Annotated in this window: 108 protein-coding genes, 1 tRNA gene, 1 other RNA gene and 1 pseudogene (1 of these 111 only partly in view); 64 read left to right on the forward strand and 47 right to left on the reverse strand. The window is 70.5% G+C overall.

Annotated elements, in window-relative coordinates; translation table 11 throughout:
- The 10 genes from pruA to CLT68_RS11510 all read left to right on the forward strand — a co-directional run.
- Positions 1-131 carry the end of an L-glutamate gamma-semialdehyde dehydrogenase gene (pruA, locus tag CLT68_RS11465; protein ID WP_099850729.1) on the forward strand. Its footprint begins 1,498 nt before the window's first position, so the window shows 131 of its 1,629 coding nt (coding positions 1,499-1,629); its start codon lies off the left edge, out of view; it ends in the stop codon at positions 129-131.
- A gap of 177 nt (positions 132-308) precedes the next feature.
- Positions 309-824, forward strand: coding sequence for a PadR family transcriptional regulator (locus CLT68_RS11470; RefSeq protein WP_099850731.1), 516 nt, complete (start codon positions 309-311; stop codon positions 822-824).
- Positions 825-945: 121 nt separating this feature from the next.
- On the forward strand, positions 946-2,067 hold the full coding sequence (prfB, locus tag CLT68_RS11475) for a peptide chain release factor 2 (RefSeq protein WP_099850733.1): 1,122 nt from the start codon (positions 946-948) through the stop codon (positions 2,065-2,067).
- A 118-nt stretch (positions 2,068-2,185) separates the two neighbouring features.
- Positions 2,186-2,866 carry a cell division ATP-binding protein FtsE gene (gene ftsE, locus CLT68_RS11480; protein WP_030331491.1) on the forward strand — a complete coding sequence of 227 codons (681 nt, stop codon included), beginning with the start codon at positions 2,186-2,188 and terminating at the stop codon, positions 2,864-2,866.
- Between the two features lie 67 nt (positions 2,867-2,933).
- On the forward strand, positions 2,934-3,809 hold the full coding sequence (gene ftsX / locus CLT68_RS11485; protein ID WP_099850736.1) for a permease-like cell division protein FtsX: 876 nt from the start codon (positions 2,934-2,936) through the stop codon (positions 3,807-3,809).
- 220 nt (positions 3,810-4,029) lie between these two features.
- Positions 4,030-4,509, forward strand: coding sequence for an SsrA-binding protein SmpB (gene smpB, locus CLT68_RS11490; protein ID WP_007455863.1), 480 nt, complete (start codon positions 4,030-4,032; stop codon positions 4,507-4,509).
- A gap of 105 nt (positions 4,510-4,614) precedes the next feature.
- Positions 4,615-4,990: a transfer-messenger RNA gene (ssrA, locus tag CLT68_RS11495) on the forward strand.
- Positions 4,991-5,063: 73 nt separating this feature from the next.
- Entirely contained in the window at positions 5,064-5,741 is a 678-nt protein-coding gene (locus CLT68_RS11500) for a hypothetical protein (RefSeq protein WP_099850738.1), read from the forward strand.
- A gap of 172 nt (positions 5,742-5,913) precedes the next feature.
- Positions 5,914-6,459 (forward strand): hypothetical protein, encoded by a 546-nt coding sequence (locus tag CLT68_RS11505; RefSeq protein ID WP_486482139.1) that lies wholly within the window; start codon positions 5,914-5,916, stop codon positions 6,457-6,459.
- 39 nt (positions 6,460-6,498) lie between these two features.
- On the forward strand, positions 6,499-7,455 hold the full coding sequence (locus CLT68_RS11510) for a hypothetical protein (protein WP_099850740.1): 957 nt from the start codon (positions 6,499-6,501) through the stop codon (positions 7,453-7,455).
- 9 nt (positions 7,456-7,464) lie between these two features.
- Here CLT68_RS11510 and mdlC read toward each other — a convergent pair whose 3' ends face one another.
- Positions 7,465-9,060 carry a benzoylformate decarboxylase gene (gene mdlC, locus CLT68_RS11515; RefSeq protein WP_099850742.1) on the reverse strand — a complete coding sequence of 532 codons (1,596 nt, stop codon included), beginning with the start codon at positions 9,058-9,060 and terminating at the stop codon, positions 7,465-7,467.
- Positions 9,061-9,381: 321 nt separating this feature from the next.
- On the opposite strand from mdlC, the gene CLT68_RS11520 reads away from it, so the two are divergent.
- Both CLT68_RS11520 and CLT68_RS11525 read left to right on the forward strand, forming a co-directional pair.
- Positions 9,382-9,972, forward strand: coding sequence for a YqgE/AlgH family protein (locus tag CLT68_RS11520; RefSeq protein ID WP_088946335.1), 591 nt, complete (start codon positions 9,382-9,384; stop codon positions 9,970-9,972).
- Positions 9,973-10,060: 88 nt separating this feature from the next.
- A tRNA-Ala gene (locus CLT68_RS11525) sits at positions 10,061-10,133 on the forward strand.
- Positions 10,134-10,205: 72 nt separating this feature from the next.
- On the opposite strand, the gene CLT68_RS11530 is transcribed toward CLT68_RS11525, so the two are convergent.
- Positions 10,206-10,466 carry a YciI family protein gene (locus CLT68_RS11530; RefSeq protein ID WP_199177025.1) on the reverse strand — a complete coding sequence of 87 codons (261 nt, stop codon included), beginning with the start codon at positions 10,464-10,466 and terminating at the stop codon, positions 10,206-10,208.
- A gap of 99 nt (positions 10,467-10,565) precedes the next feature.
- Here CLT68_RS11530 and CLT68_RS11535 point away from each other — a divergent pair, with 99 nt between their 5' ends.
- The gene (locus CLT68_RS11535; RefSeq protein ID WP_099850747.1) at positions 10,566-10,907 is read left to right on the forward strand and encodes a VOC family protein; all 342 of its coding nucleotides are present in this window, start codon (positions 10,566-10,568) and stop codon (positions 10,905-10,907) included.
- 76 nt (positions 10,908-10,983) lie between these two features.
- Here the strand turns inward: CLT68_RS11535 and CLT68_RS11540 are convergent, their stop codons facing one another.
- Positions 10,984-11,106 (reverse strand): 50S ribosomal protein L36, encoded by a 123-nt coding sequence (locus CLT68_RS11540; protein ID WP_030490864.1) that lies wholly within the window; start codon positions 11,104-11,106, stop codon positions 10,984-10,986.
- Positions 11,107-11,230: 124 nt separating this feature from the next.
- Between CLT68_RS11540 and CLT68_RS11545 the strand changes: the two genes are divergently transcribed.
- Positions 11,231-12,148, forward strand: a complete 918-nt coding sequence (locus CLT68_RS11545) for a lytic polysaccharide monooxygenase (protein WP_099857053.1) — start codon at positions 11,231-11,233, stop codon at positions 12,146-12,148.
- A 27-nt stretch (positions 12,149-12,175) separates the two neighbouring features.
- Here CLT68_RS11545 and mgrA read toward each other — a convergent pair whose 3' ends face one another.
- Positions 12,176-13,171: an L-glyceraldehyde 3-phosphate reductase gene (gene mgrA / locus CLT68_RS11550; protein ID WP_088946337.1), complete on the reverse strand. Its 996-nt coding sequence runs from the start codon at positions 13,169-13,171 to the stop codon at positions 12,176-12,178.
- A 70-nt stretch (positions 13,172-13,241) separates the two neighbouring features.
- On the opposite strand from mgrA, the gene CLT68_RS11555 reads away from it, so the two are divergent.
- From CLT68_RS11555 to CLT68_RS11590, 8 genes are all read left to right on the forward strand, one after another.
- A complete protein-coding gene (locus CLT68_RS11555) occupies positions 13,242-14,222 on the forward strand; it encodes an aldo/keto reductase (RefSeq protein ID WP_099850749.1) in 981 nt (326 codons plus the stop codon).
- Complete coding sequence (locus tag CLT68_RS11560; RefSeq protein ID WP_099850750.1) at positions 14,219-14,725, forward strand: hemerythrin domain-containing protein; 507 nt, start codon at positions 14,219-14,221, stop codon at positions 14,723-14,725. Before CLT68_RS11555 ends, CLT68_RS11560 begins: the two co-directional genes overlap by 4 nt.
- A gap of 55 nt (positions 14,726-14,780) precedes the next feature.
- Positions 14,781-16,028 (forward strand): histidine kinase, encoded by a 1,248-nt coding sequence (locus tag CLT68_RS11565; RefSeq protein ID WP_099850752.1) that lies wholly within the window; start codon positions 14,781-14,783, stop codon positions 16,026-16,028.
- Entirely contained in the window at positions 16,025-16,675 is a 651-nt protein-coding gene (locus tag CLT68_RS11570; RefSeq protein WP_088946341.1) for a response regulator transcription factor, read from the forward strand. Before CLT68_RS11565 ends, CLT68_RS11570 begins: the two co-directional genes overlap by 4 nt.
- A 97-nt stretch (positions 16,676-16,772) precedes the next feature.
- Positions 16,773-17,849 (forward strand): hypothetical protein, encoded by a 1,077-nt coding sequence (locus CLT68_RS11575; protein ID WP_099857055.1) that lies wholly within the window; start codon positions 16,773-16,775, stop codon positions 17,847-17,849.
- Positions 17,850-18,123: 274 nt separating this feature from the next.
- Positions 18,124-18,297 carry an FxSxx-COOH cyclophane-containing RiPP peptide gene (gene fxsA, locus CLT68_RS11580; RefSeq protein WP_088946343.1) on the forward strand — a complete coding sequence of 58 codons (174 nt, stop codon included), beginning with the start codon at positions 18,124-18,126 and terminating at the stop codon, positions 18,295-18,297.
- Between the two features lie 23 nt (positions 18,298-18,320).
- Positions 18,321-19,499 (forward strand): FxsB family cyclophane-forming radical SAM/SPASM peptide maturase, encoded by a 1,179-nt coding sequence (locus tag CLT68_RS11585; RefSeq protein WP_099850754.1) that lies wholly within the window; start codon positions 18,321-18,323, stop codon positions 19,497-19,499.
- Positions 19,496-21,406, forward strand: coding sequence for an HEXXH motif domain-containing protein (locus tag CLT68_RS11590; RefSeq protein WP_158240875.1), 1,911 nt, complete (start codon positions 19,496-19,498; stop codon positions 21,404-21,406). The genes CLT68_RS11585 and CLT68_RS11590 overlap by 4 nt, the downstream gene beginning before the upstream one ends.
- On the opposite strand, the gene fxsT is transcribed toward CLT68_RS11590, so the two are convergent.
- Positions 21,375-25,427: an FxSxx-COOH system tetratricopeptide repeat protein gene (gene fxsT, locus CLT68_RS11595; protein WP_099850757.1), complete on the reverse strand. Its 4,053-nt coding sequence runs from the start codon at positions 25,425-25,427 to the stop codon at positions 21,375-21,377. The two genes, CLT68_RS11590 and fxsT, sit on opposite strands and share 32 nt — an antisense overlap.
- Positions 25,411-26,685, reverse strand: coding sequence for a TIR-like protein FxsC (locus tag CLT68_RS11600; RefSeq protein ID WP_158240876.1), 1,275 nt, complete (start codon positions 26,683-26,685; stop codon positions 25,411-25,413). The genes fxsT and CLT68_RS11600 overlap by 17 nt, the downstream gene beginning before the upstream one ends.
- 209 nt (positions 26,686-26,894) lie before the next feature.
- Between CLT68_RS11600 and CLT68_RS11605 the strand changes: the two genes are divergently transcribed.
- From CLT68_RS11605 to CLT68_RS11615, 3 genes are all read left to right on the forward strand, one after another.
- On the forward strand, positions 26,895-28,355 hold the full coding sequence (locus CLT68_RS11605) for a sigma 54-interacting transcriptional regulator (protein ID WP_099850761.1): 1,461 nt from the start codon (positions 26,895-26,897) through the stop codon (positions 28,353-28,355).
- Positions 28,356-28,357: 2 nt separating this feature from the next.
- Positions 28,358-30,310, forward strand: coding sequence for a vWA domain-containing protein (locus tag CLT68_RS11610; RefSeq protein WP_099850763.1), 1,953 nt, complete (start codon positions 28,358-28,360; stop codon positions 30,308-30,310).
- A gap of 122 nt (positions 30,311-30,432) precedes the next feature.
- Positions 30,433-30,897 (forward strand): hypothetical protein, encoded by a 465-nt coding sequence (locus CLT68_RS11615; RefSeq protein ID WP_099850765.1) that lies wholly within the window; start codon positions 30,433-30,435, stop codon positions 30,895-30,897.
- Positions 30,898-31,148: 251 nt separating this feature from the next.
- Here the strand turns inward: CLT68_RS11615 and CLT68_RS11620 are convergent, their stop codons facing one another.
- Complete coding sequence (locus CLT68_RS11620; RefSeq protein WP_099850767.1) at positions 31,149-32,156, reverse strand: DJ-1/PfpI family protein; 1,008 nt, start codon at positions 32,154-32,156, stop codon at positions 31,149-31,151.
- A 1-nt stretch (position 32,157) separates the two neighbouring features.
- Between CLT68_RS11620 and CLT68_RS11625 the strand changes: the two genes are divergently transcribed.
- A complete protein-coding gene (locus CLT68_RS11625; protein WP_247671280.1) occupies positions 32,158-33,513 on the forward strand; it encodes an MFS transporter in 1,356 nt (451 codons plus the stop codon).
- Between the two features lie 30 nt (positions 33,514-33,543).
- On the opposite strand, the gene CLT68_RS11630 is transcribed toward CLT68_RS11625, so the two are convergent.
- From CLT68_RS11630 to CLT68_RS11640, 3 genes are read right to left on the reverse strand one after another with little or no spacing between them, the layout of a single operon-like run.
- Positions 33,544-34,248 (reverse strand): RICIN domain-containing protein, encoded by a 705-nt coding sequence (locus tag CLT68_RS11630; protein WP_099850769.1) that lies wholly within the window; start codon positions 34,246-34,248, stop codon positions 33,544-33,546.
- A gap of 46 nt (positions 34,249-34,294) precedes the next feature.
- Complete coding sequence (locus CLT68_RS11635) at positions 34,295-34,579, reverse strand: DUF427 domain-containing protein (protein ID WP_074317101.1); 285 nt, start codon at positions 34,577-34,579, stop codon at positions 34,295-34,297.
- A gap of 39 nt (positions 34,580-34,618) precedes the next feature.
- Positions 34,619-35,089, reverse strand: a complete 471-nt coding sequence (locus tag CLT68_RS11640; RefSeq protein WP_088946353.1) for an aminoacyl-tRNA deacylase — start codon at positions 35,087-35,089, stop codon at positions 34,619-34,621.
- A gap of 93 nt (positions 35,090-35,182) precedes the next feature.
- Between CLT68_RS11640 and CLT68_RS11645 the strand changes: the two genes are divergently transcribed.
- From CLT68_RS11645 to CLT68_RS11685, 9 genes are all read left to right on the forward strand, one after another.
- Positions 35,183-36,580: an FAD-binding oxidoreductase gene (locus CLT68_RS11645; protein ID WP_099850771.1), complete on the forward strand. Its 1,398-nt coding sequence runs from the start codon at positions 35,183-35,185 to the stop codon at positions 36,578-36,580.
- Positions 36,577-37,920, forward strand: a complete 1,344-nt coding sequence (locus CLT68_RS11650; protein WP_099850773.1) for a class I SAM-dependent methyltransferase — start codon at positions 36,577-36,579, stop codon at positions 37,918-37,920. Before CLT68_RS11645 ends, CLT68_RS11650 begins: the two co-directional genes overlap by 4 nt.
- Positions 37,921-38,020: 100 nt before the next feature.
- Positions 38,021-38,578 carry a winged helix-turn-helix domain-containing protein gene (locus CLT68_RS11655; RefSeq protein WP_099850774.1) on the forward strand — a complete coding sequence of 186 codons (558 nt, stop codon included), beginning with the start codon at positions 38,021-38,023 and terminating at the stop codon, positions 38,576-38,578.
- Positions 38,571-39,440, forward strand: a complete 870-nt coding sequence (locus tag CLT68_RS11660; RefSeq protein ID WP_099850776.1) for an SRPBCC family protein — start codon at positions 38,571-38,573, stop codon at positions 39,438-39,440. Before CLT68_RS11655 ends, CLT68_RS11660 begins: the two co-directional genes overlap by 8 nt.
- A gap of 203 nt (positions 39,441-39,643) precedes the next feature.
- Entirely contained in the window at positions 39,644-40,039 is a 396-nt protein-coding gene (locus CLT68_RS11665; RefSeq protein ID WP_099850778.1) for a YbaB/EbfC family nucleoid-associated protein, read from the forward strand.
- A gap of 4 nt (positions 40,040-40,043) precedes the next feature.
- Positions 40,044-40,385, forward strand: coding sequence for a WXG100 family type VII secretion target (locus CLT68_RS11670; RefSeq protein ID WP_099850780.1), 342 nt, complete (start codon positions 40,044-40,046; stop codon positions 40,383-40,385).
- Positions 40,363-41,460, forward strand: a complete 1,098-nt coding sequence (locus CLT68_RS11675) for a WXG100-like domain-containing protein (protein WP_099850782.1) — start codon at positions 40,363-40,365, stop codon at positions 41,458-41,460. The genes CLT68_RS11670 and CLT68_RS11675 overlap by 23 nt, the downstream gene beginning before the upstream one ends.
- A gap of 22 nt (positions 41,461-41,482) precedes the next feature.
- Positions 41,483-41,764: a hypothetical protein gene (locus CLT68_RS11680; RefSeq protein ID WP_088946358.1), complete on the forward strand. Its 282-nt coding sequence runs from the start codon at positions 41,483-41,485 to the stop codon at positions 41,762-41,764.
- 123 nt (positions 41,765-41,887) lie between these two features.
- Positions 41,888-42,121 (forward strand): zinc-ribbon domain-containing protein, encoded by a 234-nt coding sequence (locus CLT68_RS11685; RefSeq protein WP_088946359.1) that lies wholly within the window; start codon positions 41,888-41,890, stop codon positions 42,119-42,121.
- Positions 42,122-42,360: 239 nt separating this feature from the next.
- On the opposite strand, the gene CLT68_RS11690 is transcribed toward CLT68_RS11685, so the two are convergent.
- Positions 42,361-43,542, reverse strand: coding sequence for a zinc metalloprotease (locus tag CLT68_RS11690; protein ID WP_486482140.1), 1,182 nt, complete (start codon positions 43,540-43,542; stop codon positions 42,361-42,363).
- A 176-nt stretch (positions 43,543-43,718) separates the two neighbouring features.
- Here CLT68_RS11690 and CLT68_RS11695 point away from each other — a divergent pair, with 176 nt between their 5' ends.
- From CLT68_RS11695 to CLT68_RS11710, 3 genes are all read left to right on the forward strand, one after another.
- Positions 43,719-45,974, forward strand: a complete 2,256-nt coding sequence (locus tag CLT68_RS11695) for an EAL domain-containing protein (protein WP_199177026.1) — start codon at positions 43,719-43,721, stop codon at positions 45,972-45,974.
- A gap of 50 nt (positions 45,975-46,024) precedes the next feature.
- Positions 46,025-46,783, forward strand: a complete 759-nt coding sequence (locus CLT68_RS11700) for a MerR family transcriptional regulator (RefSeq protein ID WP_099850786.1) — start codon at positions 46,025-46,027, stop codon at positions 46,781-46,783.
- Positions 46,784-46,874: 91 nt separating this feature from the next.
- Positions 46,875-47,645: a hypothetical protein gene (locus CLT68_RS11710; RefSeq protein WP_141908004.1), complete on the forward strand. Its 771-nt coding sequence runs from the start codon at positions 46,875-46,877 to the stop codon at positions 47,643-47,645.
- A gap of 4 nt (positions 47,646-47,649) precedes the next feature.
- Here CLT68_RS11710 and CLT68_RS11715 read toward each other — a convergent pair whose 3' ends face one another.
- Entirely contained in the window at positions 47,650-48,945 is a 1,296-nt protein-coding gene (locus tag CLT68_RS11715; protein ID WP_143743167.1) for a serine hydrolase, read from the reverse strand.
- A gap of 154 nt (positions 48,946-49,099) precedes the next feature.
- Between CLT68_RS11715 and CLT68_RS11720 the strand changes: the two genes are divergently transcribed.
- Complete coding sequence (locus CLT68_RS11720; RefSeq protein WP_088946364.1) at positions 49,100-49,384, forward strand: putative quinol monooxygenase; 285 nt, start codon at positions 49,100-49,102, stop codon at positions 49,382-49,384.
- 24 nt (positions 49,385-49,408) lie between these two features.
- Here the strand turns inward: CLT68_RS11720 and CLT68_RS11725 are convergent, their stop codons facing one another.
- Positions 49,409-50,995: a gluconokinase gene (locus tag CLT68_RS11725; RefSeq protein ID WP_486482141.1), complete on the reverse strand. Its 1,587-nt coding sequence runs from the start codon at positions 50,993-50,995 to the stop codon at positions 49,409-49,411.
- Positions 50,996-51,128: 133 nt separating this feature from the next.
- Between CLT68_RS11725 and CLT68_RS11730 the strand changes: the two genes are divergently transcribed.
- The 3 genes from CLT68_RS11730 to CLT68_RS11740 all read left to right on the forward strand — a co-directional run bounded on the left by CLT68_RS11730 (position 51,129) and on the right by CLT68_RS11740 (position 54,125).
- Complete coding sequence (locus CLT68_RS11730) at positions 51,129-52,292, forward strand: hypothetical protein (protein WP_099850796.1); 1,164 nt, start codon at positions 51,129-51,131, stop codon at positions 52,290-52,292.
- A 45-nt stretch (positions 52,293-52,337) separates the two neighbouring features.
- Positions 52,338-52,865 (forward strand): WapI family immunity protein, encoded by a 528-nt coding sequence (locus CLT68_RS11735; RefSeq protein ID WP_099850798.1) that lies wholly within the window; start codon positions 52,338-52,340, stop codon positions 52,863-52,865.
- 129 nt (positions 52,866-52,994) lie between these two features.
- On the forward strand, positions 52,995-54,125 hold the full coding sequence (locus tag CLT68_RS11740; protein ID WP_099850800.1) for an epoxide hydrolase family protein: 1,131 nt from the start codon (positions 52,995-52,997) through the stop codon (positions 54,123-54,125).
- A gap of 83 nt (positions 54,126-54,208) precedes the next feature.
- On the opposite strand, the gene CLT68_RS11745 is transcribed toward CLT68_RS11740, so the two are convergent.
- Both CLT68_RS11745 and CLT68_RS11750 read right to left on the reverse strand, forming a co-directional pair.
- Positions 54,209-54,901 (reverse strand): hypothetical protein, encoded by a 693-nt coding sequence (locus CLT68_RS11745; RefSeq protein WP_099850802.1) that lies wholly within the window; start codon positions 54,899-54,901, stop codon positions 54,209-54,211.
- 15 nt (positions 54,902-54,916) lie between these two features.
- Entirely contained in the window at positions 54,917-57,328 is a 2,412-nt protein-coding gene (locus CLT68_RS11750; RefSeq protein WP_486482142.1) for a fibronectin type III domain-containing protein, read from the reverse strand.
- Between the two features lie 165 nt (positions 57,329-57,493).
- Here CLT68_RS11750 and CLT68_RS11755 point away from each other — a divergent pair, with 165 nt between their 5' ends.
- Positions 57,494-58,708 (forward strand): hypothetical protein, encoded by a 1,215-nt coding sequence (locus tag CLT68_RS11755; protein WP_143743168.1) that lies wholly within the window; start codon positions 57,494-57,496, stop codon positions 58,706-58,708.
- A 58-nt stretch (positions 58,709-58,766) separates the two neighbouring features.
- Here the strand turns inward: CLT68_RS11755 and CLT68_RS11760 are convergent, their stop codons facing one another.
- From CLT68_RS11760 to CLT68_RS11800, 9 genes and pseudogenes are all read right to left on the reverse strand, one after another.
- Entirely contained in the window at positions 58,767-59,204 is a 438-nt protein-coding gene (locus CLT68_RS11760; protein WP_099850808.1) for a VOC family protein, read from the reverse strand.
- Between the two features lie 21 nt (positions 59,205-59,225).
- Positions 59,226-59,387: pseudogene (locus CLT68_RS11765) on the reverse strand (VOC family protein); the annotation flags it as partial.
- 75 nt (positions 59,388-59,462) lie between these two features.
- Entirely contained in the window at positions 59,463-60,614 is a 1,152-nt protein-coding gene (locus CLT68_RS11770) for a DNA cytosine methyltransferase (protein WP_158240877.1), read from the reverse strand.
- Positions 60,615-60,637: 23 nt separating this feature from the next.
- Positions 60,638-61,096: a very short patch repair endonuclease gene (locus tag CLT68_RS11775; RefSeq protein ID WP_199177027.1), complete on the reverse strand. Its 459-nt coding sequence runs from the start codon at positions 61,094-61,096 to the stop codon at positions 60,638-60,640.
- A gap of 604 nt (positions 61,097-61,700) precedes the next feature.
- On the reverse strand, positions 61,701-63,359 hold the full coding sequence (locus CLT68_RS11780; RefSeq protein WP_099850815.1) for a DEAD/DEAH box helicase family protein: 1,659 nt from the start codon (positions 63,357-63,359) through the stop codon (positions 61,701-61,703).
- Entirely contained in the window at positions 63,356-65,689 is a 2,334-nt protein-coding gene (locus CLT68_RS11785; protein WP_158240878.1) for an ATP-binding protein, read from the reverse strand. Before CLT68_RS11785 ends, CLT68_RS11780 begins: the two co-directional genes overlap by 4 nt.
- A gap of 681 nt (positions 65,690-66,370) precedes the next feature.
- On the reverse strand, positions 66,371-66,931 hold the full coding sequence (locus CLT68_RS11790) for a GNAT family N-acetyltransferase (protein WP_099850819.1): 561 nt from the start codon (positions 66,929-66,931) through the stop codon (positions 66,371-66,373).
- Positions 66,928-68,433, reverse strand: a complete 1,506-nt coding sequence (locus CLT68_RS33760; protein ID WP_486482143.1) for a helix-turn-helix domain-containing protein — start codon at positions 68,431-68,433, stop codon at positions 66,928-66,930. Before CLT68_RS33760 ends, CLT68_RS11790 begins: the two co-directional genes overlap by 4 nt.
- A 112-nt stretch (positions 68,434-68,545) precedes the next feature.
- Entirely contained in the window at positions 68,546-69,064 is a 519-nt protein-coding gene (locus CLT68_RS11800; RefSeq protein WP_099850821.1) for a flavoprotein, read from the reverse strand.
- Between the two features lie 220 nt (positions 69,065-69,284).
- Between CLT68_RS11800 and CLT68_RS11805 the strand changes: the two genes are divergently transcribed.
- Together CLT68_RS11805 and CLT68_RS11810 are read left to right on the forward strand one after the other, a co-directional pair.
- Positions 69,285-70,391 (forward strand): FAD-binding oxidoreductase, encoded by a 1,107-nt coding sequence (locus CLT68_RS11805; RefSeq protein WP_486482144.1) that lies wholly within the window; start codon positions 69,285-69,287, stop codon positions 70,389-70,391.
- A 105-nt stretch (positions 70,392-70,496) separates the two neighbouring features.
- Positions 70,497-71,132 (forward strand): hypothetical protein, encoded by a 636-nt coding sequence (locus CLT68_RS11810; RefSeq protein ID WP_141908026.1) that lies wholly within the window; start codon positions 70,497-70,499, stop codon positions 71,130-71,132.
- A gap of 107 nt (positions 71,133-71,239) precedes the next feature.
- On the opposite strand, the gene CLT68_RS11815 is transcribed toward CLT68_RS11810, so the two are convergent.
- A complete protein-coding gene (locus CLT68_RS11815) occupies positions 71,240-72,169 on the reverse strand; it encodes a cellulose binding domain-containing protein (RefSeq protein ID WP_099850826.1) in 930 nt (309 codons plus the stop codon).
- A gap of 402 nt (positions 72,170-72,571) precedes the next feature.
- On the reverse strand, positions 72,572-73,432 hold the full coding sequence (locus tag CLT68_RS11820) for a YwqG family protein (RefSeq protein ID WP_143743169.1): 861 nt from the start codon (positions 73,430-73,432) through the stop codon (positions 72,572-72,574).
- A gap of 406 nt (positions 73,433-73,838) precedes the next feature.
- On the opposite strand from CLT68_RS11820, the gene CLT68_RS11825 reads away from it, so the two are divergent.
- Entirely contained in the window at positions 73,839-74,462 is a 624-nt protein-coding gene (locus CLT68_RS11825; RefSeq protein ID WP_099850830.1) for an 8-oxoguanine DNA glycosylase OGG fold protein, read from the forward strand.
- Positions 74,463-74,466: 4 nt separating this feature from the next.
- On the opposite strand, the gene CLT68_RS11830 is transcribed toward CLT68_RS11825, so the two are convergent.
- Positions 74,467-74,835, reverse strand: coding sequence for a DUF4180 domain-containing protein (locus CLT68_RS11830; RefSeq protein ID WP_099850832.1), 369 nt, complete (start codon positions 74,833-74,835; stop codon positions 74,467-74,469).
- Complete coding sequence (locus CLT68_RS11835; protein WP_099850834.1) at positions 74,828-75,280, reverse strand: helix-turn-helix domain-containing protein; 453 nt, start codon at positions 75,278-75,280, stop codon at positions 74,828-74,830. The genes CLT68_RS11830 and CLT68_RS11835 overlap by 8 nt, the downstream gene beginning before the upstream one ends.
- A gap of 124 nt (positions 75,281-75,404) precedes the next feature.
- Here CLT68_RS11835 and CLT68_RS11840 point away from each other — a divergent pair, with 124 nt between their 5' ends.
- Positions 75,405-78,779, forward strand: a complete 3,375-nt coding sequence (locus CLT68_RS11840) for an AAA family ATPase (protein ID WP_099850836.1) — start codon at positions 75,405-75,407, stop codon at positions 78,777-78,779.
- 47 nt (positions 78,780-78,826) lie between these two features.
- Here CLT68_RS11840 and CLT68_RS11845 read toward each other — a convergent pair whose 3' ends face one another.
- Complete coding sequence (locus CLT68_RS11845; protein ID WP_099850839.1) at positions 78,827-79,795, reverse strand: alpha/beta hydrolase; 969 nt, start codon at positions 79,793-79,795, stop codon at positions 78,827-78,829.
- A gap of 50 nt (positions 79,796-79,845) precedes the next feature.
- Positions 79,846-80,151: an antibiotic biosynthesis monooxygenase gene (locus tag CLT68_RS11850; RefSeq protein WP_099850841.1), complete on the reverse strand. Its 306-nt coding sequence runs from the start codon at positions 80,149-80,151 to the stop codon at positions 79,846-79,848.
- Positions 80,152-80,307: 156 nt separating this feature from the next.
- Here CLT68_RS11850 and CLT68_RS11855 point away from each other — a divergent pair, with 156 nt between their 5' ends.
- On the forward strand, positions 80,308-81,213 hold the full coding sequence (locus CLT68_RS11855; RefSeq protein ID WP_099850843.1) for an AraC family transcriptional regulator: 906 nt from the start codon (positions 80,308-80,310) through the stop codon (positions 81,211-81,213).
- An 86-nt stretch (positions 81,214-81,299) separates the two neighbouring features.
- Here the strand turns inward: CLT68_RS11855 and CLT68_RS11860 are convergent, their stop codons facing one another.
- From CLT68_RS11860 to CLT68_RS11870, 3 genes are read right to left on the reverse strand one after another with little or no spacing between them, the layout of a single operon-like run.
- Positions 81,300-82,157, reverse strand: a complete 858-nt coding sequence (locus CLT68_RS11860) for an ABC transporter permease (RefSeq protein ID WP_099850845.1) — start codon at positions 82,155-82,157, stop codon at positions 81,300-81,302.
- Complete coding sequence (locus tag CLT68_RS11865; protein ID WP_088946388.1) at positions 82,154-83,167, reverse strand: ATP-binding cassette domain-containing protein; 1,014 nt, start codon at positions 83,165-83,167, stop codon at positions 82,154-82,156. The genes CLT68_RS11860 and CLT68_RS11865 overlap by 4 nt, the downstream gene beginning before the upstream one ends.
- A 27-nt stretch (positions 83,168-83,194) precedes the next feature.
- The gene (locus CLT68_RS11870; protein ID WP_088946389.1) at positions 83,195-83,752 is read right to left on the reverse strand and encodes an NADPH-dependent FMN reductase; all 558 of its coding nucleotides are present in this window, start codon (positions 83,750-83,752) and stop codon (positions 83,195-83,197) included.
- A gap of 142 nt (positions 83,753-83,894) precedes the next feature.
- Between CLT68_RS11870 and CLT68_RS11875 the strand changes: the two genes are divergently transcribed.
- Positions 83,895-84,410: a GNAT family N-acetyltransferase gene (locus CLT68_RS11875; RefSeq protein WP_099850847.1), complete on the forward strand. Its 516-nt coding sequence runs from the start codon at positions 83,895-83,897 to the stop codon at positions 84,408-84,410.
- 25 nt (positions 84,411-84,435) lie between these two features.
- Here the strand turns inward: CLT68_RS11875 and CLT68_RS11880 are convergent, their stop codons facing one another.
- Positions 84,436-85,188 (reverse strand): SDR family oxidoreductase, encoded by a 753-nt coding sequence (locus CLT68_RS11880; RefSeq protein ID WP_099857064.1) that lies wholly within the window; start codon positions 85,186-85,188, stop codon positions 84,436-84,438.
- 102 nt (positions 85,189-85,290) lie between these two features.
- On the opposite strand from CLT68_RS11880, the gene CLT68_RS11885 reads away from it, so the two are divergent.
- Positions 85,291-86,133 (forward strand): MmyB family transcriptional regulator, encoded by an 843-nt coding sequence (locus tag CLT68_RS11885; protein ID WP_099850850.1) that lies wholly within the window; start codon positions 85,291-85,293, stop codon positions 86,131-86,133.
- Positions 86,134-86,271: 138 nt separating this feature from the next.
- Here the strand turns inward: CLT68_RS11885 and CLT68_RS11890 are convergent, their stop codons facing one another.
- Together CLT68_RS11890 and CLT68_RS11895 are read right to left on the reverse strand one after the other, a co-directional pair.
- Entirely contained in the window at positions 86,272-87,123 is an 852-nt protein-coding gene (locus tag CLT68_RS11890) for an aldo/keto reductase (protein ID WP_099850853.1), read from the reverse strand.
- 100 nt (positions 87,124-87,223) lie between these two features.
- Positions 87,224-88,189 (reverse strand): LysR family transcriptional regulator, encoded by a 966-nt coding sequence (locus CLT68_RS11895; RefSeq protein WP_099850855.1) that lies wholly within the window; start codon positions 88,187-88,189, stop codon positions 87,224-87,226.
- 51 nt (positions 88,190-88,240) lie between these two features.
- On the opposite strand from CLT68_RS11895, the gene CLT68_RS11900 reads away from it, so the two are divergent.
- Positions 88,241-89,155: a serine hydrolase gene (locus CLT68_RS11900; protein ID WP_099850857.1), complete on the forward strand. Its 915-nt coding sequence runs from the start codon at positions 88,241-88,243 to the stop codon at positions 89,153-89,155.
- A 154-nt stretch (positions 89,156-89,309) separates the two neighbouring features.
- The gene (locus CLT68_RS11905) at positions 89,310-90,287 is read left to right on the forward strand and encodes an MBL fold metallo-hydrolase (protein ID WP_099857066.1); all 978 of its coding nucleotides are present in this window, start codon (positions 89,310-89,312) and stop codon (positions 90,285-90,287) included.
- A gap of 42 nt (positions 90,288-90,329) precedes the next feature.
- Here the strand turns inward: CLT68_RS11905 and CLT68_RS11910 are convergent, their stop codons facing one another.
- From CLT68_RS11910 to CLT68_RS11920, 3 genes are read right to left on the reverse strand one after another with little or no spacing between them, the layout of a single operon-like run.
- Complete coding sequence (locus CLT68_RS11910) at positions 90,330-90,869, reverse strand: DUF1697 domain-containing protein (protein WP_099850859.1); 540 nt, start codon at positions 90,867-90,869, stop codon at positions 90,330-90,332.
- A 29-nt stretch (positions 90,870-90,898) separates the two neighbouring features.
- Positions 90,899-91,567 carry a response regulator gene (locus tag CLT68_RS11915; RefSeq protein WP_099850861.1) on the reverse strand — a complete coding sequence of 223 codons (669 nt, stop codon included), beginning with the start codon at positions 91,565-91,567 and terminating at the stop codon, positions 90,899-90,901.
- Entirely contained in the window at positions 91,564-92,721 is a 1,158-nt protein-coding gene (locus CLT68_RS11920) for a sensor histidine kinase (RefSeq protein ID WP_486482145.1), read from the reverse strand. The genes CLT68_RS11915 and CLT68_RS11920 overlap by 4 nt, the downstream gene beginning before the upstream one ends.
- A gap of 169 nt (positions 92,722-92,890) precedes the next feature.
- Between CLT68_RS11920 and CLT68_RS11925 the strand changes: the two genes are divergently transcribed.
- The 3 genes from CLT68_RS11925 to CLT68_RS11935 are packed head-to-tail and all read left to right on the forward strand — an operon-like array spanning position 92,891 to position 97,113.
- Positions 92,891-93,655 carry an ABC transporter ATP-binding protein gene (locus CLT68_RS11925; protein ID WP_199177029.1) on the forward strand — a complete coding sequence of 255 codons (765 nt, stop codon included), beginning with the start codon at positions 92,891-92,893 and terminating at the stop codon, positions 93,653-93,655.
- A complete protein-coding gene (locus CLT68_RS11930; RefSeq protein ID WP_486482146.1) occupies positions 93,649-96,063 on the forward strand; it encodes an ABC transporter permease in 2,415 nt (804 codons plus the stop codon). The genes CLT68_RS11925 and CLT68_RS11930 overlap by 7 nt, the downstream gene beginning before the upstream one ends.
- Positions 96,064-96,111: 48 nt before the next feature.
- Positions 96,112-97,113: a hypothetical protein gene (locus tag CLT68_RS11935; protein WP_099850867.1), complete on the forward strand. Its 1,002-nt coding sequence runs from the start codon at positions 96,112-96,114 to the stop codon at positions 97,111-97,113.
- 1 nt (position 97,114) lies between these two features.
- Here the strand turns inward: CLT68_RS11935 and CLT68_RS11940 are convergent, their stop codons facing one another.
- Genes CLT68_RS11940 through CLT68_RS11955 form a run of 4 tightly spaced genes read right to left on the reverse strand, consistent with a single transcriptional unit; the run spans position 97,115 to position 100,150 of the window.
- Entirely contained in the window at positions 97,115-97,678 is a 564-nt protein-coding gene (locus tag CLT68_RS11940) for an SOUL family heme-binding protein (protein WP_099850869.1), read from the reverse strand.
- A 32-nt stretch (positions 97,679-97,710) separates the two neighbouring features.
- A complete protein-coding gene (locus tag CLT68_RS11945; RefSeq protein ID WP_099850870.1) occupies positions 97,711-98,460 on the reverse strand; it encodes a YqeB family protein in 750 nt (249 codons plus the stop codon).
- Positions 98,461-98,462: 2 nt separating this feature from the next.
- A complete protein-coding gene (locus tag CLT68_RS11950) occupies positions 98,463-99,257 on the reverse strand; it encodes an ABC transporter permease (protein ID WP_099850872.1) in 795 nt (264 codons plus the stop codon).
- Positions 99,254-100,150 carry an ATP-binding cassette domain-containing protein gene (locus tag CLT68_RS11955; RefSeq protein ID WP_099850874.1) on the reverse strand — a complete coding sequence of 299 codons (897 nt, stop codon included), beginning with the start codon at positions 100,148-100,150 and terminating at the stop codon, positions 99,254-99,256. Before CLT68_RS11955 ends, CLT68_RS11950 begins: the two co-directional genes overlap by 4 nt.
- A 132-nt stretch (positions 100,151-100,282) precedes the next feature.
- On the opposite strand from CLT68_RS11955, the gene CLT68_RS11960 reads away from it, so the two are divergent.
- The 4 genes from CLT68_RS11960 (at position 100,283) to CLT68_RS11975 (ending at position 104,416) form a co-directional block, all read left to right on the forward strand.
- Positions 100,283-101,539 (forward strand): sensor histidine kinase, encoded by a 1,257-nt coding sequence (locus tag CLT68_RS11960; protein ID WP_099850876.1) that lies wholly within the window; start codon positions 100,283-100,285, stop codon positions 101,537-101,539.
- Entirely contained in the window at positions 101,518-102,318 is an 801-nt protein-coding gene (locus tag CLT68_RS11965) for a response regulator transcription factor (protein ID WP_099857070.1), read from the forward strand. Before CLT68_RS11960 ends, CLT68_RS11965 begins: the two co-directional genes overlap by 22 nt.
- A gap of 201 nt (positions 102,319-102,519) precedes the next feature.
- Positions 102,520-103,839, forward strand: coding sequence for an ATP-binding protein (locus tag CLT68_RS11970; RefSeq protein WP_357964906.1), 1,320 nt, complete (start codon positions 102,520-102,522; stop codon positions 103,837-103,839).
- A 145-nt stretch (positions 103,840-103,984) separates the two neighbouring features.
- On the forward strand, positions 103,985-104,416 hold the full coding sequence (locus CLT68_RS11975) for a hypothetical protein (RefSeq protein ID WP_231927230.1): 432 nt from the start codon (positions 103,985-103,987) through the stop codon (positions 104,414-104,416).
- Positions 104,417-104,527: 111 nt separating this feature from the next.
- Here the strand turns inward: CLT68_RS11975 and CLT68_RS11980 are convergent, their stop codons facing one another.
- The gene (locus CLT68_RS11980) at positions 104,528-105,301 is read right to left on the reverse strand and encodes a D-Ala-D-Ala carboxypeptidase family metallohydrolase (protein WP_099850878.1); all 774 of its coding nucleotides are present in this window, start codon (positions 105,299-105,301) and stop codon (positions 104,528-104,530) included.
- Positions 105,302-105,605: 304 nt separating this feature from the next.
- Here CLT68_RS11980 and CLT68_RS11985 point away from each other — a divergent pair, with 304 nt between their 5' ends.
- Together CLT68_RS11985 and CLT68_RS11990 are read left to right on the forward strand one after the other, a co-directional pair.
- Positions 105,606-106,244, forward strand: a complete 639-nt coding sequence (locus CLT68_RS11985) for a DUF6642 family protein (RefSeq protein ID WP_088951490.1) — start codon at positions 105,606-105,608, stop codon at positions 106,242-106,244.
- A 42-nt stretch (positions 106,245-106,286) separates the two neighbouring features.
- Positions 106,287-106,751: a PPOX class F420-dependent oxidoreductase gene (locus CLT68_RS11990; RefSeq protein WP_099850879.1), complete on the forward strand. Its 465-nt coding sequence runs from the start codon at positions 106,287-106,289 to the stop codon at positions 106,749-106,751.
- A gap of 229 nt (positions 106,752-106,980) precedes the next feature.
- On the opposite strand, the gene CLT68_RS11995 is transcribed toward CLT68_RS11990, so the two are convergent.
- Positions 106,981-108,213: a serine hydrolase domain-containing protein gene (locus CLT68_RS11995; RefSeq protein ID WP_099850881.1), complete on the reverse strand. Its 1,233-nt coding sequence runs from the start codon at positions 108,211-108,213 to the stop codon at positions 106,981-106,983.
- 98 nt (positions 108,214-108,311) lie between these two features.
- Between CLT68_RS11995 and CLT68_RS12000 the strand changes: the two genes are divergently transcribed.
- The 3 genes from CLT68_RS12000 (at position 108,312) to CLT68_RS12010 (ending at position 110,501) form a co-directional block, all read left to right on the forward strand.
- Positions 108,312-108,905, forward strand: a complete 594-nt coding sequence (locus tag CLT68_RS12000; protein ID WP_099850883.1) for a pentapeptide repeat-containing protein — start codon at positions 108,312-108,314, stop codon at positions 108,903-108,905.
- A gap of 199 nt (positions 108,906-109,104) precedes the next feature.
- Positions 109,105-110,058 carry a hypothetical protein gene (locus CLT68_RS12005; RefSeq protein ID WP_199177030.1) on the forward strand — a complete coding sequence of 318 codons (954 nt, stop codon included), beginning with the start codon at positions 109,105-109,107 and terminating at the stop codon, positions 110,056-110,058.
- A 113-nt stretch (positions 110,059-110,171) separates the two neighbouring features.
- Positions 110,172-110,501, forward strand: coding sequence for a hypothetical protein (locus CLT68_RS12010; protein WP_172861950.1), 330 nt, complete (start codon positions 110,172-110,174; stop codon positions 110,499-110,501).
- Positions 110,502-110,546: 45 nt separating this feature from the next.
- Here the strand turns inward: CLT68_RS12010 and dacB are convergent, their stop codons facing one another.
- Positions 110,547-112,130: a D-alanyl-D-alanine carboxypeptidase/D-alanyl-D-alanine endopeptidase gene (dacB, locus tag CLT68_RS12015; protein WP_099850884.1), complete on the reverse strand. Its 1,584-nt coding sequence runs from the start codon at positions 112,128-112,130 to the stop codon at positions 110,547-110,549.
- A 66-nt stretch (positions 112,131-112,196) separates the two neighbouring features.
- Positions 112,197-112,913 carry an MIP/aquaporin family protein gene (locus tag CLT68_RS12020; protein WP_099850885.1) on the reverse strand — a complete coding sequence of 239 codons (717 nt, stop codon included), beginning with the start codon at positions 112,911-112,913 and terminating at the stop codon, positions 112,197-112,199.
- Positions 112,914-112,944 lie beyond the last annotated feature (31 nt).

Consider the following 112,944-nt stretch of genomic DNA (forward strand, 5'->3'; position numbering starts at 1 on the left):
GCGGCGCCCGGGCCAGCGGCACCAACGACAAGGCGGGCTCCTGGCTCAACCTGGTCCGCTGGGTGTCGCCGCGGACGATCAAGGAGACCTTCGTGCCGCCGACCGACCACACGTACCCCCACATGGGCTGACCTGCGGCGACGACCCACCGGCGGTGCGCGGAGCGGCCGGTGGGTCGGCCGAGGGTCCTGATCCATCGAAAGTCCTCAACGGACAGTCTGTCGCCGACAGTGCACTTAGGAAGTCCTGTTGGGTGGCAAACTGGCAAATCCTGGACGCCGGGTGCGCAAAGTGGCAGCGTAGTGGGCATGGCGGATTCCGGAGTCAACCCTACGGCGGCGGCCCTGCTCGGGCTCCTCCACGAGGGCCCGATGACAGGCGGTCAGTTGATGGCCGCCGCTGAGCGCCGTCTGGCGCCGTACTGGTCGATGACCCGCAGCCAGGTCTACCGCGAGTTGCCGGTGCTGGCCGAGCGGGGTTTCGTGCGTCTCGGTAAGCCGGGGCCGCGGATGAGCCAGCCGTACGCACTCACCGCCAGTGGGAAACGGACGTTTTCCCGCTGGCTTGCGGAGAACCCGGGGCGGGACACCATCCGCAACCCGATCGCGCTGCGGATGGCGTTCGGCAACCTGCACTCGGCCAGCCAGCTGAAGGGCCTGTACGCCTCGGCCAACGAATACCACACCGAGGCCCTCGCCCAGGTCCGGGAACAGGTCAAGAACGCCAAACGGGACGGCGAGACGTACGACGCCAGCGCGCTGGAGTTCGCCGTCGCCTACCACCGGGCCGCCCTGTCGTGGTTGAAGACCGCCCCCGTCGGGTGACCTCGGGCCAGTTCGCGCATCCAGAACGAGCTGGGCGGCCTGCAATGGCGCAGCGTCAATTTGGCGTCGGCCTGCGGGGCTCGCAAGCTCACTCCTCGCCCGCGCAGTACGCTTATCTGTCGTGACCGCTGCCGATTACGCCGAACAGCTCAAGGAACTCGACGCGACCCTGCGAAACATCGAGGCCGTCCTCAACCTCGACCGCCTCCACGAGGACAAGGCCCGCCTTGAGCAGGAGGCGTCCGCCCCCGACCTCTGGGACGACCAGGCCAAGGCTCAGCAGGTGACCTCACAGCTGTCGTACGTCAACGGCGAGATCAGCAAGCTGGGCAGTCTGCGTTCCCAGCTCGACGACGCCCGGGTGCTGCTGGAGCTGGCCGAGGCCGAATCCGACCCGGGTGTGCTCACCGAGGTCGAGGGTGAGATCACCGGGCTGACCAAGGCCATCCAGGAGATGGAGGTCCGCACCCTGCTCTCCGGCGAGTACGACTCCCGGGAGGCGCTGGTCGCCATCCGGGCCGGCGCCGGTGGCGTGGACGCGGCGGACTTCGCCGAGATGCTGCTGCGGATGTACCTGCGCTGGGCGGAGCGGCACGGCTACCCGACGGAGGTCTACGAGACCTCGTACGCCGAGGAGGCGGGCCTGAAGTCGGCCACCTTCGCGGTGAAGGTGCCGTACGCCTACGGCACGCTCAGCGTCGAGTCGGGCACCCACCGGCTGGTCCGGATCAGCCCGTTCGACAACCAGGGCCGTCGGCAGACCAGCTTCGCGGGCGTCGAGGTCCTGCCGGTCACCGAGCAGACCGACCACATCGACATCCCGGAGAACGAGGTACGCGTCGACGTCTACCGCTCCTCCGGCCCCGGTGGGCAGAGCGTCAACACCACCGACTCGGCGGTCCGGCTGACCCACATCCCGACCGGCATCGTGGTGACCTGCCAGAACGAGAAGTCCCAGTTGCAGAACAAGGCCTCCGCGCTGCGGGTTCTCCAGGCCCGGCTCCTGGAGCGCAAGCGCCAGGAGGAGGAAGAGAAGATGGCCGGCCTCAAGAGCGGCGGCACGAGTTCGTGGGGCGACCAGATGCGCTCCTACGTCCTGCACCCGTATCAGATGGTGAAGGATCTCCGAACTGAGCAGGAGACCGGCAATCCGAGCGGGGTCTTCGACGGCGACCTCGACGATTTCATCGAGGCCGGCATCCGTTGGCGCAAGCAGCGTCAACTCGCCAACGACGGTGCGTGACGGCTCGCGGGCGGAGCGCGTCATCGATCTCCAGGTAGAGGCCTGATTCGACGACTCGTGGCGGTTCGGCGGGGCGTGGGGCTTGGCTCAGTTGTTACACCGCGTAGACTCACCACCCGTGATTCAGCTTGAGCAAGTGACGAAGACGTACCCGAAGGCGTCCCGGCCTTCGCTCGACAACGTGTCCGTCTCGATCGAGAAGGGCGAGTTCGTCTTCTTCATCGGTCCATCCGGCTCCGGCAAGTCCACAATCATCAAGATGCTGCTGCACGAGGTGGCCCCCAACAAGGGCCGCGTCGTGGTCAACGGCAAGGACGTCACGTCGATGCGTTCCTGGAAGCGACCCCACTTCCGACGCTCGATCGGCTGTGTCTTCCAGGACTTCCGGCTGCTGCCGAACCGCACCGCGTACGAGAACGTGGCGTTCGCCCTCGAGGTGATCGGCAAGACGAAGGCGGTTGCCCGCCGGGTCGTGCCGGAGGTGCTGGAGCTGGTCGGGCTCGGTGGCAAGGAGCACCGCTACCCGCACGAGCTCTCCGGTGGTGAGCAGCAGCGGGTCGCCGTCGCCCGGGCGTTCGTGAACCGTCCGCTGATCCTGCTGGCGGACGAGCCCACCGGAAACCTGGATCCGGACACCTCGATCGAGATCATGCGTCTGCTGGACCGGATCAACCGCACCGGCACGACCGTCGTGATGGTCACCCACGACTCCAACATCGTGAATCAGATGCGCCGCCGCGTCGTCGAGATCGAGAGCGGTCGCATCGTCCGTGACCAGGCCCGCGGCGTTTACGGGTGAGCCGGCGCTCCACCCCTGCGCAGCCTGACGACGAACACCTCATGCCGGAGACCCGGAGGAACCCCCGATGCGCGTGAAATACGTCCTGTCCGAGGTATTGGTCGGACTGTGGCGCAACGTGACCATGTCCATCGCGATGATCATCACGATGGCGGTCTCGCTGACCATGCTCGGCGCCAGCGGTCTGATGTACCGCCAGGTCGACGACATGAAGGACCTCTACTTCAAGAACATCCAGGTCGCGATCTTCCTCAACCAAGAGGTGAGCGAGCCGCAGCGCACCGAGCTGAAGGGCAAGTTGGAGGGTGACCCCCTGGTCAAGGAGGTCATCTACGTCGACAAGGCCCAGGCGTACGAGCGCTTCAAGACGATGTACCAGGACGCGCCGGACCTGGTGAACGCGGTCAAGCCGGACCAGCTGCCCGAGTCTTTCCGGATCACGCTGAACAACCCGGAGCAGTACCGCGACATCTACGACCAGTACAAGGAGACCGACGGCGTCGACGAGATCGTCGACCAGAGCAAACTCCTCGACAAGATCTTCAACATCCTCACGTCGATCCAGAACATCGCGCTGGCCGCCGCCATCGTGATGGCGATCGCCGCCCTGCTGCTGGTCGCGAACACCATTCAGGTGGCGGCTTACAGCAAGCGACGTGAGGTCGCGGTCATGAAGCTTGTCGGTGCGTCCAACTGGTTCATCCAGGCGCCGTTCGTGCTGGAGGCGGTGGTGGCCGGCCTGATCGGCTCGCTGCTCGGTCTGGTCGCCCTGGTCGCGGCGAAGTATCTGCTCTTCGACGGGTCGTTGAGCGCGTTGCAGGGTCTGCTCTCCCCGATCAGCTGGGGCGACATCCTGTTCATCTTCCCGCTGATGGCCGGCGTCGGTGGTCTGGTCAGCGCGGGCACCGCCTGGATCACCCTGCGCTTCTACCTGCGGGTCTAGGCACCGGACGGGTCGTCCCGTCCTCTCCCGAGGACCCTCCCGCAGCCGGAAACAAACGGCGCGGGAGGGTCCTTGTGATTGAGGCTTATTCGGGCGGTCCTCGCGATGGCACGACCTGCCCGACGGCCAGAGCCCGAATAAGCCTCATTCGGGTAGCATGATCGGTTGTCCGGCCGGGGTGAGCCCGGCCACGGGCGACGGAGGAGAGGGGGTGGCACCGATGCCACGGGAAAAGGGGCGCAAGGTGGTCGCCTCCAACAAGAAGGCGCGCCACGACTACGCGATCCTCGACACGTACGAGGCGGGAATGGCGCTGACCGGCACCGAGGTCAAGTCGCTGCGGGCCGGGCGCGCGTCGCTGGTCGACGCGTTCGCACAGGAGCGCGACAACGAGTTGTTCCTGCACTCCATGCACATCCCGGAATACACCCAGGGCACGTGGACCAACCACGAGCCCCGGCGTACGCGCAAGCTGCTGCTCAACCGGGGCGAGCTCGACAAGCTTCTCGGCAAGACCCGCGAGGGCGGTCTGACGATCGTTCCGTTGCAGGTCTACTTCTCCGACGGCTGGGCCAAGGTCGAGATTGCGCTGGCCAAGGGCAAGAAGTCGTACGACAAGCGTCAGGACCTCGCCAAGCGGGACGCGGACCGGGAGATCGCCCGGGTGTCCGGTCGGCGGGGTAAGGGGATGGACGACTGATTCATCCCCGTTTGTCCTGGCTGGCGCGCCGGCCCGGGCCTCGGGATGAAAGCGGTTGCGGCAGGCGTTAGTCTTGTCAGTGCCGCCACATCGGTGGCCTGTCGAGGGGGTGACTGGTTTCGACTTCGTACGCAGCGACAGGGGAAGCGAGCCGAGGAAGCCGACGTCGTCTCGAGAATCGGTCGTCGGAAACTTATAAGCGCCAAGCAAAATCGCGCTGACTTCGCTCTCGCCGCCTGAGGCGAGTAGCTAAGTCTGTCGGCCTGGGAACGCCTTCGTCCCAGTAGCCGGCATCAGCTAGGAGGCTGGCCAATCGGACCCGGTCGCGGGGTCCGTGCGGCGAGATTAATCAGCGACTGGGCCCGTCACACCAACTTGCTCGCGTGAGCGGTGGGGCCGAGTAGAGGCACAGCGAGCTGCGCTCGGAGAAGCCCTGACAAACCGGCGAAGGACCCGGGTTCGATTCCCGGCACCTCCACCACCTCGAAGCGAAGCGCCCCGGCCCACCAGCCGGGGCGCTTCGTTGTGTCCAGGGGCGTTCTACGCTGCCTCCTGTGACCAACCAGGAGCTGCGCCTGTCGGTCGGCGCGTCACCCGGTCAGCGCACCGTGGCGGTGCTGTCCGGCGTCTTCGTCGCGACCATCGGTGCCGCGTTCGTGGCGCTGCCCCTGATCGCGGGCGGGCTGCTCCGTCGGCTGACCGGCCCGGGGGACGCGTTCGCCTCCTACGAGGAGGCCCGCGATCTTCCGCCGGGAATGCTGCCGCCCGCGCTGCGGGACCCTGGTGCCGGCGCGGAGTCCAACTCCGTACCGGTCGTCGGGCTGTGCGGCCTGCCGTTCCTGCTGCTCGGCGTCTACCTCGTGCTGCGGGTGCTCCGCACGGCCGCCTGGTTGGAGGGCAGCCGGGCCCGGGCGCGGGGGGCGTTCACCACCCGCACCGTTGACCTCGCCACCGCACGGATCGACACCGCGAAGCTGTTGTATCGCGCGGCCGGGGACGACGACGCCCCGATGATCGGACAACGGCTGCGGGCCATCGTCGCCACCGACCGGGCGAGCAACCGGCGGGTCACCATCCCGCTGCGCGGCATGGGCCTGGGCAGCCTGCCCCCGCCCGAGTTGCGGGCGCTGGCGGACGCGATCACGACGGGCCGTCCGGTCGACGGGCGCGACGACGCGCACACCGTCGCCGACCAACTGCGCCGTCTCGCCGCGCATCCGCTGGCTGAGTAGCTGGCCTGTCCCCTCCCAGGGACGCCTGTGGAGCCTCGGAGCCCCACCAGTGGTGCCGGTGAGGCCGATGGGGTGAATGGGGAAGATGAGCCGTTCTGCGGCCCTGGACACGGTGGGCCGGGCAGGCTCACCATCGCGGTATGGGATAGCAGCGCGCCGCGCGGGAGGTGCCATGGTCACCGGTCCGGTCCAGCAGCCGTCACTCGTCGTCCGGCCGCGCGCCGGTCACCCCGCCGAGCCAGATCCCGCCGGTCATCCCGTCGAGCCACCCACCGTCGGGCTGCCGGGTGAGCCACCTTCTGTCGGGCTGCCCGGTGAGCCACGCCCAGCCGGGCTCGCCGGAGACGTGCACGCGCTGGGTCGGGCCGTCGCCGCCACCGGTCCCTGCTGGCGCGACGAGGTCCTGCTGCGCCTGCGTCCGGTGGGGCAGGGCTTCGCCGAGCACGTCCGGATCACCGAAGGCCCCGCCGGGCTCTACCGGGAGTTGCTCACCCAGTCGCCGCGGCTTTACCACGGGGTGCGGCTGCTCACCCGGGAACACACGGCGATCGTCGCTGCGATCCTGGCGGTCCAGCGGAGCGCCGAGCAGCCCGAGACGCACCCGGACGAGCTGCGGCACTGGGCCGGGCACCTGCTGCGGAGGTTGGCCCGGCATCGGCGTCGCGGCGCCAATCTGCTCTGGGAGGCGTACCAGACGGATCTGGGTGGCGAGACCTGAGCCGGGAACCGCAGAGTCGACGGGCGCGTCGAACCGGGCATGCGTCGACCGACAGTGCTGCTCGTACTCCCGTTGTTGCTCGTGGCGGGCTGCGCCCAGACCGGCGCCGGCCCGGCCGATGGGCCCAGCGACCCGACGCCCCACCGTGCCGAAGCCTTCGACCAGCGGGCCGCCCGGGTCGCCGAGGCGTGGCAGCCCGGCCCCGACTGGCGCACGGGGTACGTCCCCCTGGAGGGGCCGACAGTGCTCACTGGTGACCCGCGCTTCACACCGGACACCGAGGCGGCCTTCCGAGCCGGGTGGTACCGCGCGCAGGTCCCGATTCCGCCGACCCGGGTCGACGGTGAGATCCGGTTCCCGGACGGCCGGCTGACGTTGCCGTTGGTCAGCGCCGCCGAGGCGTACCGGGAGCTTGACCAGGGTGACCCGCTGCCCTGCCCGGGTCGACCGAAGCGGCCAGGCCTGCCCACCCCCGGCGGGCCAACCGTCGAACCGGGGCCGGATGGCTGGGCCACCAGCACGGTGCAGACCGCCTGCCTCCCGCTCACCGTCACCGGGGTCACCCTGGGCACCGTGCCGGTCCGTACGAGCCGGGGTGAGGCGCAGGTCCCGGCCTGGCTGTTCACCGTCGAGGAGCTGGCCACGCCGGTGGCCCGGCTCGCCGTCGCGCCCACGGCGGTCAAGCGGGTGCCCGAGCCCACCGCGCCCTCCGGGCCGTTGCCGGACGGGCTGGTGTCCGCTCAGGACCTCGCGGCGGTCGACGGTGCCCGGTTGACCGTGCGGCTCGGCGTCGGTGCCTGTGACACCGCGATCACACCGCTGGTGTGGGAAGGGCCGGACGTCGTGGTGGTGGGTGGCGGTGTCACCCGGAGCACCGGCGAGTGCATCGCCATCCTCAAGATGGAACCGGTCACCGTCACCCTCGCGGCGCCGCTGGGCGCCCGGCCGGTGCTGGACGTGTCCACCGGCGCCGCGCTGTCGATCGCCTCGCGCTGACCGGCCGGCTCAGAGGATGCTGGGCACGTCGGTGCTGATCGGCACGGCCAGCACGGTGGGTCGGTCCGCGCGCAGCCCGGCGGCGAGTGCCGTGCCGAGACGGTCGGGGGTCTCCACCACCTCGGTGGCGCAGCCGTAGCCGGCCGCGATCGCGATGATGTCCAACCCGGGCAGGTCCAGGCCGGGCACCCCGGGAGTGTCCTTCAGCTCGGCGAACGCCTTGAGGATCGCGTACTGCTGGTTGACCGGGACGACCACCACCACCGGCAGGGCGAGGCGCGCGGCCGTCCACAGAGCCTGCACCGAGTAGTGGAACGAGCCGTCGCCGATCACCGCCACCACGGGTCGCCCGCGCCCGGTGTCCCGCTGGGCGAGTGCCACCCCGATCGCGGCGGGCAGGCCGTAACCGAGGCCCCCGCTGGCCATCGTGAAGTACGACGCCGGGCGTCTGATCTTGAGCTGACGGCGCAGCGCGGACAGATTGGATGGTGACTCCTGGACCAGCACGCCGTCCGCCGGCCAGTGCGCGGCCAGCGCCGCGAACAGGGCGTCGGCGCTCAGGGGAGCGGTGACCTCGGGCGGTGCCGGCGCGTCCCGCCGTGCTGGCGGCTGCCGGTCGGCCGTCGGCACCCGTTCGACCAGCGCGGCCAGGGTCAGCCCCGGATCGCCGAGCAGGCTGTCCCCGACCGGGGCACGGGCGGCCTCGTCGGGGTCGTCGGTGACGTGCAGCAGCCGGGCGCCCTCGGGCAGGTGCCCGCCCGGCACGTACGGGTAGTAGCGAAACACCGGAGCACCGACGACCAGCACCGTGTCGTGCCCGCGCAGTGCCTCGGCCAGCGGACCGATCGCGTACGGAAGCACCCCGCGAAAGTGGGGGTGGTCCTCGGGGAACACGGCCCGCTCGGTGGCCGGGGCCGACCAGACCGGTGCGGCCAGCCGCTCGGCCAGCGCGACCGCCGTCGACCAACTTCCAGAGCGGTCCACCCCCGGCCCGTACACGAGCACCGGATTGTGGCTGCCGGCGAGGAGCCGGGCGAACTCGTCCAACCGCTCTGGGTCCGGCGCGAACCGGGTGGCCACCGAGCGCGGGGCGGGCGGCGGGTCGGCGGTCTGGGCCCAGTCGTCCATCGGCAGCGAGAGGAAGACCGGCCCGGCGGGTGGCTGCACCGCCGTCGCGTACGCCCGCAGCACCGCCGCGGGGATGTCCTGCGCCCTGGCGGGCTCGTAGGCCCACTTGACGTACGGCTGGGGAAGCTCGGTGGGTCGACGGTTGGCCAGCCGGGGTTCGAGCAGCAGCATTTCCCGGGTCTGCTGGCCGGCGCTGACGATCAGCGGCGTCTTGTTGTGCCAGGCGGTGACCAGGTTGCCCATGCCGTTGCCGGTGCCCGGTGCGGTGTGCAGGTTGACGTGGGCGGGTTGCCCGGTCGCCTGGGCGTACCCGTCGGCCATCGCCACCGCTGTCGCCTCGTGCAGCGCGTGGACGTAGTGGAAGTCGGCGGGGAAGTCCCGCAGGAAGGGCTCCTCGGTGGAGCCGGGGTTGCCGAAGACCGTGGTCATGCCGAGGGTGCGGAGCACGTCGTACGTCGCGTCCCGGACCGTTGCCATCGCCACCCGCCTCCGTGTCGCGGGCAGGGACGATCGCGGTCGCCCTCCCGATCAGCCGAATCTATCGGGATGTGACGGACCTTTCGGGCGTTTCCCCGCCGTGGGTGGTCCGGATCCTTGGATCACCAGGAGGTTCACCGTCGGGTCATCGACACTCCGTCTCAACTGTCCGATCACCCGCCGTTCAGACCTTAGCCAGCACCCGGGACGCAGGCTATGGTGCCAGGCATGGCGTTGACAGCGCGGCTGATCCCGGCGCACCGGGCGGATCCGGCAGATGACCGATCCCCGGCGCGGGCTCACGGTTGACGGGTGTGTGGGATGCAGGGAGAGGGCCAGGCGATCGGCGGACGAGCCATGGAGTCGATGACCGGGCGGCTGCTGGTCGCGACTCCGGCGCTCAAGGACCCGAACTTCGACCGTACGGTGGTGCTGCTGGTCGCCCATGAGCCGGGCGGTGCTCTCGGCGTGGTGTTGAACCGTGCCACCGAGGTGCCGGTGGCCGAGGTGCTCGGCGACTGGAGTGACCTGGCCCGGCACCCGGCGGTGCTCTTCGAGGGCGGCCCGGTGCAGCCCGACTCGGCCATCTGTCTGGCTCGCATGCGGCACCCGATGCGCCGGCTGAAGGGCTTCCACCAGGTCTCCGGGGCGGTCGGCACGATCGACCTCTCGGTCGACCCGGAGCGGCTGCGGGAGAGCATCGGCGGCATCCGCGTCTTCGCCGGCTATTCCGGCTGGGGCAGCGGCCAGCTGGAGCAGGAGATCGCTGACGGCTCGTGGTTTCTGCTGGACGCGTTGCCCGGTGACGCCTTCGTCGACCGGCCCGACGACCTGTGGCCGATGGTGCTGCGCCGGCAGGGCGGGATGATGGCCGCGGTCGCGCACTTCCCGCCGGACGTGGCGCTCAACTGACCCGGCTCGGCGGGGGACCCCGCGAGATGACCATGCGGGCCGGTCTGTGTATAGTTTCCCAGTGCCCGGGCGACCGGGACAACAGCAAGGGGCCGTGGCGCAGCTGGTAGCGCACCACACTGGCAGTGTGGGGGTCAGGGGTTCGAGTCCCCTCGGCTCCACCCTTGTGAAACGCCCTGACCGGGGACCAACCGGTCAGGGCGTTTTCCGTTGCGGCTGGTCTGGGTGGGTGCCTAGCGCACGATCGGTGACCACTCGCGCTGGCTGACGATCGTCACACCGGGCGTGCGGTAATAAGCGTCCTCGGCGAGGGTCGCGGCGAGCGCCTCGGCGTCCGGGACGTCGAAGATGAGGACCGCGCCGGAGTCGTCGGGGAACGGCCCGGCCATGACCAACCGGCCCTCCTGGCGCAGAGCCTGGAGACGCTCCCGGTGCGCCGGCCGGGCCGCGAGCCGGTCGGCTTCCTCGCCGAAGGACAGCTCCACGATGAACACGGTTCCTCCTCCTGGGGCCGATCTTTCGGAAAGCACCCTAGTCGATGCGGCGCACCGACGGTGGTCGCCCACAGGCCGGCGTACCCCTAGCATGGCCTCGTGGCCATCGATCTCTTCGCGGGTGTCCCCGTCAGCGACTACGGCGCGGCGGCGGCCTGGTACGAACAGCTCCTCGGCACCCCGCCGGCGTTCCTGCCGAACGACGTCGAGGCGGTGTGGGATCTCGCCGAGAACCGGTACATCTTCATCGAGGTGCGGCCCGAGCACGCCGGACACGCGATGCACACCGTCTTCGTCGACGATTTCGACGCGCGACTCGCCCAGATCGCCGAGCGTGGTCTGCGGCCGGCCGAGCGCGAGACCTACGACAACGGCGTCCGCAAGGCGATCTTCCGCGACCCGGACGGCAACGAGATCGGCATTGGCGGCGCGCCGGTCTGACCACCGCACGCGAAACGCCCTGACCGGATGACCCGGTCAGGGCGTTTGTCGACTGTATGTCCGGTGCGGGCATGGATCAGCCCTGGCGGCTCTTCCACTGCGGGTTGGCGCGGTTCACCACGACCACCCGGCCGCGACGGCGGACCACCACCGAACCCGGCTTCTGCTTCAGTGCACGCAACGAGCTACGTACCTTCATGTCTGCCTCCTCGGTGCAAGCGGTTCCGAGTATCGAAACGCCACACCTACCCGCCGGATTCCCGCCGGCCAGCCGTCGAACCTTTGCCGCCCGCTGGCCGTACCAGTGGGTGGAGGTCATCCTCATGCCCGTACGCCGGCTCTTCGCCATGGTGCTGGTCGCTGCCGCGACAGTGCCGCTGGCAGCCACGCCCGCCGCCGCACACGGCGCCCCGACCAATCCGGTCAGTCGGGCGGCCGCCTGCGGCCCCGAGGGCCGGTACGCGGCCACCAGCGCCTGCCGGGCGGCGGTCCAGGCGGGTGCGGCGGTACGCGAATGGGACAACGTGCGCATCGCGGCGATCAACGGTCGGGACCGGGAACGGATCCCGGACGGTGAGTTGTGCAGCGGTGGGCTGTCCGCGTACCGGGGGCTGGATCTGCCCCGGACCGACTGGCCGAGCACCGAGTTGACCACCGGCGCGAAGTTCACCTTCACGTACCGGACCACGATCGAGCACCTGGGCACCTTCCGGCTCTACGTCACCAAGCCCGATTACGACCCGCGTGCACCGTTGACCTGGGCGGATCTGGAAGCGCGCCCGTTTCTGACGATGAAGGACCCGCCGGTGCGGGCCGGGGCGTACCAGTTGGCGGGTCGGCTGCCGGCGGGCCGCGACGGCCGGCACCTGATCTACACGATCTGGCAGAACTCCAGCACCCCGGACACCTACTACTCCTGCTCGGACGTGGTGTTCCGTGGTGCCAGGGCCACCTCGTCGAAGGCCGTCGTGACGAAGAGCGCGGCGGCTGCTCCGCGTACCGCTGCGAGTCGGCCGGTCGCCTCCGAGTCGGCGGTGGCGGCGGCGGCCGACCCGGGCGTGCCGGTGGCGTCGGTGACGAACCTCGGCGGCCGGTGGCCCGTGCTGGGCGGCGCCGCCGTCGTGCTGGTCCTTTTGCTGTTGCTGATCGGCGCGAGCCGGCGACGTCGCGGCGCCGCCGCACCCGTGGGCCGGCAGTGCGAGGTACGCAACCACCGGGCCGGGCGGCGCCGGATCTGGTGACCCGACCCCGCCCGGAGCCCGCGGTGTTCAGCTCAGGTGCTGCTCGATCTCGGCCAGCTCGTCGGCGGTGAAGTCGAGGTTGTCGAGCGCGGCGATGTTGGTCTCCAGCTGCTCGACGCTGCTCGCCCCGATGATCAGGCTGGTCATCCTCGGGTCGCGCAGCGCCCAGGCCAGCGCCAACTGGGCGAGGGACTGCCCGCGCCGCTCGGCGACCGCGCCGAGCCCTCGGATGGTGGCCATCTTCTCCTCGCTGAGGTCGCTCTCGTTGAGGAAGACGCTGGTGCGCACCCGGGAGTCCGCCGGGATGCCACCCAGATAGCGATCGGTCAGCAGGCCCTGGGCCAGCGGGCTGTACGCGATGCAACCCGCGCCGACCTGCTCCAGCGTGTCGAGCAGGCCGTCGGACTCGGTCCAGCGGTTGAGCATCGAGTACGAAGGCTGGTTGATCAGCAGCGGCGTACCCAGGTCGCGCAGGATTGCGGCAGCCCGTGCGGTCTGCTCGGAGTTGTAGTTCGAGATGCCGACGTAGAGCGCCTTGCCGGAGCGGACGACCGCGTCCAGCGCGCCCATCGTCTCCTCCAGCGGGGTGTCCGGGTCGAACCGGTGCGAGTAGAAGATGTCGACGTAGTCCAGCCCCATCCGGCCCAGCGACTGGTCCAGCGAGGAGATCAGGTTCTTGCGGGAGCCCCACTCGCCGTACGGGCCGGGCCACATGAGGTAGCCGGCCTTGCTGGAGATGACCAGCTCGTCGCGGTATGCCCTCAGGTCGGTGGCGAGCATCCGGCCGAAGTTCTCCTCCGCCGAACCGGGCGGTGGACCGTAGTTGTTGGCCAGGTCGAAGTGGGTGACACCCAGGTCGAAGGCGCGCCGGACGATGTCGCGCTGCCGTTCGAAGGGGCGGTCCGGACCGAAGTTGTGCCAGAGCCCGAGGGAGACGGCGGGCAGCCGCAGGCCACTGCGCCCGCTGCGCCGGTAGGTCATGGAGTCGTAGCGGTCATCCGCGGCGAGGTAGGTCACGATCATGAGCCTAACTCTGGCCCGCGCTGGCGGTGATCGCGCGTGCGAACCAGGACATCGGGGTAGTTTCGACGCCATGCGTTTCATTGCTCTCGACACCCCCAAACCGCTGTCCAAGATCGGGCTGGGCACCTGGCAGTTCGGCTCCCGGGAATGGGGCTACGGCCCGGCCTTCGAGAAGCAGGCGGCGCAGATCGTCCGGCGGGCCGTGGAGCTGGGCGTGACAGTGTTCGACAGCGCGGAGATCTACGGCTTTGGGCGCAGCGAACGGATCCTCGGTGCCGCCCTGGGCGACGACCGGCCCAAGATGGTGGTCGCCACCAAGATCTTCCCGGTCCTGCCGGTGGCCGCCGTGGTGCAGCAGCGGGCGGTCGCCTCGGCGGCCCGGCTCGGCGTCACGAGCATCGACCTCTATCAGGTGCACCAGCCCAACCCGCTGGTCGCCGACCACACCACCATGCGCGGCATGCGGGCGTTGCAGGACGTCGGGCTGGTCAGCGAGGTCGGGGTCAGCAACTACGGGCTGCGCCGCTGGCAGGTCGCCGAGGCGGCGCTCGGCCGGCGGGTGCTCAGCAACCAGGTCCGCTACAGCATGCTGGACCGCGCACCCGAGCAGGACCTGCTGCCGTACGCGCGGCAGGCCGGTCGGGTTGTCATCGCGTACAGCCCGCTGGCGCAGGGCTTCCTCTCCGGCCGGTACGACGCGAAGAACCCGCCGAGCGGCGCGGTCCGGCGGGCCAACCCGTACTTCCTGCCGCAAAACCTGGAACGTGGCGCGGTCCTGATCGACACCCTGCGCCAGGTGGCCGACGCGCACGACGCCACCCCCAGTCAGATCGCGCTGGCCTACCTGCTGCGCCACCCGAACGTGCTCGCCATTCCCGGGGCCTCCGGGGTGGAACAGATGGAACGCAACGCCGCCGCCGCGGACATCGACCTCGCCGACGACGAGTACGCGGCACTGGCCGAGACCGCGAAACGCTTCCGCCCGGTCACCGGCCTCGCCGCGATGCCGGCGATGGTGCGTGCCCGGTTCGCCAGCCCAACGGAGAAGTGAGCACAGTGGACGACATCACCGCACTGATCCTGGACGACCACGCCGCCTTCCGGCGCGGCTTCGCCCGCCTCGACGACGCCCGCGACGAGCAGGAGATGCTCGCCGTCTGGGACGCTCTCGCCCTGCACCTGGACATCCACGCCGAGGCGGAGGAGGCGATCCTCTACCCGCACCTGGTCAAACACGGCGACGACGGCGAGGACGAGACCGCCGACGCGATCGGCGACCACAACAAGATCCGGGACGCCATCGCCGAGGCGAAACTGCACCCGGTCGGTTCGGAGCAGTGGTGGGAGGCGGTCGGCACCGCCCGCCGGGAGAACAGCGAGCACCTCGCCGAGGAGGAGGACGAGGCGCTACCCGACTTCCGCCGGCACGCCAGCACCGAGCTCCGCGCAGAGCTGGGCCAACGCTGGCTGACCTTCTACGGTGAGCACAAGAACGGCCGCAACCTGCCGTTCCGCGACAAGGACCCGCAGCAGTACGTGGCCGACCACCGCTGAGATCTCCCCGGCACGGGGGAGTCGCCGAGCCTGGTTCCGGCATGAGAATGACGAGGTGACCCTCCGAGCGGTGCTGACCCCGCTGGTCGCCGGCACCACCTGGCGACGCGGCGTGTTCCTGCTGCTCGGCGGCGTGCTGGCCCTGCCGTACGGGGTCCTCGTGGTGACCTTCGCCCAACTGCTCGCCGACTCGGAGATCCCCCGCCCACTGGTCTACGCGCTGCTGGTGATCGCGGCGCTGATCGCCGTGGTGCCGCTGCTGCTGGACGGCAGCCGGGCTCTGGAGATCGCCGCCGTGCGGGCGTTGCTCGGCATCGACCTGCCCGAACCCGCGCCGGGGCACACGGCCGACCGGGAGACCCGGCTGCGCAGCGCGCTCTGGATCGCCACCCACCTCATCGTCGGCGCGCTGGTGATGGTCGCGCTGTTCAGCGCCCTGCCGATGGCACTGGCCTTCATCGCCCAGCAGTTCGGCATCGGCACCGAGCTGACCAGCCGAGAACGGTTCGGGCCGCTGGACGGGCGGGACAGCGGCTGGCTGACAGTGAGCGGGGTGGCCCTGCTGGTCGGCCTCGGCTACGCGGTCGCCGGGCTCGGTGCGCTCGCCGGTTCGATGGCGCCGGTGCTGCTCGGCCCCGCCCCGGCGGAGCGCATCGCCGCCCTGGAGGCGCAGGCCATCCGGCTCGCCGAACGCAACCGACTGGCCCGGGAGCTGCACGACTCGATCGGTCACGCCCTGACCGTGGCCACCCTCCAGGCCGGTGCCGCCCGCGAGGTCCTCGACACCGACAGGGAGTTCGTCCGGCGGGCGCTCACCGCCATCGAGGAGACCGGACGGACCGCGATGGACGAACTGGACCACGTCCTCGGGCTGCTCCGGGAAGGCGGCAACGAGCGACCCGTGGTGGCGCCGCAGCGTACCCTCGCCGACCTGGACCGGTTGGTCACCGACGCCCGCGCGGCCGGGCTGGCCGTGCACGCGCATCGCGTCGGCGACCCGGCGCGAGTGCCCGCGGCGGTCTCCCGGGAGGGCTACCGGATCGTCCAGGAAGGACTGACCAACGCCGCCCGGTATGGCGAGGGGCCGGTGACGTTGCGGCTGGACCTGCACCCGGGGGCGCTGGAGTTGGAACTGGTCAACGGGGTGCGCCGCCGCCCCGAGCGGGCTCATCCGGGGCGCGGCGGTCGGGGCCTGGACGGCATGCGGGAACGAGTGCTGCTGCTCGGCGGCGGCATCACCGTGGGACCGGACGGTGACCACTGGCTGATCCGGGCCCGCCTGCCCTACGAGGAGACGCGATGACCACCGGCGTGCTCATCGTCGACGATGACGAGCTGATCCGGATCGGGCTGCGGGCCATCATCGACGCCCAACCCGACCTGAGCGTGCTCGCCGAGGCCGCCGACGGCGCCGAGGTGCCGCCGCTGGTCGCCCGGCACCGACCCGACGTGGTGCTGATGGACGTGCGGATGCCCGGCATCGACGGGATCCAGGCCACCCGACACCTGCTGGCCACCTCCGCCGACCCACCCCGGGTGCTGGTCGTCACCACGTTCGCCAACGACGAGTACGTCTACGAGGCGCTGCGCGCCGGGGCCTCCGGCTTCCTGCTCAAACGGGCCCGGCCCGCCGAGGTGGTGGAGGCCGTCCGGGTGGTCGCGGCGGGGGAGTCGCTGCTCTTCCCGGCCGCCATCCGCCAGCTCGTCGGGGCGTACGGGCCGGCCGGCGGCGACCAGCTGCGCGCCGCCCGACTCACCGACCGGGAGGCCGAGGTGCTGCGGTTGATGACCACCGGCCGGTCCAACCCGGAGATCGCCGCGCACCTGGTGGTCGGTGTGGAGACGGTCAAGACGCACGTCGGCAACGTGCTGGCCAAGCTGGGCGTCCGCGACCGTACGCAGGCGGTCATCGCCGCCTACGAGTCCGGCTTCGTCACCCCGTCCGGCTGAACGGTCCCTCCGTCGTTCTGACCGGTCCCTCCTTCGGGGGAGCGGGTTCACCGGCAGCCGGGAGGGAATCCGGCTGTCGTTTGTCGAGGCTGTGAGCATGACAACGATCACTGCCTCCCCGCCTCGATCCGACTCCCGCTGGCCCGATCGGCTGGCCCCACTGGCCGCCGGCTGGCTCGGCCTGTGGGGTGTGCTCGCCCTGGTCGGCACCCTCACCGGCGCCGGCTACCCGTTCGGTGCCAACGACCCCAACGGCGGCGACGTCAACCTGCTGCGTCTGGTGCCGGTGGACCTGGCCACCCCGCTCTTCGCCGGCGTACTGCTGACCGCCGCGGTGGCCGCACTGGCCATGAGCCGCCCCGCCGTACGCCCCGCCGGCCCGCTGCGGGCGCTGCTCGCCGGCTACGGCTGGGCGGTGGCGTTCGTGCTCGCCGTGGTCGTGCCGGACGTCCGGGTGCTGGTGATCCTCGGCTACCTGCCGATACTGATCGTCGGTGCGCCGTTCGGCTGGCCGCCGGTCGACTACGCCGACATCTTCAACTGGGCGCTGTTCGCCCGGTTCGCCGCGCTGGCCGGCGGGCTGCTGCTGGCCGGGGCGGTGCTCGCCTGGCAGCGCCGCACCGCCGCGGCCTGCGTGGGCTGCGGTCGCGACCACACCGACCGAGGGTGGACCACCCCGGCCGCCGCCGCCCGCTGGGGCCGGTGGGCCGCCGGCACCGCCGCCGTCATCCCGTTCACGTACGCGCTGACCCGGTTCGCCTGGGCGGCCGGCATCCCGCTCGGCATCTCCCGGGAGTTCCTCACCGAGATGCAGGACAGCGGGCTGGTGTGGGCCGGGTTTGGGCTGGCCGCGTTCGCCACCGTCGGCGCGATCCTCACCCTCGGGCTGGTGCAGCGCTGGGGTGAGCGGTTCCCGCGCTGGATGCTCGGCCTGGCCGGTCGTCGGGTGCCGGTGACGCTGGCCGTGGTGCCGGCCACCCTCGTCGCCATCGCGGTGACCGCGGCCTCGTTCGGACTGCTGAGCAACCCGAAATTCTGGGAACTCACCGGCGGGCTCAGCCTGACCGGGGCGCCGATGCTGCTCTGGCCGCTGTGGGGCGTGGCGCTCGGCGTCGCCACGTACGCGTACCACCTGCGCCGCCGCGGAGCCTGCCGGCGCTGCGGTCGGGGTTGATCCGACATGTCGCCGCGGCCGGTCACCGGATCGATGGTCCTTCCCGCCCGGACGCCGGATTTTGGATGGCCGGATGGCCGAGAACAATGTCTGCGGACCGCACTGTGGCGTTGAACCGGATGACCCGCCCGACCCACCGCGCAATCAGCGTGAGGCCGCTAGGATGACCCGGTTCGTCGGCGGGGTCGGCGTTACGTGACGGGTCTCGGCCCGACGGTTTCCGCACAATTCATTGCTCACTCGGGCGCGAGTCCTTTTCGCGGGTGGACGGATCATGATGGATACGACCGATGGCGCACCGCAGGGCACCCTCGTGGACCTCAGTGACGTGAGCCTGGCTGATCTTCAGGAGTTGGACCAGTCGGTGTTCGCCCACTCGCTACGCCGAATCCTCGACGAGATCGACCGCCCCCAGGAGGCGGTCGCCGGGTGGAACTCGGCGATGTGAGGATGCCGGGCGGCGGGCGCGGCATGACGGGGACCGTCACGGTAGCCGAGGGCGGCGTCGCCGCCCGCCCGCGGCCCGTCCCGTTCTCGGAGTTCATCCTCAAGGTCCACAGCAGGTGCAACCTGGCCTGCGACTACTGCTACATGTACGAACTGGCGGACCGCAGCGCCCTCTCCGACCCCCTGCTGATGGCCCCGGCGATCTTCGACCACGCCTGCCAGCGGATACGTGAACACGTCCGCGCCCACGACCAGACCGATGTGCGGATCGTCCTGCACGGTGGTGAACCGCTCCTGGTCGGCGCTCCCATCCTGGCCCGGATGGCGGACCGGCTCCGGGAGGCGGTCGCGCCGTCGCAGGCCCAGATCAGCGTGCAGACCAACGGCACCCTCCTGACTCCACACGCTCTCTCCCTGCTGGCCGACGCCCGGGTGCGGGTGGGCGTGAGTCTGGACGGGGACCGGACGTCGAACGACAGGCACCGGCGGTACGCGTCGGGCCGCAGCAGCTACGACGAGGTCGACCGCGCCCTGCGCCTGCTCGCCGAACGGCCCGACTCGTACGCGGGTGTGCTCTGCGTCGTGGACCTCGCCGCCGATCCGCGACAGACCTACGAGACGCTGGTGTCGTACCGGCCGCCGATGGTGGACTTCCTGCTCCCGCACGCCAACTGGGAGGCACCGCCGCCGCGACGGGGTGACGGCCCGAGCCCTTACGGCACCTGGTTGGCCGCCGCCTTCGATGCCTGGTACGACACCTCGCCCCGCCTGACCCGGGTGCGTCTCTTCGAAGAACTCATCAATCTGCTGTTCGGAGGGCGGAGCCGGACCGAGTCCCTCGGACTGAGCCCGGTCGCCGCAGTGGTGATCAACACCGACGGGGCGTACGAGCAGGTCGACACCCTGCGCTCCACCTACCCCGGCGCGGTCGGCACCGACCTGACCGTCTTCACCGACTCCCTCGACGATGTGCTGCGGCACCCCGCCGTCATCGCCCGCCAGGTGGGAGTTGAGGCCCTCGCCGCATCCTGCCGAGCGTGCCCGGTGCACCGGGTCTGCGGTGCCGGCAACTATCCCCATCGGTACCGGGAGGGAAGCTTCACCAACCCGTCCGTCTACTGCCCCGATCTCCTGCTGCTCATCGCCCACGTGGAACGGCGCCTGCGAGCGGACCTGGCAGCCATGCCCCGGGAGCGGTCGTGACGGGATACCACCGGCTCACCCCCGACGACCTCGCGGCGCTCGCGGCTGGCCTCGGTGACGGGAGGACGATCCGTCTGCTGCGTGACGGTCAGGTCAGCAAACGCATGCTTCAGCTGCGCGCGCTCCTCGACACTGCCGATTCGGAGGAGACCGCCCGACACTTCGCGCTGTGGGCCACGGCGGCGGACCGGTCGCCCGAGGCGGGGCCGGCGGTGCTGGCCCTGCCGCACACCGGTGCCTGGTTGGCCACCGCGCTGCGGCGACTGCGTGCGCCGATGCCGTCCGGTTCGGCCTCCGCCGCGGCAGGCGGCCGGACGACCGGCGGGTTGGTGGTCGAGGCCGCACCCGAGTGGCCCGTCGAAGCCGAGCTGACCCCGCTCGGGTCGATCGCCGCGGTGGCGGCCCTCCGGGCCGGAATGGACTTCGAGCTCAGCGTCACGCCGCGCGACGGGGTCGTCTACCTGCCCACGCTCGGGCTCGCGCGGGTGGGGGGCGCGCAGCGGGTGACCATCAAACGGGCGGGGTCGCAGCTCCTGGTCGGGCCGGTCACGGTGTCGCTGGTTCCTCCGCCGGACGCCGGGCCGGGTGCGGAGACCGACGACTGGTCCGGCCTGCACCGACTGTGCAGCACCGCCGACGGGTTGACGCTGCGGATCACTCTTGACGATCTCGACCCGTACCGGGACCGGCACCAGCTGTGCGCCGCGGCCCGGCTCACACCCGCCGAGGTTTCCGAGTGGCAACGGCTGCTCGACGAGGCCTGGCCGATACTGGTGCGTCACCACCGTCGGCACGCCGAGGCGATCGCCGAGGGCCTGCGCTGCCTCGTGCCGCTGCTGGCCGATTCGGTCAGCGCCGGGGTCAACGTCACCAGCATGGACGCCTTCGGGTCGGTCTCGATGACCCGTCCGATCGACGGGGAGGCGTTCGCGCTCGGCCTGCTGCACGAGTTCCAGCACGCCAAGCTCGGAGCGACGATCGACGTCGAGCCCCTCTACGACCGTGACGACCGGCGCTACTACTACGCCCCCTGGCGCGACGATCCGCGTCCTCTCGGCGCCGTCCTCCAGGGTGTCTACGCCTTCATCGCGGTGACCGAGTTCTGGCGGGGGCGTCGTGCGGTGCGCAGTGGTGGCCCGGCGCGGCTGGCCGAGGTGGAATTCGCTCGCTGGCGCGACCGCGTGTCCCGCACCTGCGCGGACATCGAGTCCTTCGGCCGTCTGACCGCGGCCGGCCGCGAATTCGTCACCGGTCTGCGGCGGGTCATCGACGACTGGCGGGACCCGGTGGACCCGGGGGCGGTCGAGCTCGCCAGGGAGGCCGCCGAGGACCACTGGACGGTCTGGCGACTGCGGAACCGCCGGCCGGACCCGGACGCCGTCGACCAGCTCGCCGCCGCCCGCGCGGCCGGCCTGCCGTGCCCCGCCGCCATCGTCACGCTGCGGGTGGAACCGGCCGACGGCCGATGGCTGAGCCTCAGCCCACGGCTCGACCTGGTGCGGCTGCGGTTGAGCGATCCGGAGCGGTTCATGCGGCTGCGCACCGGCGCGGAACGCCTCGTCGACGCACTGCCCATGGCGTCCGACGGTGACCTGGCCCTCGCCGCCGGGGATGACCTCGCCGCCCGCGAGAGCTACCGCGGGCAGGTGTGCGCCGATCCGGAGCAGCTCTCCGCCTGGGTCGGCCTGGCCCTCGCCGAGCAGCGCCTGACGGCAGCGCAGAAGACCGGCGGCGCCGACCCGGAGCTGTGCCGTGCGGTGTACCTGCGGCTGCGCGCCGCCGGGCACCCGGAGGATCCACTCGAACTGGCCCGCTGGCTTGCTCCGGTCACCTGCGTGGCGGCAGCGGGCATCGAGCACGACGGCGCGTCGTCGACTAGGTCGGTGGCGGTTCCAGATCGCAGTTGAGGCGGTTCGCCTCGACCAGGGCGATGGTGTTCGGGTGGCTGTCACCCAGGACGCGGCGGAAGAGGGGCATCACCGCGTCACGCAGAGCGCGGGCACCTCGGTGGTCTCCGGCGACACTCAGACTGGTGGCCAGGTTGTTCGCCACCGCGAGGGTGTCCGGGTGTGACGGCCCGAGGATGCGCTGCGCCCGCTCGTAACAGTCCTGGTCGGCGGCGAGGGCCGCCGCGAACTCCCGACGCACGTACCAGCAGTTGGCGAGGTTGATGTTCGCGGCCAGCGTGTACGGATGGTCCGCGCCGACCCGTTCGGTGAAACGGTTGACGACCTCGTCGGACAGCGTGAAGGCCGCCTCCAGATCCCCGGCCTTCCGGAGGAAGATCGCCAGGTTGTTGCCGTACGCCAGGGTGAACAGGTGGTCCTCGCCCATCGCGTCCCGATACCACCGGTACACCGGGCGCGCCCGGCGAAGCGCGCCCGCGTCGTCCTCCAGAGCGGACTCGTCACAGGCCAGATTCATCGCGGCGGCCTGCACGTCCGGATGATCCGACCCGTGCCGGCGGCGGGAACGGACCAGCACGTCCGCGCTCAACGCGTGGGCCCGCTCGAACTCGCCCAACTTCCGGAGGGTCACCGCGTAGTTCTTGGTCACCCGTAGCGTCTCGCCGTCCTCCTCGCCGAGCACCTCCCGGTCCGCCTCCACCGCTGCCTCCAGGACCCTGCGGGACTCGGTGAGGTCGCCCGTGTCGCGCAGGTCGCGGCCGTACTGCCCTTCGGAGAAGAGGGTGTACGGGTGCATCGGACCGAGCGTGTCGCGGCGGCGGCCCAGGGTGCGTTCGTTGAGCCGCAACGCCCCACGCAGATCGCCGACCAGCCGGAGCGACAGGGCCAGGTTGTGCGCGGCGATCAACGCCCGTGGGTGTTCCTCGCCGAACACCTCACGGGCCAGTTCCTCCGTGCGGGTGTCCAACTCGCGCGCCCGTTCGAAGAACCCGAGCGCGCGCAGGTCCGCGGCGAGGCTGCCCGCGACGATCACCGTGTATTCGTGGTCCTCGCCGAGCGTGTCGGAGAGCCGCTGGTACACGTCCTGATCGATGTCGTACGCGGCCTGGTACTGCGCCTCGAGGCGCAGCGCGTTGGCGAGGTGGAAGCGCATCATCTGGGTCGGCGGGTCGTCCGCGCCATGCTCCGCCCGCCACGCCTCGATCGCCTTCTCGGCCAGCTCGGAGCAGGTGCCGAAGTCGACCCGTGTCCACATGTACCGGGCCACGTCGAGCAACAGTTGTCGGACCTCCGGCTGGGGCGAGTTGAGGGTCTTCGACGGCAGCAGGTGGGGCCAGAGATCCGCGTAGATCGGCCAGTTGCGGGGCTGGTCGGGGTCCTTCGGGTTGGCGGCGGCGAGGATCGCGTGCACGTGACGCCGGTTCTCCGCCTTGGCCTCGTCGGACATGGACTCCCGGATCAGCTCCTGCACCAGTGGGTGCATGCGGAGGCTGGTCTGGTTGCCGTCGTCACCGCGGTCCGGAGTGCGCCCGCGCCCGCCGCGCACGCTGTCGATTCGCGCCAGCGCGTACCGGCCGACATCCCGCAGCGCGCGCCCCATGAGCAGGGGATCCCGTACCGACGGATCGTAGGGGAGAAGCACGTTGATGAAACTGTCGTCGTAGAGCAGCGACATCGGGATCGGCTCGGCGGCGAAGAAGGCGCAGACCTCCAGCAGCTTCGCCGCCGCCGGGTTGCGCTCCCGCAGGCTCTCCAGGGAGACGAGCCACGGCTCCGCGCCGGTCTGTTGATAGTCGGTGGGGAGCTCGTCGGAAAGCATGCCTGGCAGATACCGGCGCAGTCGCTGCAGATACTGGACGGCCGACTCGCCGGTGGTGGCGAGCCATGCCCCCGCCTGCTCGACGGCGAGCGGCAGGTCGCCCAGGCGGTCAGCGACCATCTCGGCATCAGCCAGGGGCAGGCGTGGGATCCGCCGACGCAACAACGCGGTGCTCTCCGCGCGGTCGAAGGCACCCACCTCGAAATTGCGGGCGTGCCGCGCCCAGACGTGGTTGCGGGTGGTGACGAGCACGTGGCCAGGCCCCTGCGGCATCAGGTCGTGCAACTCAGCGGGGTCGTCGGCGTTGTCGAGCACCAACAGCCACCGCCGGAAGGGGTCACCCCGGCGCAGGGCGTCCAGCACCCACTGGACCCGCTCGGCGACGTTGCCCCCGAGTGGCGTGTCCGCCTTGTCGGCCAGCCGGTCGGCGAGCGAGGCCAGAGCGAGCCGCATGACGCTCGGTTGCTGCGCGGAGATCCACCAGACGACGTCGTACTCGGCGCGGAAGCGGTAGGCGTATTCCAGAGCGATCTGGCTCTTGCCGACGCCACCCAGGCCGTGCAGTGCGAGCGGGGTGTGCCGGGCCTCGGCCGACGACAGCCAGTCGCGCATCTCCTCCAGGAGTCGGCTGCGGCCGACGAACTGGACGTTACGCGGCAACGGCACCCGCCAGACCGGTGGCTCGTTGCCGGGGAACCGCCGTCGTTGCCCGGCACCCTCCGGGTCGGTCGCCGGGCGGGCGGGATGGTCCAGGGCCTCAAGCAGACGGCTGGCGGCCTCCTCCTGCGTGGCGCCCACCAGGTCCACCGGAACGCGTTCCAGGAACACCGCCGGCGCCCGGGAATTGTCCAGCCGGACGGGCACCAGGAAGTTGCCGCCGCTGCCCGACTCGTAGCTGGTGGCCTGGGACCACAACTCGCTGGCGTTCGACGACTGCATGTATTCCTGGGACAGCAGCACCACCAGCCGGGCCGCGTCCTTGAAACCGACGGCCGTCGACGTCCCCTCGACAGGGCTGGCCGGAAAGTCGACCTCTCGCATCACCGTACGCAGCCCGGCCGAACGAAGCTCGTCGCGGACCCATTCGGCCCAGGACCGGTCGAGGGAGACGTAGCTGACGAAGACGTCCGGTGCGGCACCGGAGATGCGTTGCCTCTCGAACTTGGCCAACCACTGACGGCGCAGCCGATCCTCCATGGCTGGCAGGCTGTCGACCGAGTCCTCGGTGATCGCCTTGGTCAGTCGCTCGTAGGCGGCGAGCAGCGTGCCCTCATGGTGGGCCCGGTCGCCGAACCCCGCCAGGATCTCCTCGTACGCGTAGTAGGGCTGGTAGGGGATTTCGATCTCACCCCAATACCGGTCGCTCTCCTCTACAGAAGTCCGGGGCAGCAGGGGCGCGAAGCGGCGGCGCGCGTGGTCCCGGCCCGCCTCCAACTTGAGCTGCTCGGCGTTGTCCACCCGCATCGGGACCGGCAGGATTCGGACCGGTCGGTCGCCGCGCTGCCGGATGATGGAGCGGGTGACGCCGGCAGCTCCATCGATGCTCTGGTCGTTGAGCGTGAAGGAGGTGACCACGGCGTCGGGCAGCCGCACGGTGCAGATGCCCGCACCGTCGCTGACGCCGGTCCGGCTGTCGATCAGCACGTAGTCGTAGTTGTCCCGCATGCTGGCGGCCAGTGCGTCGAGGAAGCTGTTGCCGCCCAGCTTCTCGAAGAACGCCTGCCAGTCGAAGGTGCTCACGGCCTTGGTGTATGCCGTGTCCTGTCGGCCGGCGGGTAACAGGTCCAGGCTGCCCTTTGGAGTCGGACCCGCAGAAGGCCGGACGGCCGAGTTGGGAGCGGGGAAGTCCCAGTGCAGCGAGACGGCGTGGTGCAGCACGTCGGCGGCGCTGCCGAGCCAGTCCTCGTCCTCCGTCTCCTCCAATGGTCGAACGACCGCCTCGGCGTAGTCGCGGACCATGTCGATGATCCCGGTCGACGTCCGCAGATCCTTGTCGAGGAGGAACGGGTGGAAATACTTGTGCAGACCGGGGGATTCCAGGTCCCAGTCGACAGCGAGCACCCGGTAGCCGTTGGCCGCCAGGATCCAGGCGACGTTGGCGAGCGCCATGGTGCGGCCGGTGCCACCCTTGTACGAGTAGAACGTGATGATTCGACCCTCGACACCATCGCCGGTGATGCCCGGGTCAGCGCTCGTTGTCACGGCCGTCCTCCGGTGTGGTGTCGTCGCTCTCCGCGCCCCAGGGCCCGTCGATGCGTGGTGGTCGGGTGTCCGTGGTGAGGCTGGGGGGCCGGTGCACCGCTCCTCGGCTGAACACCCGGTTACGAGCGACCTCCAGGACCTCCGGCAGCTCCTCCTGGAAGGCGCGGTGGGTGAGGATGTTGGACCGGTAGAGCTCGTCGTCCGAGGCCAGGTCGTCGAAGATCTCCCGACACGCGCGCGACAGTGACTGCCAGTGCTCCCGGGTCTCCGTGTCGTCGCGGCTGCTCGGGATCAGCACCGCCGTGGTGCCGCCGTCGCGCAGGGCAGCAGTGGCGTGGGCGGCCAGCGACTGTCGTTGCTCGGGCAGGCGGGTCAGCCAGGCGTCGACGATCAGCACCAGGATCTGGTTGTAGCGGGCGGCCTGCTCGGCGCGGCGGGCCAGCTCCGTCAGGTCCACCACCGTTGACCGGTAGCTGTGGTCGGCCGCGATCTCACGGGCGTAGTCGACGACCGGGTCGGGCAGCGGCGGCCCGTATGGTGCCCAGTCCAACGCATGGTTGCCGTACGTGGTCACGTTTTGGCGTACCGTGCTCATCTCGTCCCGGTGCGACGCCGCGACGATGAAGTGGACCAGCATCGGTGCGAACTGGTCGACGTCCGCCGCGAGCTGCCCGGGCGCCTGGTGGAAGGCGCTGGGTGTGGCGCGCAGGTCGATAGTGCGCTGGCCCTCCGGCAGCGGATGCTCCTCCACACTGGACACGATCTGGTTGGCCAGTTCGAAGAGGAACGTGCGGTAGTCGTCGCTGTGCCGTTGCAGTCGCATCAGCTGCCGGACTCCCAACCGCTGATAGAGGTCGCCCAGGCTGTGGGAGGAATATTGCAGCGGGGAGGCGACCGGGTGGATGCGGCCGGGTCGGGCCGGGATCCACATCAGCGGTTTGAGGAGCGAGCTGTCCACCCCGTTCTGCTGGTCGTAGCGGGCAGTGCGGTCGGCGAAGATCCGCCATTCCTGGCCGCAGGGCTCGCTCTGGAAATATCTCGGCGTCATCAGAGCGAGAAAGGAGCGGCACGTGCTCAGCGCCTCGACCAGCCGCTGCGGCCACCGCTCGCCCAGCAGGATGGTGCGATCGACGAAACCCACCCGCTCGTCGCGGGGCAGACCCGCGATCAGCCGTACCTCTGCGCTGAGATCCTCGTAAAGACGTTGGACCAGTGCGTCCTCGTCGCCCCTCGCGTAACTGAGGAAGAAGTACAGCACCGCACCTCCGCGCCGGGAGAGGTTGACCATCGGATGGCCGGGCCGTGACCCCGTCGGTCACGGCCATTTTTCGGCGGCCGTAAACGGCGGAGCTAACCGTGAGTATAGGGGCGGAGACGGCCTGCCACAGCCCGCCGATCGGCGCATCAAGAGGGCGTCTCGGATATCACTTTCCGTATTGGCGTAGGTCGACTCCGGGGTGAGCTAGCGTGGGTCGGGTGACTGCGCCTACCCCGGTAATCCCGGTTCCACCGGCCGACCTGCCCGGCACGCTCGGCGCGCTTCGGGCGGCCGGTCACCAGTACCGCACCGTCAAGCAGGAACTCCGCGACAACCTCCTCGCCCGGATGCGCTCCGGCGAGGCCCGTTTCCCCGGCATCGTCGGCTACGACGACAGCGTGCTGCCCGAGGTCGAGCGGGCGCTGCTCGCCGGGCACGACATGGTGCTGCTCGGTGAGCGCGGCCAGGGCAAGACCCGACTGATCCGCGCACTCGGCGCGCTGCTCGACGAGTGGACCCCGGTCATCCCCGGCTCGGTGCTCAACGAGCACCCCATGCACCCGCTCACCCCGGCTTCCCGTGCCCAGGTCGCCGAGGCCGGCGACGACCAGCCGGTCGGCTGGCTGCACCGCTCGATGCGCTACGGCGAGAAGCTCGCCACCCCGGACACCAGCGTCGGCGACCTGATCGGTGACGTGGACCCGATCCGGATCGCCCAGGGCCGCACCCTCGGCGACCCGGAGACCATCCACTTCGGGTTGGTGCCGCGCACCAACCGCGGCATCTTCGCCGTCAACGAGCTGCCCGACCTGGCCGAGCGGATCCAGGTGGCGCTGCTCAACGTGCTGGAGGAGCGGGACATCCAGGTCCGTGGCTACCAGCTGCGGCTTCCGCTGGACCTGCTCCTGGTCGCCAGCGCCAACCCGGAGGACTACACCAACCGGGGCCGGATCATCACGCCGCTCAAGGACCGGTTCGGCGCGGAGATCCGCACCCACTACCCGGTCGACCTGGACCTGGAGCTGGACCTCATCCGGCAGGAGGCCGACCTGGTCGCCGCCGTGCCGGAGCACGTCCTGGAGGTGCTGGCCCGCTTCGCCCGCGCGGTGCGGGAGTCGCCGTCGGTGGACCCGCGCTCCGGGGTCTCCGCCCGGTTCGCCATCGCCGCCGCCGAGACGGTCGCCGGCGCCGCGCTGCGCCGCGCCGGTCTGCTCGCCGCCACCACCACCCCGGACGGGCGGCCCGAGGCGGCGGTGGCCCGGGTCGGCGACGCCGTGTCGGTGACCAGCACCCTGCGCGGCAAGGTCGAGTTCGAGAGCGGCGAGGAGGGGCGGGAGATCGAGATCCTCGCCCACCTGCTGCGGACCGCGACCGCCGAGACGTTCCGCGCGCACCTGGCCGGGTTGGACCTGTCCGGCTTCACGGCGCTCGTCGAGGACGGCGCGGCGATCGAGACCGGAGAGCTGGTCAGCGCCTCCGAGCTGCTGCGCCAGGTCGGCACCGTGCCCGGCCTGGCGAAGGTCCTCGACCGGCTCGGCCTGGGCGACGCGCCCACCCCGGAGGAGGCGGCGGCTGCCGTCGAGTTCGTGCTGGAAGGGCTGCACCTGACCCGCCGGCTCGGCAAGGACGTCACCGACTCCGGGCGCACCGTCTACGGCGGCCGGGGCTGACCGTGGCCGGCAACCGGTTCCGGTACGGGCAGTGGAACGGCGGGCCCGACCCGCTCGCACCCCCGTACGACGTGCGTGAGGCGGTGGACGCGGTCGGCGCTGAGGTGCTGGCCGGCGGAAGCCTGCGGGAGGCGCTGCGCGATCTGCTGCGCCGTGGCCCCCAGGGGCGGGGTGGGCTGGACGACCTGGCCGCCCGGGCTCGGCGGCTGCGCCGGGAGGCGCTGCGTCGCGGTGACCTGGACGGCGCGGTGACCAGGGCCCAGGCTCTGCTCGACCAGGCTCTCGCCGCCGAGCGGGACGAGTTGCGCGGGCGCGACGACGACGCCGCGCGGTTCGCCGAGTCGGTGCTGGACAACCTGCCCCGTTCCACCGCGCGGGCGGTGGAGGAGCTGTCCGGCTACCAGTGGGCCAGCGACGAGGCCCGCCGCTCGTACCAGCAGATCCTCGACCAACTTCGCGACGACGTGCTCGGTCAGCGGTTCGCCGGGCTGCGCGACGCCGTGCGCGCGTCCGCCGACCCGGCCGCCCAGCAGCGGCTCGCCGAGATGATGGGCGACCTGAACGACCTGCTGGCCCGGCACGGTCGCGCGGAGGACACCACCGACGCGTTCGCCGAGTTCATGCGCAGACACGGCGACTTCTTCCCGGAGAAGCCGGAAACGGTCGACGAGCTGATCGACGTGCTGGCCCGCCGCTCGGCGGCCGGTGAGCGGCTGATGAACTCGCTCTCCGACCGGCAGCGCGCCGAGCTGGCCGGTCTGATGCAGCAGTCGCTCGGCGACCGCCTCTCCGGGGAGTTGTCAGCGCTCGACGCGAACCTGCGGGCACTGCGGCCCGACCTGCGCTGGGGGCGTGGCGAACGGGTCCGGGGCGACCAGCCACTGGACTACGCCGACGCGGCCGGCGCGTTGGGTGAGATCGGCGACCTGGACGACCTGCTGGACCAGCTCGACCAGGAACACCCCGGGGCGACCCTGGACGACGTGGACGTCGACGCGGTGGCCCGGACGCTGGGACGGGACGCCGCCGACGACGTCCGCCGACTGCGCGATCTGGAGCGGGAGCTTCGCCGGCAGGGCTGGGTGAGCCGGGACGCCGAAGGGCTCACGCTGAGCCCGAAGGCGCTGCGCCGGCTCGGCGGGACCGCGCTGCGACGGGTCTTCTCCGACCTGACCGCCGGGCCGCGCGGCCAGCACGACCTGCGCTCGGCGGGGGCCGCCGGCGAGGTCAGCGGTGCGTCACGACCCTGGGAGTACGGCGACGAGCAGCCGTTGGACGTGGTCCGGACGTTGACCCGGGCGGTCAGCCGGGCCGGGCCGACGGTTCCGGTGCAGCTCGCGGTGGACGACTTCGAGGTGGTGGAGACCGAGAAGCGGGCCTCGGCGGCGGTGGTGCTCTGCGTCGACCTGTCGTACTCGATGATCTCTCAGGGGCGTTGGGGGCCGATGAAGCAGACGGCGCTGGCACTGGCGCACCTCATGGAGACGCGTTTCCCGCAGGACGCCCTGCAGATCGTGGGCTTCGGCCGGGAGGCGACGACGCTGACCCAGCAGGAGCTGGCCGCCGTCGAGCCGGACGGGGAACAGGGCACCAACCTCCAGCACGCGCTGCGGTTGGCTGGTCGGCACCTGCGCCGACACCCGGACGCCGAGCCGGTGGTCCTGGTCGTCACCGACGGCGAGCCGACCGCCCACCTCGACCCGGACGACGGGGAGGCGCTGTTCCACTGGCCGCCGCTGCCGGAGACGATCGAGGCGACGGTTCGCGAGGTGGACCGGCTGAGTCGCTACGGCGCCACGCTCAACCTGTTCATGCTCGGCGATGACCCGGGCCTGCGGCGTTTCGTGGACGCGGTGGCCCGCCGCAGTCGGGGCCGGATGTTCACGCCGGACACCGACGACCTCGGCGAGTACGTGGTCTCCGACTACCTCCGCTCCCGCCAATCCCGCCGCTAAGCGCCCCCGCCCCCCGCCGTCGTCGATCATGGAGTTGTGGTGGGGGACAAACGTCTCCCGTCTGGGTGAACCGGGCACCACAACTCCATGATCGACGGGGTGGGGCGGGGTTGACTTGGGGTGTGGAGAGTGGAGGGCTGCGGCGGGCTTACGGCGGGGTTCTGGCCGAGATCGACGGGGCGGAATTCGAGTCGCCGCCGGAGGGGCAGCTCACCGCCGAGCAGATCGTGGCGCACCTGGTCGCCAACGACGAGCTGATGATCCAGGCCACCGAGGCGCTGCTGGCCGGGTCGCCGTTCGCCTACTACGACCTGGACGACATCCACCGTCCGCAGCTCGACGCGTTGGCCGCCGAGCAGGGCGGCCTACGTGGCCTGACCGCTCTGCTGGACGGCACGAGCGACCGGCTGTGCGGCCTCGTCGACCGGCTCGGCCTGGCGGCGGAGACCCCGGTCGAGACCCACCTACGCGAGGGATTCGACCTCATCGTCGACGAGTCGCTGCCCTGGTCCCGCACCCTTGACCTGCACGCCCGGGTCCACCTCCCCAAGCACCAGGCCCAACTCCACATGCTGCGCCGCCTCTGAGACGTGTCGTCCGCGCGCGGTCGTTCGGGCCTCGCGCGGCTTGGACGACCGGTCTGTCGAGCGTGATACCGGTGAGTCATCAAAATGACTCACAGGTATCACGCTCGCTGGGATGACGGGCGCGGTCAGGGGCCTCGTCACGCCGGTGAGGGATGGCTGCGCCGAGCGAGCGCATGGGGCGGCCGTTTCCGCCAGGCAGCCGGCATCTGGCGGCGGTAGGCGGCGGGCGGCCGCGGCGAGCAGCCGGGGGATCAGCCGCCGATCAGCTCGCTTCGTGGGTGGAAGGTGCGGCGGTAGGTCGAGGGCGCTACGCCGATGCGTTGGTGGAGCTGCTGGCGCAGGGCGGCGGTGGTGCCGAAACCCGAGCGGTGGGCGATCTGGTCGACGGTGAGGTCGGTCGTCTCCAGCAGCAGTCGCGCGTGGTCGGTGCGCTGTTGCAGCATCCACTGGGCTGGGCTCAGGCCGGTCTCCGACCGGAAGCGCCGGGTGAAGGTGCGCACGCTCATCCGCGCCTGCTCCGCCAGGTCGCGCAGCGCGATCGGCTCGTGCAGCCGCTGCCGCGCCCACTCCCGCGCGCTCGCGGTGCTGGTGTCGGTGGCCTTCGGCACAGGCCGTTCGATGTACTGCGCCTGGCCACCGTCGCGCCACGGCGGCATCACGCAGCGCCGCGCGGCCCGGTTGGCCACCTCGCTGCCGTGGTCGAGGCGGATGACGTGCAGGCAGAGGTCGATGCCGGCGGCGACCCCGGCGGAGGTGAGCACCTGATCGTCGGCGATGAAGAGCACGCCCGGGTCGAGGTCCACCCGGCCGTGCAGGCTGCGGAACCGCTCGGCGTACGCCCAGTGGGTCGTCGCCCGACGCCCGTCGAGCAGCCCGGCGGCGGCCAGCACGAACGCTCCCGTGCAGATCGACATGATCCGGACACCCCGCTCGTGTGCCCCACGCAGCGCCTCGGCGACCTCCGGCTCGACGGTGCCCGAGATCAACGCGGTGCCGTCGTGGATGCCCGGGACGATCACCGTGTCGGCGGTGTCGAGCAGTTCCAGACCATGGTCGGGGACCACCTGGAAGCCGGCGGTGCTGCGCACCGGGCGCCCGCCCGGGGTGCACACCCGCACGTCGTAGAACGGCGTCTGGTCGGCGGCCTGGGCGGTGCTGAAGACCTGCGCGGGGGTGCCGAGGTCCAGGCCGACCACGTGGTCCAGGGCGAGTACGGCGATCCGGTGCGGGCGAACGGTCATGGCCCGATTATTGCGCATGATGGCTTTCCGGCCACTCGTCGTGCCGTACGGCCCCGCCCAGACTGGTGCCGTGTTCAAGAACCGCCGTCTGCATCCCGCCTGGCTGGTCGCCGCCGTCGCCTTCGTGGCGCTGGTCGGTGCTGCCGGCTTCCGCGCCACCCCGTCGGTGCTGCTGCACCCGCTGCACGAGGAGTTCGGCTGGCCACTGGCCACGATCTCCGCGGCCGTCTCGGTCAACCTGCTGCTCTACGGGCTGACCGCGCCGTTCGCCGCCGCCCTGATGGACCGGTTCGGCATCCGCCGGGTGGTCTCGGTGGCGCTGCTGCTGGTCGCCGCGGGCAGCGGGCTGACTGTCTTCATGAGCGCCAGCTGGCAGCTCCTGCTCTGCTGGGGTGTGCTGGTCGGCCTGGGCACCGGGTCGATGGCGCTGGCGTTCGTGGCCACCATCACCGGGCGCTGGTTCGTCCGGCGAAGGGGCCTGGTCACCGGGGTGCTGACCGCCGGCGGGGCCGCCGGACAACTGGTGTTCCTGCCACTGATCGCCATCCTGGTGCGCGACCACGGCTGGCGTACGGCGGCACTCGTCGTGGCCGGAGCCGCGCTGGCGGTCGTACCCCTGGTGGTGTGGTTCCTGCGCGAGCACCCGGCGGATCTCGGTCTGCCCGCCTACGGGGCGGACGAGGTCGTCCCGGCGCCCCCGGCGACCGGCGGCGCGGCGGCCCGGGCGCTGGGTGCGCTGGCGACCGCGGCCCGGACCCGCCCGTTCTGGCTGCTGGCCGGGGGGTTCGCGATCTGCGGCGCGACGACCAACGGCCTGGTCGGCACCCACTTCGTGCCGGCGGCGCACGACCACGGCATGGCCCAGACCACGGCGGCCGGGCTGCTCGCCCTGGTTGGGCTCTTCGACATCGTCGGCACTATCGCCTCCGGCTGGCTCACCGACCGGGTGGACAGTCGGTTGCTGCTCGGCATGTACTACGCGCTGCGTGGGGCGTCCCTGCTGGTGCTGCCGAGCCTGTTCTCCGGCACCGCCGAGCCGACCATGCTGGTGTTCATCGTCTTCTACGGCCTGGACTGGGTGGCCACCGTGCCGCCGACCGTGGCGTTGTGCCGGGAGTATTTCGGTGGCGCCGGAGCGGTGGTGTTCGGCTGGGTGTTCGCAGCGCACCAACTCGGCGCGGCGGTCGCGGCGACCGGTGCGGGGCTGGTCCGCGACCGGCTCGGCGACTACGCCATGGCCTGGTACGTGGCGGGTGCGCTGTCGATCGGCGCGGCCGGACTGTCGTTGCTGCTGCGTCGGCGACCGGGCCGGCCGGTGCCGGAGGCCGTGCTGGCCGCCGCGACCGCCCCGAAGGCGTGGAGCTTCCGAGGCTGAGGCCGGGCCGGCGGCAGCGACTGCGGTCGGTCAGCTCACGGTCCACTGCTGGGCCGGCCGGCCGTCGCAGGGCCGCTGCCGGACCTCGTCGCCCGCCTCGACGCCGTCGTCGTCGGCCTGCGCGCACTTGCCGCTGTGCGCCGCGACCAGCAGCACCGGGCCGGTGCCGGTCGCGGTGAGCCGCCACTGCTGGTTGGCCTCGCCGTGGCAGGGCCACTGCACCACCCGTGCGCCGTCGTCCCGGCTGCCACCCTCGACGTCCAGGCACTGCCCGTGGGCCGCGTTGGTCAACGTCAGCACGTCCGCGCCGACCGGGTTGACCACCCACTGCTGCTCCGGGCCGCCGCTGCACGCGGCCAACTGGGCGCCGGCCTTCTCGCCGTCGCCGTCGAGCCCGAGGCAGAGCCCGGAGGCGACCCGGAGCACCCGGGGCCCGGTGGGTGGCCCGGCCGGGGTCGCCGACGGGGTCGGTGACGGCTCGGCCGGGGCGCTCGGGTCAGCCGCCGGGTCGGTCGGCGCCGCGGCGCTGGACGACGCGCCGACCGTCGCCGGCACGGGCTGCTCGTCCTGCCCGTCGAGCAGCCCGGTGGCGAAGACCACCCCGAGGAGCGCGCCGACGACCCCGACAGCCACCGCGACCCGCAGCAGCGGGTCGGCCAGCGGCCCGGGGCGGCGTGCCTGTCGCCCGCCGTAGACGGTGCCGGCGGGGTCGGGGCGTTCGTGGGGCGCGGACATACGCGCCATCCTCGCCCACGGCGGCGCACCGGAGCCAGCCCGGCGGTCAGTCGACGACCCGGACGTCCTTCCAGAACGCCACCCGGTCACGCACCATCTCGGCGTCCGGCTTGGGCTCCGGGTAATACCAGACGGCGTCCGCGCTGGTGCTGCCCTCGTGCTCAAGGGTGTAGTACGAGGCGGTGCCCTTCCACGGGCAGACGGTGTGCGTCGCGGACTCCCGGATCAGGTCGTCGCGCAGGGCGGAGCGGGGGAAGTAGTGGTTGCCCTCCACCAGCACGGTGTCGTCGCTCTCGGCGACGACCAGGTCGTTCCACACGGCTTTTGGCATGTCTCCAACACTAGGCCGTGGCAGTGACGTCGGCAGCGCTCAGCGGGTCGGCTGCGGGTCGGTGACGTCGGCCACTGTGGCGTCGAGGGCGGCGATCACGGCATCGGCGTCGGCGGCGATGGCGAGGCCGCGTTCACCGGCGCCGAGACTGATCTCCCGGCCGCGCAGTCGCTCGTCGGCGATCACCGGCCAGGCCGTGCTCGCGCCGAACGGGGTGATGGTGCCGCGTTCGTAACCGGTGGCGGCCAGTGCGCCCGCCGCGTCGGGCATGGACAGCCGCTGCACCCCGAGCAGGGCGCGCAGCTTGGGCCACGAGACGACCCGGTCCCCGGGGGTGAGCACGAACAGGTGATCGTCCGCACTCCGGCGGACCACGATCGTCTTCACCACATCGGCGACGGCCACACCCTGGGCCGCGGCAGCCTCCGCGAGGCTGCCGGCCTCACCGCGGCTGACCAGCCGATATGGCAGTTGGGCTGCTTCCAGGGCGGCGATCGCGGGCGATGGCATGCCCGCCACGGTAACGGCCGAGCCGGTCAGCGGACGGGAAACTCCCATCGCCGACGTCCCACGGATTTTGGAACGCGAGCGTAAGGTGATCACATGCGCGCTGAGCGTGTGGATCACCCCATTGACCATGATCAAGCGGTGGACACGCTGCGACGGTCGTACGCCGCGGTGCCCACGGGCGAGCCTGTCCGGCTGGCCAAACGCACTTCCAACCTGTTCCGCCCCCGGTCCGCTCCCCGGACTCCGGGGCTCGACGTGAGTGGCCTGAACGGCGTGCTGTCGGTCGACCCGACCGGCCGCACCGCCGACGTGCAGGGCATGTGCACGTACGAGGACCTGGTCGACGCGACCCTGCCACACGGGCTGATGCCGCTGGTGGTGCCACAGTTGCGCACCATCACGTTGGGCGGTGCGGTGACCGGCCTCGGGATCGAGTCGACCTCGTTCCGCAACGGCCTGCCGCACGAGTCGGTCCGGGAGCTGGACGTGCTCACCGGCTCCGGCGAGATCGTCACCGCCCGACCCGACGGGGAGCACGCCGACCTGTTCGCCGCGTTCCCCAACTCGCTGGGCAGCCTCGGCTACGCCACCCGGCTGCGCATCGAGCTGCAACCGGTCGGCCGGTACGTGGCGTTGCGCAACGTCCGGTTCACCCAGCTGGAGGCGCTCACCGACGCGATCGCCGAGGTGACCGCGACCCGATCCTGGGCCGGCGAGCCGGTCGACGCGATGGACGGGGTGATGTTCAGCCCCGGTGAGGCGTACCTGGTGCTGGCCACGTTCACCGACGCGGCCGGCCCGCCCAGCGACTACACCGGTCAGGCGATCTACTACCGGTCGCTGCGCCAGCGCACCCGCGACGTGCTCACCGCGCACGACTATCTCTGGCGCTGGGACACCGACTGGTTCTGGTGCTCGGCGGCGTTCGGTGCGCAGCACCCGGTCATGCGCAGGTTCTGGCCGGCGCGTTACCGGCGCAGCGACTTCTACCACCGGCTGGTCCGTCTTGAGCACCGACACCAGGTGGCGGCCCGGATCGACCGGCTGCGCGGGCAACCGGCCCGGGAGCGGGTCGTGCAGGACGTGGAGATCCCGCTGGGTGAGACGGCTGACTTCCTGCGTTGGTTTGCCAGCGCAGTGGGGATGAACCCGGTGTGGCTGTGTCCGTTGCGACTGCGTGAGCCGGCGGGGCCCGGCTCGGCACGGTCCTGGCCGCTGTATCCACTCCGGCCGGGGCAGGACTACGTCAACATCGGGTTCTGGGGGAGCGTGCCGATCGCGCCGGGCGCCGCCGACGGCGACGTCAACCGCACGATCGAACGCAGGGTGTCGGAGTCGGGCGGGCACAAGTCGCTCTACTCCGACGCGTACTACGACCGGGACGCCTTCGATCGCCTCTACGGCGGCGACACGTGGCGCGCGGTGAAAGACCGCTACGACCCGGACCACCGGCTGACGGGACTGTACGAAAAGGCGGTAGCACGAGCATGAGCCTGACCGACAGAGATCAGGGGGCGGCGAGCGTCCCCGCCACCCCACCGGCGGGGGGCCGGCAAACGGGTCCGACCGTGGCGGATGTCATCCGCGCGGTCACCTCAGGGCCGTTGCCGGTGCGGATCACCGGGTACGACGGCAGCTCCGTCGGCCCGTCCGACGCGGGCATCACCCTGGCGATCCAATCCGAGCGGGGTTTGTCCTATCTGCTCACCGCGCCCGGTGACCTGGGCATGGCCCGGGCCTACGTCAGCGGCGACCTGGCGTTGCAGGGTGTGCACCCGGGCGACCCGTACGAGGCGTTGCGGGTGCTCAAGGACGAGCTGCGGTTGCGCCCACCGTCGCTGGCCGAGGGGCTGGCGCTGGTGCGTGGGCTGGGCTGGGAGCGGCTGATGCCGCCACCGGCACCTCCGCAGGAGGCGTTGCCGCGCTGGAAGCGTGTGATGAACGGGATGCGGCACTCCCGGGTGCGCGACAGCACGGCGATCTCCCACCACTACGACGTCTCCAACGCCTTCTACGAGAAGGTGCTCGGCCCGTCGATGACGTACACCTGCGCGGTCTACCGGTCTCCGGACGACACGCTGGAGCAGGCCCAGGCCGCGAAGTACGACCTGGTCGCCGGCAAGCTGGGGCTCAAGAAGGGCATGCGGCTGCTGGATGTGGGCTGCGGCTGGGGCGGCATGGTGCGGCACGCCGCGCGTGAGTACGGCGTCAAGGCGCTCGGGGTGACCCTGTCGCAGGCACAGGCGCAGTGGGCGCAGGCCGCGATCGAGCGGGAGGGGCTGACCGGGCTGGCCGAGGTGCGACACCTGGACTACCGGGACGCGCCGCCGGAGCAGTTCGACGCCATCTCCTCGATCGGGCTGACCGAGCACATCGGGGTGCGCAACTACCCGGCCTACTTCGGGGCGTTGCGCAGTCGGCTGCGGCAGGGCGGCCGCCTGCTCAACCACTGCATCACCCGCGCGGACAATCGGGCGCCGCACCGCTCCGGCGCGTTCATCGACCGGTACGTCTTCCCGGACGGCGAGTTGGCCGGTCCGGGCCGGTTGATCAGCGAGGTGCACGACGCCGGCTTCGAGGTGCACCACGAGGAGAACCTGCGCCAGCACTACGCGCTGACGCTGGCAGCCTGGTGTCGCAACCTGGTCGAGCACTGGGACTTCTGTGTGTCCGAGGTGGGTGCGGGCACCGCCCGGGTGTGGGGGCTGTACATGGCCGGGTCGCGGATGGCGTTCGAGCGCAACGGCATCCAGCTGCACCAGGTGCTGGCCACGCACAACGGCCCGGACGGTGTGAACGGCTATCCGCTGCGACCGGACTGGTTGCCCTGATCACCTGCTGACCGTTGCCTGAAGCCGCGTCGAGAAAGTCGGCGCGGCTTCTCGCGAACCGATTGACAAACAAGTTTTGTACGTACAAACTGATTTTGCCATGAGAGACGTCCTGTACCTGGAGCAGATCGAGCAGGCCGAAGTCCTGCTCAAGCCGCAGCGCGTCGAGGTGCTGCGACAACTGGCCGAACCGCGCACCTGCACCGAGGTCGCGGCCCGACTCGACCAGACGCCACAGCGCGTCTACTACCACGTCAAGCAGCTCGTCGCGGCCGGCCTGGTCGAGCTGGTCAACGAGCGCAAGGTCCGCGGGATCACCGAGGGCATCTACCAGGCCGCCGCCCGGTCCTACTGGCTGTCGCCCCGGCTCGTCGGCCGGATCGGGCTGCGCCGGGCCCGCGACGAGCTGAGCCTGGGCTACCTGCTCGACCTGATGGAAGAGGTCCAGGCCGACGTGGCGGCCCTGGACCGGGCCGCCCCCGAGCTGCCCTCGATCGGCGTCTCCGGCGAGATCCGGGTGCCGGCAGAGCTTCGCCCGCAGTTCATGCACGACCTGCAAACCGCACTTCAGGACCTGTTCGCCCGTTACGGCGGCAGTGAAGGAGACGCCTTCAAGCTCGCCGTCGCCTGCTATCCGAAAGGAAATGACAATGAGTGACCCGTTGAAGGTCCAGGCCCGTCTCTCCGCGCCCGTCGGGCGCGTCCGCGAGGCCCTGACCGACCCGGCCGAGCTGCGTCTCTGGCTGGCCGAGCACGCCGAGGTCGAGCTGCCCCAGCGGTACGAGTTCTGGGGCCGCTACACCCCCGAGGGTGACGCCCCGCATCAGCGGCTGCTGCACGCCGACGACGACACCCTGCGCTTCAGCTGGCTGCTCGACGGCGTGGAGACCACCACCGAGTTCCAGTTGACCGCCGAGGGCACGGACAGCACCGTGCTGACGCTGACCCAGAGCCACTTCGACTTCGCCGAGGCGATGAGCGGCTCCAGCATCCGGGGCGTGCTCCAGACGTACTGGTCGCTGTGCATCGCCAACCTGGCGGCCCACCTGGAGGGCCGGCCGTTGCTGCCCCGCACCGACTTCACCTCCGCCGACCTGCGCGGTGAGCTGGTCATCGCGGCCCCGGCCGACAAGGTGTGGGAGTCGCTGACCGACTCCGAGCAGGCCAGCGCCTGGTTCGGCTACCCGATCGGCATCGAGCCCTGGGTCGGCGGCCGGTACGCCATGGGCGGGTTCGACGCCGGTTACGCGGCCAAGGTGGTCGACCTGGAGCCGGGCCGGAAGATGTCCGTCGACTGGGGCCCGGTCGGCGTCACCAGCTGGGAGCTGGCCGAGTCCGGTGGCCGGACCACGCTGACGTTCGTGCAGAGCGGCTTCGACGAGACCAACCCGCCGTACGCGGCCTGGACCGGGTCGGTTTCCGGGCTGGCCGAGCTGCGCCGCTTCCACGAGGTGCCGGACTGGCAGCCGATCTGGCTCCCCGCCGAGATCCCCGGCCTGGAGCCCCAGCCGGCCAGCTGACTTCGACGTCCCCGGTCACCTCCACCTTGGGCAGACCGAGCCATCGGCGTCCAAGGTGGAGGGACCGGACGACGGGTCTGCCAAGTGGCCAGCTGATCGGTACAGTCGGCTGAGTCAGTGTCGAGTCGGCGGCCGGGGCGGTGCGGGTGGCAGGTCCAGAGCATGCAGATCACACAGCGGTCGGGCATTCGCTGGAAGCGGCAATGCGTTTGTTGGGCCGGGTCGCCGGTCCGTCGACACCGATGGAGTCGACGTCACCACCAGTTGTGCCACCCGGCGAGGGCGAGCTGCGCGGGCGCGGCACCGCCGCCGACGGGCTGGTCGAGGCCGCGGTGGCCGGGTATGGCCGGCTGGAGTCGCTGGAGATCGACCCCCGCCTGCTACGGCACGGCACCCGTGCCATCGCCGACCGCGTGATCGAGGCAGTGCGCGCCGCCCAGGATGACGAGCTGCGGCAGCGTCAAGAGCTGCTCGGCGGTGACATCGACCAGACAGCGATGCGTCGGCAGTTGGAGGCGGTCGCGGCAGAGGCTGCTCGTGGGCTTGACGGGATGATCGGTGACCTGGACGCGTTGACTCGCCGACTCGACCAGCGGTGACCGGATGACCGACGCGATAGAGGTCGACGTCGCCGCGCTGCACTCCGCGGCGCGGAGCATCGAGGCCAGCGGTGACCGGCTCGGCGCCGAGGTGCAGCGGTTGCAGGGCACAGTCACCGGTTCGGCCAGTCCCTGGGGTGGCGACGAGGCCGGGACGGTCTTCGGAGCGGCTTACACCGAGGTGCTGCAACACGCTCTTGACGTCTACGCCTCGATGGCCGACCAGCTCCTGAGTGTGGCCGACAGGCTTGACGCCGCCGCCGACGCCCATGAGCGCAGTGACCTCGACAACGCGGCCCTGTTCACGAGACTGGGGCTGCCCGGTGGGCCTACAGCTGCCAGCTGAGCTCGCCGAGGCCCTCAACTGGGTGGGCTTCACCTGGCCTGAGGCCGACGAGGAGCTGCTGTACGAGGCCGCCCAGGCGTGGATGGCCTTCGCGGGCACGTTGCGCACGGCGGCCAGCGGGGCGAACGCCGGAGCGAGTGTCGTGAGTGCGACCAACCGGGGGCGTGACGTCGCCGCCTTCGAGGCGATGTGGCGTGGCGAGGAGGGCCCGACCAGCCGTATCGAGGACGGCGCCGAGGCCGCGGAGCTCATCGCCGCCGCCCTGCTCGTTATGGCCGTGATCACGTTGACCCAGAAGGTCCTCACGATCGTCCAGCTCACGATCCTGGTGATCCAGGTCGCCATGGCGCTGGCGGCAGCGACTCCCACCCTCGGTGGCTCGCTGGCACAGATTCCGATCGCGATCGGCCTGGCCCGGGTCGCGATCCGCCGGATCATCAAGGAGGTCGTGCAACGGGTCGTCAACGACATCATTCCGCGACTGCTTCGCCGCGCCAAGACGTTGCTGCGCAGGTTCAACCGCAAGGGCCCGGGTCGGCGTCCGGGACGCCCCGGTGTGCCCGGACCGCTGCAGGAGGTCCGCTACCAGGGCCGGCCGATGCTGGACAAGTACCGGTACGAGACGGCCGGCGACCATCCGGGAAACCCATTTCGGCCCAGTTCGGTGCGTCGGCTCAGTGAGGCGGAACGGGAGGCGCACCGGGTGTACGTCGACTCGGACGGCATCCTGCGCCAGGCGAAAGACGGCGAGCCCTTCGACACTCGCGCCGCGTCCACCCACTGGACCAGGGACGGCGGCCGGGCCATCTTCGTGATGGATGACCGGGGCAACATGTATGCCTCGAACTACCAACAGGTTGGCGACTTCCACCACTCCACCCTGGGCAACGGTAAGCCGGTCGCGGCGGCCGGTGAGATCGCGGTCGTCGACGGTAGGGTCCAGTACGTGACCTCCGCCAGCGGGCACTACCAACCCAGTCCCGGGCATATGCGTCAGGTCACCGACGAGCTGAGCCGCAACGGCGTCAAAGACATCCCGCTCTTCGGCTTCGATGGCCGTACCCGGTTGAACTGACCCGTCGGAAAGGGTGGATGGAATGGACAGCCAAAACTGGAAGGGCGTCATCAACCAGATCCTGTACGGGTTGATGTTCACCCCTCAGTTGGACGACGACTCCGCCAGTCAGATGGCCGCAGCGATGGTCGAGCGGCGCTACTTCGGGGACGGCCCGGGTGTGTACGCCGAAGCGATCGTCCAGGCGCAGCAGTACGACGGTCCGCTCACCGACGAGATCGAGACGTCGCACAGCGAGCAGGGGTTCCGCGACTTTCTCCGCCGGCTGGCGGGCGAGCTGGACCAGCGCCGGCCCTGGCACTGAGGGCGGCGCCCGGCAGCTGAGTGCCTCGCCTCGATCACGATCCTGTGCACCCGCGGCGATGCGTGTCCTGATTCGCTGGCCGGATCTGGTGAGTTCTCGGGGTGAAGTGGGTATTGCCGGGCGATGTTCTTCATCTTTGGTCTGCGTACCAAGGTCGACCGGTCCGGTGTCGTGCAGCAGGTCTGCCGTCACTGCGGCAACCAGGCCGCGCAGGTGATCACCCGCCGCTCGACGAAATTCACCCTGTTCTTCATACCGCTCATTCCGATCCGCACCCGGTACGCGCAGCAGTGCACGTTCTGTGGGGCGCAGTACGACATCTCCAGGTCCGACGCTGAGCGCCTCCCGGTCGGCTGATCTCCCGATGGAACGTTTCCTCTGCTGGCTGATCGGCCGACCGACGCCGCCGGTCGACGTGGCAGTGCACACCGTTGCCCGCCCGCCCTGCACCCCCGGTCGGCGCAGACGCCGCCGCGCACGCCGCCCAGTGGCCGGCACCGCCCTGCCCCGATCGCCGTGGAACCGCTCCGCCGGCCGCTGACACACTCGTCGCAGACCCACCCCACCGCCCGTACCTGGGGCTGGCGGCACACCGGTCAGATGCCAGCCATCGGTGCCGGGGCGGACAACGGCAGCACCGGATCGGCCGCCCGGATCGTGGCAACGATCTGTGTCAGTTGCCGGTAGCGGCCGCCGGCCGCCCTGATGTGGGTGTCCGCATCGGCGTGGTTGCCTAGGTGGCACTCGGCGATGGCCCGCAGGAGAAACGCGACGCTGCACAGGTCCGGTGGGTCGACACCGGCCCGAACGTCGAGAAGCAGCGCCCGCGCCTGCTCCGGCCGCTGGTTGAGCAGGTGCGCCAGGCTCATCGCGACACGGGCGGCCAACCTGTGTGGCTGCACCTGAGAGCCGAGCTGTGCCAGTTCCCAGATCTCCACCACCTCGCGGTGGTCGACAGGTGATCTGGTCACCACCGCGGCGTACAGGTACCACAACCCGAACTGGATGCTGAGCGCCTGCCCGATCGCGGCGGCCGTCGCGGGATCGGTGCTGTCGGCGCGAGCCAGCGCCGCGAGTCGCTCGGCGTCGGCGATGAAGTCCGTCGTCGACCGCGCGTGTCCCGTGCTCCAGCGTTGTTGAAAGGCGGCGAGCGCGAGCCGCGTGTCGTTACCGTCGCGAACCGGATCTCCGAGGTGGCCGTCGTCCTCCTCCCCATGGCTGATCGCCCGCAGCGTTCGGTCTATCTCCTCCTGGTAGTAGGCCGCCCGCAGCGCCGCGCTGGTGGCGGTCGGCGCCGAAAGCCAGGGGAGCAGGTTGCGGCCGTCACTGTGGGGCGAGGGAATGAGGTTGACCAGCCCCAGAAGCGCCGCGAGAAGTGCTGCGCCGAGCAGCGCGAAGCGTGTCACCGGTGTGTTCGTCAATGCCGTCGCGGCACCCAGCACCGTCGCGGTGCACAGGTTGACCACTGTGCCACTGAGGTAGAACAGCACCATCCGCAGCGGCAACGCAGTCGACGACGGCGCAGGTCGGACCGACACGTGGTTGCGCCACCCGGTGAACGGCGCGATGCGGACGGCGACCACCTCCAGGCGCAGCAGCTTCGCCGCGACGAGGTGCCCGCACTCGTGCAGGACGAGGTGCGCCCAGAACGACAGGCAGGTGATGCCGGCGGCGACGATGGCGCCCGCCAGGGACTCGGTGACGAGGAGTGCGAACAGCACCGTTTCCACCAACAGAAGGATGGACGCGGCCACCAGCCGCCGGCGGGTAGAGGTCACCGGGGAGATGGTACGGCCAAACAGGTGACGGTGCGTCCGTCCTACGTGGCCGAACCGGGTCGACTCGCGCGGCCGTCCGGACCTTGGCGGGCACCCGGGGCGCTGGCTAGGCTTTCGGGGGTTTGCCGTGGACAGGTCCGCCGAGGGTGCACGTACGACGAAGAGCCGGAGCGACCGTGTCCCGACAGGACGGAAGGCAGGCTGCGGGGCTGCGCAGCCCCGCCGGTGCTGTCGTCGCGGCCGCAGTCATCCTGGTGGAGGCGTGCTGGCTGGTCGCCGCGCTGCCCGGTGCCGCGCTGGTCAGTGACCTCGGCGGGATGCTGGTCGCCGGCTGGGCGACGCTCGCGTGCGTCGGGGTGGCCCGCCGGCATCCGGCACCACTGCGCCGGTTCTGGACGCTGCTCGCCGTCACCATGGCGCTCGCCGCGCTCGGCCGGGCGATCTGGACGACGCAGCGGCTCGTCGGTGGCGACCTGCCGCACACACCGCTGGTGGGGGTGGTCTTCACCGCCGGCATCCTCACCGGTACGGCGGCGCTGCTCAGCGCGCCGTCGGCGCCCCGGTCGGCGGTGGGGCGGGCCCGCACGTTGCTGGACGGGATGATCGTCGCGCTGGCCCTGGTGCCGATCGGCTGGGTGCTGGTGTTCCGCGGGGTGGCCGCCGCCGAGTTGGCCGACCCGGCGCGCACGCTGGGGCTGCTCTACCCGATGTTCGACCTGATGCAGCTCACCATCCTGGTCGCCGTCGCAGGTCCGGTCCGGCCGATGTGGCGGCCGATGAGCGTGCTCGCGGCGAGCCTCACCCTGCGGGTCGTCGCCGACGTCGTCTACGTGTCGTTGGTCGTCCGTGCCGACTACGCCGCCGGTCACCTGATCGACCTGTGCTGGCCGCTGAGCTACCTGCTGATCGGCCTGGCCACCCGGAACCCGCCACCACCGGACTGCGACGGCACCGACGACGCCGCCGAGTCGCCGCTGCCGCCCTGGTGGCGGGTGGCGCTGCCGTACCTGCCGGTGGGTGGGGCGATCATCGCGGTGGTGCTGACCCGTCGGCCCACCGGGCAGGCCCCGCAGCTGGTCTTCGTCACCATGATGGCGTTGCTCGCGGCCCTCGCCGTACGGCAGGGGCTGGCCGCCAACGAGAACCTGCGGCTGGTGGCCCGGCTGCGCCGGCTCGCGTACGGAGACCAGCTCACCGGGCTGCCCAACCGGCTGCTGTTCAACCGGCGGCTGCGCCTGGCCCTGCGCGACGGGCGACCGGTGGCCGTGCTGCTGCTCGACCTGGACGGCTTCAAGCAGGTCAACGACCGGTTCGGGCACGCCACCGGCGACACCCTGCTGACCGGGTTGGCGGCCCGGATGCGGGCTGCCGTGAGCGACGACGGCACCATCGCCCGGCTCGGTGGCGACGAGTTCGCGGTGCTGGTCGACGGCGAGCGACCGGTCTCACCGGAGCGGCTCGCCGAGCGGCTGCTGGACGCGCTGCGGCCCTCCGGCGACGAGGAGGACGTCGGGGTGCACCCGTCGGCGAGCATCGGCATCGCCGAGTACGGCCCGCAGCACGCCTCGCACACCGACCTGCTGCGCGACGCCGACATCGCCATGTACGCGGCTAAGGCGGCTGGGAAGTCCGCGTACCGGACGTGCACCCCGACGCTGCGCGAGTCGGCCGTCTCCCGCGCCGAGTTGATCGCCGATCTGCGCCGCGCGGTCGACGAGGAGCAGCTGCACCTGGAGTTCCAACCGATCGTCGACCTGTGCACCGGCGCGGTTCGCAGCGCCGAGGCGTTGCTGCGCTGGCGGCACCCGCGTCTGGGGATGCTGCCACCGGCGAGGTTCCTGCCGCTGGCCGAGGAGACCGGGTTGATCCTGCCGATCGACCGCTGGGTGATCCACGAGGCGTGCCGGGCCGCCGCGACCTGGCGGGGCCGGGTGCCGGAGGCGACAGTCGCGGTGAACATCGCCGCGGCGCATCTGCGCCGGCCGGACCTGATCGCCACGGTCACCGCGGCCACCAGCGCCGCCGGGCTGGCGCCGCGGGCGTTGACCCTGGAGCTGACCGAGTCGGCGCTGATCGAGGGCACCGACGCGGTGCTGGAGCGGCTGCACCAGATCCGGGAGCTGGGCATCAGGATCGCCATCGACGACTTCGGCACCGGTTACTCGTCGCTGAGCTACCTGCACCGCATCCCGGCCACCGAGCTGAAGATCGACCGCTCGTTCGTGGCCCGGCTGGGTGCCGACGACCGGGCGTACGCCACGGTGGAGATGATCACCCGGCTGGCTGGCGCGTTCGACCTCACGGTGGTCGCCGAGGGCGTGGAGACCGAGCGCCAGCACGAGGCGGTGACCGCGATCGGGTGCCCGCGCGGTCAGGGCTATCTGTACGGGCGGCCGGACGGCCCGGCCATGGTGGGCCAGAATCGGGCTTGACCCTCACGTAGCGGCAGGCGAGAGCCTGGTTCCCGGAAGGGAGGGGAACCATGGCGTACACGGTGGGTCAGGTGGCGAAGCTGGCTGGCGTGACGATCCGGACGTTGCACCACTACGACGAGATCGGGTTGCTCTCGCCGAGCGGACGGACCTCTGCTGGTTATCGCCGCTACGACGAGGCGGACCTGCAACGGCTGCAACTCGTCCTGTACTACCGGGAGCTGGGTTTCCCGCTTGAGGAGATCACCGCGATCATCGACGACCCGGCGGCCGACCCGGCCGCCCACCTGCGCCGACAGCACGAGCTGCTGACGGTACGGATGAAGCGGTTGCAGGAGATGGTCACGGCGATCGAGTTCGCGATGGAGGCGAGCAAGTTGAACATCCAACTCACTCCGGAAGAGCGGTTCGAGGTCTTCGGTGACGTCGACCCGGAGGAGCACCAGGCCGAGGCGGAGCAGCGCTGGGGTGACACCGACGCGTACCGGGAGTCGAACCGGCGGGCCTCCCGCTACGGCAAGGAGGACTGGCTACGGATCAAGGCGGAGAACGAGGACTGGGGTCGACGGATCGTCGCGGTGATGGCCTCGGGCGCCCCGGCCGACGGCCCGGAGGCGATGGAGTTGGCCGAGGAGCACCGGCAGATCATCAGCCGCTGGTTCTACGAGTGCTCGTACGAGATGCAGACCGGGTTGGCCGACATGTACCTGGCCGACGAGCGGTTCACCGCGCACTACGAGAGCATCGCCCCGGGGCTGGCCGCGTACCTGCACGAGGCGATCCACGCCAACGCGATCAGCCGCGCGTGACGTCGGGCGGTCCGGCTAGTCTGGCCGGACCGCACCGCGGTGAGCGTCGATCGGCGACCGGCTGGCGGCGTGCCGCTCGGGGGAGATGACCGTGCAGAAGCCGAAGCTGATCGCTGCTGTCGCCGTGCTCGTGGTGGCGGTGGGCGCCGGGGCGTACGCCCTGGTGGCTGGCGGCGACGAGCCGGACGCGGGTCGCCCGGCGGCGTCGGCCGGCCCGACCGACCCGGTCGCCGTGCTGAAGGCCGCCGCAGCGAAGGCCGACGAGCAGCCGTACAAGCTGACGGTGGGCACTGGCGGCGCGGACGGCGACGCCACGGTGCTGCTGTGGGACCCGAAGGCGAAGCGTGGTCTGGAGACCACCTCCCTGAAGGTGCCCACCGGTGAGGTGAAGATCGAGCGGTTGACGACCGGGCCGGACGTCTACGTGCGGGTGACCGCCCCGGACCGCCGCGTGCCGGTCTGGGACGGCAAGACCTGGTGGCACGTCGGCGCCGCGGGAAAGCCGGCGGCCAAGCAGGGCCTGGACAACACCCGGCTGGCCAGCACGTTGGCCGCGCCGGCCGGGGTCCGGCAGACCGCCACGCGGGAGTTCGCCGGCACGTTGGACCTGCGCGAGAGCGGCGCGGTGCTGGGCAGCGGGGTCAGCAAGGTGCTCGGTGACCGGGCCGGGGCGGTGCCGTTCACGGCGGCCGTCGACGAGCAGGGGCGGTTGGTCCGCTACCGCATCGAGTTGGCCAGCGAGCAGTCGCAGACCGCACAGCTCGACCTGACGTACTCGGATTTCGGGTCGCCGGTGTCGGCCGACCCGCCGGCGGCCGACCTGGTCGGCGAGGACCCGCCGGCGAACATCCCCGGCGCCTGACGGCTCACTCCTCGACCGCCCCCTCGCCGGGGGTGACGAGGAAGTCGTAGACGGTACGGGCCATCCGACGGACCGTCTCGTCGCCGGTGGCCATCGGCCCGGCGGTGAGGAACGCGACGGCGGTCTCGGTGCCGGGGATCAGGTAGTAGCCGACGTCGTGGGAGGCGTCCGGCAGGTCACCGGTCTTGTGGGCCACCGGCACCCCGGGTGGCAACGCCGCCGGGATCTTGGTGTTCAGGGTCTGCTCCCGCATGAACCCGATCATCAGGTCACGGGACGCGGGGGTGAGGATCTCGCCGTCCCAGACGGCGCCGAGCAGGGACACCACGTCGTCCGGGCTGGTGTAGTTCTCCTCGCCACGCTGGGCGGCCGCACTGTCGAGCATCCGGCGGGCCAGGATGGTGGACCGCTGGTTCATCGAGTCGATCAGCGCGTTGACCGGGGCGAACCCACCCAGGTAGGTGATCAGCACGTTCGCGGCCACGTTGTCGCTGTACTTGATGAGGTACCGAGCGAGCCGGTGCAGGGTGACCACCTGCGGGAACGTCTCGAACTGCAACTGACCGGTGCCGCCGACCACGTCCTCCGGGGTGACCAGCACGCCGTCGTCGAGGGCGACCTGTCCACACTCGACCCGACGGAGCAGCTCGACGAGGATCCACAGTTTGATCACGCTGGCGGCCTTGGGGCGCAGCGAGCCGTTGACCGCGATCTGCTGGTCGCCGTACCGGCCGGACAGGGCGCGGACGGTGACCCCGGCCGGGTTGAGGCTCGCGTCGGCGACCACCCGGGCGAGCTGCCCGCTGAGCGGAAACAGCCGGGCTCCGGCGATCGGGTCGGTGGGCGGTTGCGGGCTGGTGACCACCACGCCGGTCAGCGTCGTCGGCGACCGGTGCCGTTGGATCACCTCAAGCGTGCCCTCGGCGCGTCCGACCAGCGGCACCCGGTAGCGGTAGGCCGTGCCCCCGACGACGACAGCGCCGCTGGCCACCCCGGCGGCGACCCGCATGCCCGGGTCGGCGACCCGGCCGGTGTCGCCGTCGCAGGCGCGGTAGCGCACGGTGTGCCCGAGTGAGTCCACAGCGAACACCCCGCCGGGCAACGACAACCAGGACACCTCGCTGGTCGGCGCCCGCTCCGGCGTCGGCTCCACACCGGGCTCGTGGCCCTGACCGTCCGCGGTGGCCGGCCCGGTCGTCGCGACCACGGCAAGCGCGACCGTCGCCGCCAGCCACTTCAGGGGTACGCGGACAGGGGCCCCCAGCAGGGAAGATGAGCGCTTCTTGTCGCTTTTTCTCACGTTTGCACGATATGAAGCGGTGGGGGCTGGTGAGGCCAGCGGGACCGGCGTCACCCGTCCGGGAGGCGATGTCCGCACGAGCGTGATGACTCACAGGTATAAAAATGACTCACAGGCATCAGCCACATCAGCGGCACCGACCCCGGAGGTCCCCATGTTGATCATTGCAGGCAGTCTGCAGGTCGAACCGGCCGCACGCGAGGCCTACCTGGCCGACTGCGAACAGGTCATCGCGCAGGCGCGCGCCACCGCCGGCTGCCTCGACTTCCTGCTCGCGGCCGACCCGTTGGAGCCGGGGCGGATCCACGTCTACGAACGCTGGGAGTCCGCGGAGCAGTTGGCCGCGTTCCGGGGCTCCGGGCCGAGTGACACGCAGGAAGTGGAGATCCTCGACGCCGACGTGCAGCGCTACCTGATCTCCGGCGTCGAGGCACCCTGACCCGGGTCATCCACGGCCGGAGGGTCACATTGGCGGTCCCGCCGAGGGCTCGGGTTCCGCGGGCAGGCTGGGCGCCAGCCGGCGCATCGAGGTGAAGGCGGGCACCAGCGCGTCGTACAGCTCGGCGAAGAGCGGCAGCAGCGCCGCGTAGGTGGCGGCGGCGGCCGGGTCGGGGCGTACCGTCTCCTCGATCCGCACCAGGTCGGCGGCGACGTCGATGCTGGGGATCAGCCCCAGCGCCTGCATGCCGAGCAGCGCCGCGCCGAAGCTCGACCCCTCGTGCGCGGCCGGAAAGCTCACCGGCAGGCCGAGCACGTCGGCGAGCATCTGCCGCCACAGGCCGCTTCGGGCGAAACCGCCACCGGCCCGGATCTCGCGGACCTCGTTGCCGGCCGAGCGCACCGAGCTGAGCACCAGCGCGAGCTGCTGACAGACCCCCTCCAGCGCCGCCCGGATCAGATGCTCGCGGCGGTGCCCGTGGGTCAACCCCACGTACGCGCCGCGCGGCAGCGCGCTCCAGTGCGGCGCGCGTTCGCTGTGCAGGTACGGCAGCATGATGAGCCCGCCCGAGCCGACCGGCGCGCGGGCGGCGAGGGCGACCAACTCCTCCTCGGCGTGCTCGCCCAGGTCCGGGGCGAGCGCCGCGCCGGCCCACTTGAGGACGATGCCGCCGTTGTTGATCGCGCCGCCGACGGTCCAGCGGTGCTCGGTCAGCGCGTAGCAGAACACCCCACCCAGCGGGTCCACGCCCGGCCGCTCCACCATCACGCGCATCGCGCCGCTGGTGCCGATCGAGCAGGCCACCATGCCCGGGTGCACCGCGCCCAGGCCCAGGTTCGCCAGTGGCCCGTCCCCGGCGCCGACCACCACCGGGGTGCGCTCCGGCAGGCCGGTCACGGCCGCGACCTGCGGGGTGAGGCTGGGCAGCGCGGCGGTGGTGGCGACGAGCTGGGGGAGTTGCTCCTCGGTGATGCCGGCGATGGTCAGCGCCTCGCTGTCCCACTCCAGGGTGTGGATGTCCATCAGGCCGGTGGCCGAGGCGATGGAGTGGTCGATGACCAGCGCGTCGCAGAGCCGCAGCAGCACCCAGTCCTTGATGCCCACCCAGTGCGCGACGCTCTCGAAGAGCTTCGGCTCCTGCTCGGCGAACCAGAGCAGCTTGGGCAGCGGTGACATGGGGTGGACCGGCGTGCCGGTGCGGCGGTGCAGGGCCAGCCCGGACGGCACCGCCCGCAGCCGCTCCGCCTGCCGGGTCGCGCGCGAGTCGGCCCAGGTGATCGACGGGGTGAGCGGGTTGCCGGCCGCGTCCAGGCCGATCAGGCTGTGCATTGCGGAGCTGAACGAGAGCCCGGCCACCGGCTCGACCAGCTCGGCCACCACCATGCTGATCGACTTCAGCACGGCGTCGAGGATGAGTTGCGGCTCCTGCTCGGCGTACCCGGGTTGGGGGTTGTCCAGCGGGTAGCCGACCGAGTGGCTGGCGAGCTGCCGCCCGTCGGTGTCGTACGCGACGGCCTTGGTGCTGGTGGTGCCGATGTCCACGCCGACGACCACGGCGGGCCTGTCCTGCGGCACGACCCGCACCCCCTCGGTAAAGATGAACGTCGGCACCAGTATCGCCCTATCGTGTTGGTTCCTCCGCCGATCGGACAGTTCACCCGTTTCGGCGTTTCCGAGCGCCGCGCCGCGCCTGTTAATCCCCATGACACCCCAGATTGGTGGCCTGCGCGGCGAAGGAGTCGGCGTGGCAAAGACTGAATCGACGGGTTCCACCTGGCGCTACCGGTGGGCGCACCGGCAGAACGTGCGGCGGGTCAGCACCTACCGCGGCGCTGAAGCGGCGTGGCAGCGACGCGACGACGAGTTACGGCGGCTGCGCGTCCTGGCCGCCGAATTCCAGGGCTCCGCGGCGGCGGGTGCCGGACTGCCGCTGGAGTTGGCCGCCGACGAGGTGGTGCTCTGGGCACTGCCCGCGGCGCAACTGGTCGAGGTGCGGCACACCACAGTGCTGCCCGCGCCCGACCTCACTGTCGCCCCGCAGACCGGGCCGCTGCGCCCACGCCGCCCCGACGGCGTACGCGTCACCGATGCCGGCATGGCCGTGATCACCAGCCGTCGACTGGTGCTGCTCGGTGGGCGAGGCCGGCGCGAGTGGGCGTACGGCCGGATCACCGGGCTGGCCCACGACCCGGCGGCCCCGGTCACCCTGATCCAGGCGCTGGACCGGCGGCTCACCTCCGGGTTGCTGCTGCCCACCGACGCCGCGCCGGACTTCCGGTTCAAGCTGACGCTGGCCTTCGCCGACGCGATCGAACAACGCGCCGCGGTGCTCGCCCAGCTCGACGAGCTGATCGCCGAGCACGCCCAGCTCAAGCCATTCCGGCCGGCAGTGAACACCCCCGCGCAGGCCCGGTTCACCGCGCGGGTGCCGGGTGGTCGGCGGACCCTCGCGGTGGCCGCCGCCATCGCGCTGCTGGTGCCGGCGGCGCTGATCGAGTCGGACCCGTCCGATCCGACCGGTGGCGCGGAGGTCGCCGCCGCCGCCACCCCGGCGCCCACCCAGAGCGCAGCGCCCTCCCACAGCGCGGCGCCCGCGCTGATCCGCCCGTCGCCGGTGCGGGTCACCCCGCCGCCGTCGAAGCCGACGAGGTCACCACGGCCGTCACCGAGCGCGTCTCAGGGCCCGCGCTGCGGGGCGCCGGAAAACCCGCTGGGGTACGACTATTGCGGCGGGACGCGGATCCGCAAACCGGCCGCCGAGGTGTGCGACTGGTTCGACTGCGTACCGCAGTTCTGGTCCGGCCGGGGTTACCTCGTGCAGTGTCGGGACGGTTCGGTCAGCCTGGCCGGCGGCCGGCCCAATGCCTGCGCGGAGCACGGTGGCGTGCGGCGAACCGTCGCCAAGTGACCGATTTAGGGGCGAAAGTCTGCTTCGGTCGGCCAGAATGATCGAGTGGAGATCCGGTCTGACGATGGCGCTCGGGTGCGGATACGCCCCGTCGGCTACCAGCCCGGCATCGACCCGCCCGACGACCCCGACGGGCCCACGCCCGGCTGGCACGACTGGCTGCTCATCGAGGTCGACGCCCGCACCGCCGACGGTCAGACCTGGTCACACCACTACCCGAGCCTGATGGTCGAGGAGGCCCGCGCCCTCGGCGGCTGGCTGCACGGGCAGGCCACTGCCGCCCTCGGGCTGAGCGCGCCGCCGGCGCTGGTCCGCTTCACCGAACCCAACCTGGCCCTGCGCAGCCGGGTGCTGCGCCGCCGCCGGCTGGAGCTGATCGTGGAGTTCTCCGCCGAGTCGCTGCCACCGTGGATGCGCCGCCCGCCCACAGCGATCTACCCGCTGGTCCTCACCGTGTCCGCCGACGCCCTCGCCACCGCCGCCCAGCACTGGGCCGAACACTGCGAGGCGTACCCGCCACGGACCCGGTCGCGGTTTCCGACCCGGGGCCGGCTCCCCGACCCACTCGGATAGAGTGATCTTCGTCAGCCACGAGAGGAGGTGAGCCCGGTGACCACCCATCGTCATTCCTGGGCGCTCCTCTCGGCCGTCCCCCTCAGCTGACCTTTCGCGTCGGGGAGCGCCCTCCTTATCGGAGGACCAATGTCTGTCTCTTCCTTCCGCATCGACGTGCCCGATGCGGTCCTCGACGACCTGCGGGCCCGACTGGCCCGTACCCGATTCACCGACCGCAGCGGCAACCAGCCGTGGCAGGGCGGCGTCGACCCCGACCACCTGCGGGACCTGGTGTCCTACTGGCACGACGGATTCGACTGGCGAGCCCGCGAGGCCGAACTCAACGCGTACCCCCAGCACCTGGCCGTCGTCGGCGGCCGGAAACTGCACTTCCTGCACGTCCGGGCCGCGCGCCCGACGGGTACGCCCGCGCCGTTGCCGTTGATCCTCAGCCACGGCTGGCCCAGCAGCTTCGTCGAGATGCTGCCGTTGGTCGACCGGCTGACCAGCCCTGCCGGCGGCGCGTTCGACGTGGTGGTGCCCTCCCTGCCCGGCTTCGGCTTCTCGGAGGTCCCGGACGAGCCGGTCACCCGGGCGTTGCTGGCCCGGACGCTGCACGAGCTGATGACCGACGTGCTCGGCTACGAGCGGTACGGTGCCTTCGGCGGCGACGTCGGGGGAGTGGTCACCGGCTGGCTCGGCGCCCTCCATCCGGAGCAGGTGGCCGGCATCCACATGATCCATCCACCGTTCCCGGCCAGCTTCGACGCCCGTCCACTGTCGGCGGCCGAGCAGGCGTACCTGGACGCCGAAGCCGAATACGACGAGACCGACGGCGGCTACAGCGCCATCATGGGCACCCGCCCGGACACCCTCGCGGCGGCGCTCGCCGACTCACCCGCCGGGCTGGCCGCCTGGATCGTCGACAAGTACCGCGACTGGAGCGACAACCACGGGGACCTGGCGAACAGCATCGACACCGACACCCTGCTCACCATCATCACGCTCTACTGGGTCACCGGCACGATCGGCTCGTCGTTCCGGCAGTACGCCGACTTCGGCCACAACACGCCACGACCCGACATCACAGTGCCGGCCGCGTTCGCGGTGAGCACCGAACCCTCGATGGCCAACTTCCCCCGGGAGATCGCCGAGCGGGCCTGCACCGACATCCGGCACTGGAGCGAGCCGGGCCGGGGCGGGCACTTCATGCCGCTGGAGGAACCGGATCTGCTCGCCGTTGAGTTGAGGGAGTTCTTCACCTCGCTGCGCGCGTAGTCGCGGTGCTTGCTCGCTGACCAGCGCCCGGGGTGGCCGGCGGCTGTTGCGGCAGTCACCGCAACAGCCGCCGGCACCCGTGGCTACCCGCCGAGCGACGCCTTGACGGCGCCGATGGCGTCGAACAACTCCTCGCTGTGCTCGAAGCCGTCCTCGACGACAGCCATGTCAACCCCGCATTCGCGCTGCCGCGCCCGCAGCAGCGTTTCCTCCACGGGACTCACCGGGAAGGCCAGCGGGTCGAGGCCGGGAGCCTGGGCCACGTCGTCGACCAGGAGCCACTTGCTGTGCTCGTCGTAGACGACCACACCGGCGGCTATTCCCCTGGTCCACTGCTCGAAGAGCGTGGCCAGGCTGGTGGCGGCACGGACCGACTCCCAGGAGTCCTCTGAGACCGGGTAGCGCCAGATCTCACCCTCGTGCTCGCCCGCGAGGACGAACGTGTAGAGGACGGCATCGAAGTGGAACAGAGGCATCTGCTGCCGCCACGGGAACGGCGTGCCGATCGACAGCCCCAGGTAGTCCAGCGCGTCCCCACCCTCCGGCCAGGGCATCCGCCATCCGACGTTGGGCAGCAACTGCCGGTCGGGCCAGCGCTGCGACTGCAACCACGTCAGCTGCTCGGCGATGTGATCCACCCCGAAGATCCGGTGGACCACGTCCGGCGGCTGCCCGGCCGGCGACTCGCCCTGGTCGGGCCAGTCGAGGCCGGCAGCCCTCGCCGCGACGCGGTACTCCCGCACCGCGTCGCGCAGCACGCGCATGTCATCGAGCATCAGGAAGCTCCTCGGCTACGGGGCCTTGGGGGTCATGCAGAGGCTAGCCCCGCCCCCGCTGACCTTGAAGGCGAAGCTCTGGCCGCCTGCCTCGACCCACGGCTTCACCGGCAGCACGACGAACTTGGTGTTGTTCGTCACCTTGCACTTGCCGTAGAGCGAGTTGATGTCCCTGGCCTGCGGCAGCGACTCCGCCGTCGACACCAGCTTGAGGCTGGCGACCTGGCCGGTCAGGTTGACCGCCTGGGTCGTCGACCAGAACGGGAATTCGTCGCAGGTCTGCCCGGGCACCCGCACATCGCACGCGTTCGGTTTGAACGCCAGGGTGTTGAACCAGCCGCGGGAGTGGCCCTGGGCGCGTGCCGCCTGCCCTCCCACGCTGCGCGCGGGATAGAACCACACCGCCCGGGTCGGCGGCTGCGGGAACCCGCCGTCGCCCATGGCGGCCACGATGTGCTTGCCGGTCTCGGTCATGTCGTCGCCCTGGTAGTTCTTGGCACCGGGGACGTAGACGATGACGTTGTCGTCACACCCGGCCTTGCCCTGGGTGCCGCGCTGGGCCGTGCACGCCGCGTCGATGATCCGCTTGAGACGCGAATCCTCCGTGGAGTCCCACGCGAAGGGGAGATTGCGCTGACCGGCCACCAACTTCGTGGTCTTGATGACCTCGGCGTAGACCTTCAGGCTGTTGTACCACTCGCCCTCGTCCAGGCCCCAGTTGTCGAACGTGTCGAAGTCGACGTCGTGCTCGATCGGGTATTCGATGATGCCGTTCACACCGATCGTGCCGGGGAACAGGATGGCGAGCAGGACGCCCAGCACGACACCGATGCCGATGCCGGCGGCACCGACGACGATCCACGAGGTGCCGGCGGCGGCGACCTGAGCGGCCGCGACGACCTCGACCGTCTCCGCGATGGGAGCCAGCAGCGTCGCGCAGGCTCCGCTCGCACACCAGGCAATCGGCGCCACCGGGCCCGGCACCAGCAGGCGGGCCTGCGTGACGTCCACCGAGGAGATCACCGGGCCGCGGCCGGACGGGGCCACCGCGAAGAGCATGTCGGTGATGTTGTCCGCGCAGTCGAGCAGTTTCTCGCCCGACGGCGGCAGGAAGGCGTCGAGGCAGCTGCTGTTCGCCGCCCGGTAGCAGCCGAGGAAGACCTCCGTGCTGCCGGCGGGCACCGGCACCGTGGTGCGTGAGCTGGCCGCGATGTAGAAGTCGCCACCGGCGCCAGCGCACTGCGACGTTTCACTGGCAGTCGTCTGCGTGGTCGCCGGCGACACCTCATCCACGTGGACCATGGTGGTGAAGTCACCGGAGAGGTCCCGCGCCACCGTGCCGTCGGCGCGCAGCGCCTCGACCCGGAACTCGTACGGGGTGTACTCCTCAAGCGGTTCGATGGGGAGCTTGATGACGCTGTCCGCCGTGCACGGGTTGGCCGCGTTGCCGTTGCCGTCCACGCAGAGCTGCACCAGCGTGAACTGGTCGTAGATCTGGCCGTCCAGGTAGACGCGGTAGCTCGCCTCGTTGGCGGGCTCGGGGTGCCAGCTGGCCATGGCACCCCCCTCATCCGGATCCAGGGTCAGACCGGCGTCGACGTCCGGCGGCGGCGGCAACGCGTCCGTCGTAAAGGACGTCGTGGCGGGGGTCGCGGAACGGTTGCCGGCCAGGTCGATGGCGACCACGGAGACGGTGTGGTTGCTGGTCGGCTGCAGACCGGTGATCGAGTAGGAGCGGGTGCCGACGGTGGTCCGCTGCGCCGTGCCGCCGTCGACGGTGACCTCGTATCCGGCGAGGCCGTAGTTGTCGGTGGCCGCGCCCCAGGTCACCTTGGCGCTGGTCGCCGTGATCGTGCCGACCGCCAGGCTCGGAACGTTGCTCGGCGGGATCAGGTCCACCACGGTGATGTCGCGCAGGATCTTCGCGTACCGGCCGGGTTCACGTTCGGCGCGAGAGCAGACCTGGACCGGGCCCAGGTGCGGCGGGCGCATGCTGGTGGTCCAGGAGGCGGACCAGTTCGTGACGCCGGGCGGCGGCGGACCGAACGTGAAGCTGGACGAGGTCGTCTTCTCGATCGAGACGTCGACCATCGTGGCCTGCTTGTGCAGGTAGCCGTTGATGGCGATCTTGCCGTTGGCGTCGACCGCGACCTCCGATCCGGCTGTCGGTCCCTCAAGCCGGATGGAGGCGTGGTTGATGTCCTCCGGGACGGACGGGTCGGCGCAGGCCGGAAGTTGCGCCTCGGTCACCGCCTCGGGAGCCGCCTGGGCCGGCGGCGCGCTGATCAGGGTGACCGGCAGGACGAGCGCGACGGCCAGTGCCGTCGCGCGGAGGGATCTGCTGAAATATCGAGTACGTCGATGGTCGGCCATGCGGCTCCGCTCCCCGTAATTGATCAATGACGGAGTAAAGCCTTCCACCTGCATCTATATTTAGTCCAGCCAATATTGAGCCCGAGGGCACGCCCCCGACGCGGCCACGGCCTGGGCGTCCGTCAAATCTCTCCTTTCGGGCGCAACGGGATGCATCGATCTCGCCCGCGTTGCCTGTCACGTACGTGAGCGGTTGTACCGCGTGTGACCGTGACCTCTGTGGCCAGCGCTCCTTGGCGGATCGTCTGGGCCGAGCGTGAGAACGAGCGCAGGCAGCGCGCGTACCGCGACGCCACCGACGCCTGGCTGCGCCGCGACGACCACCTGGCCCGGCTCCGCATCGAAGCCGCCAGCTTCCTCGGGTGTACGCAGCCACGCACCGGCCTCCCCGTGCAGCTTGACGACGACGAACTCGTCTTCCGCGTCGTCCCCGTCGCCGAGCTGGTCGAGGCCGAGGCCCGGCACATCCCCGGGCTGCCCGCCCCGGGCGGCTCCTGTGGCTTCGCGGAGGTGTCGGGCGAAGCGCTGCCGGTGGGCCTGCGGGTCGTCGACACCGGCATGGCCGTCGTGACCAGCCGCCGAGTGGCCTTCGCCGGCCGAGAGCGCCGACGCGAGTGGCGGTACGCCGACCTGGTCGGCCCCGCGCACCACCCCGACGTGCCGGTCACCCTGCTGCCCGACCACAGTCGACTCGCCGGGCTGCTCGTCCCAGCCAACGCCGTGGTGAACTTCCGCTTCTACCTCACCCTCGCGGTCGCCGACGACCGTGCCACCGTCACCGCGCAGGTCGACGCTCTGCTGGCCGCCCACCGGGCCGCCCGGCCTTCGCCCTCTGTCTTGGTATCACCTGACGAGGCACCGCTGACGGCGGTACGACCCGACCGCCGGGCGCTCGGTGCTGCCGCCGTCGCGGCGGTGGTGTTCGCGACGATGGGTCCCGGCGCTCTGGGTCCTGTCGCGTTGGGCCCTGGCGCTCTGGGGCCTGGTGCTGCGGGGCCTCGCGTCCTGCGGTCGGAGCAGACCGCTCCGGTGCAGCGGGCGGAGATCGTCGCCCTGGAGGCTGCCCTCATTTCGGTACGTCCCGTCGGGCCGGTGGCGCCCAAGGCCAGGACCGGATCGGTCAGCGGTGCCGCGCAGAGCCGACCGGATGCCACCCCGAACCGACCGCTGGCTGTCGCCACAGTCGTGGGACCGTCGGCCGCGCTGGCCCCGCCGCCGGTCGTCACGCCGTCCGTCGCTCCGGCGCCGTCCGCCAGTTCGATGCCGACACCTGGCCCGGTGCCCACCACGGGTCCGCCCACGCCGGCCCCGCCGACGCCGTCGGCCTCGCCGACTCCGAGTGGGACGCCGTCACCTGGGCTGCTGAAGGTCTGCCTGGATCCTCTTCAGCTTCCGTTACTGGACCCGTTGCTCTGCCCGTCTCCGGCACCCTGATCGGTGTGCGTGCTCGCGCTTTTAGTGCCAGCGTGCGGCGTGGGTCGTTTGGGTGTGCTCAGTCCATGGCGCTGAAGTCGGGGACGGTCAGGGTGCCGTCCGCGGCGAGGGTGAAGCCGGGGTTCCAGGCGATCTCCCAGAGGTGACCGTCCGGGTCAGCGAAATAGCCGGCGTAGCCGCCGTAGAACGTCTCCCTCGCCGGCATGGTCACCGTGCCACCGGCCTTGGTCGCCGTGGCCATCAGCTCGTCGACCACTTCCCGCGAGCGGACGTTCTGCGCCAGGGTCACCCCGCCGAAGCCGTCGGTGCGCCGATCGCTGATGCCGGCATCGGCGGCCAGCTTGTCCCGGCTCCAGAGAACGAGGGCCAAGCCGCCGGCCTGGAGGAAGACAGTCTCCTCGACCTCCTGGCCATGCCAGCCGAGCTGCTCGTAGAACGCTTTCGCGCGGGCTACGTCCGAGACGCCGAGGGTGACGAGGCTGATGCGCTGCTCCATGGTCCTCAACCTAACGCGCGATCACTCGGGGGCGTGGCAGACAGCCTCGACGTTGTTGCCATCCGGGTCGCGGACGAAGGCGGCGAAGTACGTCGGGTGGTACTCCGGCCACACCCGAGGTGCGTGCAGGACCTCCGCGCCGGCCTTGATGGCGGCGTCGTGGAACCTTTGGACGGTGGCGCGTCATCGGTGGCGCGGGCCCACGCAGGAAGGTAGGCGTGGGCCCGCGAACCTCGCCACGCTCACAAGGGTCCAGGGCTAGAGCTTCGTGTGTTCTCGGATCGCGATGCCAAGCATCTCCGCGACTTTTACCGCGACGGCGTTGCCGATGACACCCATGACCCGACTGCGAGGCCCCGGAAACTCGTAATCCTGCGGGAACCCCTGGACGAGCGCGGCTTCTCGAACAGTCAGGTAGCGAACGGTCCCGTCGAGTTCCCGGAGCATAGCTTCGCCTCCGCTAACTCCGTGGACCCCTGCCTTGATGGTCTTGCTTGGCAGGTCGAGCGGACTACCTGTGTGTTTGGGATAAGTCCGCGCACCGGGAATGGCGACGTGATTCGGCCAAATGCTGTCGTCAGGCTGCACAACGTAGGGGTCGGGGACCTCAATCAGGGCATCACGCAAAGTGGTCCATGCCCGTATTCCTCCAGGAACACCCACTCGTCTTACCCGTTCAACCTGCCCAGCTAGCGCCTGCGGCGGGCCGTCCGGCACAGGAAGATTATGACGGTGCCAATAGGCCTTGGTTACCCACTGATCGTATAGCAGGACATCGCGCGAGTGTGGCCTATGAATCCCTTCCCAGGTGTCAGCGCCCGCTACGTCTGTACGGATAGCAATGAGGAAGATTCGGCGGCGAGTTTGTGGCACACCAAGATCGGCCGAGTTGATCTCATCTTGGTAAACGCGATATGCTTCTTCCTCACCTTCGGCGCGAATGCGCCCGTGGTGGTCACTCCACAATTCATCCGCATCTTTCGGAGCGATGTGCGGATGCCGGAGCTGGTCTTTGACGTAGTCGAGATACGGGGCGAACGATGGTCTCGTTAGGCCGGGAACGTTCTCGAAAACCACAATTTCCGGCCTGAGTAGGCGCACGACCTCGATCGCGGCGGGGAACATGTTGCGTACGTCGCTGTGTCCCGCGTGGGCGCCGGCGTGCGAGAATGGCTGGCAGGGCGGTCCTCCAGCCACCAGTTGAACAGGGCCGCATTGGCTTAGCTGTTCATAGGCGAGACGTACATCTTGCTCTAGCACCTGGTCCGGTTTCCAAAGCTCGGGCTTCAATTCGGCGTTGTGCCTCAGCACCCGCGCCGCTGGTTTCCACCACTCCACAAGCGCCTGATGTTCGAATCCAGCCCTCCTCATCCCGATGGCCATTCCGCCACCGCCGGCAAAGAGTTCCACGGACTGTAGCTGCCGACCTGGCATCATGCTGCACGCGCGCCCTTCGTGGCACGGCTCCGGGCGCGTGCTGCTCCCTCGACCAAATCAGCGGTTGCCTTGAGTGACGCTCGAATGTCAGATTCCCACACCCGGAGGACTCCCCAGCCTTCGGAACGCAACTTCGCGGTGACCTTATCGTCTCGCGACACGTTAGTCATTATTTTCTGGTACCAAAAATCGCCGTTGCTCAGTGTAGAGCAGTATGCCTCAAGGCTTTCGTGGCCCCGCAATTTCCACGTATTTCCATGCCAAAAGTCGCCGTCCACGAAGACCGCGAGTCTTGCGGACGCAAAGACCAGGTCTGGCTTGCCGAAAAGGCTCGATCGGACACGATATCGAAGCCCGCGTCGATGCAGTTCACGTCGAATCATAAGTTCGGGCTCCGTATCGCGGCTCCGTACGGTAGCCATAATTCGTGACGTGATAGCTGGATCGCGGCTCACGGTTTAACCTGCCGAGGCGGCGCCAATTGTTCACGCATGTGGTGCACTTTGACTCGGCAACGTTTCGCCAGCCTCGAGTGGAGTTCGACCTCGTCGCCCGGTGTTGGCTGTTCCGAAGGCTCCATCACAACGATGTGTGCGTCTAGCCCGCTAATTGCGGCTCGAAGCGCCGCCCAGAGCAAGTTTCGGAAGTTTTTCGACGGCCCCCAGGTGATATAGGCCCGAACTCCCTCTAGTTCTGCCAAACAATGTGCGGGCTTAACGCCCTCGGTTCCGGGTACAATTCGCGATTGCGCCCCTAGCGCCTTATGCGCAATGTCTGCCGCCGTGGTAATCGCCTTAGCGCCGAAGCGGGCATAGCGTCCGGTCCCCCGTCGGTAATAGGCGTATTCTTTCATTGGGCCGTCTTTGATCCAGGATCGGGCAGCATCGGGTGTCATATAGCGACACAGCACCCCACCGATCGCCGGGCTCTCAATCCAGTGTCCGTAAATCTTTGTTCGTTCGTGGCGCGGGATATTCTCCCACCCTCGTCGATCGGCATCGGTGTAAAGAGCCTGTACGACGGCGTCTTGTTGCTGAGCGGGCAGAAGCGTTTCTCGCCTCATGACGGCAGCACCTCCGGATCCAGGAACTGCAGCCGTGCCTCGTCATTGCTCGTCTCAAGGTCGGCAGCATCCAAAATCCACTGATCGAGCAAGCTCTCTGCCTTGACATCACTGAACGAGATTGCCGGCTGCGGAACTTTAGGAAGTACCTCGATGTCGTCGGCTTCAAGCTGCCTGCGAATGCTTAATAGTGCTGCGACACGTCGAATGTCACTGACAAAGTCAAGCGCCAGGACAGAGGTCTTTCCCGTTCTCAGGCGGAGACCCCTCCCGAGCTGTTGAACAAATATTCGTCGGCTGTGCGTGACGCGAGCGAAGCATAGGATGTTGACGTCTGGCACATCAACACCCTCGTTTAAAATGTCCACAGCCGTGAGAATGGGGACCCGTCCGGCGCGGAAGTCTAGGAGTCGCTGCTGTCTCTCGCGCTTCGGCATGTCGGTATGCACGGCCGCAGCGTGACGCCAATCAGGAACCTGCCGCAACAACTGCTGCATTCGTTCGGCATGCGCAATAGTTTGACAGAAAATGATGCCCCGCGGCTGGTGAATTGAGTGCCAGGCTTTCAGGAGAGCATCCACTACGGCCTCATCCCGTTGGGTGAGGAAGAGGCGACTGTTGAGTTCCTTGATCGAATACGAATGCATGCTGATATCGCGGACAGCGTCCCAATCAATGTTGTCCACAAACAAGCGATAGTCCACGGAGGCTAAGTAGCCGCGCCTCATACCTTCTTCGATCCCGAGTTTGTAGCTGGCGCGGCCAAAGCGGGTCTCGATATCGTATTTATCGCCTCGCCAGGGAGTGGCGGTTACGCCAAATTGAAACGCATTGCTCAGCTCTTTCAAAAGCTTATGGTAGGTGCCATCTTCTCCGACATGATGGGTCTCGTCGACCATAACCATGCTTGGGCGCCAGCCTTTAAGCACGGCCGTATACGCGCTTGCAGTGGTAGCGAACGTCACCCCACTCAAATTCAGTGGCTTGTCATCACCTGTGAGAACCTGAGTCCTGACTCGCTTCGGTAGATGTCGCCACATGGCTTTCTCAAGCTGATTTACTAGATCTTTAGTGTGAGCTGCTACTAACACGTCCCGGTCTGGCTGCTCGGCCAGTTGACGGCGTATGATCTCGCCGCCAACGACGGTCTTGCCAAGGCCCGTCGCCAGTACAAGCAGAGCTCGCCTTCTGCGTTGTAAGTCCGACCAAAGGGCTGAGACTGCCGCGTCCTGGTAGTCACGAAGACCCAAGTCGGGGTGCTCGGAAGCGCTGTTGAGTAGCAACTGCAGGTCGCTTCCCGACCAGAAATCGACCCTGCGGCCGATCCGCTGGAGGGTGAGCGCACGTTGCTCCGCGTCCGAGCTCGGCCGAGTATTAGTCACGACCACGGCCCTCGCGGCTCCGTAGTGATCCTGGGCCGCACTGACCTCGTCTACCCCGGCACGGGGCACCGAGCCGCGGCTTCGCCATTTGCACTGGAAGACCCACAACTCGCCATAGAGCTCGCCGAGTAAATCGCCACCCATATCACCTGATCCGTCGATGTTGACAACGTCGCGGAAACCTAGCTGGGTGAGCAGCCGCTCGACTTGTCGGGTAAAGCGTTGCGGTCCGTTCGCTTGGAGGTTATCTGGGGATAGGAAGGAGCTATTCATTCTAATACCTCCACCGACGGCGATAGCTCCTGTTCCAATAAATAACAAGAGAGCCGCCCGCGCTGTAGTTCCTCCGGGCTTCGCCGCGACCCGCGTTCCGCAAGAACAGCTACGTCGGCCACAAGGCCGACAATGCGGTCGACGGCTAGCTTGCGGGCGATCTGGTCGGTCAGGCCTGTGAAACCGGATTTGAAGACGTTCCCGTCCATGAAGGCCTCTGGTTTGTGTTGCAGAAGCCTGGCTAAAGCTGATGCCGGTACATAGGAAATCCACTCGCCTGTGCTGAGCGTGTCCTGCCAACTATCTGAACCGCCTTCGACGGCGAAGGTCCTTTGGGCCGCATCTTGGCCTTCGGGATCAATGTAGGACCAGTACCCTGTGGCGTTCCCAGCAATGACCGGCAGCATTGCTTCGCGAACGCGACCTAGGAGGCGCGAGGCGTTCTCCCGGATGAAAGCTCCGGTAATTTTGTGGTCCGGTAGGCAGCGTTTCTTGATCTCGTAAAATAGTGCGGAAAGGTTCTGATCGCTGTTGTCGCGGACTCGGATGTATTCGGCAAGCTCCATTACGATTAAGTCTCGAGTGTCAACGGCGAAGTCGACAAAAACGGGGTGGTCGCCATCGACGAAAACGTCGACCTGTGAACCACGGCCGGCCCCGACATAGACAGGAAGCCGCTCTGGGGAGTTTGCGCTCGACAATACGTGCCCGTGAATCAACCATACCTTGACATTCAGGGCGGCTCCGTGCCCAGGCAGTCCGTATTTGGCCTCCATGTCAGGCATCCGTACGCCCGACGCCCGCCAACGGGCGCGGCGATCGTCCTCTGTCTCCGCGCGAGGCGGCTGGGGCGGCGGGGGTGTCGCCTTTGGTGAAGGGCTCGGCGGCTTGGGAGGAAGCAGGCCTTTCTTGGCGAGGATGTCGCCAGGCTCGTCCGTCGGCGAAGGATTGTCTAAGGTCGGCTTCGGCTCGTCGAACTGCTTTGCCGCCTCATACCACTTCTCATCAGTCTGGTACTCCGCTACGCCTTTTCGGAAAAGATCAGCCCATTCCTTGGCTTTCTCATGGATCGCACGCTTGTCGTCGGCAGGGACTAGATAGTTCAATCCCGGATCATTCCGGCGATAGCCGTTGAAGAGTCGGGCGAGCGGGCTAGTGTTCGTAGGGTAGTGCAGCTCCTTGGCGATTCGGGGGCGCAGTGGGCCTCTCCCGCGAAGGGTTTGGACTACCCTTTTCCATTCCGGCGTGTCATACTCGAAAGCGTTTTTTTGGTAATTGACTTGGACGTGATCAATGTGAATCTCGCCGACTATGCGACCAGCTCCCGGAACCTCGATAGGATACTCTTGCTCACCTCGACCCGACGGGTCATCCGGATCGATCCAATTGAAGAGCTGGACGTCGCGGATCAGGATCTTCCGCCCATTTCGGATGAAGTCAATGCCGTAGTCGCTCTTGTGGAGATAGCGCTGGATGCCAAGCCAGCCCCAGATGCGCCTCTCACGGATCTCAACGCTTTCACTCTTGCACTGCTCGCATATTTTGACGTCTGGGTCCTGCCATAGGCCGCAGTCCTGGCATGCGGCGCGGTCCGCCAACCTCTCGTCGATGGGAATGACAGCTGGAATTCGTTCACCGCTACGCACAACAGAACGACTCTCGTTCCAAACGCAGGCGCGTCTCGGTTTAATCGCCTCTCCGTCCACGACAATGCGGATGTCACGGTGCTGAAGGAGATAGCTGTAGATGTCCCCAAGGGTTGCCTTGATCTTGGCCTGACCACGGCTGAGTGTTTCGTGATGCTCCTGCTTAAGATCCCGAATCACGATATCCGTACCGTGCTGTCCCGGCGAGGTTTTTGGTTCCTCGGAGACAGGCAGGTAGAAGTGTCCTCCAGCCTCCATTGCCCGGAGATCGATGGTCACACTGGTCCAGTAGGGATCTTCGCGTCGAGCGGTTCGCACCTGGGCCACCCGTCCGAGGCGAGCTGTGGCGATGTTGAACCCAACGCCGAAGAGGCCAAGGCGCCCGTACCGCGAATTGCTCGTCCAACCAGCCCGAAGCGCACTGTTCAGCTGTTCAAGCGTCATGCCTGGGCCGTTGTCGCGCACCCAGACCTCGCCGGCCCTCGGCGCGCTCGTCCGTGCTGGCAAGGTGATCGCAATGGTGGGGGTTTCGCCCGACTTGCCGGGATGGCGAAGGAACTCGTCGAGCCCGTTGTCAATCAGCTCCGCCAGGCACTGCCATGGCTGAAACTCGATGTCCCCAAGGACGCCTAGCAGTCGGGGATGAGGAGCAACGTTGATCATGCCGTTTTCCTGGACCGTCATGACTCGCTCTCGGGTCGGGGTGGTTGCAGGATTGTTCCAAGGGGGTACGACACTTACGTGTGCCTGCTTTAGGGCGATGCTGCGTGCTGTGTCCGTGTCAGAAGCTTGTGGTCTAACCCAGAGTGATCGATCTGCAGCAGCAGAGCTTAGTTGAGGGGATGGCCGTAGAGAAGGTTGCTCGCCCGGCTGTGGCGAACCCACCCTGATGTCAACATTGCTGACTATGAGCGCTCGGAAGTCTTTCTCATCTACTTTGGACGCTTTGCTCGCCCGCGCCCCGTGGCGCGCTCCGACCGCACTAGCCCCGCCGTACGTCGCGGCGCCAGCCAGGTCATCGGCGGACCGGGCGGGGGTGCGCCTACTGGCTGTGTGTGAGCGGACAGCCAAGGAGCCGATGCCCATCCGGACTCTGAGGTCGATGCTCGATGTGAGGACCCCAAAGTGGCACGCTCGCCTTGACGTGCAATGCCACGCCCTCGTGAACGCCCTCGCAGGTGTGGCACGACAGCTTCGCCAATCATTGGCGTCATCCGACTGATCAATGCGGGTCCGCTGGGGGTGGTGGGGCCCTGAGCCCCGGGTGGGCGGGGTCGGGCATTAGGTCAGCCGGGGCTTGGCCCCGTCTGCAGGGAGTCTGCGAGGCGGCGGAATAGAGCAGAGGTGTTGGTTACGGCAACGGCGCTACCTAACCGGATGAGGTTGGGTCCAGACGGTTCGAACTAGGACATCGAAGGTTGGTGCGTTCTCCCAGCTTGGCTGCAATTTCGCCACCATCCTCCAGCCCCAGGAGCGGTACGCCCTCTGGGCAGCGACGTTGTCGGGACGGACCAGCAGCGTGGCTCGCGGCTCAGTCCGACCACCAACCAGGTCGTCCTGCAGCGCCGCAGCGATGCCCTGACGTCGCCAGTTGGGATGTACCAGCAGTTCGCTGAGCGCAAAGGTGCGTCTGCCGTCCTCGTCGGTGAACCCAGGCGGCGCGGGCTGGTGGATCCCGTCCCACCACCGCGTCTGTGAAGGAAGCGGAAATCCGTAGATGTAGCCGACTAGAGCCCCGTCGACCGTTGCGGTCACCAGCTCCCACCCAACCCGTTGCATGTGCATGGAGAGCTGGTGCCGGAATCGGTCCTCGCTGTAGAACTCGCCACCGCCCGCATAGACCTCCATGTAGAGGCCCACAAGCTGATCGAGGATCCCCTCAGCCTCGTCGGCGTTGTGATGGCGAAGTTGCAAGCCCTCGATCACACACTCACCGCCTGGTCGTAGGCGTTGACGAACTGGCGCGTTGCCGTGGTCGCCTGCCGTGACGCCGCGAGGTTCGAGCGCACCCGCGCAAGGCGCCGGCTAATTCGACCCGAGTTCATCTGGCTGACCGCGGGCAGGACGCTCAGCGCGATGCGGGCTGCCTCATTGATGTCGCCCTGCCGATACGCCGCTTCCGACAGGTGCACGGTGTAGTAGACCTGGTTCCGGCGATGTCCCGGCGACGGATTGGCGATGATTGCGCGGAACGACTGAGCGGCACGGTCGGGCTTGTCCAGCGCGAGGTACGAGAGCCCCTGGATGCCGTTCACTTCCTGCTCGTTGACGAAGTCCACAAACCCGAGGTCATCCTCGTGTGGTCCGCGCTCCAACTCGCGACGAGCCTTGGTCATCTCCCGGCTAAAGCCACCCGCGTCCGTGAGCAGGGCGTAGGTGTGCGCCCTCCGCAGATGTAACAGCGTGGTGAGTCGAGGTGTCGCCCATCTGGCGGAAACGCGTAGCGCCGCCTCGGCGCAGTGCAGCGACTCGCCGGGCTGACTGTCGCGGAGCAGCATGGACAACTGGGTGAGCGCCTGTACTTCCATGCGAGGGTCGTCGGCGATCCGTGCGCGGGTGATGGCCTCGTTCAGAAAGGGCCTGGCTTCGCGCCTGCGCTCAGCATCGGTAGCGAGCCATGAGGCCTGGATGCCGAGGTCAGCCAGCGCGCTTTGAAGGGCATCGCCGACTTCTCGGCTATAGGTCGCCCTTGCCGCCCACGTTGACAGCCTGGCGTGAGCCTGGACGGCAACGTCGCAGAGCTGGTCAGCACCGACTGCGGCATCGGCTCGCCGGAAATGTTGAACCAGCGAACTAGCCAGTCGTACCTGTTCCATGCCGATGTTTCGAGGCACGTTGGCAGGATCTGTGAGCAGGTAAGGGTGACCGGCTGCGGCGAGTCCCGCGAGCGCGGCCATTGCGTTGAAGCGTCGCCGGTCCGTAGCGCCACCCCCTTGGGTTGATGCCCCATCCACGGTAACCGCCATTGCAGCCGGTTCGCCCTGCTCAGCTACCGAGTTGTGGGCATGACGGTCGTCTGCGGCGTGATCGTCGGCTCGGTAAGGCTGGCCGGGGAGGCCGAACCAGAGGCAAGAAGCTGGAATCCCGAGAAGCTGCGCCCAATGCGCCAGCCGGTCCAGATGCACCAGCGGTGGCCCGTTCTCCACCCGACTCAACTGCGCCTGCGTGATCCCCAACCACCCCGCCACCACGGTCTGCGGCAAGGCGACCCGTCCGTGGTACGGATGGCACCGGTACGCCCTGATCACCCGCCCGAGATGCCGCTCCGCCAGGGCCCGCCGCACCGGCTCGTGCTCCCAGAAGGTCGCCGGCACCACCGGCGGCGCGCTCAACCGGTCCCGCTCGGCGGCCTGGCAGGGCGTGCACCGTCCGCTGTCGTTGTCCCGGGCCAGCCGTCCGCCGCACCGAGGGCAGTTCGCGTGGGTCACCGGCGGCTCCGTCCGTCTCGCCTCATCGAGCGTATCCATTGAACACGCTGCGTGGAGCGCTGGTATACGCACGACGCATATCTCAAGGACCGCCGAACAAGGGAGCAGATGCTCAGACTGGGCGAAGCAACCGCAGCGCCTCGATGACCATGGCCCAACGATCCTTCTCGTCCGTCGGGTTCAGCACCTTCCCCTTGGCGACGACAACGCCGGCACCGCGCAGCACAGCCAGGTGAGCGGCGTACGCCGGATGGGCGTCCAACTCCGCCTTGACGTGCGGGAAGGCAAGGATCGGCAGTCCTGCGCCCAGCGACTCGTTGAGGACGCCGAGCGCCAGGGTGTCGTTGATGCCCAGCGCCCACTTCGTCACCGTGTTGAACGTGAGCGGGGCGGCCACCACCACATCGGCCGGCGGGTGCGGCTCGGGGTCGCCGGGCATGCGCCACTCCACGCGTACGAGATAGCCGGTCTTGTCCTGCAACGCCTCCCGGTCGAGCCACGGAGCGGCGGTAGGACTGACGATCATGCACACCCGCCACCCGTCGGCGATCAGCACATCGACCAGCTCGTCGATGTATTCCGCCGGACCCGCGGCGCAGACGACCAGATACAGCACCGGGTGTTCCATCATGCCCGCAGTCTGCCCGACCAGGGTGGCGCCTGGTTGACCGCATACGGGCCGCGCATGCCGTCGACGATCACTGTGACATGCCGTATTGCCTGGTCAAGCGCGAGAGTCGACCCATGGCCCGGGGCGGGTGCTGGTTTCGGAGTTGCGCCGGCCCTCAACGGCGCAGCCGCCGTCCCGCTCGCCCCGGTGCCTCTCGATCCGTCAACGTCTCGGAGCCGGCATGCCCACCCTGATCGACGACGACCACCCGGCTCGCGTGGGCCTGGCCGCCGCCTGGGCGTCGGTCGACGTGCGGGCCGCCGGCGACTTCTGGCGCACAGTCGAAGACCGCCGACCCGGTCTGCTCCGACACCGAGACGCGCCGCTGTTCTTCACCGCGCTGGGCCGCCTCATGGTCGGCGGTGGCGACCCGGCGAGCCGGGCGGCGCTGCTCCTGGTGCTCGGCCGTGCGTACCGTCATTTCGACCTGCTCCCGCACTCCACCACCATCGGCGACGCGTTGCTCGCCACCGTGGCCCGCCACGCCCGACCACTGTGGACGCCGCAGCTCGCCCTGGCCGCGGAGCGCGCCCTGTGCCGCGTCACGCACGCCGTGCGCCGCGCCGCCGCGCAGGCCGGCGACGGCCGGGCCTGGTGGCACGTCCAGGTGATCGGCCACGACCGGCCGTCGCCCGACATCGCCATCCTGACGGTACGTCCCTGGCGGCGACTGCCCTTCCAACCAGGTCAGGCCGTGTCGGTGTGCACGCCGCGCCTACCCGGGCACTGGCGCTGGCTCTCGCCGGCCAACGCCCCACGCGCCGACGGCACCGTCGAGCTGCATGTCCGCGCCGTACCCGCCGGCACCGTCTCCCACCGCCTGGTCCATGAGGTACGCCCCGGCGAGCTGCTCTGGCTCGGCCCACCCGTCGACACCGGTCTGCGCCTCGACACGGCGAGCACGAGCGATCTGCTGCTCGTCGCCGGTGGCACCGGCCTGGCGCCGCTGCGCTCCCTGGTCGAGCAGGTTGCCGCCGCACCGGACGGCCGGCGGGTGACGCTGGTCGTCGGCGCGCCCACCTTCACCGATTTGTACGACTCGGTCAGCCTCGACAAACTGCAGTGCGCCCACGACTGGCTGACCATCGTGCCGGCCTTCTCCGACGACCCCTGCGCCGAGCCAGCCGAACAGGGTGACGCCCTGACCATCGCCCTCGACCACCACCAGCCGGGTCAGGAGATCTACCTCTGTGGCCCACCCGCGATGCTGACCGGTGCGCGGCCCCGACTGCTCGCCCTCGGTGTCCCCGCGGCAAGCATTCACCTGCCCGCGAGCTTCACCCGCTGATGGCTGGCTGCTGCTCTGGAGTTGTTGTCCGGCCTTCTCATCCATTGACCATCATGGGAGCCTTGTTGTCTGTGAGTGCGTGACTCGACACGGGGAGTGAGTCGCATGGGCGATGCTGATGGTCCGTCCCAGTGGTCGATCGAGAAGTTCGGGCTGGATTTGGCAACCGCTCTGCGTACTGCTGTGCCGGCGGCATTGGGCCGCGCGGTCGAGCTGGCCCAGGATGCGCGCGAAGCATCGGAGTTGGACACCGATCATGCCTTCGGCCCGGTCCGCTGGAAGCAGCAGTACGAGGTGCTGCACGAGTATCTGCACGACTTTCCCGATGTGGTGGACGTCCATCCGCCGGGCGCTCAGGTGCGGGTCACCATCTGCCGAGGTCATCTGCTGCTGCCCTGGCGGTATGCGACCCGGAGCGACCTGGACATGCGCGACGCCCGCCCCGGGCGTGACCTCAACCGGCTGATCCGAGACCTGCTGATTCTCTTCGGGCCTGAACCGAGCCATGAGGAGGTCACTCTGCCGCTGATGCCGCTCACGCCAGAGGAGGCCCGCGACCGCTCAGCTCTTCGGGATGCCGTGGAGCAGTTGACCGACGAGCCGAAGGTGCTGCTCGTCGGGTTTGCCTGCAACTCCGACGAAGGTCTGCTCCGAGTCTCCTGGGGTGAGGCGGCTCTGGTTGGCGGCACCGAACTCAAGTGGGGCCACGTCGAGGACCTGCCAGTCGATCGAACAAGATGATGGTCGACCGTCGAGCCGGATTGGCTCGCCGGTCTGGACTCCTGGTTCGTGCCCTGAAGCGGTTGATGCCTGTGAGTCATTTTGATGACTCACAGGCATCACGCTCGTCAGGACATCGCCGGCCGGACACCGCTCGTGCCGGTCGCCGGACGCGGTCGGGAGGAGAGGTCGCCGAACTCGCGTACCCCGTCGACGTCCAGCGTGATCTTGTCGTTCTCGGTCCACTGGCTGGTGGCGGCGAGCCAGCTCGGGTCGTCGCGTTCTTCGATGTCACTCCAACTGTGCCGGTGGTGCCGTAGCTGGATCGGCCCGGTCGACGCGCCAGGTTCGAGCATCCCGCCGGTGAAGGTCAGCTCCACCCAGCCGGGGGCCGCGGTGCCCGGGATCGGATAGCCAGGCCCGGGTGTCGTCAACGGGGACGGCCCGCCCGGCGGGATGAAGAACTGCAAGGTTTGCCGGATCCGGTCGCAGCCCAGCGCGGCCCAGTCGCAGTTCGGCACCAGCGACGTGTTGCCGCCCTCGAAGCGCAGGTGGTAGCGCACCCGCACCGCGCTCAGATCGAGCGGCCCGCTGCCGGTGTTGGTGACCTTGAGGAGGTGCTGGATCTGGTTGTTCGTTGGGGACCAGTCCAGGTTGAGGTAGCTGACCGTCGCGCGGCCGCTGGCGGTGCGCACGGTGATGCCGGGCGAGCTGTCGGAATAGCCGCCGAGCGCACGGGCGCCAATCGCGATCCAGTACGTCGTGCCGGGCGCGAGGTCGGTCAGCGTGATCGTGGTGTCGAGCGTGGTGCCGAGCCAGCGGTACGTGTTGGGGCCCAGCAGTGCCTGCACCTCGTAGTTGATCGGCTGCTCCGCCGCCGGATCGCCGATCCAGGTGGAGGGCGCCCAGGTGAGGGTGAGCTGGTGCGGCTCGTTGGCTACCACCACCGGGTTGCCGGGGGTGCTGATGGCCGGGCCGTCCGCGCTCGCGGCGTTGACGGCGAGCAGGCTCGCCAGCGCGGCGAGGGCGACGACGGCGGTGACGCGGCGAGCGGACATGCTGCGAACGCTAGGGCGACTTCCTCGAAAATGATAGGCAGGTGTCAATATGCGGGCTAGGACTCGCCACCGCGTAGTCGATCACCCGGTGTTGCCGCCCCGCGAACACGAGGCGGCAACACCCTTGGCTGGTCAGCTCACGAGCCACCCTGCCGTTGAATTCGCCCGTCGCCGGAAACCTTGGCTCGACCCAGGTCGCGCTCGGTGCCAGCGGAGCCGGTCGCGGTGCGGCGGTGACGTTGGTCAGGCGAGTGCTCCACGGGCGAACCCTGGCGGCCCCGAGCGCCGCTGCCCGGGTGCCGCCGACCTCGCGCCGACTCGCCACCGCTGTCGTGTTTGTTCTGCTTGTGGCTACCCATGCACTGCGCGTACCCGGTCGCCGGGCGGCTAGTCCGCCCGGCCTCACGGATTCCAGTAGACGAGGACTCTGGCCTGGTCGAAGCGTCGTTCCTTCAGGTCGGCACGCTGGATCACCCAGTGGATGCTCGCGCCGCCTTGTCTCCCGCCATGGAACTCGGCAAGCACAACCCAGTCACCATGGTCGGCTGGCCCGTCAACCCCTCGCACCGACCCGTCCTGGCCGGACCCGCCCGAGCCGGTGGCCGCCAACCACGCGGGGTTGAAACCGTTGCATTCAGTGCCGTAGCCGCCCAACAGCAGCGGCGACTCCCAGCCTCCAGAGGAGGAGAACGGGCCGTCCGGCGCGTTGTCCAGGACTTCCTTCCACACCTCGGTCAGCTCTCCGAACGGGGGATCTCCCGGCAGTGGCGGAGACCACGGGGGCCCCGGGATCGTCTTGACGTACGGCAGAGAGATGTCGACAGTGAGGTGCAGATCGCCCTGCCCGATCTCCGTGTAGACCTCGGCGAACTCCTCGTCGTCCGGAGGGAAGTCAGACGGATACCGCTCTCGCTCCTCGACCGCCACGCCTGCCGGCACGTACCTGACCTCGCCCCAGCCGGTTTCTTCGGGCCAGCCGAACAGCAGCAGTTGGCCGTCGGACGGTAGTGGAAGGTCGGTCACGTCTGCCGGAAGAGCAGCGCAGTCGATGGTGGCGATCAAGGGATACTCGGGGTCCTCGGCGTCGGCCGGAAGCATCAAGGGTCCACGGATGGCGCCCACGACGGGCCCGTCACCCCGCTGTGCCATGAAGGCGGACGGGCGGGCGAGCTCCAGCCAGCGCTCCACGTCGGCGGCGGGGATGCCGCGGCGGAGCGCCTCGGCGCGGACCTGATCGATGATTTTCACGTTTCGGGGAAGCACGGGAGCACCGTAGATCAACCGTGCGACATTCTCCGCCCCCACGGGTTCCTGTCGGACTGATTACGCGTCCACAAACCACAGTGGAACGCGCGGTACGGTGCGGCGACCGCACCCGGGCCGGCGCGGAGTTCTACAAGGCCCGCATCTGGACGCCGAACTTCGAATGACCACAGCCGGGCGCAGAAGGCTGATGCCTGTGAGTCATTTTGATGACTCACAGGCATCACGCTCGTCAGGAGAAGCCCTGCTCCGAACGCCTCAGACCCCCGGCCATCAGGCCGCTCACGGCACGATTGGGCAAGGCGGTGGTCCTTGATACCGCGATATGGCGTTCTCGGACAGTCGGGTCTACAGCCTCGGCCATAGCGTTCGGCTTTCGAGCTGTTCGCGATCTGGGGGAGACGCCATGCAGGAACCGTTACCAGGTGAGCAGGCTCCGGTCAGCGTCAACATCGGCCGCTGGCGGGCCGGGCTGCCGCCGGACGCGTGGCCCGACCCCCTGCCGGCGAGCGGGGAGATTTGGCGGCGCGACGTCTTCGCGGTCGCCGAGGCATACCGGGCCGGCTCCGCGAGTCCACGGCAACTGCTGACCGCCGTGCTGGTCTGGGGTTACGGACCCATCGGGTACGGCCCGTGGCGCGCCACCAGGTCACTCGACGCCGACCCGGACGGCAAACGCCTGGCGTACGCGCTGGAAGAGCTGTCCACGCCAGCGCCCGACGAGGACGCGCTCTGCACGGCGTACCGCCGCTTCGGCGACCCCGACCACGCTCGCCTGCCCTGGTTGGGGCCGGGCCTGTTCACGAAAGTCCTCTACTTCGTCGGCTACCGGCGTGGGGTGGGCGACGTGCAGCCCCTGATCCTCGACCGGGTCGTGGCCGGCCTGCTCCCCGCCGAGGCGGGTGTCGGCCGGCGCAACGGCTGGTCGTCCGAGGAGTGGCTGGCCTACCTGCGGTGGGCGGCCGAGCAGGCCCAGGTGAGGGCGGTCGAGGCGGACGAGGTGGAGATGACGGTTGTCGGCGGTGGGTGAGGGTTTATCGCGCCGCTCGGAGGCGGGCGTCGAGCGCGTCGAGGTCGGGGAGGAACCAGATGTGTCCACCCTGGTTCGACTCGTGCACCAGGGCGCGCAACGCTGAACTCTCCGCGAGCTGCGCCGAGATGTCGCCGACGACGGCCAGCCGCAGCCGGTAGTTGACGAACTTCTGCATCACGTCGCCGGCGAAGCGGGTGCCCAGCGAGAAGAAGCGTGCGTCGAGTCGGTTGGCCGGCACGGCGACCACCTGGGCACCGAGGAACGCCGCCCCGATCAGGTCCAGCGCGTCCTGCTCGGTGGTCAGTGGCGGGCCGTCGGGGTCACAGACCAGCACCGGCACCCCGGCGCGTTCCTGGATCTCGTCAGGCATCGTTGACCTCCCGGTCGAGCAGGCCGTTGTCGGCGTTGAGCACGGCGTCGAGCAGGTGCAGCAACTCGGCGGTGGAGGCCGGGTCACCCAGGACGACGATCTTCATGCGGTGGCGTTGCTCGTCGTACACGGTCTGCACCCGCAGCGGGTTGGCCTGGTCGTGGCTGGTGTTGGCGCTGGTGAGCACGAGCGTGCCGAGCCGGTCGGCGGCAGCTCTGTCGACGCCGTCGATCTGGACGATGCTCGACACCTCCGCCTGCCGGGCGACGCTGGGCGCGACCGGGGCCTGACCGGTGAGCGCATCGAGATCACTGGCGGCGATCCGGTACTGCTTGCCGATCCGCACCGCCCGCAGCCGACCCGAGCGGATATAGCTGCGCACCGTCCGCACGTGCAGCCCAAGCCGGTCGGCGACCTGCTCAACTGAGTACATGTCTTCCGTCATCGTTCCCTATCCTACCCACATAGGGAAGGTTAGGGGCAGGTAGGTGTGTTCCCAAGGTCAAGAGGGGAGGTCGGCCGGCCAACTCGCTCGCGCTGTCGGACTGTTCCAGTACCGTCTGGAAACCATGGACGCGCGGCGCGGCGACGCCATCATCGGGCGGGATCACCCCGCAGGTCTGCTGCGCGCCGAATTTGACCGCGCCGCCACCAGCCACGGCGGTCTGGTCCTGGTCACCGGTGAGCCGGGCATCGGCAAGACGACCCTCGTCACGTCGGCCGCCCGGGAGGCCCGGCAACACGGCGCGCTGGTGCTCGGCGCCGCCTGCTGGGATTCCGACAGCGCCCCCGGCTACTGGCCGTGGGTGCAGGTGCTGCGCGGCCTGCGGCGCTCCGCCGACGACTGGGCGGTGGCACGGCCGGACGCCGAGCCGGCCCTCGCGGCCCTGCTTGGCGAGGCCGACACCAGCACGCAGCAGGCCGACCGGCTCACCAGTTGGGCCGGCGTCGACACGGACACCGCCAACGTCGACCCGGACAGCGCCAACCAGGACGAGTTCGCGCTGTACGACGCGGTGACCGCCGCGCTGGTCGCGGTCTCCCAGCAGCGGCCGGTCGTGGTCGTCCTCGACGACCTGCACTGGGCCGACCCGGCCTCACTCCGGTTGCTGAGCTTCGCCGCCCAGCACACCTGGTTCGAGCGGTTGCTGCTGGTCGGCACCTACCGCGACGCGGAGGTCGAGTCGGGCGAGCACCCGCTGCGCCCCCTGCTGATGCCGCTGGTCGCGAAGGCCACCACGATCACCCTCACCGGCCTCGCCCGCGACGAGGTGGCCGCGCTGATGGCACGCACCGCCGGGCGGGAACCCGACGCTGACCTCGTCGACGAGGTGCACCGGCGCACCGGTGGCAACCCGTTCTTCATCGAGCAGACTGCCCGGCTGTGGCACGCCGACGACGCGGCCGGCACTATCGCACCCGGCGTACGGGAAGCGGTGCGCCGCCGCCTGGCCCAGTTGCCGCCGGCCGTGGCCGAGGCGCTCACCGTCGCGGCCGTGCTGGGGCGTGAGTTCCACCGTCAGGTCCTGGCGGCCTGCGGCGCCGCCCCGGTGGCGCAGGTCGATCGGCTGCTCGACCGTGCGGTGACCGCCCGGCTGGTGGTCGCCCGGGGCGGCGGCCGGTTCGCCTTCGCGCATGACCTGGTCCGGGAGACCATCTACGACGGGCTGTCCCACGACGAGCGGCAGGCGCGACACGGCGCGGTCGTCCGGGCGGTCGACGACCTGCGGGAGCTCACCGATCAGCTGGTCCCGGCCGACCTCGCCCGCCACGCCTACCTCGCCGGCCCCGCACTCGACCGCGCGCGGGTGGCCACGCTGCTGGTCGCCGCAGGACGGGATGCGTTCGTCCGGTTGGCCGCCGACGAGGCGGCGGTGCACTTCCGCCGGGCGCTGGAGGTCGTCGAGGACCCGGAGCAACGCGTACGGATCCTCATCGAGTTCGGCGAGGGGCAATATCATCACGCCGGCCGGGAGGAGTCCGCCGCACTGCTCACCGAGGCCGGTGCGTTGGCTCGCACACTCGACGACCCGGTGCTGCTGGCCCGCGTCGCCCTCATCGTGAACCGCGCCCGTCAGGTGGAGACCGCTCAATCGATCGACGCGGCGGAGCTGGTGCGCGACGCGTACCGGAAGCTGATCGGCGAACCGGACGCCGACGCGTCGGTCGGCGCGCTGGTCGCCGACCTGATCACCGCCACCGAGACGATCGCCCGTCGAGGGCAGGACGACGAGGCCCTGACGTTCAGCCTCTGGGCCCGCCACGACACCACCTGGGGGTTGGGCACCGCGGCGGCCCGCGCCGCATTGACCGCCGAGATCCGGGACGTGGCCCGCCGCACGGGAGACCGCGAGACCGAGCTGTGGGCCACCTCGCTGCGCTGGGTGGCGCTACTGGAGTTGGGCGACCCGCACTTCAACGAGGAGCTCACCACCTTCGTCGGCGCGGACCGGCACGGCGACCTCAGCCGGCACCAGATTTCGGCGGCCATCGACAGCGGGATCATCGCGGCTCTCCGGGGTGACTTCGCCGAAGCCGACGAGCGGTTCGCGGTCCTCGGTGACTTCTCCGACCCGGGCCATGCCGAGTTCGGGTTCATGGGCCATCACCTGCGCTGGTCCCGGCTGCTGCTCCAGGGTCGGTTCGCCGAGGCCGACACCCTGCTGGACGCGCTGGCCCCGATCGACTACCCCTACCAGGAGTTGCTGCGGGCGATCACCGCCGCGGAGCGGGGCGACGGCGAGACGGCGGTCCGGCTGACCGCCGGCATCGAGGACGCCGCCATCCGCTATCCGCGCCCGGTGTCGCCGATCTGGCTACGGTTACGCGCGCAGGCCGCCGCCGCGTCCGCCGACCCGCAGCGCTGCGACGACGCACGGGCCGCACTCGCCCCGCACCGGGGAGAGTGGATGGTGGCGCTCTTCGGCTGCGACGTCAGCGGCCCGGTCGACCACTGGCTGGCAATGATCGACGCCGCCCAGCAACGCTGGGACGACGCCATCGCCGGCTTCACCGCCGCCCGTGAGTCCGCCGACCGGCTGGGTGCCCGTACCTGGTCGCTCATCGCCCGTGCCGGCCTCGTGAACGCCCTCGCCGGCCGGGGCCACCCGGGCGACGCCGCGACACTCGCCGCGCTGCGCGCCACCACCGTTCAACAGGCAACGGCCCTGGGCATGACGCAGGTGCTGCACCGGCTCGCCGAACCGGCCCCCATCGACGCGGCCGAGCAGACCGCCACCGCACGCCAGGCCGTCGCGCCGGGCCAGGCCGTCGAGCCGGCCGCAGCCGCCGGGCCAGGCCAGGGTGCCGCGCCGGGCCAGGCCGTCGGGTCGGCCAACGCCGGGCCAGGCCAGGCTTTCGCGCCCGGTCAGGCCACGGCGGTCGCGCCAGCCGGCGAGGGGTACGAGTTCCGGCGCGACGGGCCGGTCTGGCAACTCGCGTACGCCGGTGTCGTGGTGCATCTGCCCGACGCCAAGGGCCTGCACGACCTGCACCTGCTGTTGAGCCGGCCGGGCAGCGACGTGCCCGCAGTGGAGTTGCTCGACCCGGCTGCCGGGCCGGAGCTGGTCGCCGCCCGGCGGATGGGCGCCGACCCGGTCCTCGACGACGAGGCGAAGGCCCGCTACCGGCGACACCTGGCACGCCTCGACGAGGAGATCGACCGGGCCGCCGCCCGCGACGACGACCGGAAGGTGGCCGCGTTGGACACCGAGCGGGGTGCGCTGCTCGACGAGCTACGCGCCGCGGCGGGGCTGGCCGGTCGGAGCCGCCGCCTGGGCGACGAGGCCGAGCGGGCCCGCAAGACGGTGACCGCGCGGATCAGGGACACGCTGCGCAAGCTCGACGAGCGGCACCCGGCCCTCGCCGGCCACCTGCGCGAGGCCGTCTCGACCGGCAGCACCTGCCGCTACCTGCCGCCCGAGCCGCTGCGCTGGCGGCTCTGAACCCATGGCCGGCGCGCCGGCTGGTCAGCGCCGGCCATGGGTTCGGCTCAGTCCTTGAGGTCGGGGCTGGGGTCCAGGACCCGGGCGAGCCAGTCGGTCTGGGCGCGCCGCGCCGCGGCCGACACGCGGACCTCGGGGAACAGCGCCGAGAATCCGTGGAAGCCACCGGCCCACAGGTGCAACTCGGCCTGGCCGCCGGCCGCCCAGATCCGGGTCGCGTAGCTGACGTCCTCGTCGCGAAAGACCTCGGCGGTCCCGGCGTCGATGTAGGTGGTCGGCAGACCGGACAGGTCGTCCGCCAGCGCGGGTGAGACGTACGCGGAGACGTTCTGGTCGGTGTGCCCGCCGAGGACGCTGCGCCACCCGAACTCGTTCATCTCCCGGCTCCACACGCCATCCAGCCCGCTGTACTGACGGCTGGAGACGGTGTCGTTGCGGTGGTCGAGCATGGGGCACGACAGCAACTGCGCGGCGATGGTCGGGGTGTTGCGGTCGCGAGCCATCAGCGTGACTCCTGCCGCCAGGCCACCCCCGGCGCTGGCGCCGGCCACGACGATGCGAGCCGGGTCGATGCCGAGGTCCACGGCGTTCTCGGCGACCCAGAGCAGGCCCTGGTAGCAGTCGTCGACCAGCGTCGTACCGGTTGCCTCCGGGGCCAGCCGGTAGTCCACAGTGATCACGACGGCGCCGAACCGGTCGAGCCATTCCAGCGGGACGTCGATGTTCGAGAAGCGGTCGCCCCACATCATTCCGCCGCCGTGGATCCAGTAGACGCAGGGTGCGCCGGCGGCGCGATCGGTGGGGCTGAGGATGGACAGCGGGATCGGCGTTCCGTCACTGGCGGGAACGGTGACCTCGCGCCGCTCGACCGCTCGGCCTTCCAGTTGGCTGTCGATCGACGGTTGGGGGAAGTGGCGCAGCTGCTCGATCACCTCGGGGCCGAGGGGTGGCATCGGCGGCAGTTCGGCCAGGGGTACGAGCAACTCGGGGTCGATGCCGGGTCGGGGGAGGTTCATCGCGGATCCTTTCGCTGACACGGTCAGGGGTGATCGGTGCGGTCGCCGGTTCAGAAGCTCGCCTTACCGCCGACCGGCACCGCGTCGGTGTACGCCGAGTCGCCGGCCAGCAGCGGCTGAAGCTTCGCGACGAGGGCCTGCGCCTGCTCGCCGGCGAAGAACGCGCTGTGCGCCTCGGCGCTGGTCCAGCCTTCGATGACGTGGACGACGTCGCGGTCGGACGCCGAGCGGGACACCAGGAAGACGAGGCAGTCGTGGTGCTGCAGGGACGGTGCGTCCAGCAACAACTGGATCAGCTCGTCCGCCTTGCCCGGCTGTGCGGTCATGGTGGCCTGGAACCCGTGGTGGACAGACATTGTTGAGACTCCTGATCGTTGAGCTGTGTGCGTTCTTTGGGAAACCGACGCTCCTATGGAAGCGCACTCACCAGCGGAAACGTTAGAAGGATGCTCGCTAACACTTGCCTGATCCTCTCGTTGTGGCGAGGATCGGTCCTGTGCTTCAATCGGGTCGTGGACCTCGACGAGCTGCGGGCACTGCTGGCCAGGCACGCGCGACCGGACATGAGCACCACCATCGAGGGGGTGCTGATCTCAAGGGTCGAGCAGCAGACGGCACCGACCACGTCGATGTCGGGCACCGTGCTGGCACTCATCGCTCAAGGCGCCAAACAGATGGCGCTGGGCGACCGCGTGTACGAGTACCGGGCCGGCCAGTACCTCGTCGCGTCGGTCGACCTGCCGGTCACCGGCCGCTTCACCCAGGCAAGCGCCGACGCGCCGGCTCTGGGGTTCGGGCTGGTGCTACACCCGGCAATGGTCGCGGAGCTGCTGCTGCAGGCGGCGCCGGGCGACCTTCCGCCCCTGGCGGGGCCGACACCGTCGGGGCTGCTGGTCAGCGACGCTCCCGACGAGCTCGGCGACGCGGTGATCCGACTGCTTCGTTTGCTGGACCGACCCCGGGACGTCACGGTGCTCGCGCCCCTGATCAAGCGGGAGATCCTGTGGCGGCTGCTCACCGGGGAGCAGGGTGCGGCCGTACGGCAGCTCGGTCTGGCCGACAGCAGCCTCAGTCACATCGCCCGGGCGGTCCGGTGGATCCGCGACCACTATGCCCAGCCGTTCCGGGTGGAGGATCTGGCGCGGCTGACCGGAATGAGCGTGTCGGCGTTCTATCGCAACTTCCAGGCAGTGACCGCGATGAGTCCGATCCAGTTCCAGAAGCAGATCCGACTGCAGGAGGCCCGGCTCCTGCTCGCCACGCATCCCAACGACGTCACCGGGGTGGGCATCCGAGTCGGCTACGAGAGCCCGTCGCAGTTCAGCCGCGAATATCGTCGCCAGTTCGGCGCGCCTCCCAGTCAGGACGCCACCCGCCTGCGGGGGACCATCCGAGCCGAGGTGCCGGCGGTCGTCTGACCGCCAGCGTTCACCCGGGCGTCCAGACGACAGCCGACGGGCGCCACCACAGCCGTGGCGGCGCCCATCGAACGGTCGGGGCCGGGTCAGCGGCGGTTGTACCTGTACATGGTCAGGGTGCCGAAGACGACCAGGAAGCCGGCGCTCCAGAGCAGCAACCACATGGTGGCCGACGGGTCCGAATCGCCGCTCATCGCCCCACGGATCGCCGCCACCAGCTGCGTCACCGGGTTGACCTTCACGAACGCCTGGAGCCAGCCGGGCATGGTGCTCGGGTCGACGAAGACGTTGCTCAGGAACGTCAGCGGGAACAGCACCATCATGCTGACTCCCATCACCGACTTCTCACTGCGCAGGATCAGCCCGAAGAACGTCCACACCCAGGAGAACGCGAACGAGAAGATGACCAGCAGCCCGATCCCGATGGCCACGCCGACGACCCCGCCCGCGGGGCGGAACCCGAGCACCAGCCCGAGGCCCAGGATCACCACGGCGGCCAGGATGTAGCGCAGCACGTCGCCGAAGATCATGCCGACCAGGGCAGCCGGGCGCCAGACGGGCAGCGTCCGGAACCGGTCGAAGATGCCCTTCTCGATGTCGGTGTTGAGGCCGATGCCGGTGTACATGGTGATCATGACGACGCTGGTCACCATGATGCCGGGCAGGAAGAACTGCAGATATTCGCGCGGGCTGCCGGCGAGGGCGCCACCGAACAGGTACGTGAACATCAGCACCATGATGATCGGGAACGCGGTGACGTCGAAGAGCTGCTCCGGCACGTGTTTGATCTTCAGCATGGCCCGCCAGCCGAAGGTGAGCGACGCGCCCAGCGCGCTGGGTCGGGGCGGTCGGGTGCCGGGCGCGAGCACTGTCGCCAGCGCGTCGGCGGACGGGACGTAGACGGACGGCGCCCGTTCGGTCGTGGTGGTCGTGGTGTCGCTCATCGGGCTGCCTCCAGCTCGTTGTCGGGCTCGCCGGCCGGCACGGCGGGGTGATCGGTCAGGGCCAGGAAGACCTCGTCGAGGCTCGGCTGGCCAAGGGAGAAGTTGTCCACGACGATGCCGGCGCGGGCCAGCTCGCCGAGCGCGCGCGAGGCCTGGGCGCTGGCGTCGAGGTCGGTGCCGGCCTCACCGACGCGGGCGGTCAACGCCACCGGGTCGGCGGCGAGCTGCACCGGCACGCCGAGCGCCTCCCGGAGCACCCTCTCCGCCTCCGGCCGCTGGCCGGGATCGCGCAGTCGCAGGTGGACGGTGCCGGAGCCGATAGACGACTTCAACTCACCCGGGGTGCCCTCCGCGATCACCCGGCCGTGGTCGACGACCGCGATCCGACCGGCGAGCTGGTCGGCCTCGTCGAGGTACTGGGTGGTCAGCAGCACCGTGGTGCCGTGCGACACCACCGCCCGGACGATCTCCCACACCTGGTTGCGGCTGCGCGGGTCGAGGCCGGTCGTCGGCTCGTCGAGGAAGAGCAGGTCGGGCGTGTTCAGGATGCTGGCGGCGATGTCGATGCGCCGCCGCATCCCACCCGAGTACTTCTTCACCTGGCGGTCGCTCGCCTCGGTCAGTCCGAACGCGGCCAGCAGGGCCGCCGCGCGCTCCCGGGCGGCCGGCTTGCGCAGACCGAGCAGGCGGGCGAGGAGCACCAGGTTCTCCGTACCGGTCAGGTCCTCGTCGACCGAGGCGTACTGGCCGGTGAGGCTGACCCGGGAACGGACCTTGTCGGCCTCGGTGACCACGTCGTGGCCGAAGACCCGGGCCGAACCACCGTCGGGGCGCAGCAACGTCGCGAGCACCCGGACCGCTGTGGTCTTGCCCGCCCCGTTGGGGCCGAGCAGACCGTAGACGGTGCCGGCGGGCACCTGAAGGTCGATCCCGGCCAACGCCCGGGTGTCCCCGAACGAGCGGGTGAGCCCCTCGGCCTCGATGGCCAGGCCGGTGGTGCGTCTACTCATGATCCTTACCTTTCGTGTTGGACGTGTTCAGGAGACGTACGGTCGAGCCGCCCGGGCGTCGCGCAGAGCCAGGCCCCACCAGCGGAGCTGGTCGAGCAGGACGCTGGCGTCCCGGCGCAGCTCGTCGGTGCACTGCGGTGTCGGCTCGCCGCCGAGCAGGTCGATCCCGACGACGTCACGCACCGTCATCGCGTGCAGCGCCGTGAAGACGGTGCGGAGCTGGTCGACCGCGTACCGGCCGGTGGACCGACAGCCGTACGACACGAAGCCGACCGGTTTGGCCTGCCACTCGTCGTACGCGTAGTCGATGGCTTGTTTCAGCGGTGCGGGGAAGCTGTGGTTGTACTCGGGGGTGACCACGACGAACGCGTCCGCTCGACCCACCTCGCGGACGAACGCCCGGATCGACGCGGTCGGTTCGGCGGGGTAGCTGGCCGGGAAGTCGTACTCGGTCAGGTCAACGACGGTCACCGCCAGGTCGTCGTGCCGCGCGGCCTGTTCGGTGAACCAGCTGGTGACCCGGTCGCCGGCCCGCCCCTCCCGGGTGCTGCCGATGATCACGGCGATCCTGAGCGGTGTCATCATCCCCCCTCCCGAGTTGTCGGTGCCACCTCTTCGGCGCGAGAAAGCAGCACGCCGCCCGCTAGATCGGATCTAGCGGGCGGCGTTTCGGGGCGCAATGTCGGTGGGGTCGGCTTGACTGTGGTCGACGGACAGGGGAGTGGGCATGGCACAGGTACGCATCGCACCGTGGCACGAGGACGACCTCGACCTGCTGCGGGAGCTCAACTCACCGGACACCCGCAAGCACACCGGCGGCCCGGAGACCGACGAGCAGGTGCTCGCCCGGCACGACCGGTACGTGCACTTCGCCGGGACCGGGCAGGGCGCGATGTTCACGCTGGTGCTGCCGGACGGCGTGCGGGCCGGCAGTGTCGGCTACTGGGGTCGCGACTGGCACGACCGACCGGTGTACGAGTTGGGCTGGGCGGTGCTGCCCTCTTACCGGGGGCGAGGGCTGGCGACCGTCGCGGTGCGGGCGGTCATCGACGTGTTGCGCGCTCGGCAGGACCGGCGCTACGCCCACGCCTACCCCTCGGTCGACAATCCCGCCTCGAACGCGGTCTGCCGCAAGGCCGGTTTCACACTGCTCGGCGAGACGGACTTCGAATACCCGCCGGGGCAGCTGATGCGCGCCAACGACTGGCAGCTCGACCTCACCGCCCCACCGACCGCAAGCTGAGGTCGGCGGGGCGGCGCACGGCGTCTCACCAGGGCAGCACGCCGTACCCGCCGCCGGCGTCCATCTGGAAGCCCCAGAGCAGCCCGCTCGGTCCGTCGGCTGGCAGCGTCGCCAGGTGCACGCTCACCTCGGCGCCCTGCTCGGCGGTGCGGAAGCCGCTGTTGCTGTTCAGGTCGGTGGCGCAGTAGCCCGGGTTCGCCGCGTTCACCTTGATCGGGGTGTCCCGCAGCTCCTTGGCGTACATCGCGGTGAGCATGTTCAGCGCCGCCTTCGACGACGGGTACGGCACTGAAGTCAGCGCGAACAGCGCGCCCGCCGGGTCGGTCATGACCGCGATCGAGCCGACCTCGCTGGAGACGTTGACGATCCGGGCCGCCGGCGCGCGGCGCAGCAGCGGCAGTAGCGCGTTGGTCACCGTCGCCACCCCGAACACGTTCGTCTCGTAGACGCGGCGCAGCGTCGCCACTGTCGTCTCGCTGGGCAGCCCCTGAGCGCCGTCGGCGAGGACGATGCCGGCGTTGTTGACCAGCACGTCCAGTTGCCCGTGTTCCGCCTGGACCTGTTTCGCCGCGGCTGTCACCGAGTCGGCGTCGGTCACGTCGATCGGCACGAACCGGGCGTCCGTGCCGCCGTCGCGCAGCTCCCGCTCGGCTGCCCGGCCGCGCTCGGCGTCGCGGGCACCGACCAGCACGGTCATCCCGAGGGCGCCGAGCTGGCGGGCGGTGGCGAAGCCGATCCCCTTGTTGGCCCCGGTGATCAGGGCGATCCTGTTCGTCATGCCGTCGAGCCTGTCCCCGCCGGCGGCGTCCGGGGAGAGGCGGCCCGAGGCTGGGACCAGCGGTACCACCTTCGCCGGGCCGGACCGGGGCATGCTGGAGGCATGACGGGCAGCGGGCTGCGGCGTGACGAACTGGCGGCGTTCCTGCGTACCCGCCGCGCCCGGCTGCGCCCCGCCGAGGTCGGGCTCCCCGAGGGCGAACGCCGACGTACGCCCGGGCTGCGCCGGCAGGAGGTCGCCCAGCTCGCCGGGATGTCGATCGACTACTACATCCGGCTGGAGCAGGGCCGAGGGCCGCACCCGTCCCGGCAGGTGCTCGCGTCGATGGCCCGGGCGCTGCTGCTGAGCCGGGACGAGCGCGAGTACCTGTTCCGGATCGCTGGGGAGAATCCGCTGCCGGCCGGCGGGCCGAGCCGGGAGGTGCCCTCCGGGTTGCGGCACCTGCTCGACGCCATGACCGAGACCCCGGCGTACCTCGTCGACGCCGCGTACCACGTGCTGGCCTGGAACCGCCTGGCCACGTACTTCGTGGGAGATCTCGCGGCCGTGCCCGACGCGGACCGCAACATGATCCGCTGGACGTTCCGGCAGCCGGCGACCAGCGCCCACTGGACCGATGCCGAGGTGATCCGATTCGTGCGTAGCACGGTCGCGGACCTGCGGGCCGCCTACGGGCGCTACCCGGCCGACCCGGCGATCCGCGAGCTGGTCACCGAGCTGCTCGGCACCTCACCCCGGTTCGCCCGGCTCTGGGCCGAGCACGACGTCGAGGAACGCCGACCGATCGTCAAGCGGGTGCCGCACCCCGAGCTGGGGCCCTTGGAATTCGAGTGCCGCGTCCTGCTGGTGCCGGAGACCGACCAGCGGATGATCGTCTACGTCCCCGAGCCAGGATCGCCGACCCACGCGGTGTTCCGCCGGATCGCCGAGCGCGTCGGCTCCTGAGCGCCGGGAACAGCGTGATTGAGCCGCCGGGAACAGCGTGATTGAGCCGCCGGGAACAGCGTGATGCCTCAGGGTCATCAAGATGACTCTGAGGCATCACGCATTCAGGAGACCCGCCCGCCGAGCGGCGGCCTCAGGTCAGCGGGGGACGTAGGCGAAGGTGTCCGGGTTGGCGCCCTGCCGCCCGGCCTCGCCCTTGTCCAACGCGGTGATCCGCTCCATCGCCGTGTCGTCCAGCTCGAAGTCGAAGATCCGGGTGTTCTCCTCGATCCGCTTCGGCGTGGTCGACTTCGGGAAGATGATGTCGCCACGCTGCACGTGCCAGCGGAGCACCACCTGCGCCGGGGTCCGGTCGAGCTGCCCGGCGATGTCGACCACCGTCGGGTCGTCCAGCACCTTGCCCTGCGCGATGGGCGACCACGCCTCGGTGAGGATGTTGTGCTCGCGGCCGTAGGCGCGGACCTCGTCGTTGGTGAAGTACGGGTGCGCCTCGATCTGGTTGACCGCCGGCACGACGTCCGCCTCGGCGGCCAGCCGCTCCAGGTGCGCCACCTGGAAGTTCGACACGCCGATCGAGCGGGCGCGGCCGTCGCGCTGGAACTCCTCCAGCACCTTCCAGGTCGAGACGTAGTCGCCGTCGTACAGGGTCGGCAACGGCCAGTGGATCAGGAACAGGTCGATGTAGTCCATCTTCAGCGCCGCGAGCGTCGAGTCGAACGCCCTGCGGGCGTCGTCGGGGCGGTGGAAGCCGTTGTTCAGCTTGCTTGTCACGTACACCGAACCCCGGTCGAGGCCGGACATCCGGACCGCCTCGCCGACCTCGGCCTCGTTGCCGTACATCTCGGCGGTGTCGATGTGCCGGTAGCCCGTCTCAAGGGCCGTGGTCACCGCCGCGACGGTGTCCTTCGGCTCGATCTGGAACACCCCGAAGCCGAGCTGCGGAATGGTGGTGCCGTCGTTCAGGCTGATGTCGGGAATGGTGATGGCCACTGCGGCTCCTTCGCGTCATCTTCGTTGCCTGTCATCCATACCCGGGTGTGCGGTCGGTGCACCGCCCAAACCGAGGTGACGAGCGCAACGCCGGGACGGTTCACCCGGTCGTGTCGAAGAGCACAGGCCAGGGCCGTGCCGCCGGCGGCGAGGTTCCGGCCGACGCGGGTGGCGCGGGCTCGGCGTCGGCCAGCACCTCGGCGGCGAGCTGCCCGAACATCGACGCCGCCGGGTGCGCCGACCGGTCCGGCCAGGCCGCCGACGTCCGCTTGGCCAGCGACGCGCCGGCGATCGGTCGCCAGGCGACGCGGGGTTCCCGTCGCGCCACCGTCGCCGGTTCCACGGCCACACCGCCGCCGGCCAGCACCAGGCCGAAGAGGAACTCCGGGTTGCGGGCGGGGCGCACCCGGGCAGGTCGCCAACCCTGCTGTCGGCACACCGCCAGCAGGTGGTCGTGCCAGCCGGCAGCGGTAGCCCGGGGCGCGGCCACCAGATCCAGACCGGCCAGCGACGCGAGTGCCACCTCCCGGTCGCGGGCCAGAGGCGAGGTGCGGGGCAGCAACACCCCCAGGGGTACGTCGACCGGGGCGCCGAAGCGCAGCCCGTCCGCCGCCACCGGGTGGTGCACGAGCCCCACGTCGAGGGTCCGCTCGGCGAGCATCCGCACCTGCTCGGCGGTCGTCAGCTCGTGCAGCTCGACGTCCAGGCCGGCTGCCCGGGTGGTGAGCCCGTCCAGCAGCGCGCGCAGCGTCACCGCGGGCGTCTCCGGTGGCACCCCGGCCCGGAGTACGCCCAGCTCACCGGCCCGAACCTGCCCCATCAGGTTGCGGAGGCGGCCCTCACCGGCGAGCAGTTCCTCCGCCTCGCCGAGCAGCAGCTCGCCGGCGGTGGTGAGGCGTACCTGGCGGCGGGACCGGTCGAACAACTCGACGGTCAGCTCCCGTTCCAGCCGCTGAATGGACTGGCTCAGGGGCGGCTGGGCCATCCCGAGCAGCTCCGCGGCCCGCCCGAAGTGCAGTTCGTGCGCGACCACCACGAAGTGCCGCAGGTGCCGGAGCAGATCCACGGCCGGACCCTACGCCAGCGCTGGCGTGGGGCCGCTGGATACCGTGCTGGCGTGGACGTCAGCGCGCGTATCGAGGCCATCTTCGCCGCCGTGGGGGTGACGGCCAGCCTGCACGTGGTGGACGTGGACGCCACCGACCCGACCCCCGGCGGCACCGCCGACGGCGTTCCGGAGATCGGGGTGCGGGCCGACGACCAGGTGGTGATCGCCTCGATCTTCAAGGTCCTGCTGGTGCTGGAGTTCGCCCGGCAGGTCGAGGCCGGTCAACTGGACCCCACCGAACGGGTCCTGGTCACCGCCGACGACCGGCTCGGTGGGTGGGGTCTGGCCGGCTGCACCGACGACGCCGAGGTGTCGCTGCGCGACCTCGCGTACTTCGCCATGTCGGTCACCGACAACACCGCCGCCGACCTGCTGCTGCGCCGGGTCGGCCCGGACCTGCTGCCGATGCTCGCCGCCGAGCTGGGGCTGAGCCGTACCCGCGTCCTCGGCGGCCCTCGGGACCTGGTCGAGTTGATGCTCGCCGACGTGGGCGCACGCACCGAGGCGGAGTTCGCCCGGATCTTCCCCACGTTGCCGGAGGAACGGGTCCGGGCGATGCGGGTCTTCGACCCTGAGCACACCACCTCCAGCACCGCCCGGGAGATCACCCGGTTGCTCACGCTGATCTGGCGGGACGAGGCCGGGCCGCCTGCCGCCTGCGCGATGGTCCGCACCTGGATGGCCCGGCAGATCTTCTGGACCCGGCTGGCCGCCGGGTTCCCGCCGGGCGTCCGGGTCTCCGGAAAGACCGGCACTCTGCCCGGTCTGCACCTGGAGGCAGGGGTTGCCGAATATCCCGACGGCGGCCGGTACGCGATCGCCGTCTTCGCCCGTGCCGACCGGTTGGCCTCGCGGCGGATCGACGTGGACCTGGCGATGGGGGAGGCCGCCCGGACGGCCGTCGAGGCGCTGCGCGGCGACTGATTTCGCACCCGCCGCAGCCTCGGCGTGCCGCACCTGAGCTGGCCCGATATCCGCTGGCGTATCGGAGCCGGTCGTCTTCGATCTTGGACCGGAGCCCGGTGGCGCTGGTTGGCTCGTGGTCGACCAACCGCCCGACCACGGGGAGTGGAACCGCATGCCCAGTCTCGACCGCCGACGTTTCCTGCGCGACACCGCCGCCACCACCGCCCTGGTGACCACCGGCGGGCTCGCCGCCGGCGCCGCCACCCCGGCCCACGCCGCGACGCCGGCCGCCGCACCCACCCCGACCGCCCGGCGCAAGGGCGCGGTCAGCTTCCGCTGGTGGGGTACGGCCGGCTGGCGCGTCGACATCGCCGACCGTACCGTTCTCGTCGACCCGTTCCTCAGCCGGATCGACACCGGGCTGTTCACCGGCGCGTTCAGGACCGACACCCCGTTGACAGTGCGCGCCGACGTGATCGACCCGCGCGTCGAGAAGGCCACGACGGTGCTGGTCACGCACACCCACTGGGACCACTTCATGGACGTGCCCCACATCGCCAAGCGCACCGGCGCGCGGGTGTTCGGCACGCTGACCGCGTACCACCTGGGGTTGGCCTACGGGGTGCCGTCGACGCAGCTCAGCCCGGTCAAGGGTGGAGAGGTGCTGGACTTCGGGGACCACACCGTCGAGGTCGTCGGCTCGCTGCACAGCCGCAACCCGTCGTACTCCCTGGCCTTTCCGGGGGTGCGGGTGAGCCAGCCCGCGCAGCCGGCGACCATCGCGGACCTGCCGGAGGGCGACACGCTGGGCTACCTGTTGCGGGTCGACGGCGGGCCGTCGGTGTACTTCACCGGGGCCAGCGACGTCGCCGAGCGGAACCTCACCGGCCTGTCGCCCGACGTGGCGATGGTGGCCCTGCAGAACGCCACCACCACCGGCGACTACCTGCCGCGTCTGCTGGCCGGCCTCGACTATCCGAAGGTCGTGGTGCCGGTGCATTTCGACAACTTCGAGACGGCGCTTCAGAACCCGCCGCCGGTCGCCCCGACCGACCGCACCCGGTTGAACGACATGATCGCGGCAGTCCGCCGGATCTCGCCGCGCAGCCGGGTGCTGGTGCCCGAGTACGAGACCGCGTACCACTTCTGAGCAGCGTCGGTGGGGGTCGCCGAGCCGCGGCCCCCACCCTGGTCAGGCGGCGGTCATCTCCGCCAGGGCACGCACCGACTTCCAGTTGCGGCTGGTCGACACCACGCCGAGCTTCTTCTCCAGGTACGCGTTGGTGAACTTCGACCGCCCGTAACCGCCGTCGACGAAGTGCAGGAAGACCTCCCGGCCGGTCACCGTGAACGACACGTTCTCCCCACCGGGCACGGTCAGCGCGTCCACAGTGGACTTCTTCGGCGGGGTGGCGAGGAAGGCCACCAGCAGCCTCGTCGGGTCGTCCTCCCGGTCGGCGTACGGGTTGCCGCCGGCCACCGCCGCCAGCTCCCGGCCACTGCGCACCAGCACCGGCACCGTCAACGCCAGCTCGTCGGCGAGGGCCCGCTCGATCCCGGCGGCCAGCTTCTCCGCGTCGCGCACGGTGCTGCCGAAAGCCACGTTGCCGCTCTGCAGGTACGTCTTGACGTCCTCGTGCCCAAGGTCGGCGACGATCCGACGCAGGTCGGCCATCGCCAGCCGGGTGGTGCCGACGTTGACCCCGCGCAGCAGGGCGACGTACCGGGTCATGGCTCCTCCTGGGTTCGCGGCCGACCGGCTCAGCGTAGGCCGCCCGGCCCCACCAGTCCCGTTTCGTACGCGACGATGACCAGTTGCGCCCGGTCGCGTACGGCCAGCTTGGTCAGCAGCCGCCCGACGTGCGTCTTGACGGTGGCCTGGCTGAGGTTGAGGTGCGTGGCCAGCTCCGCGTTGGACAGGCCCCGGGCGATCAGCGCGAGCACCTCCCGTTCCCGCTCGGTCACCCCGTCGAGCTGCCGGGGCAGCGGCCGGGTCGGCTCCGGCTGCCGGGCGAACTCGTCGATCAGCCGGCGGGTCACCGTCGGCGCGAGCAGCCCCTCACCGGCGGCGACCACCCGGATCCCGGTCAGCAGGTCCGCCGGTGGGGTGTCCTTGAGAAGGAAGCCGCTGGCGCCGGCGCGCAACGCCCCGTAGACGTACTCGTCCAGGTCGAACGTGGTCAGGATGATGACCCGGGTGCCGGCCGTCGCCGGGTCGGCGCAGATCCGCCGGGTCGCCTCGATGCCGTCCATCTCCGGCATCCGGATGTCCATCAGCACCACGTCCGGACGGTACCGTTCGGTCAACGCGACGGCTTCCACACCGGTGCCCGCCTCGCCGACAGTCGTGCAGTCTCCGGCGAGATCCACCAGCAGCCGGAAGCTGCCGCGCAGCAGCGCCTGGTCGTCGGCGATCAGCACCCGGATCATGTGGCCACCCGGTAGGGCAGGCTGGCCGTCACCGCGAAGCCGCCATCGGAGCGTGGCCCGGCCTGGAACTCCCCACCGTGCAACGCGACCCGTTCCCGCATGCCGATCAACCCGTGCCCCTCCCCGCCGATCAGCACCGGACGCCGACCGTCGTCGGTCACCTCCACCCGCACCTCGTCGGGGGTGACGGTCACCGTAGCCCGGCAGGCGGCCGGCGCCGCATGCTTCACCACGTTGGTCACCGCCTCCTGCACGATCCGGTACACAGCGAGGCCCACCGACTCCGGGACCGCGCCGGCCGGTTCGTCCCGCCGGACGTCGAGCCGGACGTCGACACCGCCGATCGCCGCCTGCTTGGCGAGCACGGGCAACTCGTCGAGCCCGGGCGTCGGGGCGTACGGGGCACCCTCCCGCAGGACGCCGAGCACCCGACGGACGTCGGTGAGCGCGGTGCGGCCGGTCTCCTCGATCACCCGCAGGGCGGCCCCCGCCTCCCGTGGGTCGGCCTCGGCGACGTGGTTGGCGACGGCCGCCTTCACCACGATGAGGCTCAGCGTGTGCGCCACCACGTCGTGCAGCTCACGGGCCACCCGCAGTCGCTCCTCGGTGGCGGCCTGACGGACCAGTTGGTCACTCTGCCGGCTGGCGAGGGCGCGTCGCTCCCGGAGCAGCCAGCCGATCACCCAGGCGGGCGCGATCATGACGGTGGCGTAGACGACGGCACCGGTGCGTGACCACAGATCGCCGGCGGTCAGCACCAGCGCGACGCTCACCAGGGCGAGACAACCGGCGGCGCTGAGCAGCGAGCGGCGCGTGGTCGTCGACACGGCCACCGTGTAGAAGGACAGACCGATGGCGACCGCCGGCGCGGCAGCGGCGAAGTTGGGGATCACGCCGGTGACCAGGGTCGCGGCGGTGCTGCCGCTGATCACGACGGCGACGGGGATCGGCCACCGTCGCCGGACGGCCAACGGCAGCCCGAGGACCATCCCGACGAGCACGGACACCCAGAGCGGCTCGCGTACGCCACCGTGCAGCGGCGACTCCAGCGCCGCGTACGGGCAGAGCAGCCCACCGACCGCCACGGCCAGCACGGCGTCCACGATGTACAGGTCCACCGGTCGCAGCCGCCGGGTCAGCAGGGGAGCGGTCACCTGCCAGACGGTAGCGGCCAGCCGGGTCGGCCGCGTCCACCCACGGGCGGTCATCCCGCAGGACTACGTACCGGCGGTTCCGGGCCCTCGCCTCCACCCGGGGGAGGGCTGGAAAGTGCCCGCGCCGGCACGACGCGCGCCACCCCGCGCACCGGGCACCGTGGCGGTCATGACCACAGACACGGTGACCCTGACGGGGCTGCGCGCGGTGTACGGCACCGGGACCCGGCGGGTGACGGCGCTCGACGGTGTGACGACCAGCTTCGCGAGCGGCACCTTCACGGCGGTGATGGGCCCCTCGGGCTCGGGGAAGTCCACCCTGCTGCACTGCGCGGCGGGGCTGGACAGCCCGACCGAGGGGACCGTCACGATCGACGGCACCCGTCTCGACGACCTCGGCGAGGACGAGCTGACCCGGCTGCGGCGTGACCGGATCGGGTTCGTGTTCCAGGCGTTCAACCTGGTGTCCACGCTGACCGCCGCGCAGAACGTCGAGTTGCCGTTGCGCCTGGCCGGCCGCCGCCCGCCGGCTCGGGACGTCGTCGCCGCGCTCGACGCTGTCGGGTTGGCCGACCGGGCCGGGCACCGGCCGAGTGAGCTGTCCGGCGGCGAGCAGCAGCGCGTCGCCGTGGCCCGCGCGTTGATCACCCGCCCGGCTGTGGTCTTCGCCGACGAGCCGACCGGGGCGCTGGACAGCGCGGCGTCCCGACAGGTGCTCCGACTGCTCCGTGGGCTCGTCGACGACCACGGGCAGACCGTCGTGATGGTGACCCACGATCCTGCCGCCGCCGCGTACGCCGATCGGGTCCTGCTGCTCGCCGACGGCCGCGTCGTCGACGAGCTGGAGGGCGGGATCACCGCGGCGGTGGTCGCCGCCCGGATCGCCGAACGGGAGACGGCTCCTGCGGAGACGGCCGCGGGGCCGTCGTGGTGAGCATCCGGCGGTCGGTCAGCGCGTTCGTGGCCGTGGCCATCGGGGTCACGCTGGTCGCGGCGGCCACCCTGCTCCTCGCCTCCGGGCGCCCACAGGTGCCGGACCGGCTCGCGCGGGCGGCGGTCGTGGTGCAGAGCCCCGAAGCGGGCGCGTCGGCCGACTCGTTCGTGCCGACCCGACCCTGGTCCGCCACCGCGACGGCGGGACTCGTCGGCCGGCTGGCCGCCCTGCCCGGTGTCGCGGCGGCGGTGCCGGACCGGACCTTCTACGCCCAGCCGCTCATCGACGGTCGACCCGCGGGCAGCGACACCCACGAGGGGCACGGTTGGTCCAGTGCCCAGCTCGGTGAACTGCGCCTCACGAACGGCGAGCCGCCGCGCCGGCCCGGCGAGGTGGTCGTCGACCGCGCGCTCGGGCTGCGCACCGGCGCACCGGTCACCCTGCTGACGGCTGTGGGTGCGGAGTCGTACACCGTCACCGGTCTGGTCGACGGGCTCGGCGTCCATGTCGCGGACGAGGTCGCCGCGACGCTCGCGCCCGGCGTCCGGGCCATCGGGCTGGTGCTCACGGCGGACGCCGACCCCGAGCGGGTCGCCACGGCGGCTCGCGGGATCGTCGGCACCGACGGACGGGTGCTCACCGGAGACGCGCGTGGCGCGCTGGAGCCGCGCAACGACGCCCGCACCCGCTGGATCGGCATGCAGGTGCTCACCGCCACGGCGGTCCTCGCCGGCTTCGTCACGGTGTTCGTGGTCGCCTCCACCTTCGCGTTCACCATCGCGCAACGCCGCCGTGAGCTGGGCCTGCTGCGCGCCGTCGGCGCTACCGGGCGACAGGTCCGCCGCATGGTGTACGGCGAGGCGCTCGTCGTCGGCGCCTCGGGTGGGATCGTCGGCCTGCTGGTCGGCGGAGGGCTCGCGCCGCTGCTCGGTTGGCTTCTCGTCGACGCCGGCTTCGAACCACCGACCTTCCGGGTCGGGTACGAGCCCTGGCCGGTGGCCCTCTCGCTCGTCGCCGGTCCGGTGATCTCGCTGCTGGCCGTCTGGTCGGCGTCCCGGCGGGCGGCGCGGGTTCGACCGTTGGAGGCGTTGCGCGAGGCGGCGGTGGAGCAGCGACCGATCGGGCGGCTGCGCGTCGCCACCGGCGCGCTGCTCGTCGCGGTGGGCGTCGCCCTCAGCGTCGGGACGGCGACAGCCGACGAGGCCCGCGTCGCTGGGCAGTACGCCCTGTACGCGGTGATGGCGCTGGTGGCCGGCGCAACAGTGCTCTCCCCGGCGGTGGTCGGGCCGGTGGTGCGACTGCTGCGGTCTCCGGTGCGGCGACGTGGTGGCGCGATCGGGATGCTGGTCCGGGGCGGGGCGTTGACCGCGACGCGGCGGACCGCGTCCACTGCCGCCCCGGTGCTGCTCACCGTCGCCTTCGCGGTGCTGGTGTCCGGGATGGTGCGGACCACCACCGCCGCCTACGCGGCAGGACGGGCGGACAACGTGAACGCCGGCTGGATCGTGCTGCCCGACCGGGCACCCGGGCTGGCGGACCAGGCCGTCGCCGCCACCGGTGGCACCGCCCTCCTGCCGACCACCGTCTTCCGCACCGATCCCGGAACAGCGCCGGCGGACCGGCCGCTGACCGCGCTGGGTGTGGACCCGGCCGGCTTCGCCGCCGCGAACCGTGCGCTCACCGTCGTCGCCGGCTCACTCGACGACCTGCGCGGTGACGACACCGTGGTGGTGACCGCCTCGGCGAACCTGCGGCCGTCCGAGCCGTACGCGGTGGTCTTCGCCGACGGGACGCTGGTGTCGTTGCGCGTCGTCGCCGTGGTCACCGACGCCTCGCTCCCCGGGGACCTGCTCGTGCCCAGGGCGGTGGTGCGTACGCACGACCCGTCGGCGTTGACGTCCACTGTGTACGTCCGGGACCGGATCGCTCCTCCGGTCGGCGCGCGGATCGTCGACGTCGCCACCTGGGCGGCCGAGGCGGACGCCGCCGAGGACCGACTCGTCTGGCTCTTCACGCTGCTGCTGATCGGTGTGTCGGCCGGCTACGGGGCCATCGCGGTGGCGAACACGCTGCTGCTGGCCGCCGCCGGCCGGGCCGCGGACCTACGGCTGATCCGGATGGCCGGTGCGACCCGGCGACAGGTCGTCTGGCTGGTCACTGCCGAATCCGCACTGGTGGTGCTGATCGGTGCGCTGCTCGGTGGGGCTGTCGCCTTCGTCGGTCTGCTCAGCATCCGCGCCGGCCTCGCCGAGCAGGTCGGTGCCCCCGTCGACCTGGTGGTGCCATGGTCGGTGGTCGCCGGGGTGGTGGGGCTGTGCCTGCTGCTCGCGGTGCTGGCGAGCGTGCTGCCGACGTGGCGGTCGCTGCGACACCGCCCCGCGCGGTCCTCGGTCGGGGTCGCCGGATGACCGCGTCCCCGCCCCCCGAGGAAGCGGCCGGGCCGCTACCGTCCACGGATGCGATTCGCGCGTTCGGTCGGCCTGCTGCTCTCCGCCGCCGCCGTGGTGCTCTGGGCGTACGGCGTGACAGTGCTGCAACCGCTGACCGAGCCGATCGGCCCGTGGTCGGAGAGGCTGCCGGGCAACAACGCCTACTGGGCCCGCGACCTGCGGTTCATGGCGATCATGGCGGTGGCCGTCGGACTGGTGCTGGTCGGTCGGGGGCACCTGCGGTGGAGTCGGTGGGCGGTGCTGCTCGGCGGTTGCTGGGTCGCCGCCGACGTGGCGATCGACCGGGTCGACCCGATCGGTGTCCGGGCGACGGTGCTGCTCGCCGTCGGCGGTTGCGCCGTGCTCGGTGCGCTCGCGGCGACGGTGTGGTGGCGGGAGCGCGGCGCGCCGTCAGCCCAGGGCGGTGAGGCGCCGTCAGCCGCCGAGCGGAGGACGCTGACCGGCGCGGCCTGTGTGGCTGGGGTGTTGACGCTCGTGGCGGCTGGCATCGAGTCACCGACCGACCGGGAGCCGGAGCTGAACCAGGGCGCCCTGGCCACGGCGGCGCTGCTGGTCGTTCTGGCCGTCGGTGCAGCGTTGGCGGCGGCCCCGGCTCGTAGCCGGGCCCGCGTCGGGCTGGCTGCCGGCCTCGCCGTGGCGGCGTTGGTCGGCGTCGGGCTGGTCCGGGCCGTCGGGCCCGGCACGCGACTCCTGCCGGAGACGGCCCTCGGTGCGGTGCTGCTCACCGGCGTCACCCTGCTGGCCTGGGACTGGCCGGGCGGTCGGCCGATCTGGCGGCACCACGCGCTGGCCGCCCTCGCCGCGTTGCTGGGTCCGGTGGCATTCCTGCTGGCCACCGCGATCTCCATGATGATCCTGCTGCCGATCGGGGCGACGTTCACCGAGCTGGCCGGCAACAGCCCGATCAACGCGGCCGACTCCGACCTGCTGGTCTCGCTGTGCGGGCTGCTCTCCGGGCTCGCGATGGCCCTGCTGCTGGCCCGGCCGGCGGTCATCGACCGCCGGTAGCTCACTCGACGACTGGCAGCACGACCTCGTTGCGGCGCAGGAACCACGGTTTCCACGGCGGGTCGAAGCGTGCGTACCGGATCGCGCCGGTGGGTTGCAGCCCGGCGGCGGTGACCGACCGGCCGAGCATGGTTGCCCGCTGGCTGAACGCCTGCTCCGTCCACCGGCCGGAGAAGCGCATGGCCGCAGCCAGTTGCGCCGGAATCTCGCGGATCCGCACCCGGGCGTCCACCGGCTCGGGCACTGTGGCGGCGGTGAAGGTGGCCGGTATGACGAACTGGAGCAGGTACGCGCCCGGCCACTCACCCTCCACCTGCACCATCGGCACCGTCATGGCGATCTTCTCCGAGCCGTCGGACGCGGACGTCGCCGGCGTGTTCGACCCGATCGGGTGCCGAGCCCGGTTGGCGCCCCCGAGGTACGCGGCCAGCGGCCGGAACGCCTCGATCGGCGCCCTGGTGAACGACGCCTGGATCTGCATCTCGGCCACCAGGTGGGCCGGGTACCGACGCAGCTCGAAGCCGGGGTGTCGGGACACCACCCGGTACGGCTGCTGTTCGGTCATCGCGCGGCTCCCAGGGTCTGCTGGGACAGACGCTACCGCCCGTCCGGCTCCCGCTCGGCCGAAGTCGACTGCTCCGGCCCCGGGGCGACAGCTCGCGCGGTCAGCCGCCAGTACTGCCGCTTGCTGTCGTCGCGCAGCACCACACCGATCAGACCCAGCTCCCGGCGCAGCTCCCGGGCGTCGTCGCGGCGGTCCCGCTCGATCGCCCGAACGCGCGCGCGCAGCAGTGCGTCCGCGCCGGCGGGCAGGCCGGGCAGGTCGGGCACCCACAGCCGGTACGCCGACCGGTGCGGGTCGTCGTCCGCCCAACCCCAGCCGTGCGTCCGGAAGGCCGCAGCCAGTTGGCTGGCCGGCAGGTCCGTCGGCTCCCGGACGAGTTCCGCGCCGTCGGCGTCGAGCAGCACCAAATGCCCGTCGGTGAGGAAGACCAACCGGGCGTCGGCCCGTGCGACGGTCCGGTCCTGGTCGGAGCGGCGCAGCCGGACCTGCGCCGGGTCGACGGTGACGATCAGCCGCTCGGCGGTGCCGATCCCGGCGATGACCAGACCGCCCAGGACGCCCACCGCGATCGTGCCGGCGGTGGCCTGCGGCTCGGGCAGCCGGTCCAGCCACTCGATCAGATCGCCGAACGGCACCCAGGGCAGCCGGGCGAGCCAACCCGTCGTGGCCGCGAGGAGCCATCCCACGCCCGCGCCGAGCAGCGGAAAGCCGCCCCACATGACCGCCAGCTCCACCGGGCCGCCGCTGACCACGGTGCGTGGTCGGTAGCCGGCCATGTCCATGGTCAGGACACCTCGCGGCGGAGCGTCCGGAACAGTCCGGCGGCCAGCGGCAGGACCAGCCAGACCAGCAGGGACACCACGATCCGTCCCCACTGCTCCCCGGTGAGGGCGTCACTGCTGAACAGCGGTTCCATCGTCTTGCTGGTGTCCAGCCATTCGGAGGGGCCGCGCAGGGGCCGGACCATCTCGCCCAGCACTCCCCAGATGGTGGGCAGCAGGAAGTAGCCGACGATGGCCACCGGCGGGTTGAGCAGCAGCAGACCGAAGGCGGCGCCCATCAGCACGCTGGTGACCTGGAGGATCACCGCGTTCACGATCAGCGATCCGTCGAGCTGCCAGGTGCCGGCGCCGCCGATGGCGGAGGCCACCAGCGTCCCGACGGCGGCGAGGGTGAGGCTGGCCAGCACCGAAGCGAGTGCCGCCACCATGACCGCGACGAGCTTGGCGGTCACCACCCGCTCCCGGCGGGGCACCAGGGCGTACGTGGTGAGGGCGGTCCGTTGCGACCACTCGCTCGTGATCGAGAGGATGCCGAGCACGGGCAACAGCACCCCCACCGGCAGCAGCGAGGGGACGAAGAAGTTGGAGAACGTCTGGTCGGCGTCGTCCGCGTAGATCAACTGGAGGGTGACGACCACGGCGGCGATCAGGCCGATGGTGATCAGCAGCCAGCGGCCGGCCCGGGTGTCGACGAGTTTGCGCAGCTCCACGACGGTGAGCCGGAGCAGCGACGGTCGGCGTACCGGAGTGTGCTGCTGGGGCGCGACGGCGCTCGCGGCGGGCGCGGTGGTGGTCATCGGACGGCCTCCTTGGTGGATTCGCCGGCGGTCAGGGTGAGGAAGAGTTGTTCGAGGCCACCGCCGCTGGCGGGGCGCAGCTCGGCCAGTGCGACGCCGGCATCGGCGGCGGCCTGGCCGACCACCTCGGCGTCGGCCTGCACGAGCAGTCCTTCCGAGCTGTCGGCGGCGCTCAGCCCGGCCACCTCCAGCGCCTGGCGCAACGCCGCGCCGTCGCGGGCCCGGACCACAGTGCCGCCGCCGGCCAGCAGTTCGTTCTTGTTGCCCTGGGCCACGATCCGGCCACCCCCGATCACCACCAGCCGGTCCGCGACCGCCTCCACCTCGCGCAGCAGGTGGGAGGAGAGCAGCACCGTGCCGCCCCGGTCGGCGAAGTCGCGCAGCAGGCCGCGCATCCAGAAGATCCCCTCCGGGTCCAGGCCGTTCGCCGGCTCGTCGAGGATCAGCACCCGGGGGTCACCGAGCAGCGCATGCGCCAGGCCCAGGCGCTGGCGCATGCCCAACGAGTACGCCCGGACCCGGCGCTTCGCGGCCACCGCGTTCAACCCGACCAGGTCGAGCTTCGCGGTGACCTCGCGCCGGTCCAAACCCATGGTGTACGCGGACAGCGTCAACGCCTCGCGGCCGGTCCGCCCGGCGTGCTGAGCGGAGGCGTCCAGCAGCACCCCGACCTCCCGCCCCGGGTTGGGCAGCTCCCGGTAGGGGCGCCCGGAGACGGTGGCGCGGCCGGCGGTCGGCGCGGTTAGCCCGCAGATCATGCGCATGGTGGTCGACTTGCCGGCGCCGTTGGGGCCGAGGAAGCCGGTGACGGTCCCCGGCTCGCAGTGGAACGAGACGTCGTCCACCGCCGGGTGTGGCCCGTATCGCTTGGTGAGGTTCTCCACGGTGATCATGTGGTCGAGCCTGCCCGCGCCGCCCGGCCATCCGCTGCGGCCGCCGGTCGATGCCGTACCGACCTTGGTCGACCGGCGGGTCTCGACTTTGGTAGCTGGTCGTGGCGCCCTTCGCCTGCCTAGCATGGTGCCGTGACCAGCCTCGCCGTGCCGGAACACCCCTGGCTGCTGCCCGGGGCGCTGGCCGGCGCGACCAGCCCGGAGACGGCGACCCGCCGGCCCCGGCGGACCACCCGGGACTGGGCGGTCGACACCCTGGCCTTCCTGATCAGCCTGCTCTGGGTGCTGTACGCCACGGCGGACGCCCTGTCGCCCAACCCGGAGACGGCGGTCGCGCTGCCGCACGACTGGATGGTCGGCGTGGACGCGCTGATCGGGCTGGTCTGCTGCGGGCTGCTCTGGCTGCGGAGGCGGTGGCCGCTCGGGTTGATGGTGGCGACCCTGCCGTTGAACCTGTTCTCGATGGCCGCCTCCATCCCGCTGTTGATCTTCTACTTCACCGTGGTGGTGCACCGGCGCACCGCAGTCTCGGTGGCGGTGACCGGCGTCGGTCTCATCACCAACCTGGTCTACAGCTGGACTCGTCCGGATCCGGTCATGCCCTACTGGGCCACCGTCGCCTGGGGTGTGGTGATCACTCTCACCGTGCTGGCCTGGGGGATGTTCGTCCGGGCCCGACGGCAGTTGATCGTGTCGCTGCGGGATCGGGCCGAGCGGGCCGAAGCCGAGCAGCAGCTCCGGGTCGCCCAGGCCCGCCACCTCGAACGCACCCGGATCGCCCGGGAGATGCACGACGTGCTGGCCCACCGGATCTCGCTGCTCAGCCTGCACGCCGGGGCGCTGGAGTTCCGCCCGGACGCTCCCGCGGACGAGGTGGCCCGGGCCGCCGGGGTGATCCGGGGCAGCGCCCACGCCGCCCTTCAGGACCTGCGGGAGGTCATCGGGGTGCTCCGGGCCGAGAGCGACGACGGCGACTCCCCGGAGCCGCCGCAACCCACACTCGCCGACCTGCCGGCCCTGATCGCCGAATCGCGGGCAGCCGGGGTGCGCGTCAACGTCAGCGACAGCGTCGCCAGCCCGGGGGAGGTGCCGGCGGCGCTGGGCCGGGCCGCATACCGGATCGTGCAGGAGGGGCTGACCAACGCCCGCAAGCACGCGGCCGGCGCGGCGGTCACCGTGGACGTCGCGGGAGGCCCGGGCAGTGGCCTGACCGTGGCGATCGGCAACCGCTGGCCGGTCGGCGCACCGGCCGGCGACACTCTGCCCGGCGCCGGCACCGGCCTGGTCGGCATCAGCGAACGGGTCACCCTCGCCGGTGGCCGGCTCGCCTACGGTCGCGACGACGCAGGCGACTTCCGGCTGGCCGCCTGGCTGCCGTGGCCGGCGTGACCGGCCCTTCCGGCGCGGCGGGCCCTTCCGGCGCCGCCAACGCCTCCGGCGCCGCCAACGCCTCCGGCGTGGTCGGCCCTTCCGGTGGGGCGGTGCCGCAGTCGGCAGTGTCGCCGGTGCGCGTGCTGATCGTGGACGACGACGCGCTGGTCCGGGCCGGGCTCTCGATGATCCTCGGCGGTCTGCCGGACCTGACCGTGGTCGGCGAGGCCGCTGATGGCGGTGAGGTCCCCGCCGCCGTCGCCGCGTACGCCCCGGACGTGGTGCTGATGGACATCCGGATGCCCCGGGTGGACGGGCTGACCGCCACCGAGGCCCTGCGTGCCCAGCCGCACCCGCCGGAGGTGCTGGTGCTGACCACCTTCGACGCCGACGAGCAGGTGCTGCGGGCGTTGCGCGCCGGGGCGGCCGGTTTCCTGCTCAAGGACACCCCGCCGGCGGAGATCGTGCACGCCGTGCGCCGGGTGGCGGCCGGTGAGGCGACCCTGTCCCCGACGGTGACCCGGACACTGATCGCCCACGTGACCGCCGCCACCCCCGGCCCGGCCGGCCACGACCCGCGGCGGGAGCGGGCGCTGCGGTTGCTCACCGGGCTCAGTGAGCGGGAGCGGCAGGTGGCGGTCGCCCTGGGCCGCGGGCACACCAACGCGGAGATCGCGGGGGAGCTGTTCATGAGCGTGGCGACGGTGAAGGCGTACGTCTCCCGGCTGCTTACCCGGCTCGACCTCAACAACCGGGTCCAGGTGGCCCTGCTCGTGCACGACGCCGGCCTGGTCTGACGAGCCGTTCGCTGGGCCAGATGGCCAGGCATACCAACACGGATGAGGTTACACTCATTTTTGGTTGTTCCATTGTTGGTTGTCTCAGGAGTGATCGTGGATGGCTTTGTCGGACGGGACCGTGAACTCCACCTCCTCGGCGGAATGCTTTCTCGGGTGCAACGAGGTGGTCGTGCTGGTCGGCCTGGGCGGGCCCTTCTCATGCGCGGTCGCCGGCGGGTAGGCAAGTCCCGACTGGTGGAGGAGTTCGTCGAGCGGGCCGACGTGCCGTATCTCTTCTTCACCGCCTCCGCGCAGCCGACCGTCGCAGCCGACCTCGCACTCTTCGTGGAAACGGCGGCCGCCTCGACGCTGCCGGGGGCACAGATCCTTCGTGAGCAGCAACCGCAGACGTGGGACGCCGCTCTGACCCTGCTCGCCGCCGCGCTGCCGTCCGACCGACCGAGCGTCGTCGTCCTGGACGAAATGCCGTACCTCATCGCAAGTGACCCGGGCTTCGAGGGAACGTTGCAGAAGGTCTTCGATCGCGAGTTGTCCCGGCGGCCCGTCCTGCTGATCTGCGTCGGCTCGGATCTGGCGATGATGGAGGCCCTGAACGACTACGGCCGGCCGTTCCACCAGCGAGCCACCGAGATGGTCATTCCGCCGCTGAGCCCAGCCGACGTCCGCGACATGCTCGACCTGTCCGCCGCCGACGCGTTCGACGCCTACCTGGTGTCCGGCGGTCTGCCGCTGATCCTCGACGAGTGGCCGAACGGCGCATCCGTCCACGACTATCTGAGCGAGGCGGTACGGGATCCGACCTCAGCTCTGCTGGTCAGCGGCGAGCGAGCACTGGCGGCGGAGTTTCCGCCCCAGTCCCAGGCAGGGCTGGTGCTGCGGGCCATCGGCAGCGGTGAGCGGACCTTCTCGCTGATCTCCCGCGCTGCGGGGGATCTTCCACAGGCGTCCCTGAACCGCGCCCTGCGCCTGCTGGCCCAGAAGCGGGCCGTGGAGGTCGCCGTTCCGCTGTCGACCAAGCCGTCGCGGGAAACCCGCTATGCGGTGGCCGACCCGTACCTGCGCTTCTGGCTGTCATTCCTGGGATCTCACCTGTCCGAGATCGAGCGCGGGCGAGGTGACCTGACCCTGGACCGGATCGTCCGGTCGTGGGCGTCCTGGCGGGGACGGGCCATTGAACCTGTCGTCCGAGAGGCGCTGCGCCGGCTGAGCGGCGACCACCTGCCGGAGGAGGCAGCGGTGATCGGCAGCTACTGGACCCGGACCAACGACCCGGAGATCGACCTGGTTGGCGCTGACCGGGGGCCCGTCGCTCAGCGCATCAGCTTCGTCGGTTCGATCAAATGGCAGGAGAGCCGGCCCTTCGACGCGCATGACCTGGGTCGGCTGCTGCTGCATCGGTCCCGGCTGCCCGGTGCCGACGACGCGGTGCCGGCCGTTGCCGTGTCGCGCAGCGGCACCGTCGTCGAGGGGATCCGAGTGCTGTCGCCGGAGGATCTGCTTACCGCGTACCAGAATTGAACTTTCGTCCGGTGCCGGCCGTACCCATGGCCGAGGATGTCGGTGCGGTGGGTCCGCCGTACCGCTGCCGAACTGCGGGAGGCCTGCCGTGCGAGTTGGTGAGCAGTCGACGGATCCCATCGATCAGGTACTGGGTGAGGTGCCGATGCCGGCATCGCTGACCCCGGAAGATGTCCGGCTGGCGGTGCGGGCGGTGGTCGTGCACACCGCCGAGGAGTGGCCCACCGGGCCGCTGTGCCGCAATGACGGCGCCTCCTACCCGTGCCGCCTGCACCGCTGGGGGCGACGGGTGTTGGAGACACACGGGCTCAACGAGCGCCAGATCGAGGCGTTGATCCGGCACGGCAATCCGTTCGTGCACGTACCGTTCCCGTTCACGGCGACCGGGCCGTCTCCCGCACGTCCCGCCGGTAGCCGGCCGGCAACGACCGGCTACCAGGCGCCGGCCGGGCGTACCGGTGGGTTGCCGGCGCGGCAGCAGGCCGCGCGGGTCGTCCCACCGGGCGTACGGCCCACCGCTGCTGGCCGGCCGGTGACTCCCCCCGTCACCGCGCCGCGCTGGCCCCGGGCGAGCTGAGCGCACCCCTCCGCCCACCCGACCCGGGGCGACACCACGTCGGCCCGACGCGGAGATCCCCTCCGCGTCGGGCCGACGTCGCGCCCAACAGATGAGTCGGTCGTCGCCGGCTCAGATCCCGCAGTCCGGCGCGGACCAGTTCGTCGTGTTCGAGCTGTTGTCCCTGTTGTTCTCCCGACGCGAGTCGACGTGCACGTGGTCGTCGTGGTCCGGGTAACCCGGCCCGTAGATCCCGCTGAAGCCGTTGTTACGGGCGCCGCGGGCGACCTGGCACAGCGACGACGTCCGTGAGGTGACGTCGGCCGCGTTGCCGTACAGGTGCTGGCTGTCCGACGCGCCGCCGACCTGGTTGTTGCAGGCGCGGCTGCGGTATCCGCTGGACACGTTGAGCGGCTTGTCGCCGAGGCTCTTGCGCAGCGCCTCCAGCTTCCACATGGTGCGCAGCGCGTTCTGCTTGGTCTGGGCCGCCGACAGCGGACCGCCGCTCCACCCACTTCCGCCGCACCCGTTGTCGAGTTCGTTGTAGCTGAAGTGCGCGGGTGTGCAGTCGTTGTCCTGGAGCTGGTACAGCTTCGCGTAGGTCTGCGGGCCGGCGATGCCGTCGGCGCGCAGCCCGTACGCCTGTTGGAACCGCTTGACCGCGGCGGCGGTCTTCGGTCCGTAGCGGCCGTCGTTCTCCACGATGTCCCGGTAGCCGGCCCAGCCGGCGACCCGGATCTGCAGCTGTCGGACGTCGTCGCCGGAGCGCCCCTGGGCCAGGGTGCGGTTCCACGTGTAGCAGCCGTCCGCATACGCCGCTGGCGCGGCGACCACCGCAGCGATCGCTGCCCCGGGCAACGCCAGGGCGAATGCGATGGCAGCACGCTTCAAGGTGTTTACGCGCACAGAAGTCCTCCCGATAGGAGAGCGAATGGGGTGGCCACGGGACATCGACCGAGAAGTCCCGCGATCTCCACCCTGACACTGATCGGTGTGGTTGGAGGCGATTAACGAGAATCGTCCTCACAATCCGCGATCCCTGGGTATTGGCTGGGAATTAGGCTGATTTGCGAAACAGCCATTGATCGCCGATCGGTCCTTGCGGGATCAAGCGCACCGAACGTCGCAATCTGCCACACCGAGGGTGATGTTCCCTGGTCGCTGACGGGCGGTAACGTCAGCCTCGGGCTGCGGACTGGCGGAGGTGCACGTGGCACGCGGTGGCGTCTTCTGTGTCGAGGGTCAGTGGCACCGCGACCTCAACGAGCGGGGCTCCGTCCTGCCCACCCTTGAGCTGCTGGAGCGGCTCGGCAAGATCCGTTTCATCCACAAGGACGCGGCCACCCGCGACGAGTTGTTCTACTTCCTGGACCGTTGGCTGCTCAAGCAGTACGCCGACCACCGGGTCGGCTTCTTCGCGATGCACGGCGAACCGAGCCGGCTCTGCCTCACCGACTGGCAGTCGGTGGAGTTGAACGAGGTGGCCGACCTGATGGCGGGCCGGGCCGAGGGGCGGCGACTGTATTTCGGCAGTTGCTCCGTCCTGCGGGCCTCCGACGCGGTGCTGCGCGAGTTCCTTGAGGTCACCGGAGCCGCTCTGATCTGCGGTTTCACCCGAGAAGTCGACTGGGTCGAATCGGCGGCTTTCGAAACCGTCCTCCTCGACGTGCTCGCCAACGGCCAGCGGCACAATGCCGCCGAGCTGCGAATGGGTTCGGCCCACTGGGCGCCGCTGGCGTCGTACCTCGGCTTTCGGGTGATCTACGCCAACGGCCGGGCCTGGCGCCCGTCCAGCCGCCCCCGGGTGCCCACCCAGGCGGTGCACCGCTCCACGGCCCGGCCCCGCTGACCCGCTGCCGCCGCCCTGCCCGCACCCTGGTAGGAACGAGGAATGGCGCGCAGCATCGCACGGAACACCCGGGTCGACCGGGACAGCCTGCTCGACTTCCTCCGGCCGCGACACCGCGTGCTGCTGATGACCACCCGGGCCGACGGTCGCCCGCAGTCCTCCCCGGTCTCGGCGGGGATCGACGGGCAGGGCCGGCTCGTCGTCTCGACCTACCCCGAGCGGGCCAAGGTGACCAACATCCGCCGCGATCCGCGGGTCTCGGCGTGCGTGCTCAGCGACGACTGGAACGGCCCCTGGGTGCAGATCGACGGCACCGCCGAGGTGCTCGACCTGCCCGAGGCGCTGGAGCCGCTTGTCGAATACTTCCGCAGCATCTCCGGCGAACACCCGGACTGGGACGACTACCGGGCGGCGATGGTGCGCCAGGGCAAGTCGCTGATCCGGGTCACCATCGACGCCTGGGGCCCGATCGCCACCGGTGGCTTCCCCGCCCGCCTCGCCGACTGAGGTCGATCGCGCTCGGTAGGCCAGTGCGGCGCCCCGACCACCCCGACCACCGACGACCGCGGACACCCGGGGCGGAGGGTCATGGGGTGGGGCCGCCGTGCTGTAGAGCTGCCCCGGATATGGGGCGGCAGGTCGCTGGCCGCGCTCGAGGTCGGCGGCCTGACCTCCCGGCGTCGCTGCCGCCGGGTCCGCGGAGGTCAGCGCCGAGCGGCGCGGCGGTCGTACCGCCTCAATCGAGCAGGGCGGCGTAGACGAGTTGGCGCAGCTGGGAGCGCAGCGGGTAGGTGCTCGACGGCATCAGCTGGGTGAACAGCAGCGCGGTGATCTCCTCGGTCGGGTCCACCCAGAACGCGGTGCTGGCCACTCCACCCCAGTAGTACTCGCCAACGCTGCTCGGCACCCGGCTGGGGATCGGGTCGTCGGTCACCGCGAAGCCCAGGCCGAAGCCGATCCCGTCCAGGGTCGACTCCGTGAAGCCGCCGGTGGACAGGGTGCCCAGGTCCTGCCCCCCCGGCAGGTGGTTGCGGGTCATGAACCGCACCGTGCGCGGCCCGAGCAGCCGAACCCCGTCCAGCTCGCCGCCGCGCAGCAACATCTGAGTGAAACGGTGGTAGTCGGCGGCGCTGGAGATCAGTCCACCGCCGCCGGACAGCAGGGCCGGCTTGTTGAACGCGAGCGAGCCGAGGCTGTCGTAGCGGACGGCCCGCCCGCTGCGCGGGTCCGGGACGTAGAGCGCGGCCAGGCGGTCCGCCTCCTCGCCCTCCACCCACCAGCGGGTGTCGGTCATGCCCAGCGGGCCGAAGATCCGGTCGGCGAAGAACGCGTCGAGGCTCTGCCCGGAGATCACCTCGACGAGCCGACCGAGCACGTCGGTGGCGACCGAGTAGCCCCAGGCCGAACCGGGTTGGAACAGCAGCGGCAGCTTCCCGAAGACCGCGCAGGCGCCGGCCAGGTCGACGTCCGCCGGCGGGTACAGGTCATAGCCGGCGGCCCGGTAGAGCCCGTCGACCACCGACGTCTGCATGAAGCCGTACGTCAGGCCGGCGGTGTGGGTGAGCAGGTGCCAGACCCGGATCGGCTCGGTCGCCGGCACGGTGTACGGCTTGAGCACCGATCCCTTGGAGTAGACCCGCAGGTCGACGAACTCCGGAAGCCAGCGGCTGATCTCGTCGGTCAGCTCGAACCGGCCCTCCTCCCACAGCATCATCGCCGCGACCGAGGTGACCGGCTTGGTCATCGAGTAGATCCGCCAGAGCGTGTCGGCCTCGACCGGTGCGCCCGACTCCCGGTCCCGCAGCCCGTACGTCGAGGAGTGCGCCACCTCGCCGCGACGGGTGACCACCACCTGCCAGCCGGCCAGCCGGCCGTCGTCGACGTACCGGCCGAAGTGCTCGTCGATCCGCGCCAACCGCGCCGGGTCGAAACCGATCTGATCCGGGTCCTTGCTCCGAGCCACACTCACGTCGCCGAACCTACTCGCCGGTTCGCCCGTACCGGAAGGGGGTCACAGCGGGCCACGTCGGCTGCGCGGCTGTCGTTGCTGGCCACTAGCCTGGCCGGATGCCGGAGCTGACCGAGGACGTGACCTACCGTAACGAGGACTGGTATGGCGAGGAGCTGACCGACCGACACTTCGTGGGTTGTGAGTTCTTCGACGTGGACCTGACCGAGGCGGTGAGCCGTGGAGCGGTCTTCACCGGGTGCACGTTCGGCAACGTGCGGTTCAACGCGTCCCGGCACGTCGACTCGGCCTTCACCCGTTGCGTGTTCCGGCGGTGCAACTTCTTCGAGGCCGAGTTCACCGGCTGCAAGCTGGTCGGCAGCACCTTCTTCGACTGCGACCTGCGACCGTTGACCGTCGACGGCGGTGACTGGTCCTTCGTCGCCCTGCCCGGTGCTGACCTGCGGGGCGTCCGGCTGACCGGGGTGCGGATGCGCGAGGTGGACCTGACCCGGGCCAATCTCACGGGGGCCACCGTGGCTGGCGTCGATCTGTCCGGCGCGCAGCTGCTCAACGTCAAGCTGGGCGGCGCCGACCTGCGCGGCAGCGATCTCACCGCGCTCGACCCGACGGCCGTCGAGCGGGCCGGAGCCGTCATCGACGTCGGGCAGGCCGTGGTCATCGCGCAACTCCTCGGCTTCCGGATCGGCTGACGCGAGCGGCGCTCGTGGCCTGCCGAAGTGCCGGTTCGTGTGGGGCGGGTTGTCCGGCAGCGTCCGGTTGCGGGCTGGACACGTCAGGCAGTCCGGATCTAGCGTGTCGTCCACGCCGGTACGAACGCGAAACGGCCCACAGTGGACGGTATGACGCGCGCCGGTCGACGGCGGCCGGGTGGTGGAGTTGGAGGGGTCGGTGTCGGACGAAGACCGCACGCGGGCGGATCCGGGTGCCGGGGACGCGCCGCCGAAGCACCGCTCGGGCGCCGGCACCTTCGGGCAGACCCTCGCCGTGCTGCGCCGTGTCGCCCGTGTCCGGCGGCGGCGACGTTGGGCGGTGGAGGGTGCGGCCGTACTCGCGTGTCTGGTGGTGCTGGTCGCCTACCTCGGCAGTCGGTCGGACCCGGAGCCCGGCGACGGCCAGGGTGGTCGCTCCGGCGATGTGACCGCGGGCGCCGCCCGTTCCCCCGGTCACCCGGCCACCGACGGGCGCACCGGTGAGGCGGGGCCGGCGATGCCGGGCCTGCGTCCGCGCCAGCGTCCACCCTCGCCCGAGCCGACACCGTCGGCCAGCGCACCGGCCCCACCGCCGCCATCACCTGAGGCGTCGGCGCTGTCGGTCACCCAGGCAGAGATGCCCGCCGAGGTCGACCTCACCGCCGTGGGCGCCCGGGACTGGATGCACTGGGGGGAGCGCGGCCGCACCTCGACGGTCCGCAAGCGCGCCGGCTCCGGGGAGATCGCCGACGAGGGCGGTGCCGGCAGGCGGGTCGGCTGGGACGGCAACCAGGAGCACGTCCGCTGGTCCGACGGATCGTCCCAGCGGTCGGCGAGCGACAGCTCCAACGGCGTCTACACCTGCGGCGCCGGCAACGGTTTCCGCCTCGCCGTCGCCGGCAGCGGTGAGTCGCGCACGGTCCAGCTCTATGCCGGCACGTGGATGGCCCGGGGGCGTCTGGACGCGCGGCTGTCCACCGGCGGACCTGTCAGGACCGCCGTGCTGGAGGACCCGTACACCGGTAAGAGCGCTCAGTTCACCGTCCGGTTCACGGTGCCGAAGGGTGCCAAACTGCTGCTGACCTGGACCGTCGAGAAGGTCTTCACCTCACACTGCGGCAACGTCGGCCTCCAGGCCGTGGCGGTGCGCTGACCAGCCGACCGCTGCGCGATCGCACAGCGGGACAGTTTGTCCGTCGCGGACCGTCGATATGGTCGTAACTTTCTGCTGTTCCCACCCGACCATCCAGTGTGGAGGCAGCGGAGATGAGCAGTAGCACCGCCCACCGCGTCCGTGGCGCCGCTTCGTCCGGTGCCGGTGAAGCGTCCGGGGAGGTGCTCCGCGACATCCCCCTGCCGCCGTACGTGACGGGCGAGGACACCCAGTTCGCGGTGCGGGCGGTGGTGGTGCACGCCCCCCGGCGGTGGTCCGGGGGAGTGGTCTGCCGCAACGATGCCAGCCCGCACCCGTGCCGCCTGCACCGCTGGGGCACCCGGGTGCTGGCGCTGCGCGGGCTGCGGGCCGCCGAGATCGACGCGCTCATCGAGCGTGGCGACCCCACGGCGGTGGTCCCCCCACCGGACCGACCGGCCTGAGCGCGCGCCCGGCCGGGAGGCACACCGGTGCCTCCCGGCCACAGCTCAACAGGTGATCGGCTTGACCCAGGAGCACTCGACGCCCTCCGGGGTCCGAGGCGTCTCCGGCACCGCTGGCGGTGCCATCCGCGCCGCCGTCGCAGCATCCTCGCGGAAGCCGGCCAGGGCCACGGCGATCTGATCCTCCAGCGGCTTGACCGACGCCGTCAGGTAGTTGTTCAGCAGGATCGAGAACGCCAACAGTCGGCCGTCGGCGCTGGTGACGTAGCCGGAGAGCCCGGAGACACCGGTCAGGCTCCCCGTCTTGGCGTGCACGTTGCCCGCCGCCGCGGTGCCGGCCATCCGGCTGCGCAGGGTGCCGCCGACGAACCGCTCGGGTTGCCCGGCGATCGGCAGGGCCGCGTACCAGGTCTCGAACCACGGTTCGGCGCGCACGGCGGCCAGCAGGTCGACGAACTCCGTAGCCGGCACCAGGTTGCGCCGGGACAGCCCTGAGCCGTCGCGCTGACGCAGCCGACCGGTGTCCATTCCGGTGTCGGCGACGTACTCGCTGATCGCGGTCAATCCGGCCGCCCAGGTGCCCTCGCCGGACAGCACCCGGCCGATCTCCTTGGTCAGCACCTCGGCGTGCCCGTTGTTGGAGAGCTTGAGGAACGGCGTCATCAGCTCGCCCAGGCTCATCGAGTCGTGCCGGGCCACCGGGTGGGCCGTCTCCGGTGTGGGCTGGCCGAGCACGGTCCGGCCGAGCACCCGGACGCCGTGCCGGTGCAACGCCGACCGGAACACGTCGGCCGCGTAGCCGGCGGGCTCCCAGACGGTCACCCAGTCGCTGGCAGGCTCGTCACCAACGGCGATCTGGCCGGTCACCACGACGGTGTTGCCGCCGTGTTCGCGTTCGATCGAGATCGAGGTCTCGCCCTCGGCGACCGTCTCGGCCCGGTTGTCGACGCGGATGTACCCGGTGGCCGGGGTGGTGCTGACCACCGGCGGGGCGCCGGCCCGACCGGCCGGGGCGGCCTGCACGATCACGGTGCCGGCGTCGTAGTCGGTGTCCGGGGCCACGGTCAGCGCGGAGACCTGGGCGGCGTAGTAGTAGGGCTCGTCGTCCCAGGTCCAGTCGGGGCCGAGCCGGGTGCGGTCGTAGCGGGTGTCGTCGGCGACCAGGTTGCCGGCGACCACCCGTACGCCGTCGGCGGCGACCTGCGCGGCGAGCGCGTCGTAATCGGCGGCGAGCATGGTCGGGTCACCGCCACCGCGCAGGTAGAGGTTGCCGGAGAGCAGGCCGGCGCGGCGCTTGCCGCTGGTGCGCACGTCGGTGGTGAAGCGGTGCCCCGGGCCGAGCAGCTCCAGGGCCGCGGTCGAGGTCATCAGCTTGGTGTTGGAGGCCGGGACCAGCCTGCGGTCACCGTTGCGGTCGTAGAGTGTCTGTCCCGTGCCGGTGTCGACCACGACCACCGACGCCTGAGCGCCGGCGAGTCGGGTGTCGGCCAGGATCCTGTCGATGGTGGCGTGCAGTCGGGTCGTCGCGGGGGTGGGCGACTCGGCCGTGGCACCGGGCGCGCCGACGGTGGCCACGGTGGCGACCAGCGTGAGCAGCGCGAGGGCCCGGGGAAAGTGACGGCGATGCATGCGCTGATGCTGCCACGAAGGTATTCGCCGGAGAAGAGCAGCGCGCGAAAGTTACTGCCACGTGAGCTACGTCGGCCGGCCGACCGACTTCTCGTGCCCACCCCAGTAGTGCCGCTGCGCCCCCATCACCAGTGGAGCGACCAGGGCGGCGAGCGCACCGCCGAGCAGCGGGAAGACGATGAACACCCAGAGCTGCCGCAGGGCCACACCGCCCTCGAAGACCGCCGGGCCGAACGCTCGGGCCGGGTTGACCGCGGCGCCGGTGAGCGTCACGCCCACGAGTTGGGTGGCGGCGAGGGCCAGCCCGATGGCCGCCCCGGCGGTCCCCGGATTTTCGCTTCGGCTGGTCACCACCAGGACGACCAGGACGAAGAGGAAGGTCAGCACGATCTCCAGCACCGCCGCGCCGCCCCGGTTGATGTGCGCGCCGTACCCGTTCGAGCCCAGGGCACCGGTCTGGTCCGCGACGTCGCCCCAGCGGGTCAGCCCCCAGAGCAGGAAGGCGGCCACGGTCGCGCCGACGAACTGGGCGATCCAGTACGCGATCGCACCGACCACCGAGATCTTGCCGGACAGCAGCACACCGAGCGTGACCGCCGGGTTGACGTGACTGCCGGAGAGTGGGCCGATCGTGTAGACGAGGGCGAGCATCACGAAGCCGAAGGCCAACGCGACCACCACCACGCCGCCCTGAACCCGCGCGGCCACCGCGCTGCCCACTCCGAAGAAGACCAGCAGCAGGGTGCCGAGAAACTCTGCCGCGTACCGACGGAAGTCGCTCATTCGCTCAGCGTAAGCGCAGGTCAGGTGACAG

This window comes from Micromonospora sp. CNZ299 (genome assembly GCF_002754415.1).

Excerpts from the sequence above, each read along its gene's own strand:
- CLT68_RS11470 (WP_099850731.1), top strand. The coding sequence starts at position 309 with ATGGCGGATTCCGGAGTCAACCCTACGGCGGCGGCCCTGCTCGGGCTC.
- ftsX (WP_099850736.1), top strand. The coding sequence starts at position 2,934 with ATGCGCGTGAAATACGTCCTGTCCGAGGTATTGGTCGGACTGTGGCGC.
- smpB (WP_007455863.1), top strand. The coding sequence starts at position 4,030 with ATGCCACGGGAAAAGGGGCGCAAGGTGGTCGCCTCCAACAAGAAGGCG.
- CLT68_RS11505 (WP_486482139.1), top strand. The coding sequence starts at position 5,914 with ATGGTCACCGGTCCGGTCCAGCAGCCGTCACTCGTCGTCCGGCCGCGC.
- CLT68_RS11510 (WP_099850740.1), top strand. The coding sequence starts at position 6,499 with ATGCGTCGACCGACAGTGCTGCTCGTACTCCCGTTGTTGCTCGTGGCG.
- mdlC (WP_099850742.1), bottom strand. The coding sequence starts at position 9,060 with ATGGCAACGGTCCGGGACGCGACGTACGACGTGCTCCGCACCCTCGGC.
- CLT68_RS11520 (WP_088946335.1), top strand. The coding sequence starts at position 9,382 with ATGCAGGGAGAGGGCCAGGCGATCGGCGGACGAGCCATGGAGTCGATG.
- CLT68_RS11540 (WP_030490864.1), bottom strand. The coding sequence starts at position 11,106 with ATGAAGGTACGTAGCTCGTTGCGTGCACTGAAGCAGAAGCCGGGTTCG.
- CLT68_RS11545 (WP_099857053.1), top strand. The coding sequence starts at position 11,231 with ATGCCCGTACGCCGGCTCTTCGCCATGGTGCTGGTCGCTGCCGCGACA.
- mgrA (WP_088946337.1), bottom strand. The coding sequence starts at position 13,171 with ATGATCGTGACCTACCTCGCCGCGGATGACCGCTACGACTCCATGACC.
- CLT68_RS11555 (WP_099850749.1), top strand. The coding sequence starts at position 13,242 with ATGCGTTTCATTGCTCTCGACACCCCCAAACCGCTGTCCAAGATCGGG.
- CLT68_RS11570 (WP_088946341.1), top strand. The coding sequence starts at position 16,025 with ATGACCACCGGCGTGCTCATCGTCGACGATGACGAGCTGATCCGGATC.
- CLT68_RS11575 (WP_099857055.1), top strand. The coding sequence starts at position 16,773 with ATGACAACGATCACTGCCTCCCCGCCTCGATCCGACTCCCGCTGGCCC.
- fxsA (WP_088946343.1), top strand. The coding sequence starts at position 18,124 with ATGATGGATACGACCGATGGCGCACCGCAGGGCACCCTCGTGGACCTC.
- CLT68_RS11585 (WP_099850754.1), top strand. The coding sequence starts at position 18,321 with ATGACGGGGACCGTCACGGTAGCCGAGGGCGGCGTCGCCGCCCGCCCG.
- CLT68_RS11620 (WP_099850767.1), bottom strand. The coding sequence starts at position 32,156 with ATGCGCAATAATCGGGCCATGACCGTTCGCCCGCACCGGATCGCCGTA.
- CLT68_RS11625 (WP_247671280.1), top strand. The coding sequence starts at position 32,158 with ATGGCTTTCCGGCCACTCGTCGTGCCGTACGGCCCCGCCCAGACTGGT.
- CLT68_RS11630 (WP_099850769.1), bottom strand. The coding sequence starts at position 34,248 with ATGTCCGCGCCCCACGAACGCCCCGACCCCGCCGGCACCGTCTACGGC.
- CLT68_RS11635 (WP_074317101.1), bottom strand. The coding sequence starts at position 34,579 with ATGCCAAAAGCCGTGTGGAACGACCTGGTCGTCGCCGAGAGCGACGAC.
- CLT68_RS11640 (WP_088946353.1), bottom strand. The coding sequence starts at position 35,089 with ATGCCATCGCCCGCGATCGCCGCCCTGGAAGCAGCCCAACTGCCATAT.
- CLT68_RS11645 (WP_099850771.1), top strand. The coding sequence starts at position 35,183 with ATGCGCGCTGAGCGTGTGGATCACCCCATTGACCATGATCAAGCGGTG.
- CLT68_RS11650 (WP_099850773.1), top strand. The coding sequence starts at position 36,577 with ATGAGCCTGACCGACAGAGATCAGGGGGCGGCGAGCGTCCCCGCCACC.
- CLT68_RS11655 (WP_099850774.1), top strand. The coding sequence starts at position 38,021 with ATGAGAGACGTCCTGTACCTGGAGCAGATCGAGCAGGCCGAAGTCCTG.
- CLT68_RS11660 (WP_099850776.1), top strand. The coding sequence starts at position 38,571 with ATGAGTGACCCGTTGAAGGTCCAGGCCCGTCTCTCCGCGCCCGTCGGG.
- CLT68_RS11665 (WP_099850778.1), top strand. The coding sequence starts at position 39,644 with ATGCGTTTGTTGGGCCGGGTCGCCGGTCCGTCGACACCGATGGAGTCG.
- CLT68_RS11670 (WP_099850780.1), top strand. The coding sequence starts at position 40,044 with ATGACCGACGCGATAGAGGTCGACGTCGCCGCGCTGCACTCCGCGGCG.
- CLT68_RS11680 (WP_088946358.1), top strand. The coding sequence starts at position 41,483 with ATGGACAGCCAAAACTGGAAGGGCGTCATCAACCAGATCCTGTACGGG.
- CLT68_RS11685 (WP_088946359.1), top strand. The coding sequence starts at position 41,888 with ATGTTCTTCATCTTTGGTCTGCGTACCAAGGTCGACCGGTCCGGTGTC.
- CLT68_RS11700 (WP_099850786.1), top strand. The coding sequence starts at position 46,025 with ATGGCGTACACGGTGGGTCAGGTGGCGAAGCTGGCTGGCGTGACGATC.
- CLT68_RS11720 (WP_088946364.1), top strand. The coding sequence starts at position 49,100 with ATGTTGATCATTGCAGGCAGTCTGCAGGTCGAACCGGCCGCACGCGAG.
- CLT68_RS11740 (WP_099850800.1), top strand. The coding sequence starts at position 52,995 with ATGTCTGTCTCTTCCTTCCGCATCGACGTGCCCGATGCGGTCCTCGAC.
- CLT68_RS11745 (WP_099850802.1), bottom strand. The coding sequence starts at position 54,901 with ATGCTCGATGACATGCGCGTGCTGCGCGACGCGGTGCGGGAGTACCGC.
- CLT68_RS11750 (WP_486482142.1), bottom strand. The coding sequence starts at position 57,328 with ATGCAGGTGGAAGGCTTTACTCCGTCATTGATCAATTACGGGGAGCGG.
- CLT68_RS11760 (WP_099850808.1), bottom strand. The coding sequence starts at position 59,204 with ATGGAGCAGCGCATCAGCCTCGTCACCCTCGGCGTCTCGGACGTAGCC.
- CLT68_RS11780 (WP_099850815.1), bottom strand. The coding sequence starts at position 63,359 with ATGAATAGCTCCTTCCTATCCCCAGATAACCTCCAAGCGAACGGACCG.
- CLT68_RS11785 (WP_158240878.1), bottom strand. The coding sequence starts at position 65,689 with ATGACGGTCCAGGAAAACGGCATGATCAACGTTGCTCCTCATCCCCGA.
- CLT68_RS11800 (WP_099850821.1), bottom strand. The coding sequence starts at position 69,064 with ATGATGGAACACCCGGTGCTGTATCTGGTCGTCTGCGCCGCGGGTCCG.
- CLT68_RS11805 (WP_486482144.1), top strand. The coding sequence starts at position 69,285 with ATGCCCACCCTGATCGACGACGACCACCCGGCTCGCGTGGGCCTGGCC.
- CLT68_RS11810 (WP_141908026.1), top strand. The coding sequence starts at position 70,497 with ATGGGCGATGCTGATGGTCCGTCCCAGTGGTCGATCGAGAAGTTCGGG.
- CLT68_RS11815 (WP_099850826.1), bottom strand. The coding sequence starts at position 72,169 with ATGTCCGCTCGCCGCGTCACCGCCGTCGTCGCCCTCGCCGCGCTGGCG.
- CLT68_RS11825 (WP_099850830.1), top strand. The coding sequence starts at position 73,839 with ATGCAGGAACCGTTACCAGGTGAGCAGGCTCCGGTCAGCGTCAACATC.
- CLT68_RS11830 (WP_099850832.1), bottom strand. The coding sequence starts at position 74,835 with ATGCCTGACGAGATCCAGGAACGCGCCGGGGTGCCGGTGCTGGTCTGT.
- CLT68_RS11835 (WP_099850834.1), bottom strand. The coding sequence starts at position 75,280 with ATGACGGAAGACATGTACTCAGTTGAGCAGGTCGCCGACCGGCTTGGG.
- CLT68_RS11840 (WP_099850836.1), top strand. The coding sequence starts at position 75,405 with ATGGACGCGCGGCGCGGCGACGCCATCATCGGGCGGGATCACCCCGCA.
- CLT68_RS11845 (WP_099850839.1), bottom strand. The coding sequence starts at position 79,795 with ATGAACCTCCCCCGACCCGGCATCGACCCCGAGTTGCTCGTACCCCTG.
- CLT68_RS11850 (WP_099850841.1), bottom strand. The coding sequence starts at position 80,151 with ATGTCTGTCCACCACGGGTTCCAGGCCACCATGACCGCACAGCCGGGC.
- CLT68_RS11860 (WP_099850845.1), bottom strand. The coding sequence starts at position 82,157 with ATGAGCGACACCACGACCACCACGACCGAACGGGCGCCGTCCGTCTAC.
- CLT68_RS11865 (WP_088946388.1), bottom strand. The coding sequence starts at position 83,167 with ATGAGTAGACGCACCACCGGCCTGGCCATCGAGGCCGAGGGGCTCACC.
- CLT68_RS11870 (WP_088946389.1), bottom strand. The coding sequence starts at position 83,752 with ATGATGACACCGCTCAGGATCGCCGTGATCATCGGCAGCACCCGGGAG.
- CLT68_RS11875 (WP_099850847.1), top strand. The coding sequence starts at position 83,895 with ATGGCACAGGTACGCATCGCACCGTGGCACGAGGACGACCTCGACCTG.
- CLT68_RS11880 (WP_099857064.1), bottom strand. The coding sequence starts at position 85,188 with ATGACGAACAGGATCGCCCTGATCACCGGGGCCAACAAGGGGATCGGC.
- CLT68_RS11885 (WP_099850850.1), top strand. The coding sequence starts at position 85,291 with ATGACGGGCAGCGGGCTGCGGCGTGACGAACTGGCGGCGTTCCTGCGT.
- CLT68_RS11905 (WP_099857066.1), top strand. The coding sequence starts at position 89,310 with ATGCCCAGTCTCGACCGCCGACGTTTCCTGCGCGACACCGCCGCCACC.
- CLT68_RS11910 (WP_099850859.1), bottom strand. The coding sequence starts at position 90,869 with ATGACCCGGTACGTCGCCCTGCTGCGCGGGGTCAACGTCGGCACCACC.
- CLT68_RS11915 (WP_099850861.1), bottom strand. The coding sequence starts at position 91,567 with ATGATCCGGGTGCTGATCGCCGACGACCAGGCGCTGCTGCGCGGCAGC.
- CLT68_RS11925 (WP_199177029.1), top strand. The coding sequence starts at position 92,891 with ATGACCACAGACACGGTGACCCTGACGGGGCTGCGCGCGGTGTACGGC.
- CLT68_RS11935 (WP_099850867.1), top strand. The coding sequence starts at position 96,112 with ATGCGATTCGCGCGTTCGGTCGGCCTGCTGCTCTCCGCCGCCGCCGTG.
- CLT68_RS11940 (WP_099850869.1), bottom strand. The coding sequence starts at position 97,678 with ATGACCGAACAGCAGCCGTACCGGGTGGTGTCCCGACACCCCGGCTTC.
- CLT68_RS11945 (WP_099850870.1), bottom strand. The coding sequence starts at position 98,460 with ATGGACATGGCCGGCTACCGACCACGCACCGTGGTCAGCGGCGGCCCG.
- CLT68_RS11950 (WP_099850872.1), bottom strand. The coding sequence starts at position 99,257 with ATGACCACCACCGCGCCCGCCGCGAGCGCCGTCGCGCCCCAGCAGCAC.
- CLT68_RS11955 (WP_099850874.1), bottom strand. The coding sequence starts at position 100,150 with ATGATCACCGTGGAGAACCTCACCAAGCGATACGGGCCACACCCGGCG.
- CLT68_RS11970 (WP_357964906.1), top strand. The coding sequence starts at position 102,520 with ATGCGCGGTCGCCGGCGGGTAGGCAAGTCCCGACTGGTGGAGGAGTTC.
- CLT68_RS11975 (WP_231927230.1), top strand. The coding sequence starts at position 103,985 with ATGCCGGCATCGCTGACCCCGGAAGATGTCCGGCTGGCGGTGCGGGCG.
- CLT68_RS11990 (WP_099850879.1), top strand. The coding sequence starts at position 106,287 with ATGGCGCGCAGCATCGCACGGAACACCCGGGTCGACCGGGACAGCCTG.
- CLT68_RS12000 (WP_099850883.1), top strand. The coding sequence starts at position 108,312 with ATGCCGGAGCTGACCGAGGACGTGACCTACCGTAACGAGGACTGGTAT.
- CLT68_RS12010 (WP_172861950.1), top strand. The coding sequence starts at position 110,172 with ATGAGCAGTAGCACCGCCCACCGCGTCCGTGGCGCCGCTTCGTCCGGT.
- dacB (WP_099850884.1), bottom strand. The coding sequence starts at position 112,130 with ATGCATCGCCGTCACTTTCCCCGGGCCCTCGCGCTGCTCACGCTGGTC.
- CLT68_RS12020 (WP_099850885.1), bottom strand. The coding sequence starts at position 112,913 with ATGAGCGACTTCCGTCGGTACGCGGCAGAGTTTCTCGGCACCCTGCTG.